The organism is Haemophilus sp. SZY H56 (genome assembly GCF_054332415.1).
The window spans coordinates 1-115,343 of record NZ_JBTGNX010000002.1; the positions used below are offsets into that span (position 1 = coordinate 1).

The 115,343-nt window shown below is 39.7% G+C and carries 105 protein-coding genes, 6 tRNA genes and 2 pseudogenes (1 of these 113 running past the window's edge); 75 read left to right on the forward strand and 38 right to left on the reverse strand.

The genetic code is table 11. From position 1 onward, the window contains the following. Positions 1–107 precede the first annotated feature (107 nt). From ACXVWP_RS01880 to arsC, 3 genes are all read right to left on the reverse strand, one after another. Complete coding sequence (locus ACXVWP_RS01880) at positions 108–404, reverse strand: DUF5377 family protein (RefSeq protein WP_049371484.1); 297 nt, start codon at positions 402–404, stop codon at positions 108–110. 25 nt (positions 405–429) lie between these two features. Next, entirely contained in the window at positions 430–684 is a 255-nt protein-coding gene (locus tag ACXVWP_RS01885) for an alternative ribosome-rescue factor A (protein WP_014064744.1), read from the reverse strand. Between the two features lie 65 nt (positions 685–749). Next, positions 750–1,100, reverse strand: a complete 351-nt coding sequence (arsC, locus tag ACXVWP_RS01890) for an arsenate reductase (glutaredoxin) (RefSeq protein WP_289901591.1) — start codon at positions 1,098–1,100, stop codon at positions 750–752. A 94-nt stretch (positions 1,101–1,194) separates the two neighbouring features. Here arsC and ACXVWP_RS01895 point away from each other — a divergent pair, with 94 nt between their 5' ends. Then, complete coding sequence (locus tag ACXVWP_RS01895) at positions 1,195–2,241, forward strand: AI-2E family transporter (protein ID WP_289901590.1); 1,047 nt, start codon at positions 1,195–1,197, stop codon at positions 2,239–2,241. Positions 2,242–2,277: 36 nt separating this feature from the next. Here ACXVWP_RS01895 and tsaA read toward each other — a convergent pair whose 3' ends face one another. Next, positions 2,278–3,015: a tRNA (N6-threonylcarbamoyladenosine(37)-N6)-methyltransferase TrmO gene (tsaA, locus tag ACXVWP_RS01900; RefSeq protein ID WP_289901589.1), complete on the reverse strand. Its 738-nt coding sequence runs from the start codon at positions 3,013–3,015 to the stop codon at positions 2,278–2,280. A 61-nt stretch (positions 3,016–3,076) separates the two neighbouring features. Between tsaA and ACXVWP_RS01905 the strand changes: the two genes are divergently transcribed. The 3 genes from ACXVWP_RS01905 to ACXVWP_RS01915 all read left to right on the forward strand — a co-directional run bounded on the left by ACXVWP_RS01905 (position 3,077) and on the right by ACXVWP_RS01915 (position 6,080). Beyond that, positions 3,077–3,988, forward strand: coding sequence for a 1,4-dihydroxy-2-naphthoate polyprenyltransferase (locus ACXVWP_RS01905; protein WP_128787763.1), 912 nt, complete (start codon positions 3,077–3,079; stop codon positions 3,986–3,988). Between the two features lie 45 nt (positions 3,989–4,033). Further along, positions 4,034–4,531, forward strand: coding sequence for a ribonuclease E activity regulator RraA (rraA, locus tag ACXVWP_RS01910; RefSeq protein WP_049356040.1), 498 nt, complete (start codon positions 4,034–4,036; stop codon positions 4,529–4,531). Between the two features lie 163 nt (positions 4,532–4,694). After that, positions 4,695–6,080 (forward strand): DASS family sodium-coupled anion symporter, encoded by a 1,386-nt coding sequence (locus tag ACXVWP_RS01915; protein WP_289901588.1) that lies wholly within the window; start codon positions 4,695–4,697, stop codon positions 6,078–6,080. Between the two features lie 60 nt (positions 6,081–6,140). Here ACXVWP_RS01915 and plsB read toward each other — a convergent pair whose 3' ends face one another. Beyond that, positions 6,141–8,597 carry a glycerol-3-phosphate 1-O-acyltransferase PlsB gene (gene plsB, locus ACXVWP_RS01920; RefSeq protein ID WP_289901587.1) on the reverse strand — a complete coding sequence of 819 codons (2,457 nt, stop codon included), beginning with the start codon at positions 8,595–8,597 and terminating at the stop codon, positions 6,141–6,143. 218 nt (positions 8,598–8,815) lie between these two features. On the opposite strand from plsB, the gene lexA reads away from it, so the two are divergent. Both lexA and dapF read left to right on the forward strand, forming a co-directional pair. Next, positions 8,816–9,442: a transcriptional repressor LexA gene (gene lexA, locus ACXVWP_RS01925; protein ID WP_297569029.1), complete on the forward strand. Its 627-nt coding sequence runs from the start codon at positions 8,816–8,818 to the stop codon at positions 9,440–9,442. A gap of 121 nt (positions 9,443–9,563) precedes the next feature. Continuing rightward, the gene (gene dapF, locus ACXVWP_RS01930) at positions 9,564–10,388 is read left to right on the forward strand and encodes a diaminopimelate epimerase (protein ID WP_289901585.1); all 825 of its coding nucleotides are present in this window, start codon (positions 9,564–9,566) and stop codon (positions 10,386–10,388) included. A gap of 174 nt (positions 10,389–10,562) precedes the next feature. On the opposite strand, the gene dusC is transcribed toward dapF, so the two are convergent. The 5 genes from dusC to dauA form a co-directional block, all read right to left on the reverse strand. Further along, positions 10,563–11,495 (reverse strand): tRNA dihydrouridine(16) synthase DusC, encoded by a 933-nt coding sequence (gene dusC / locus ACXVWP_RS01935; RefSeq protein ID WP_289901584.1) that lies wholly within the window; start codon positions 11,493–11,495, stop codon positions 10,563–10,565. Beyond that, positions 11,495–12,361 carry a co-chaperone DjlA gene (gene djlA / locus ACXVWP_RS01940; protein ID WP_289901583.1) on the reverse strand — a complete coding sequence of 289 codons (867 nt, stop codon included), beginning with the start codon at positions 12,359–12,361 and terminating at the stop codon, positions 11,495–11,497. Before djlA ends, dusC begins: the two co-directional genes overlap by 1 nt. A 111-nt stretch (positions 12,362–12,472) precedes the next feature. Next, on the reverse strand, positions 12,473–13,114 hold the full coding sequence (gene pyrE / locus ACXVWP_RS01945; RefSeq protein ID WP_289901582.1) for an orotate phosphoribosyltransferase: 642 nt from the start codon (positions 13,112–13,114) through the stop codon (positions 12,473–12,475). 9 nt (positions 13,115–13,123) lie between these two features. Then, a complete protein-coding gene (gene rph, locus ACXVWP_RS01950) occupies positions 13,124–13,840 on the reverse strand; it encodes a ribonuclease PH (protein ID WP_289901581.1) in 717 nt (238 codons plus the stop codon). Between the two features lie 62 nt (positions 13,841–13,902). Beyond that, a complete protein-coding gene (gene dauA, locus ACXVWP_RS01955; protein ID WP_289901580.1) occupies positions 13,903–15,645 on the reverse strand; it encodes a C4-dicarboxylic acid transporter DauA in 1,743 nt (580 codons plus the stop codon). Between the two features lie 125 nt (positions 15,646–15,770). Here dauA and ACXVWP_RS01960 point away from each other — a divergent pair. The 5 genes and pseudogenes from ACXVWP_RS01960 to ACXVWP_RS01980 all read left to right on the forward strand — a co-directional run bounded on the left by ACXVWP_RS01960 (position 15,771) and on the right by ACXVWP_RS01980 (position 17,284). Next, positions 15,771–15,860: transfer RNA gene (locus ACXVWP_RS01960), tRNA-Ser, on the forward strand. Positions 15,861–16,058: 198 nt separating this feature from the next. Further along, positions 16,059–16,322: pseudogene (locus tag ACXVWP_RS01965) on the forward strand (Arm DNA-binding domain-containing protein); the annotation flags it as partial. 130 nt (positions 16,323–16,452) lie between these two features. Beyond that, on the forward strand, positions 16,453–16,626 hold the full coding sequence (locus ACXVWP_RS01970) for a hypothetical protein (protein WP_458473238.1): 174 nt from the start codon (positions 16,453–16,455) through the stop codon (positions 16,624–16,626). Further along, a complete protein-coding gene (locus ACXVWP_RS01975; protein ID WP_289901578.1) occupies positions 16,626–16,853 on the forward strand; it encodes a hypothetical protein in 228 nt (75 codons plus the stop codon). Before ACXVWP_RS01970 ends, ACXVWP_RS01975 begins: the two co-directional genes overlap by 1 nt. Before the next feature lie 248 nt (positions 16,854–17,101). Continuing rightward, positions 17,102–17,284, forward strand: coding sequence for a hypothetical protein (locus tag ACXVWP_RS01980; protein WP_289901577.1), 183 nt, complete (start codon positions 17,102–17,104; stop codon positions 17,282–17,284). A gap of 771 nt (positions 17,285–18,055) precedes the next feature. Here the strand turns inward: ACXVWP_RS01980 and ACXVWP_RS01985 are convergent. Then, positions 18,056–18,132 (reverse strand) — tRNA-Arg (locus tag ACXVWP_RS01985). A gap of 52 nt (positions 18,133–18,184) precedes the next feature. Continuing rightward, positions 18,185–18,261 (reverse strand) — tRNA-Pro (locus tag ACXVWP_RS01990). A 179-nt stretch (positions 18,262–18,440) separates the two neighbouring features. On the opposite strand from ACXVWP_RS01990, the gene folD reads away from it, so the two are divergent. Beyond that, the gene (gene folD, locus ACXVWP_RS01995) at positions 18,441–19,298 is read left to right on the forward strand and encodes a bifunctional methylenetetrahydrofolate dehydrogenase/methenyltetrahydrofolate cyclohydrolase FolD (RefSeq protein ID WP_128787756.1); all 858 of its coding nucleotides are present in this window, start codon (positions 18,441–18,443) and stop codon (positions 19,296–19,298) included. Positions 19,299–19,542: 244 nt separating this feature from the next. On the opposite strand, the gene rpmE is transcribed toward folD, so the two are convergent. Then, a complete protein-coding gene (gene rpmE / locus ACXVWP_RS02000) occupies positions 19,543–19,755 on the reverse strand; it encodes a 50S ribosomal protein L31 (RefSeq protein ID WP_005696847.1) in 213 nt (70 codons plus the stop codon). A 192-nt stretch (positions 19,756–19,947) separates the two neighbouring features. On the opposite strand from rpmE, the gene mutY reads away from it, so the two are divergent. The 7 genes from mutY (at position 19,948) to ACXVWP_RS02035 (ending at position 25,722) form a co-directional block, all read left to right on the forward strand. Continuing rightward, positions 19,948–21,066 carry an A/G-specific adenine glycosylase gene (gene mutY / locus ACXVWP_RS02005; RefSeq protein ID WP_289901576.1) on the forward strand — a complete coding sequence of 373 codons (1,119 nt, stop codon included), beginning with the start codon at positions 19,948–19,950 and terminating at the stop codon, positions 21,064–21,066. After that, entirely contained in the window at positions 21,059–21,331 is a 273-nt protein-coding gene (locus ACXVWP_RS02010) for an oxidative damage protection protein (RefSeq protein WP_014064755.1), read from the forward strand. The genes mutY and ACXVWP_RS02010 overlap by 8 nt, the downstream gene beginning before the upstream one ends. 9 nt (positions 21,332–21,340) lie before the next feature. Beyond that, positions 21,341–22,420, forward strand: coding sequence for a membrane-bound lytic murein transglycosylase MltC (gene mltC / locus ACXVWP_RS02015; RefSeq protein WP_289901575.1), 1,080 nt, complete (start codon positions 21,341–21,343; stop codon positions 22,418–22,420). Between the two features lie 227 nt (positions 22,421–22,647). Then, a tRNA-Phe gene (locus ACXVWP_RS02020) sits at positions 22,648–22,723 on the forward strand. Positions 22,724–22,725: 2 nt separating this feature from the next. Continuing rightward, a tRNA-Asn gene (locus ACXVWP_RS02025) sits at positions 22,726–22,801 on the forward strand. Positions 22,802–23,077: 276 nt separating this feature from the next. Beyond that, positions 23,078–24,316, forward strand: coding sequence for an HAAAP family serine/threonine permease (locus tag ACXVWP_RS02030; protein ID WP_289901574.1), 1,239 nt, complete (start codon positions 23,078–23,080; stop codon positions 24,314–24,316). A gap of 35 nt (positions 24,317–24,351) precedes the next feature. Further along, positions 24,352–25,722 carry an L-serine ammonia-lyase gene (locus ACXVWP_RS02035; protein ID WP_049356247.1) on the forward strand — a complete coding sequence of 457 codons (1,371 nt, stop codon included), beginning with the start codon at positions 24,352–24,354 and terminating at the stop codon, positions 25,720–25,722. Positions 25,723–25,771: 49 nt separating this feature from the next. Here ACXVWP_RS02035 and ACXVWP_RS02040 read toward each other — a convergent pair whose 3' ends face one another. Beyond that, positions 25,772–26,863 (reverse strand): metallophosphoesterase, encoded by a 1,092-nt coding sequence (locus ACXVWP_RS02040; RefSeq protein ID WP_049356249.1) that lies wholly within the window; start codon positions 26,861–26,863, stop codon positions 25,772–25,774. A gap of 135 nt (positions 26,864–26,998) precedes the next feature. On the opposite strand from ACXVWP_RS02040, the gene ACXVWP_RS02045 reads away from it, so the two are divergent. The 6 genes from ACXVWP_RS02045 (at position 26,999) to ACXVWP_RS02070 (ending at position 32,060) form a co-directional block, all read left to right on the forward strand. Beyond that, positions 26,999–27,328, forward strand: a complete 330-nt coding sequence (locus ACXVWP_RS02045) for a YbaB/EbfC family nucleoid-associated protein (protein ID WP_005696839.1) — start codon at positions 26,999–27,001, stop codon at positions 27,326–27,328. Positions 27,329–27,389: 61 nt separating this feature from the next. Then, positions 27,390–27,992: a recombination mediator RecR gene (gene recR, locus ACXVWP_RS02050; protein ID WP_005696838.1), complete on the forward strand. Its 603-nt coding sequence runs from the start codon at positions 27,390–27,392 to the stop codon at positions 27,990–27,992. A gap of 4 nt (positions 27,993–27,996) precedes the next feature. Beyond that, positions 27,997–29,943, forward strand: coding sequence for a DNA topoisomerase III (locus ACXVWP_RS02055; protein WP_289901571.1), 1,947 nt, complete (start codon positions 27,997–27,999; stop codon positions 29,941–29,943). Between the two features lie 113 nt (positions 29,944–30,056). Beyond that, positions 30,057–30,404, forward strand: a complete 348-nt coding sequence (secG, locus tag ACXVWP_RS02060) for a preprotein translocase subunit SecG (RefSeq protein ID WP_070582988.1) — start codon at positions 30,057–30,059, stop codon at positions 30,402–30,404. A 20-nt stretch (positions 30,405–30,424) separates the two neighbouring features. Continuing rightward, a tRNA-Leu gene (locus ACXVWP_RS02065) sits at positions 30,425–30,510 on the forward strand. 128 nt (positions 30,511–30,638) lie between these two features. Continuing rightward, positions 30,639–32,060, forward strand: a complete 1,422-nt coding sequence (locus ACXVWP_RS02070; protein WP_297568889.1) for a sucrose-specific PTS transporter subunit IIBC — start codon at positions 30,639–30,641, stop codon at positions 32,058–32,060. Positions 32,061–32,149: 89 nt separating this feature from the next. On the opposite strand, the gene ACXVWP_RS02075 is transcribed toward ACXVWP_RS02070, so the two are convergent. Continuing rightward, on the reverse strand, positions 32,150–32,617 hold the full coding sequence (locus ACXVWP_RS02075) for a hypothetical protein (protein ID WP_128787746.1): 468 nt from the start codon (positions 32,615–32,617) through the stop codon (positions 32,150–32,152). A 218-nt stretch (positions 32,618–32,835) separates the two neighbouring features. Between ACXVWP_RS02075 and ACXVWP_RS02080 the strand changes: the two genes are divergently transcribed. Continuing rightward, on the forward strand, positions 32,836–34,506 hold the full coding sequence (locus ACXVWP_RS02080) for an ATP-dependent nuclease (RefSeq protein WP_297568885.1): 1,671 nt from the start codon (positions 32,836–32,838) through the stop codon (positions 34,504–34,506). Between the two features lie 65 nt (positions 34,507–34,571). Here ACXVWP_RS02080 and metH read toward each other — a convergent pair whose 3' ends face one another. The 5 genes from metH to leuA form a co-directional block, all read right to left on the reverse strand. Next, a complete protein-coding gene (gene metH, locus ACXVWP_RS02085) occupies positions 34,572–38,264 on the reverse strand; it encodes a methionine synthase (RefSeq protein WP_297568882.1) in 3,693 nt (1,230 codons plus the stop codon). Between the two features lie 175 nt (positions 38,265–38,439). Continuing rightward, positions 38,440–39,042 carry a 3-isopropylmalate dehydratase small subunit gene (gene leuD, locus ACXVWP_RS02090; protein WP_289901568.1) on the reverse strand — a complete coding sequence of 201 codons (603 nt, stop codon included), beginning with the start codon at positions 39,040–39,042 and terminating at the stop codon, positions 38,440–38,442. Positions 39,043–39,052: 10 nt separating this feature from the next. Beyond that, positions 39,053–40,462, reverse strand: coding sequence for a 3-isopropylmalate dehydratase large subunit (gene leuC / locus ACXVWP_RS02095; RefSeq protein WP_289901567.1), 1,410 nt, complete (start codon positions 40,460–40,462; stop codon positions 39,053–39,055). 167 nt (positions 40,463–40,629) lie between these two features. Beyond that, a complete protein-coding gene (gene leuB, locus ACXVWP_RS02100) occupies positions 40,630–41,706 on the reverse strand; it encodes a 3-isopropylmalate dehydrogenase (RefSeq protein WP_297568879.1) in 1,077 nt (358 codons plus the stop codon). Positions 41,707–41,881: 175 nt separating this feature from the next. Next, on the reverse strand, positions 41,882–43,429 hold the full coding sequence (leuA, locus tag ACXVWP_RS02105) for a 2-isopropylmalate synthase (protein ID WP_297568876.1): 1,548 nt from the start codon (positions 43,427–43,429) through the stop codon (positions 41,882–41,884). A gap of 523 nt (positions 43,430–43,952) precedes the next feature. On the opposite strand from leuA, the gene dprA reads away from it, so the two are divergent. The 4 genes from dprA (at position 43,953) to pfkA (ending at position 47,571) form a co-directional block, all read left to right on the forward strand. Then, positions 43,953–45,068 (forward strand): DNA-processing protein DprA, encoded by a 1,116-nt coding sequence (gene dprA, locus ACXVWP_RS02110; protein ID WP_297568873.1) that lies wholly within the window; start codon positions 43,953–43,955, stop codon positions 45,066–45,068. A 63-nt stretch (positions 45,069–45,131) separates the two neighbouring features. Further along, positions 45,132–45,908, forward strand: coding sequence for a peroxide stress protein YaaA (yaaA, locus tag ACXVWP_RS02115; protein WP_297568870.1), 777 nt, complete (start codon positions 45,132–45,134; stop codon positions 45,906–45,908). Next, positions 45,901–46,494, forward strand: coding sequence for a hypothetical protein (locus tag ACXVWP_RS02120; protein ID WP_297568867.1), 594 nt, complete (start codon positions 45,901–45,903; stop codon positions 46,492–46,494). The genes yaaA and ACXVWP_RS02120 overlap by 8 nt, the downstream gene beginning before the upstream one ends. Before the next feature lie 111 nt (positions 46,495–46,605). Beyond that, positions 46,606–47,571, forward strand: a complete 966-nt coding sequence (gene pfkA, locus ACXVWP_RS02125; protein ID WP_297568864.1) for a 6-phosphofructokinase — start codon at positions 46,606–46,608, stop codon at positions 47,569–47,571. A gap of 78 nt (positions 47,572–47,649) precedes the next feature. On the opposite strand, the gene uhpC is transcribed toward pfkA, so the two are convergent. Beyond that, complete coding sequence (gene uhpC / locus ACXVWP_RS02130; RefSeq protein ID WP_297568860.1) at positions 47,650–48,975, reverse strand: MFS transporter family glucose-6-phosphate receptor UhpC; 1,326 nt, start codon at positions 48,973–48,975, stop codon at positions 47,650–47,652. A 202-nt stretch (positions 48,976–49,177) separates the two neighbouring features. Continuing rightward, positions 49,178–49,663, reverse strand: coding sequence for a type 3 dihydrofolate reductase (gene folA / locus ACXVWP_RS02135; RefSeq protein WP_297568857.1), 486 nt, complete (start codon positions 49,661–49,663; stop codon positions 49,178–49,180). A 141-nt stretch (positions 49,664–49,804) separates the two neighbouring features. Between folA and proB the strand changes: the two genes are divergently transcribed. Then, on the forward strand, positions 49,805–50,914 hold the full coding sequence (gene proB, locus ACXVWP_RS02140) for a glutamate 5-kinase (RefSeq protein WP_297568856.1): 1,110 nt from the start codon (positions 49,805–49,807) through the stop codon (positions 50,912–50,914). Between the two features lie 238 nt (positions 50,915–51,152). Here the strand turns inward: proB and ftsN are convergent, their stop codons facing one another. Together ftsN and priA are read right to left on the reverse strand one after the other, a co-directional pair. Beyond that, positions 51,153–52,019 carry a cell division protein FtsN gene (gene ftsN, locus ACXVWP_RS02145; protein WP_289901557.1) on the reverse strand — a complete coding sequence of 289 codons (867 nt, stop codon included), beginning with the start codon at positions 52,017–52,019 and terminating at the stop codon, positions 51,153–51,155. A 92-nt stretch (positions 52,020–52,111) separates the two neighbouring features. Further along, positions 52,112–54,301, reverse strand: coding sequence for a primosomal protein N' (gene priA / locus ACXVWP_RS02150; protein ID WP_289901556.1), 2,190 nt, complete (start codon positions 54,299–54,301; stop codon positions 52,112–52,114). Positions 54,302–54,414: 113 nt separating this feature from the next. On the opposite strand from priA, the gene trmB reads away from it, so the two are divergent. The 9 genes from trmB (at position 54,415) to ACXVWP_RS02195 (ending at position 62,131) form a co-directional block, all read left to right on the forward strand. After that, positions 54,415–55,161 (forward strand): tRNA (guanosine(46)-N7)-methyltransferase TrmB, encoded by a 747-nt coding sequence (trmB, locus tag ACXVWP_RS02155; RefSeq protein WP_289901555.1) that lies wholly within the window; start codon positions 54,415–54,417, stop codon positions 55,159–55,161. A gap of 50 nt (positions 55,162–55,211) precedes the next feature. Continuing rightward, entirely contained in the window at positions 55,212–55,553 is a 342-nt protein-coding gene (locus tag ACXVWP_RS02160; RefSeq protein WP_049356286.1) for a YggL family protein, read from the forward strand. Positions 55,554–55,776: 223 nt separating this feature from the next. Continuing rightward, positions 55,777–56,319: a ferredoxin-type protein NapF gene (gene napF, locus ACXVWP_RS02165; protein ID WP_289901554.1), complete on the forward strand. Its 543-nt coding sequence runs from the start codon at positions 55,777–55,779 to the stop codon at positions 56,317–56,319. Further along, entirely contained in the window at positions 56,306–56,569 is a 264-nt protein-coding gene (locus ACXVWP_RS02170) for a chaperone NapD (protein ID WP_049367905.1), read from the forward strand. Before napF ends, ACXVWP_RS02170 begins: the two co-directional genes overlap by 14 nt. Before the next feature lie 63 nt (positions 56,570–56,632). Continuing rightward, the gene (gene napA, locus ACXVWP_RS02175) at positions 56,633–59,119 is read left to right on the forward strand and encodes a nitrate reductase catalytic subunit NapA (RefSeq protein WP_289901553.1); all 2,487 of its coding nucleotides are present in this window, start codon (positions 56,633–56,635) and stop codon (positions 59,117–59,119) included. 116 nt (positions 59,120–59,235) lie between these two features. Further along, on the forward strand, positions 59,236–60,141 hold the full coding sequence (gene napG, locus ACXVWP_RS02180) for a ferredoxin-type protein NapG (protein ID WP_049356291.1): 906 nt from the start codon (positions 59,236–59,238) through the stop codon (positions 60,139–60,141). Then, on the forward strand, positions 60,141–61,031 hold the full coding sequence (gene napH, locus ACXVWP_RS02185) for a quinol dehydrogenase ferredoxin subunit NapH (protein ID WP_126470602.1): 891 nt from the start codon (positions 60,141–60,143) through the stop codon (positions 61,029–61,031). Before napG ends, napH begins: the two co-directional genes overlap by 1 nt. 21 nt (positions 61,032–61,052) lie before the next feature. Continuing rightward, complete coding sequence (locus tag ACXVWP_RS02190; protein WP_049356295.1) at positions 61,053–61,481, forward strand: nitrate reductase cytochrome c-type subunit; 429 nt, start codon at positions 61,053–61,055, stop codon at positions 61,479–61,481. Positions 61,482–61,492: 11 nt separating this feature from the next. Next, entirely contained in the window at positions 61,493–62,131 is a 639-nt protein-coding gene (locus ACXVWP_RS02195) for a NapC/NirT family cytochrome c (RefSeq protein ID WP_289901551.1), read from the forward strand. A 51-nt stretch (positions 62,132–62,182) separates the two neighbouring features. On the opposite strand, the gene gss is transcribed toward ACXVWP_RS02195, so the two are convergent. Both gss and ACXVWP_RS02205 read right to left on the reverse strand, forming a co-directional pair. Continuing rightward, a complete protein-coding gene (gss, locus tag ACXVWP_RS02200; RefSeq protein ID WP_297568843.1) occupies positions 62,183–64,072 on the reverse strand; it encodes a bifunctional glutathionylspermidine amidase/synthase in 1,890 nt (629 codons plus the stop codon). A gap of 170 nt (positions 64,073–64,242) precedes the next feature. Beyond that, positions 64,243–65,316 (reverse strand): tRNA/rRNA methyltransferase, encoded by a 1,074-nt coding sequence (locus tag ACXVWP_RS02205; protein WP_297568840.1) that lies wholly within the window; start codon positions 65,314–65,316, stop codon positions 64,243–64,245. Positions 65,317–65,465: 149 nt separating this feature from the next. Between ACXVWP_RS02205 and pssA the strand changes: the two genes are divergently transcribed. The 6 genes from pssA (at position 65,466) to acrB (ending at position 73,562) form a co-directional block, all read left to right on the forward strand. Next, a complete protein-coding gene (gene pssA, locus ACXVWP_RS02210; RefSeq protein ID WP_289901548.1) occupies positions 65,466–66,833 on the forward strand; it encodes a CDP-diacylglycerol--serine O-phosphatidyltransferase in 1,368 nt (455 codons plus the stop codon). Positions 66,834–66,958: 125 nt separating this feature from the next. Further along, positions 66,959–67,828 carry an archaetidylserine decarboxylase gene (gene asd / locus ACXVWP_RS02215; protein WP_289901547.1) on the forward strand — a complete coding sequence of 290 codons (870 nt, stop codon included), beginning with the start codon at positions 66,959–66,961 and terminating at the stop codon, positions 67,826–67,828. 22 nt (positions 67,829–67,850) lie between these two features. Further along, entirely contained in the window at positions 67,851–68,483 is a 633-nt protein-coding gene (locus tag ACXVWP_RS02220) for an FKBP-type peptidyl-prolyl cis-trans isomerase (protein WP_005696813.1), read from the forward strand. Positions 68,484–68,638: 155 nt separating this feature from the next. Further along, positions 68,639–69,220 (forward strand): TetR/AcrR family transcriptional regulator, encoded by a 582-nt coding sequence (locus ACXVWP_RS02225; RefSeq protein ID WP_289901546.1) that lies wholly within the window; start codon positions 68,639–68,641, stop codon positions 69,218–69,220. Positions 69,221–69,247: 27 nt separating this feature from the next. After that, on the forward strand, positions 69,248–70,444 hold the full coding sequence (acrA, locus tag ACXVWP_RS02230) for a multidrug efflux RND transporter periplasmic adaptor subunit AcrA (protein WP_297568832.1): 1,197 nt from the start codon (positions 69,248–69,250) through the stop codon (positions 70,442–70,444). Between the two features lie 13 nt (positions 70,445–70,457). Continuing rightward, positions 70,458–73,562, forward strand: a complete 3,105-nt coding sequence (gene acrB / locus ACXVWP_RS02235) for a multidrug efflux RND transporter permease subunit AcrB (RefSeq protein ID WP_369866685.1) — start codon at positions 70,458–70,460, stop codon at positions 73,560–73,562. A 115-nt stretch (positions 73,563–73,677) separates the two neighbouring features. Here acrB and ACXVWP_RS02240 read toward each other — a convergent pair whose 3' ends face one another. Then, positions 73,678–74,457, reverse strand: coding sequence for a M48 family metallopeptidase (locus ACXVWP_RS02240; protein WP_289901543.1), 780 nt, complete (start codon positions 74,455–74,457; stop codon positions 73,678–73,680). 124 nt (positions 74,458–74,581) lie between these two features. Between ACXVWP_RS02240 and mtr the strand changes: the two genes are divergently transcribed. The 4 genes from mtr to tsf all read left to right on the forward strand — a co-directional run bounded on the left by mtr (position 74,582) and on the right by tsf (position 78,560). Further along, positions 74,582–75,838: a tryptophan permease gene (gene mtr / locus ACXVWP_RS02245; protein WP_289901542.1), complete on the forward strand. Its 1,257-nt coding sequence runs from the start codon at positions 74,582–74,584 to the stop codon at positions 75,836–75,838. 71 nt (positions 75,839–75,909) lie between these two features. Continuing rightward, complete coding sequence (locus ACXVWP_RS02250; RefSeq protein WP_289901541.1) at positions 75,910–76,683, forward strand: class I SAM-dependent methyltransferase; 774 nt, start codon at positions 75,910–75,912, stop codon at positions 76,681–76,683. Positions 76,684–76,852: 169 nt separating this feature from the next. Beyond that, on the forward strand, positions 76,853–77,575 hold the full coding sequence (rpsB, locus tag ACXVWP_RS02255; protein WP_005698638.1) for a 30S ribosomal protein S2: 723 nt from the start codon (positions 76,853–76,855) through the stop codon (positions 77,573–77,575). A 133-nt stretch (positions 77,576–77,708) separates the two neighbouring features. Then, positions 77,709–78,560 carry a translation elongation factor Ts gene (gene tsf, locus ACXVWP_RS02260; RefSeq protein WP_297568825.1) on the forward strand — a complete coding sequence of 284 codons (852 nt, stop codon included), beginning with the start codon at positions 77,709–77,711 and terminating at the stop codon, positions 78,558–78,560. Positions 78,561–78,634: 74 nt separating this feature from the next. Here the strand turns inward: tsf and ACXVWP_RS02265 are convergent, their stop codons facing one another. Next, the gene (locus tag ACXVWP_RS02265) at positions 78,635–80,194 is read right to left on the reverse strand and encodes a phosphoethanolamine transferase (protein ID WP_289901540.1); all 1,560 of its coding nucleotides are present in this window, start codon (positions 80,192–80,194) and stop codon (positions 78,635–78,637) included. Positions 80,195–80,319: 125 nt separating this feature from the next. On the opposite strand from ACXVWP_RS02265, the gene pyrH reads away from it, so the two are divergent. From pyrH to ACXVWP_RS02335, 14 genes are all read left to right on the forward strand, one after another. Beyond that, the gene (gene pyrH, locus ACXVWP_RS02270) at positions 80,320–81,033 is read left to right on the forward strand and encodes a UMP kinase (RefSeq protein ID WP_005696785.1); all 714 of its coding nucleotides are present in this window, start codon (positions 80,320–80,322) and stop codon (positions 81,031–81,033) included. Positions 81,034–81,157: 124 nt separating this feature from the next. Next, positions 81,158–81,715: a ribosome recycling factor gene (frr, locus tag ACXVWP_RS02275; protein ID WP_049356323.1), complete on the forward strand. Its 558-nt coding sequence runs from the start codon at positions 81,158–81,160 to the stop codon at positions 81,713–81,715. 89 nt (positions 81,716–81,804) lie between these two features. Continuing rightward, entirely contained in the window at positions 81,805–83,004 is a 1,200-nt protein-coding gene (gene ispC, locus ACXVWP_RS02280; protein WP_289901539.1) for a 1-deoxy-D-xylulose-5-phosphate reductoisomerase, read from the forward strand. A 39-nt stretch (positions 83,005–83,043) separates the two neighbouring features. Then, complete coding sequence (gene uppS, locus ACXVWP_RS02285) at positions 83,044–83,763, forward strand: polyprenyl diphosphate synthase (protein WP_128787716.1); 720 nt, start codon at positions 83,044–83,046, stop codon at positions 83,761–83,763. A gap of 11 nt (positions 83,764–83,774) precedes the next feature. Beyond that, on the forward strand, positions 83,775–84,641 hold the full coding sequence (locus tag ACXVWP_RS02290; protein ID WP_128787715.1) for a phosphatidate cytidylyltransferase: 867 nt from the start codon (positions 83,775–83,777) through the stop codon (positions 84,639–84,641). 8 nt (positions 84,642–84,649) lie between these two features. Further along, positions 84,650–85,981, forward strand: a complete 1,332-nt coding sequence (gene rseP, locus ACXVWP_RS02295; RefSeq protein WP_128787714.1) for a sigma E protease regulator RseP — start codon at positions 84,650–84,652, stop codon at positions 85,979–85,981. A 25-nt stretch (positions 85,982–86,006) separates the two neighbouring features. Beyond that, entirely contained in the window at positions 86,007–88,394 is a 2,388-nt protein-coding gene (gene bamA / locus ACXVWP_RS02300; protein WP_297568819.1) for an outer membrane protein assembly factor BamA, read from the forward strand. Positions 88,395–88,494: 100 nt separating this feature from the next. Continuing rightward, positions 88,495–89,103 (forward strand): OmpH/Skp family outer membrane protein, encoded by a 609-nt coding sequence (locus ACXVWP_RS02305; protein ID WP_297568817.1) that lies wholly within the window; start codon positions 88,495–88,497, stop codon positions 89,101–89,103. 12 nt (positions 89,104–89,115) lie between these two features. Beyond that, positions 89,116–90,141: a UDP-3-O-(3-hydroxymyristoyl)glucosamine N-acyltransferase gene (gene lpxD, locus ACXVWP_RS02310; RefSeq protein ID WP_297568815.1), complete on the forward strand. Its 1,026-nt coding sequence runs from the start codon at positions 89,116–89,118 to the stop codon at positions 90,139–90,141. Between the two features lie 96 nt (positions 90,142–90,237). Then, complete coding sequence (fabZ, locus tag ACXVWP_RS02315; RefSeq protein WP_128787712.1) at positions 90,238–90,687, forward strand: 3-hydroxyacyl-ACP dehydratase FabZ; 450 nt, start codon at positions 90,238–90,240, stop codon at positions 90,685–90,687. Positions 90,688–90,710: 23 nt separating this feature from the next. Continuing rightward, positions 90,711–91,499, forward strand: coding sequence for an acyl-ACP--UDP-N-acetylglucosamine O-acyltransferase (lpxA, locus tag ACXVWP_RS02320; RefSeq protein ID WP_128787711.1), 789 nt, complete (start codon positions 90,711–90,713; stop codon positions 91,497–91,499). A gap of 95 nt (positions 91,500–91,594) precedes the next feature. Next, entirely contained in the window at positions 91,595–92,764 is a 1,170-nt protein-coding gene (gene lpxB / locus ACXVWP_RS02325; RefSeq protein WP_297568810.1) for a lipid-A-disaccharide synthase, read from the forward strand. Beyond that, positions 92,757–93,359: a ribonuclease HII gene (gene rnhB / locus ACXVWP_RS02330; protein WP_289901534.1), complete on the forward strand. Its 603-nt coding sequence runs from the start codon at positions 92,757–92,759 to the stop codon at positions 93,357–93,359. Before lpxB ends, rnhB begins: the two co-directional genes overlap by 8 nt. 34 nt (positions 93,360–93,393) lie before the next feature. Further along, positions 93,394–95,250, forward strand: coding sequence for an SLC13 family permease (locus ACXVWP_RS02335; RefSeq protein ID WP_289901533.1), 1,857 nt, complete (start codon positions 93,394–93,396; stop codon positions 95,248–95,250). A 54-nt stretch (positions 95,251–95,304) separates the two neighbouring features. On the opposite strand, the gene aspA is transcribed toward ACXVWP_RS02335, so the two are convergent. From aspA to ureA, 8 genes are all read right to left on the reverse strand, one after another. Then, positions 95,305–96,723 (reverse strand): aspartate ammonia-lyase, encoded by a 1,419-nt coding sequence (gene aspA, locus ACXVWP_RS02340; protein ID WP_049356345.1) that lies wholly within the window; start codon positions 96,721–96,723, stop codon positions 95,305–95,307. Between the two features lie 160 nt (positions 96,724–96,883). Then, entirely contained in the window at positions 96,884–97,696 is an 813-nt protein-coding gene (locus ACXVWP_RS02345) for an urease accessory protein UreD (protein WP_297568806.1), read from the reverse strand. A gap of 53 nt (positions 97,697–97,749) precedes the next feature. Continuing rightward, a complete protein-coding gene (gene ureG, locus ACXVWP_RS02350; protein WP_126470651.1) occupies positions 97,750–98,385 on the reverse strand; it encodes an urease accessory protein UreG in 636 nt (211 codons plus the stop codon). A gap of 84 nt (positions 98,386–98,469) precedes the next feature. Continuing rightward, positions 98,470–99,177, reverse strand: coding sequence for an urease accessory protein UreF (locus ACXVWP_RS02355; protein WP_289901531.1), 708 nt, complete (start codon positions 99,175–99,177; stop codon positions 98,470–98,472). Continuing rightward, positions 99,162–99,719 carry an urease accessory protein UreE gene (gene ureE / locus ACXVWP_RS02360; protein WP_126470655.1) on the reverse strand — a complete coding sequence of 186 codons (558 nt, stop codon included), beginning with the start codon at positions 99,717–99,719 and terminating at the stop codon, positions 99,162–99,164. Before ureE ends, ACXVWP_RS02355 begins: the two co-directional genes overlap by 16 nt. 69 nt (positions 99,720–99,788) lie before the next feature. Continuing rightward, positions 99,789–101,507, reverse strand: a complete 1,719-nt coding sequence (gene ureC, locus ACXVWP_RS02365) for an urease subunit alpha (RefSeq protein WP_289901530.1) — start codon at positions 101,505–101,507, stop codon at positions 99,789–99,791. Positions 101,508–101,518: 11 nt separating this feature from the next. Continuing rightward, positions 101,519–101,824 carry an urease subunit beta gene (ureB, locus tag ACXVWP_RS02370; protein WP_289901529.1) on the reverse strand — a complete coding sequence of 102 codons (306 nt, stop codon included), beginning with the start codon at positions 101,822–101,824 and terminating at the stop codon, positions 101,519–101,521. A 76-nt stretch (positions 101,825–101,900) separates the two neighbouring features. Next, positions 101,901–102,203: an urease subunit gamma gene (ureA, locus tag ACXVWP_RS02375; RefSeq protein ID WP_049356356.1), complete on the reverse strand. Its 303-nt coding sequence runs from the start codon at positions 102,201–102,203 to the stop codon at positions 101,901–101,903. A gap of 168 nt (positions 102,204–102,371) precedes the next feature. On the opposite strand from ureA, the gene ACXVWP_RS02380 reads away from it, so the two are divergent. The 9 genes from ACXVWP_RS02380 to metJ all read left to right on the forward strand — a co-directional run bounded on the left by ACXVWP_RS02380 (position 102,372) and on the right by metJ (position 111,468). Further along, complete coding sequence (locus ACXVWP_RS02380) at positions 102,372–102,662, forward strand: co-chaperone GroES (protein WP_126470663.1); 291 nt, start codon at positions 102,372–102,374, stop codon at positions 102,660–102,662. A gap of 22 nt (positions 102,663–102,684) precedes the next feature. Further along, complete coding sequence (gene groL / locus ACXVWP_RS02385; RefSeq protein ID WP_065244178.1) at positions 102,685–104,331, forward strand: chaperonin GroEL; 1,647 nt, start codon at positions 102,685–102,687, stop codon at positions 104,329–104,331. A gap of 110 nt (positions 104,332–104,441) precedes the next feature. After that, positions 104,442–104,990, forward strand: a complete 549-nt coding sequence (locus ACXVWP_RS02390) for a YecA/YgfB family protein (RefSeq protein WP_297568793.1) — start codon at positions 104,442–104,444, stop codon at positions 104,988–104,990. A gap of 12 nt (positions 104,991–105,002) precedes the next feature. After that, positions 105,003–106,295 (forward strand): Xaa-Pro aminopeptidase, encoded by a 1,293-nt coding sequence (gene pepP / locus ACXVWP_RS02395; protein WP_297568791.1) that lies wholly within the window; start codon positions 105,003–105,005, stop codon positions 106,293–106,295. Between the two features lie 104 nt (positions 106,296–106,399). Then, positions 106,400–106,825, forward strand: coding sequence for a universal stress protein UspA (uspA, locus tag ACXVWP_RS02400; protein ID WP_289901525.1), 426 nt, complete (start codon positions 106,400–106,402; stop codon positions 106,823–106,825). Between the two features lie 187 nt (positions 106,826–107,012). After that, positions 107,013–109,637 carry an alanine--tRNA ligase gene (alaS, locus tag ACXVWP_RS02405; protein WP_329506645.1) on the forward strand — a complete coding sequence of 875 codons (2,625 nt, stop codon included), beginning with the start codon at positions 107,013–107,015 and terminating at the stop codon, positions 109,635–109,637. Between the two features lie 78 nt (positions 109,638–109,715). Beyond that, positions 109,716–109,907: a carbon storage regulator CsrA gene (gene csrA / locus ACXVWP_RS02410; protein ID WP_005698601.1), complete on the forward strand. Its 192-nt coding sequence runs from the start codon at positions 109,716–109,718 to the stop codon at positions 109,905–109,907. A 224-nt stretch (positions 109,908–110,131) separates the two neighbouring features. Beyond that, entirely contained in the window at positions 110,132–111,019 is an 888-nt protein-coding gene (gene galU / locus ACXVWP_RS02415; RefSeq protein ID WP_111304382.1) for a UTP--glucose-1-phosphate uridylyltransferase GalU, read from the forward strand. Between the two features lie 131 nt (positions 111,020–111,150). Next, positions 111,151–111,468: a met regulon transcriptional regulator MetJ gene (metJ, locus tag ACXVWP_RS02420; protein ID WP_297568780.1), complete on the forward strand. Its 318-nt coding sequence runs from the start codon at positions 111,151–111,153 to the stop codon at positions 111,466–111,468. Between the two features lie 2 nt (positions 111,469–111,470). On the opposite strand, the gene cueR is transcribed toward metJ, so the two are convergent. Then, positions 111,471–111,857, reverse strand: coding sequence for a Cu(I)-responsive transcriptional regulator (cueR, locus tag ACXVWP_RS02425; RefSeq protein WP_297568778.1), 387 nt, complete (start codon positions 111,855–111,857; stop codon positions 111,471–111,473). Between the two features lie 80 nt (positions 111,858–111,937). On the opposite strand from cueR, the gene ACXVWP_RS02430 reads away from it, so the two are divergent. Together ACXVWP_RS02430 and ACXVWP_RS02435 are read left to right on the forward strand one after the other, a co-directional pair. Further along, a complete protein-coding gene (locus tag ACXVWP_RS02430) occupies positions 111,938–112,147 on the forward strand; it encodes a heavy-metal-associated domain-containing protein (RefSeq protein WP_297568775.1) in 210 nt (69 codons plus the stop codon). Next, positions 112,134–114,302: pseudogene (locus ACXVWP_RS02435) on the forward strand (heavy metal translocating P-type ATPase). The gene ACXVWP_RS02430 and the pseudogene ACXVWP_RS02435 overlap by 14 nt, the downstream one beginning before the upstream one ends. A 37-nt stretch (positions 114,303–114,339) precedes the next feature. On the opposite strand, the gene cpxA reads toward ACXVWP_RS02435, so the two are convergent. Continuing rightward, positions 114,340–115,343: the 3' portion of an envelope stress sensor histidine kinase CpxA gene (gene cpxA, locus ACXVWP_RS02440; protein ID WP_289901520.1), read on the reverse strand. It continues 400 nt past the right edge of the window; only the last 1,004 of its 1,404 coding nucleotides appear in the window; its start codon lies off the right edge, out of view — the gene reads right to left on this strand; its stop codon occupies positions 114,340–114,342.

Sequence of the window (115,343 nt, forward strand, 5' to 3'; positions counted from 1 at the left end):
TGTGTAGTGTTTACCCATAAAAAATCTGCACCTCAATTGTTGGTTTGTTGAGTCCAACTTTTGGGGTGCAGATCAAATTTGACCGCACTTTTTTATTGGAAACAGATTTATTCAGCTTTCACGCCTAAGTTACCCATTTTTACGCCGAGGTTACCGAGTGAAACTGGGTCCAAATAATCCCCTAAGAATTTGAATAACTCACTTAATTCTGTAAATGAGCGTTTGATTTTTACTTGATCTTCTACTTTACGCACAAATTCATAACGCACATTTTCGCCTTCAAAATAAGCCGTGAGCGTGAGATAAATGGTTTCAAAAAAGTGGCTTTGAGCACCTTCTTCACCTGGGTCACTGATACGGACATTCCAAGTATTGTTAAATAAAACTTCTGTTTTGATTGACATATAGACTTCCTCTGTTTGTTATTTTTTATACTGAAATTGAAACGAAAAACCCGATGATAAAATTTCTGAAATCAAAAACTTTATCATCGGGCTTTTCAAACCAATTGCTCGCATATTTTGCTTTGCGTTGATAACTGCCTTTGCCTTTACGTTTTTTCTCAACGCGTTGGCGAAATAATTTATCGTGTAACAGTGCCATCACGGCATTATCTTTCACGACACCTTTGGTGTGTTGATAAATGGGCTGATTTTCAACCGCACTTTTTGTTTTTTTCGTCATATTTACCTCTAAAAAATTGCCGTGAAGTGCTTCACGGCAAGTCATTATAGCGAAAATGAATAGAATTACAAAATGGCGAGTACGCTTTCAGGTGGTCGTCCAATTTTGGCTTTTTCACCTTTTACCACAATCGGGCGCTCTAATAAGGCTGAATTTTCACTGATGGCTTTTAATAAATCATCATTCGTTAATGCAGGATTCGCTAACTCTAATGATTGATAAAGTTCATCCTTGGTACGCATCATTTTTCTGACATCATCTAATCCTAATTTATTAGCCAGTTGCTGCAATGTTTCAACAGAGTAGTGTTGTTGCAAATAAAGTTCGATAGTTGGTTGGATACCTTTTTCTTCTAATAAAGCTAAGGTTTCACGGCTTTTTGAACAGCGCGGATTATGGTAAATCTTAACAGACATAACGTTTCCTTCTATTTTATGTTGAATGAGTGGATATAGGATTGATTTAAATTTTAACTTATAATGACAAAAAATACTTGTTTAGGAAAACTTTATGTTAGAAATGCTAAAAAATTGGTATAGTCGTCGCTTAAGCGATCCGCATGCGATGGGACTACTTGCCATTTTGTTATTTGGCTTTATTGCGATTTATTTCTTTAGTGATTTAATCGCTCCGTTGCTGATTGCCATTGTATTAGCATATTTATTGGAAATGCCGATTAATTTTTTAACGAAAAAATTAAAATTTCCTCGAATGCTTGCCACGTTAATTATTTTTGGTGGCTTTCTAACCTTAGCGTTATTAATTTTCTTCGGGCTTGTACCAACATTATGGAATCAAACGATTTCCTTATTAAGCGATTTGCCGGCCATGTTTAATAAGTTACATGAATGGTTGTTGGCCCTTCCTGAGCATTATCCTGAACTCATTGATTACACCATGATTGACACCTTTTTTAGTGCGGCTCGTGCGAAGATTTTGGGCTTTGGTGAATCCGCAGTGAAATTGTCGATTACTTCATTAATGAACCTTGTATCACTGGGTATCTATGCATTTTTAGTGCCATTAATGATGTTCTTTATGCTGAAAGATAAAACTGAGCTTCTTGCTGGAGTGAGTCGCTTTTTACCTAAAAACCGTCTTTTGGCCTCTAAAGTATGGAATGAAATGCAGCAACAAATTGCGAATTATATTCATGGCAAGTTGTTGGAGATTTTGATTGTTGGCGTGGTGACTTATATTATCTTTTTAAGCTTTGGTTTAAATTATCCGCTGTTACTTTCTGTTGCCGTTGGTCTTTCTGTGTTAGTTCCTTATATTGGTGCGGTATTAGTGACGATTCCTGTTGCTTTAGTCGCCATGTTCCAGTTTGGCATTTCCCCAACGTTTTGGTATTTGATTGTAGCCTTTGCGGTAAGTCAACTTCTAGATGGAAACCTGTTAGTACCGTATTTATTCTCTGAAGTTGTTAATTTACATCCTTTAGTAATCATTATTTCGGTGCTGATTTTCGGTGGATTATGGGGGTTCTGGGGCGTATTTTTCGCTATTCCATTGGCAACGCTCGTCAAAGCTGTGCTGAATGCATTGCCGGATTAGACAGAATTAAAGCGATAAAAAGAAAGTTGACGAAAGTCAGCTTTTTTGTTCTTTTAATTTTTGGATATCCAGAATTTCGACACAATCTGTTGTTCCTGCTTTAATACGCCATTTAATATTAAATTCGTACAGACTAATACCGTAAATACGATCGGTTTCTTTACCTTGTTGATAAGCAGGGCGGGGATCTTGTGCGATCACTTCTGTAATGAATCTTACTAAGTGCGGTCGGTTTTTGTGATATTTTTCAACCGCACTTTGGGCGATTTCTGTAAATGCTATATTTAATTTGGCAGGTGGTTTTTCTTGCGCAAAACTTGACTTTGCCTCAGGTTCACTATCAGCATAGGCAATATAAGGCTTAATATCAAAAATAGGTGTGCCATCGACAAGATCTACGGAACCCAAATGCAGAAAAACACGCCCATGAATACATTCCACTTGGCGTAATTCAACTTTGGATAAGCCTAGCGGATTAGGGCGGTGTGTGGCGCGTGAGGCAAATACACCGACACGTTGATTGCCGCCTAAACGAGGGGGGCGAACAGTGGATTGCCATTTCCCATGAGATATTTTGTCGAATTGGAAAATAAGCCAAAGATGGCTAAATTGCTCTAATCCTCGCACAGCCTCTGGTGAATTATACGGAGGGAGCAGTTCCACAATACCAATGCCATCTTGTACTAAATCAGGCTGGCGTGGCACCGAGAATTTTTCTTTGTAAGGCGTGTGAATCACCGCAATTGGGTGAAGCGTCAGTGTTAAATCATTCATAAAAAGGCAATTTCCGTGTAGAATACGCCCTTTATTGTAATCAAAAGTGCGGTCAAAAAAAATGACAAATCGTAAATTGAAAATGTGGTGGGAAACTGCTCGCCCAAAAACCTTGCCTTTGGCATTAGCTTCTATTTTTACTGGCTCAGCATTGGCATATTGGGCGGATAAAGAAAGTTTTAATCTCACCGTGATGTTACTTTGCTTGCTTACCACCATTTTATTGCAAGTCCTTTCCAACTTTGCTAACGATTACGGCGATCATCAAAAAGGGTCAGATACCGAAGAACGTATTGGGCCTTTACGTGGTATTCAGCAAGGTGCAATTTCTGCGAATGAGCTTAAATGGGGCTTAATTTTAATGGCGGTGGGAGCATTTTTCTCAGGTGCATTTTTAATTGGTATCGCATATAAAAGTCTTACTGATTTATTGGCCTTTGCTGGGTTGGGTATTCTTGCCATTATTGCTGCCATTACTTATACCGTAGGGGCTAAACCTTATGGTTATTTAGGTTTAGGTGATCTGTCAGTGTTGCTCTTTTTTGGACTATTAGGTGTAGGTGGAACCTATTATCTACAAACTCACAGTATTGATAGCTTAATTACTTTACCTGCGTTAGGCTCAGGTTTATTAGCGACAGCCGTTTTAAATATCAATAATTTACGTGATATAGAGCAAGATGCGAAAGTAGGAAAAAATACCCTAGTTGTGCGTATTGGCCCGAAGAAAGGACGTATTTATCATTGTATTTTATTAAGCGTTGCAGCTTTATGTTATGTGCTATTTGCGGCATCAACAGCATTGAGTCCTTGGCATTTCTTATTTTTATTGGCATTTCCATTGTTATTAAAACACGCATTATTTGTTTATCGCAGCAAAGAGCCTACAGTATTACGTCCGATGTTGGCTCAGATGTCAATGATTTCTTTATTGATCAATATCTTGTTTAGTTTAGGCTTGCTTATCGGCTAGATCGGCTTATACTAGAGAAAAAATTTTACCGACAAGGGGAACATTATGTATATTGATACTTCAGAACTTTGTGATATTTATGCTGATCAAGTAGATGTGGTTGAGCCCATTTTTTCGAGCTTTGGTGGTGTCAGCAATTTCTACGGCAAAGTGACGACAGTAAAATGTTTTGAAAATAATGGATTAATTGCCGAAATTCTCGAAGAAAATGGTAATGGCAGAGTGCTTGTCGTCGATGGTGGTGGTGCAGTACGCCGTGCTTTAATTGATGCTGAGCTTGCACAACTTGCCGCAGATAATGACTGGGCGGGTATTATTGTTTACGGTGCAGTACGTCAAATTCAACAGCTTGAAAATATTGATGTTGGAATTCATGCGCTCGCACCAATTCCTGTTGGTGCAGAAGATAATAATCATGGTGAAAGTGATCTTCCAGTGAATTTTGGTGGTGTGACATTCTTCCCTGAAGATTATATTTACGCGGATTTAACCGGCATTATTCTTTCACAAGAAGCGTTAGATTTAGAAGATTTCGAAGAATAATTTTAAAATTTATGATCGTTTTATAGTGTGGTTAGAAATAACCGCACTTTTTTTGTTAAAATTTTTTTGAACAAGATCACATTCTAAACATTTGTTAGTTGAAAGTTTGTAACATTCATTTAACATCGTAAATAGTTCATCTGTAATCAGTTTGGAGGGACTCATGAACGAAACAAACACAACAAAAAATTATAAAAGTGGGATTATCTTTCTTCTGGCGATAGCCTGTTTTTTTATTTTGTTAAAAACCTTACCTTTTGCGCCTAAGGAAAATGCTGGTTTAGCATTATTAGCCTTTGTTGCGATCCTTTGGTTAACTGAAGCATTACATGTAACGGTTACTGCGCTATTAGTGCCTTTACTTGCGATTGCACTTGATTTGGTGACAACTAAACAAGCTTTAGTGGCTTTTGCCGATCCAACCATTTTCTTATTCTTTGGTGGATTTGCGTTAGCGACGGCTTTGCATATGCAAAAGCTTGATAAGATGATTGCTAATAAAATCATGGCGATGGCGCGTGGTAATTTATTTGTAGCTATCATGTATCTTTTCTTAATTACCGCGTTCCTTTCTATGTGGATGAGTAATACAGCAACAGCAGCCATGATGCTACCTTTAGCCATGGGGATCTTAAGTAAGCTTGATAAAGAAAAAGAACATAATACTTATGTCTTCGTATTATTGGGTATTGCATATAGTGCGAGTATTGGTGGGATGGGTACATTAGTGGGTAGTCCACCAAATGCTATTGTCGCAAGTAACTTACATTTAACCTTCTCTGATTGGTTATGGTATGGCTTGCCAATTATGATTATTTTGATGCCATTAATGGTTGGTACGCTTTTCATTGTATTTAAACCAAAACTTAACTTACGTTTTGAGCAAAATTTTGAACGTATTGAAATGAATGGCCAACGGGTTTTAACGCTTGTGATTTTTGCTGTGATTGCGCTTTGCTGGGTATTCAGTAGCTATATTAATCCAATGATTTCAGGTGTATTAGGCCTTGCTAAAAATATCGGTAGTTTTGATAGTGTGGTCGCATTACTTGCAGCTGTCATTATTTGCTCAACGGGTGTGGCAAATTGGAAACAAATTCAAGAAAGCACTGACTGGGGTGTATTGATGCTTTTCGGTGGTGGTTTAACCTTGAGTGCGGTATTAAAAGATTCTGGTGCAAGTAAAGTGTTAGCTGATGGCATAGTATTCTTAGTTCAAGGGCAACATTATTATCTGATAGGCCTGCTGGTTGCAGCATTCATTATCTTCTTAACCGAATTTACGTCAAATACGGCGAGTGCGGCATTATTAGTACCAATTTTTATTTCTATTGCGCAATCCCTCGGTATGCCGGAAATTGGTCTTGCTTTAATCATCGGTTTAGGTGCATCTTGTGCCTTTATGTTACCAGTGGCAACACCGCCAAATGCAATCGTGTTTGGTACTGGTGAAGTTCGTCAAAGTGACATGATCAAAGCTGGATTTATCTTAAATATTGTGTGTATATTTGTTATCGCGACAATTGGATATTATTTCTGGTTGAACTAATCAAATAAAGAAAAGGGCGTGTTGGATATCCAACGCGCCCTTTTATTATGTCAATAAAGATTATTCATCTTTATTTGATTTGTCCTCTTCTTCTACTTCAATCTCAACTTCATCTGCTTTATTTGCAGCACTGTTGATCGTTAAGCAAATCTCACTAGAAATCAAATGCTCTAAGATTGTTGCGAGCTCATCTAATTTTTCTTTATTATCCTCGAAATAACCCTCTTCTTTCAAATTAGCAATAAAGGTGGAAAAGACGGCTTTATCGAAGAATTCCGGTGCATTAATACCATGTAATACGGAAAGACGCTGTGCCACCAATTGGCTTTCTTTTTCTAGTAAACCACGAGCAATTTCAGGGTCTCTACGTAAAATACTCACTGTAATATAGTAGCGTTGTAGGATTTCACGTATACCCGCAGACCAAAGTTGCAAAATACGAACTTTAGAGCGGTGGATAGATAAGAAATTATCATTGGCTTGAATAACCTCTTGACGCGCAAATTCATCAATAATGGCTTTAATTTGTGTATCTAATTCTTCTTCAGTGAAATGAAGGAAGAGTTCGCCTTTTAAGAATGGATAAATTTTACGTACCGCATCCAATAATAAATCTTTTTGGATTGCTTCATAATGTAAAACGATACTCGCAACAAGTGAAGGCAACACAAATAAGTGTTGAATATTATTGCGGTAATACGTCATGAGAACAGCGGAATTACGTTCTAAACGAATAATTTCCCCAAAGTTATCTTTTTCAACTAACACGCCAACACGATCTAAGCTTAATACGTGGTCAAGCATCGCTTTTGGTGTATCAGTTGGCAGTACCACATCAGTAGAATACGGTACATTCTTTAACATTTCTTGATAACTAGAGAGTTGTTCTAATAACTGTTCATGAGAAAGCGCACGCTGACGAGAAGAGAGTAGAGCGGTCCCCACTAAATTCATCGCATTGACGGCTGCAGCTTTATTAATATTCACCATCACTTGATTAGAAACAGACCCAACCGCATGGTTAAACCAGTGAGGTTTATCTTCATGATGTTGTTCTTTCCATTCTGGATAATGGTGATTGAGGTAATTGGAAAGCGTGATTGGCTCACCGAAATTCACAAAACCTTGACCTAAATTACGTAATTTTTTAATCACACGTAAAACTAAGCCTGCATTTTCTTTTTCTTTCGCTGCACCACGTAATTCTTTCGCGTAAGTATCTACTTCTAATACGTGCTCATAACCGATATACACAGGCACCACAGAAATAGGACGAGTCTGGTTATGTTGTAGTGCTTGTAGCGTCATTGACATCATACCTGTTTTCGGTGCAAGCAAGCGACCTGTACGAGAACGCCCACCTTCAATGAAGTATTCGACGGAATAACCGCGGTGGAATAATTCCCCTAAATACTCACGGAAAATTGCAGAGTAAAGGCGGTTACCTTTAAACGTACGGCGAATAAAGAATGCGCCCCAGCTGCGGAATAAAGGACCCGCTGGCCAGAAGTTTAAGTTGATCCCCGCTGCAATATGTGGTGGTACAAGACCTTGATGATAGAGCACATAAGAAAGCAATAAATAGTCAATGTGGCTACGGTGACAAGGCACATAAACAATCTCATGTCCTTCTAATGCTAATTTACGCACACGGTCCGCATTTTGTACATCAATCCCTGAATAAAGTTTGTTCCATAACCAACGTAAGAAACGATCCGCCGCACGAAGGCTGGAATGGCTTACATTAGCCGCGATTTCATGAAGCATTTTTTCGGCTTCAGCATAGGCTTTCTCGCAGCTGATATTTTTTGATTTTGCCTCATCTTCAATGGCATTTTGAATTGCTTGAGAATTTAATAGCTTATTAAACATGGCTTCGCGGTTTGGCAAACGAGGCCCTGTCGCGGAAATGCGTTGTTTAGCAAAGTGTATTTTAGCCACGCGAGCCAGTTTTTGCGCAATTTTTTCATCTGAACCGTGCTCATTTACCATGTAACGCAAAGAAAGCGCTTGAGAAAAACGCACAAAAGTGTCACGTCCAAACCAAATCGCTGCAAAGGTTTTTTGAATGCCATTCAATAAACGCAGATTCGGTAAGCTTGCTTTATCTTCTTTACCTGGTGAACGTCCCCAAAGTACAGAAACAGGAATGAGTTGTACATCTAAATCAGCTGTATCAAGGTGCAGTTCTAAGTATTTATTGAAGACTTTGGTGGTTTCATCTTTTGCGCCTTTTGATTTAAAAAAGCGACGACCTTCGTCTAAATAGACATAACGTGGTAATGCTACGCCATCAATTACATTCTTTTCAGCCGGATCAGGCAAACCTACGCTCAGACAGTTACGACGGAAAATGACGAAGTCAGTTTGAGAGGTGTAAGGCAAAACATAAAGAATAGGTTGATTGATATTGAGTTGAAGCTCTTCAATTGGTTGAGCGGGGATTGGATTATTTTTTACTAAAACCGAAAGCGGTAATTCTAATAATTTACGATAAGTACTTACGATGCCAGACATAATTAACGTTCTCTTTTTGTTAGACATTTCTAGGTATTGTCAGGCATTTTAACACATTCGACCAGTCAAATTCTAAAAATTTACATTTGAGATTTGTGATGAACACTCAAAAATATGAAAAAAATTGACCGCACTTTTATCGCTAGAAAATAGTTGTTGCAATCATCATCTTTCTGTATATACTAACAGTTATTCTGTATAAAGTAACAGGAGTGTATATGAGACCATTAACTGCCAGACAACAAGAAGTGCTGGAACTCTTAAAGCGCCATTTAGAAACTACGGGTATGCCGCCAACTCGTGCAGAAATTTCTCGTGAATTAGGCTTTAAATCCCCTAATGCGGCGGAAGAACATTTAAAAGCACTTGCTCGTAAAGGTGCAATTGAAATTGTTGCGGGGGCTTCTCGCGGTATTCGCATTATTGATGACAGTGTAAATGATGAGGAAGAAGAAGGCTTACCGCTCATCGGTCGTGTGGCCGCAGGGGAGCCAATTCTGGCTGAGCAACATATTGAAGGTACTTATCGTGTTGATGCTAATATGTTTAAGCCTCAAGCTGATTTCTTATTAAAAGTATATGGCCAATCCATGAAAGATATCGGCATTTTAGATGGCGATCTTCTTGCTGTTCATAGCACAAAAGATGTGCGAAATGGACAGATTGTTGTTGCACGAATTGAAGATGAAGTGACAGTAAAACGCTTAGAACGCAAAGGTTCTGTTATTTATCTGCATGCAGAAAATGAAGAGTTTCAGCCGATTGTCGTTAATCTTGAAGAACAACCTCGTTTTGAAATTGAAGGGATTGCAGTAGGGATCATTCGTAATAACGCTTGGATGTAATGATGAAAGTGCGGTGAGAAAATAAAGTGTTTTTTGACCGCACTTTGTCTATTCTGGCTATTTGCCATTCGGCTTATTGCTCTCTATAATGCCAAAAAATTTTCAAATCAAGGAAGGAAACATGCAGTTTTCCAAAATGCATGGCCTTGGCAATGACTTTGTCGTTGTTGATGCTGTGACGCAAAATGCCTATTTTACCCCTGAAACCATTAAACGTTTAGCCGATCGTCATCGTGGTATTGGTTTTGATCAGCTTTTAATTGTTGAGCCACCTTATGATCCAGATTTAGATTTCCATTATCGTATTTTTAATGCAGATGGTAGTGAAGTGTCGCAATGTGGAAATGGGGCAAGATGTTTTGCGCGTTTTGTCACCTTAAAAGGGCTGACTAATAAAAAGGATATTGCAGTAAGCACGCAAAAAGGAAAAATGGTTTTAACGGTAAAAGAAGATGGGCAAATTTGCGTCAATATGGGCGAGCCGATTTGGGAACCGAATAAAATTCCTTTTGCTGCCAATAAATTTGAAAAAAACTATATTCTACGTACCGATGTTCAAACGGTGCTTTGTGGTGCAGTATCAATGGGCAATCCACATTGTGTTGTTCAAGTGGAGGATATTGAAACGGTTAATATAGCAGAATTAGGTCCACTCTTAGAAAGCCACGAACGTTTTCCTGAAAGGGTAAATGCTGGATTTATGCAAGTCGTCAATCGTAACCATATTAAGTTGCGTGTATATGAGCGTGGTGCAGGTGAAACACAAGCTTGTGGCAGTGGGGCGTGCGCGGCGGCGGCTGTTGGGATTATGCAAGGTTTGCTTGATAATAAAGTGCAAGTTGATCTACCTGGTGGTAGCTTGCTTATTGAATGGGAAGGCGTTGGCTCTCCACTTTATATGACGGGTGATGCGACTCATATCTATGATGGAAACATTCACCTTTAATCTCGCCTAGACGAGTCTTCATTAGGCACCTCTCCTTTTTTGTGGTATATGCCTCATCGATTCTACTGGTTCTGTATGATAACTTTTGATTTTGGTCAAGTTTTGTTTGAGTGTTGAACTCATCGTACGAGTGGGGATAATGCTAAAAAAGCCGTCTATTCTGACCGCACTTTTTTAGCCTTGACAGAGTCTTTCTCTCAGATCTTCTGCTGTTTTGCTGGTTTTAATTCGCTCAAAAACGATGCCCGCTTCAGGATATTCTTTATTGAGATAGCGTAGCCATTGTTTGATGCGGGCAACATGATAAAAACCGGAATCATGGAAATTTTCCATTTCCGCATATTTTTGCAAGATCTTTTGAATATCCGCCCAAGGCATTTTTTCGCAATTTTGTTTGAGTACAAGGCTTAAGTTTGGGATATTTAATGCACCACGTCCGACCATTAGATCTTTACACTCGGTCGCTTTTAAACATGCTTGACCATCTTCCCAACGCCAAATTTCACCATTAGCAATTACAGGGATCGCTAAGCGAGATCTCACTTCACCGATTTTTTCCCAATTAATGCGATCGGCACGATAGCCATCGGCTTTGGTTCGACCGTGAATGGTAATTTCAGTCGCGCCACCTTGTTGTACTGCATCGGCAATTTCAAACGCTTGTGAAGTACAATCCCACCCTAATCGTACTTTAACGCTAACAGGCAAGTGGCTAGGTACAGTTTGTCGTAAGGCTAGAGTCGCTTGATAAATTAATTCAGGTTGTTTGAGTAGGGCTGCACCTCCGTTACTGCCATTAACGGTCTTAGAAGGACAGCCACAATTTAAATCAATACCATGTGAGCCAAGTTCAATGGCACGATGGGCATTTTCAGCAAGACAGTTCGGATGTTGACCTAAAAGTTGGACGCGAACAGGTGTTCTAGAAGGTGTAAAACCCTGATTTTTGAGTTCAGGGCAAAGACGATAAAAGAGCTTTTCAGGTAAGAGTTGATCTACTACGCGGACAAATTCGGTGATGCAGAGATCGTATTCATTCACTTCGGTTAAAAGCTGGCGAACGAAAGGATCAAGTACCCCTTGCATGGGAGCGAGGATAACACGCACTATTTCCAGCCTTTCACTTTACAAATTAAATCGTAAGCAGCTTGGATTTGTTGTGCCTTTTCTTTAGCCATTTCCATCATTTCTGGCGGTAAGCCTTTAGCCACTAATTTATCCGGATGATGTTCATTCATTAAACGACGATATGCACGTTTTACAGCATTACGGTCATCGCTTTCACTCACACCCAGTACTTTATAAGCATCACTTAATGTTGGACCTGAAGATTGTTGGTATCCGCCTTGTTTTTGGTACTGATAGCCACCTTGCTGTTGATTGCCACCTTGTTGGTATTGGCGATAGAATCCACCTTGAGTAAATTGACGAGCTGCAATTTCCATTGCCAGCATTTGCTCAAACTGCATACGGGAAAGACCAAGCTCTTCAGCCACCACATAAAGGACTTCTTTTTCTGAGTCATGTAATTGAGAATCAGCAAATGCGGCTTGCACTTGTACGTGCAAGAACATTCTTAGTAAATCAGCCCGTTGTCCACATCCAATGCGGAATTCGCGAATCACCTGACGTAGTGGAAAATCGGTTGCTTTACCTCGACTAAATGCCTCTTGAGCAAGTTTGCGATGACTCTCATCTAATTGCATCTGGTTCATCAGCTGATTTGCCAGTTGGATATCTTCTTCCGTCACACGACCTTTGGATTTACTCAAATGCCCAAGTACCGCAAAAGTAGTTTGCATGAAAAGCGCTTGTCGGGTCGTTTTTTTCTTAAAAAAGCTTGAGTTAACAGAACCCATCTCATAAAGTTTTTTATCTGCGATTGAGCCTAAAATGAGTCCAGCGATGGCACCGAAAAAACCACCCCATTTGAAACCTAAAATAACCCCGATAATCTTTCCAAAAAAATACATTCTCTTCCCCTAAAGTGCGGTCAAAAAATAAGTCTTTTTGACAATAATGGGCAGACGTAAATGTCTGCCCTTACATTAATATGGCATTTTTCTTATTTTTCAAGTAGCAAATTACACACCATAACTTTCACGATAAGCCCGCATTGCCGGCAAATATTGCTGATAATCGACTTCGTTTTCAATGAATTGCATTAAATCATCAAAATCAATAATGGAAAGGACTTGGCACTGGTAGTCGCGTTCCACTTCTTGAATGGCGGAAAGTTCGCCTTTGCCTTTTTCTTTGCGATTTAATGCAATAAATACGGCGGCTAATTTGGCATTGTTGGCTTCAAGAAGCGCCATGGATTCACGAATAGCCGTGCCGGCGGTGATGACATCATCGACTAATAACACATTGCCAGTTAATGGGCTGCCGATTAAATTACCACCTTCACCGTGATCTTTCGCTTCTTTGCGGTTAAAACAAACAGGTGTATCTCGGTTAAATTGATTGAATAGTGCAATGGAAACGCTCGTCGCAATCGGAATACCTTTATAGGCAGGTCCAAAAATAACATCAAAATCGACCGCACTTGATTGAATTGCCTTCGCATAGTATTCACCTAAGCGAGCAAGATCTGCGCCCGTGCTAAATAATCCAGCATTGAAAAAATAAGGGCTTTTTCGACCTGATTTTAGGGTAAATTCACCAAATTTGAGCACTTGGTGGCTCAACGCAAATTTAATAAATTCGATTTTGTAGCTTTCCATTTTTTGTTCCTATAAACCTAATGCTTGACGTTGTGCTGCGAAGATTTGTTCGCAGCCTTGTTTTGCTAAGCCCAATAAGGTGAGTAATTCTTCGTGGCTGAATGGTTCGCCTTCTGCCGTACCTTGCACTTCAATCATGCGGCCATCTTCCATCATCACAACGTTCATGTCTGTTTCAGCGGCTGAATCTTCCACATATTCTAAATCACACACAGCTTCACCTTCAACAATCCCAACCGAAATTGCCGCAACCAGACCTTTGATTGGATTGGTTTTTAATGTGCCGTTAGCGATTAAACCATTGATAGCATCACATAAAGCCACCGCTGCACCCGTGATAGACGCTGTTCTTGTACCGCCATCCGCTTGAATCACATCGCAGTCTAAGGTAATAGAACGTTCGCCAAGGGCTTCTAAATCAACCATTGCACGTAATGAACGTGCGATTAAGCGTTGAATTTCCATGGTGCGTCCACCTTGTTTGCCTTTTGCTGCTTCACGTTGCATACGGCTGTGTGTCGAGCGTGGCAACATGCCATATTCTGCTGTCACCCAACCTTGATTTTGTCCTTTTAAGAAACGCGGTACGCTTTCATCAACACTCGCCGTACACAATACTTTAGTATCACCAAATTCCACTAATACTGAGCCTTCAGCATGTTTTGTGTAATTACGGGTGATTTTAATTGGACGAGATTGATGATTTTCACGATTATTTGGACGCATTCTGAATTCCTTTATTTTTATTGATAAAAAAGCGTGCCTATTTTAGCACGCTTTTCACTGTTTTATGGATTTGCTTGCTCAAACTCACGAATTTTATTAAAGACATCTTGTAAATCTGAGCCGTAGTTGATTTTTTGCAATTCAGGAACAGAGTTTGATTTCACTAACATTCTTAGTGGTTGAAATTGCATATTGCACAAGTAGATTTGTTGATGTGGCAACATATGTTGTACAAAGTGAGTGAGTGCATGGATGCCCCCCGTATCGAGTACGGTCACGGCATCGCATTGTAATACGATATGTTTGATTTCGTGATCCGTATGTACGGTTTTATCATGCAAATCCGCAAAGAGTTTATCTGCCGCGGCAAAGAACAATGGGCCACTGATACGATAAGCTAACACATCATTCAGATCTTCTGGTGCAGGTTGTTCAATAGCTTTTGTCATTTCTGCAATGGTGCGGATAAATAAGAGGCTCGCCAATAATACGCCAACTGAGATGGCAATCACCATATCGAATAATACGGTGAGAATTAAGCAAGTGAACAACACCGCAATTTCATTTTTTGTTGACCGACGTGCTAAACGAATGATTTCAGGTACATTCGCCATATGCCAAGCTACCATTAATAGCAATGCAGCCATAGAAGAGAGTGGCAAATAAGACAGGGCATTCGCAAAGAATAATAGCGAGAATAAAACTAAGAGTGCATGAATTACACTGGCTATTGGTGATACAGCCCCAGATTTAACGTTGGCTGCAGAACGTGCAATTGCTGCAGTTGCCGTAATTCCGCCTAAGAATGGTGAAATAATATTACCTAAACCTTGAGCGAGTAATTCATTATTGGAGTGATGTTTTGTGTCAGTCATGTTATCTAAAATGACCGCACAAAGTAGTGACTCAATCGCACCTAATACTGCCATTGAAAAGGCTGCAGGTAAGAGAGTCTGTATGCGATCAAAATTCCAATTAATGATTTCCCCCTGCGCATTTGGAATATTCCAAGGTAAGGTAAATTCAGGCAAGACATTTGGAATACCGTTTCCCGTTGTACCATCGGCTAAGGTGTAGTGGAATGCTGTGCCAATGGTTTCAACCGAGAAACCAAATTGTCCTAAAGCTAATGCCATCAGTGTACCAATAATCACAGCTGGTAAATGACCAGGCACAGGTAAACGAAGTTTGTGCCATTGTGTGAGAACAAATAAGGTGACCACACCAACAGCGGTATCAGCCCAGCTAATCGTCGGAAGTGCGGTCAAAATAGCCTGTACTTTTTCAATATAGTGAGATGGCATTTGGGCAATATCTAAACCTAAGAAATCTTTGATTTGCAATGTACCGATAGTAATGCCAATCCCGCAGGTAAAGCCAAGTGTAACGGGGAGAGGTATATACTCAATTAACCGACCCAATCGAGACAACGCCATGATGATTAAAATAATCCCCGAAAGTAGCGTTGCCATGAGCAAGCCACTGAGTCCAAATTGTTGAGTAACGGGATATAAAATCACAACAAATGCCGCGGTTGGTCCAGAAATATTGAAACGCGATCCACCAGTTAATGCAATCACAATACCCGCTACGATAGCCGTATAAAGACCATGTTGTGGTGGAACACCGCTAGCGATCGCTAAGGCCATGGAGAGGGGAATTGCAATGACTCCTACTGTGAGTCCCGCAATAATATCTTTAATCAATTTTTGTTTTCCGTAACCTTCACGGAAAGATTCTTTCAATGCGCTAAATGGTTTTACAGCCAGAAACACATTTTTAGAAAAGAGAGATTTGATTTGCATAAAAATACGACGATGGAAAAGAGATAAGTTTATATTTTAGCTAAAAGGAATAGGATTTTTTATGTTCTAGCTCAAAAAACTTGACTAATCTTAGATAAATCTTTATATTTCACGCACTTCAAAACGGTGAGATGTCCGAGTGGTTGAAGGAGCACGCCTGGAAAGCGTGTATGTGCGAAAGTGCATCGGGGGTTCGAATCCCCCTCTCACCGCCACGAGCCTTGTCAAATAATGTCTTTCTTGTCAAAAAACAACGTAAAAACAATGATTTAGTTTTCTTTAATCTGTTTCTTTCGTTGGTCTATGTTTGTCTTTGTTTCCGTTTTTAACTCCCTAATTTACTCCCTCACTTTTTGGGCGTTTTTCGAGGGAGTTAAAACGGCTAAGTTTTAATCAAACAAAGGCTTTTTATCATGAAATTAAATAAACCATTCACCGACACTTTTTTACAGTCCCTAAAACCCAAAGCGAAAGAATACACAAAGCACGATGGCAAAGAATCAGGCTTAATGATTAGGGTAAAACCAAATAAAACGAAAACCTTTTACTTTGTTTATTCTTTTACTGGTAAATATAAGAAAATGAGCTTAGGAGAATATCCAACACTTTCTTTAACTTTTGCCCGAGAAATGGTGAAAGAATACAAAGGGCTTATTTATAGAAATATTGATCCGCTTGCTTATCGTAAAACATTACAAAACCCAGTAGAAGAAAAGCAACTCACCTTTTCAGAAATGGCAGAGAAATGGCGAGATAGGCGGGCTGAAAGCGGTCAATGTAAGCCATTTCCCTCGCAACGGCATTTTAATCACGCCACTTGCCAATTTAGCCCTTTATTTCACGAAAAACACCTCACGCCTATTTTTCATCAACCGCCCGGAACGAAATGTAGAAGAAGTGTATTTTTCAACAAGCCTTGATTTCTTGTTAGAGAATCACCGCCACGCCGTTTATATTGATGGGCTTGAGGTTCCTGAATAATGCAAACTATCGAAGAATCTGCTAAACAACTGCTGACTGCCACGCAATTTTTTATTAATCACAGCGTAAAAGGATTAATCGAAAGCGGCAAAGTGCAAAAGGACGATGAAGAACATTTAATGTTGGCTTTTATGGCACTCATGGCAGAAGAAGCGCAAGAATTTAAACAAGAATTCAACCGCACTTTACCAAACGAACCACGAGAAAGCCGAATATTCACTTTCTAATCCTCATAACGCCCCGGTAGTATAATCGGGGCTTTTTATTACCCAAAGAGAGCTTTTAAAAGTCTTTTTTGAGTGCTAATATAACAAGAAATAGCCACTCAAAAAAATAGGGGGAAGTATGGCAATTCACCAAATTTTGACACAACAAGCGGCAAGCATTAAGCAAAAAATTTGTAGGGTTTTATTTTGAAGAAGATACGCGGGAAAATTCCTATCTAATATTAGACAAGCGGAATCTACTTTTAGAAATGGGAGCTTTTCCAGAGAAAAAAATCATTGAATCTTTGCTCAAAGAAAAGCGATTAATCAGAACGGAACGAAAAGATAAGGATACATGGCGCAATGAATCAACCTATCCAACCTTGCAGGATAAAAATATTACAACACCAACAAAAAGAGGGTTAAAAATCACCCTACCATTGGAGGAATAAATAAAGGCGGTTCGATTGAATCGCCTTTTTATACAGTAGTGTATTTAACATAATACATAGTGATTATTAACCTTTTTAATTTTTTCTAAAGCAAACCAAAAATAACGGGGGAAAAGTGGGAAAGTGGGAAAATACAATAATCAATTCATAATTTTTATAATTAAATCAATATATTATATTGTTGTTTATAGTGTTTAATTTTTCCCCCCGTTTCCCACTTTTCCCACTTTCCCCCGAAAAATAGGGAGCCGCCAAAAAAATACAAGTAAGAAAAATACAACAAAATTTCTATACAGTGGTTATTAATCTTCTCAAGAATAAAATTTGACATCTAAATATTCAATCTTAATTTTCTAGTAAATCTGAATCTGATCACCGCTATATCTCATGTAAACGCATTGTCAAAAAAATGAACGCATAAAACAAAATTAAACGAAATTTAAAGATTGACCGTTAAAGCTCTTTTTCCCATAATCGCCCTTTGAACAAGGACAAATAACAGGAAAATTTATTTTTAACTCCCTGTATAACTCCCTAACGGGCTATGCAGAATATCAAAGTTTTAGACTACACAAGGCTTAAGAAGAAAAAATCGTTGTTCCCTCTCACCGCCATTCAAATATTTTCTTTTCTAAATTTAAAATCATTTTTTAACTAATCATTGTTGAGATCTGGAATTTACGCTATTTTGTCTTGCACAAAATATGCGTTGAATTGATTACTTTCGATAAAAAGCACATTAGAGAAATAATGACAGATGGAGATGAGTTATGGCACGCCCTAAAGGATTCGAACCTTTGACCCACGCCTTAGAAGGGCGTTGCTCTATCCAGCTGAGCTAAGGGCGCATTTCAAGGGTTACATCTTTTGTATGGCATTTCGAGGGAAATATAAAAGAAGTGGTCGGCGAGATAGGATTTGAACCTACGACCCACTGGTCCCAAACCAGTTGCGCTACCAAGCTGCGCTACTCGCCGACGATTGAGCATAATTATAGTGAGCTTTTCTTTTCAGTCAATTAATTTTTTTAGATTTATCTTTCAACTGCTCAAAATTATTCCAGTTTTTTCAACCGCACTTTTGTTGTCTTTGTAAAATAAGGCGTTCTCAGTTAAAATAGCAAACGTTTACTTAATTCCACCTAGAGGAAAAACGCATGACCGCCCAAATTATTTCAGGTACTGAACTATCAAAAAAAATCAAATCTGATGTTGCCAGTAAAATTGAACATTATCATGCTCAAGGTAAACGTGCACCAGGACTTGCAGTAATTTTAGTGGGTGCAGATCCTGCTTCTCAAGTCTATGTGGGCAGTAAACGTAAAAGTTGCGAAGAGATTGGAATGGTCTCGAAATCTTATGACTTGCCTGAAACAACAACAGAAGCAGAACTACTTCAACTTATAGATCAATTAAATGCAGATGAAACCATTGATGGTATTTTGGTTCAGCTTCCATTACCCGAACAGATTAATAGCGCATTCGTTATTGAACGAATTAGCCCTGAAAAAGATGTAGATGGCTTTCACCCTTATAATGTTGGACGTTTATGCCAACGTATTCCAACTTTACGGGCTTGTACCCCTTATGGCGTAATGAAATTATTGGAAACCACAGGTATTGATTTACACGGTAAACATGCCGTGATCGTTGGTGCATCAAATATTGTGGGACGTCCGATGTCGCTTGAATTATTATTAGCAGGCGCTACTGTTACGGTAACGCACCGTTTCACCAAAGATTTAGAGCATCATATTCGTCAGGCGGATGTGTTAGTCGTCGCTGTGGGGAAACCTCGTTTTATTCCTGGCGATTGGATTAAAGAAGGGGCAACCGTAATTGATGTAGGCATTAACCGTATTGATGGTAAATTGGTCGGTGATGTGGAATATGATGTAGCGATACAAAAAGCGTCTTATATTACGCCAGTACCGGGAGGAGTGGGACCTATGACGGTTGCTATGCTGATGTTTAATACACTTTATGCTTATGAACATAATAATCAACTTGTGTAAGAAATAAAAAAGTATAGTTAAATAGCACAATCAAAGTTATTTGGCTCCCAAAATCTAGACTTATTTACTTAAGACAGACCATGATAAGCAACGGCGGATTGCTAATTTCTGTTCGAGTATACAATCATATTCCAGATGATATGATACTATCAAATTGTTCTTTTAGTAGGTTGTATTTGAAATATTGTGAGTTATTGGATAATAAAAAACCCTGCCTAAGCAGGGTTCTTCACACAGATTCAAATTATTTTGTACCTGGGATTTTGAAACGGCTGTTAAAGCGTTCAACACGACCACCAGTATCAACAACACGTTGTTTACCAGTGTAGAATGGGTGGCAGCTACCGCACACATCAAGGTTGATATCTTTGCCTAAAGTTGAACGAGTTTTGATCACGTTACCGCAAGAACAAGTTGCAGTGATCTCTTTATATTCTGGATGAATACCTTGTTTCATAGAAAACCTCAAACTGAAGCCACGCCGCTATAAATGCTTTCCACTTACACCGCGTGAGTTAATAATCGCCGATAATCCGGCACCAAATAGACTGCGAATTATACTGAAAAAATCAAATTGATCAAGAGGTGCGCTTTAGTGATAGAATCATCGCCAAGTTCTTACTTATTTTGACTGCATTTTAGGAAAGTTATGTTAGCCCAATCCTCTGTTGATGTCCCTTTTGCCCACTCAGTTTTACAATGGTATGAAAAGTTTGGGCGTAAAAATTTGCCTTGGCAACAAAATAAAACCCTTTATGGTGTTTGGCTTTCCGAAGTAATGTTACAACAAACCCAAGTTTCTACTGTTATTCCTTATTTTGAGCGATTTATCAAAACCTTTCCTAATGTGACCGCACTTGCTAATGCATCACAAGACGAAGTGTTACATCTGTGGACGGGACTCGGTTATTACGCCCGTGCAAGAAATTTACATAAAGCCGCTCAAACCATTAGAGATGAATATCAAGGTGAATTTCCTACACAATTTGAGCAAGTTTGGGCATTAACAGGCGTGGGGCGATCGACGGCAGGAGCAATTTTATCTTCTGTACAAAATCAACCTTATCCGATTTTAGACGGTAATGTAAAACGCGTCCTTTCTCGTTATTTTGCTGTAGAAGGTTGGCCTGGTGAGAAGAAAGTCGAAAATCAATTATGGCAGTTGAGCGAACAGGTTACACCAACAACGAGAGTCGCTGAATTTAATCAAGCGATGATGGATATCGGTTCGGCTATTTGCACCCGAACAAAACCTAAATGTGATCTTTGTCCTCTAAGTAACGATTGTTTAGCCAATAAACTCGAAAAGTGGACAGCGTTTCCTGGAAAGAAACCCCAAAAATCGTTGCCGGAAAAGCAGAGCTATTTTTTGATTTTATCTCATCAAGGAAAAGTCTGGTTAGAACAGCGTGAAAGCAAAGGCTTATGGGGTGGATTGTATTGTTTCCCTCAGTTTGATGATAAACAAACATTGCTGAATTTTCTGAACGAACAAGGAATTACCGAATATCAAGAATGGGTGACTTTCCGTCATACGTTTAGTCATTTTCATCTAGACATTCATCCTATTTATGTTGAAGTCGATCGAAAATCTGAAGATGGCGATCGTTCAGATTGGAAAAAATTGTCAGAAAAAGGAAAAGAATCTCGATCTGGTCTATTAAGTGCGGTCAAATATTGGTATGATCCAACGTCACCAGAACAGATCGGGTTAGCTCAGCCTGTGAAAAATTTATTAACGCAATTTGTAAGGAATTATTATGGCTAGAACCGTTTTTTGCGAATATTTGAAACAAGATGCAGAAGGGTTGGATTTTCAACTGTATCCCGGTGAATTAGGTAAACGTATTTTTAATTCAATTAGTAAACAAGCATGGGGCGAATGGATCAAAAAGCAAACCATGTTAGTGAATGAGAAAAAGCTCAATATGATGAATGCCGAACATCGAAAATTATTAGAAGAAGAAATGGTGAATTTCTTATTTGAAGGCAAGGAAGTGCATATTGAAGGTTACGTTCCCCCATCTAAATAACAAAAGATTATGAAAAAGTATTTATTATTGGCGCTACTTCCGCTTTTATATGCTTGTAGCGACTCGCCAAGCCATCGACGTGGCATTAATTATGACGAAGTGTTTGCAAAAGACACGCAAGGTTTAGATATTTTAACGGGTCAATTCTCTCACAATATCGATCGTATTTGGGGAGTAAATGAACTTTTAGTGGCGAGCCGTAAAGACTATGTGAAATATACAGACTCTTTCTACACACGTAGCCACGTAAGCTTTGATGAAGGTTCAATCATCATTGAAACACAAAAAGATCTTAATCGCTTACATAATGCGATTGTCCATACTTTATTGATGGGCTCGGATGCGAAAGGTATCGACTTATTCGCTTCTGGTGATGTACCGATCAGTACGCGTCCTTTCTTATTAGGTCAGGTAGTGGACAATAATGGCCAACAAATTGCTAACCAAGTTATCGCAAGCAACTTCGCCACCTATTTAATCCAAAATAAATTACAAACTCGCCGCCTGCAAAATGGTAACACCGTGCAATTTGTGGTGATCTCAATGATTGCGAATCACGTTGAAGTGCGTGCACAAAAATATCTTCCATTGGTACGTAAAGCCGCAGAGCGCTATGGTATTGATGAAAGCTTGATCTTAGGTATTATGCAAACAGAATCTAGCTTCAACCCCTACGCAATCAGTTATGCGAATGCGATTGGCTTAATGCAAGTGGTGCCAAGTACGGCTGGTCGTGATGTGTTTGCCATGAAAGGTAAAGGTGGACAACCATCAGCTCGTTATCTGTATGATCCTGCAAATAATATTGATGCGGGTGTATCTTATTTATGGATTCTACAAAATCAATATTTAGATGGTATTACGAATCCAACTTCTAAACGTTTTGCAATGATTTCTGCTTATAATAGTGGAGCTGGAGCAGTGTTGCGGGTATTTGACAGTGATAAATATGAAGCTATTTATAAAATCAATCAAATGTATCCTGAACAGGTATATCGTATTCTCACTACGGCACATCCATCTTCACAAGCGAGAAATTACTTGTTGAAAGTAGATTCAGCACAAAAGAAATTCCGTGTAAGACGATAATTTCGGTGATTAAATACAATGCTCGAAAGAATTTTCGGGCATTATTTTTTTAGAAAGAGCGGTTATTTTTAATTGAGTTTTCAAAAAACGTTCTTTTTATAGACGTTTTGGTTATTAACCATTCAAACAAACTAATTTTTTCACTTTTTTTGAATTTAGTTGTTGACCAATACTCAAAAAAATAGTTTAATACGCTCCGTTGTCAGGCAGTAGCCAATAACGATAACGCCTCGATAGCTCAGTCGGTAGAGCAGGGGATTGAAAATCCCCGTGTCGGTGGTTCGATTCCGCCTCGAGGCACCATTTCCTCCTTAGTTCAGTCGGTAGAACGGTGGACTGTTAATCCATATGTCGCAGGTTCGAGTCCCGCAGGAGGAGCCAAATTTTAAGAAGCCGCTATTTAATTAGCGGCTTTTGCTTTTCTCTTTGCAAAATATAATTTCTTCATTTCTTTCCAAATAAAAAAATAAATTTTTTCTTAGTATTTTTTTGATCTAGATAAATATTTATAAAAATAATTCAAATAAATTTGTTATGTAGATCACATTTTTATCTTTTATACTTTGCATTCCTTTTTAATCCCTTTCATAATATCGCCGTCATTCAATAAGTGCTTATTAAATGAACAGTTTATAACTAACTCTATAAGGATTCAATATGAATACAATAACTAATAAAAAGTGGAATAAATTTGATGTCGCATGGGTATTAAATTTATTTGGTACTGCCGTTGGTGCCGGTGTGTTATTTTTACCTATTAATGCGGGGATGGGTGGTTTTTGGCCATTAATTATAATGGCGATTCTAGTGGGGCCAATGACTTATTTTGCTCATCGAGGCTTGGCTTATTTCGTATTATCTTCTTCTAAACCTGGCAGTGATATTACTGAAGTAGTTGAAGAACATTTTGGTCCAACAGCAGGAAAATTAATTACACTCTTGTATTTTTTTGCGATCTTTCCTATTTTATTAATTTATGGAAACGGTATTACTAATACGGTTGATTCTTTTATCGTAAACCAATTAGGTATGGCTTCACCAAACCGTGTAATTCTTTCTTTTGTATTAATTGCGGTATTAATTTCGGTAATGCTGTTCAGTGAAAAAGTAATGTTGAAAATCACTGAATTATTAGTTTATCCATTGGTATTGATTCTCTTTGCATTATCAATCTATCTCATTCCTCAATGGAATGCATCAATGCTTTATGAGCTTCCTACTACTGGTGGTTTTATCACTACATTGTGGTTAACTATCCCAGTATTAGTCTTCTCTTTTAACCATTCTCCGGCAATTTCTTCTTTCACGCTTTCTCAACAACGTGAATATAAAGATTTTGATACAACGGAATATCACATTGGTCATACAGAGAAAGGGGCTTCAACTATATTACTTTTCTTCGTGATGTTCTTTGTGTTTAGCTGTGTATTAACGTTAACACCGGTAGAGTTATTAGAGGCAAAAGCACAAAATATCAGTATCTTGTCTTATCTTGCGAATAAATTTGATAATCCATACATTTCTTATTTTGCACCATTAGTGGCTTTCTTAGCGATTACGAGTTCATTCTTTGGCCATTATTTAGGGGCTCGTGAAGGTTTAGAAGGTTTATACCTCAAAATGAAAGGTGAAAGTGTAAATCGTAAAAAATTAAATTATGGTACTGCAGTATTCTTCTTATTAACATTATGGGGCGTAGCAATCATTAACCCAAGTATTTTAGGTTTGATTGAATCCCTTGGCGGCCCAATTATTGCGATGATCCTTTTCATTATGCCAATGTATGCTATCCGCAATGTACCTGCGATGAAACGCTATCAAGGTCGTTTTAGCAATGTATTTGTAACAGTAATGGGATTAATTGCTATCTCTGCGGTCGTATATGGATTATTATAAGCGACTTTTTAGGTTAGCTTAGGATTGAAAATAATATGATTAGTGTATTTGATATGTTTAAAGTGGGGGTTGGGCCATCCAGCTCCCATACTGTAGGCCCGATGAAAGCGGGTAAACAGTTTATTGACGATTTAATCGAGCAAGGTAAATTTGATGCAGTCGCAACCTTGCATGTGGATGTGTATGGGTCTCTTTCAATGACGGGGCTTGGTCATAATACAGATATTGCGATCATTATGGGATTAGCTGGTTATCTACCACACGATGTAGACATTGATTTAATCCCAACATTTATCGAACAGGTTAAACAAACCAAAAAACTGTCGATTGCACAGGGTAAAAAAACGGTTAATTTCGATTGGGATGCCAATATGGTATTCCATAATTCCTTTTTATCATTGCATGAAAATGGCATGACAATTACCGCATTGGATGCTGAACGTAATGTGCTTTACCGTCAAACCTATTATTCTATCGGTGGTGGTTTTATCGTAGATGAAGCGCATTTTGGTCAAGAGGAAGAGAATCCTGTAGCCGTGCCATATCCTTATCAATATGCTGAAGATATTTTGAAACATTGTCAGGAAAATGGCTTAATGCTTTCTACAGTGATGATGAGAAATGAGTTAGCATTACGTGATAAAAAAGAGGTTGAAGCGCATTTACATAATGTTTGGAAAACCATGAAGGATTGTATTGAGCATGGTGTCAATACAGAAGGCGTGTTACCAGGACCATTAAAAGTGGCACGTCGTGCACCGTCACTTTATCGTCTCTTGCAAGCTAATAGTAATCGTCTTGCAAATGATCCAATGCATGTCATCGACTGGGTAAATATGTTTGCCCTTGCCGTAAATGAAGAAAATGCTGCGGGTGGACGAGTTGTGACCGCACCAACAAATGGTGCCTGTGGTATTGTGCCGGCTGTACTTTCTTATTATGAAAAATTTGTAGGCCCTTTAACACAGGATGTGATTGAGCGCTACTTATTAGCTGCAGGTATGATTGGTTCACTTTATAAGATGAATGCGTCTATTTCTGGTGCAGAAGTTGGCTGCCAAGGTGAAGTGGGTGTAGCATGTTCAATGGCTGCAGCGGGTTTAACTGAAATCCTAGGCGGTACGCCAGTACAAGTGTGTATTGCAGCTGAAATTGCGATGGAACATAATCTGGGCTTAACTTGCGACCCTGTTGGTGGACAAGTACAAGTACCTTGTATTGAACGTAACGCGATTGCTTCAGTGAAAGCGATTAACGCTAGTCGTATGGCATTACGCCGGACCACAAATCCTCGTGTAACCTTGGATAAAGTGATCGAAACCATGTATGAAACAGGTAAAGACATGAATGCCAAATATCGCGAAACATCGAAAGGTGGCTTAGCGGTGAAAGTGGTGTGTTCTTAAGATGTCATTGATAATAAAAGAGCGGTCAGATCAGTTTGACCGCTCTTTTTTATTTTCCTTTCACATCAATAATCACTACTTCTGATTGAGATCCTAAGCGCATTGGAATGCCCCAGAAGCCGTAACCTGAAGTGACAAATACATGTGGATTACCAATCTTTTCATAGCCATAATCCAAACGATACATCATTTTTGTGATTATACTGGCGGGGAATATTTGCCCTTTATGTGCATGTCCTGAAACTTGAATATCAAGCGGAAGTGAAGCATGTTTTTCGATATCTGTTGGGCGGTGATCTAAGAGAATAGTCGGTAAGTCAGTGTTCACTTGTTTTAATAATGTTTCGGTACTCGGTCTATTACGAGTCAGATTATCGTTTCGTCCAATAAGCACCAATTCATTATTTAACGTTAATGTTTCATCTTTTAACATGGTGATACCTGCTTTGCGAATTTCCTGATCAATTCGATCTTGGTCTCCAAATAAATCGTGATTGCCTAATGTGGCATAAACGCCCATCGGGGCCTTGAGTTTTGCCAGATGAGGTTGCATTTTTTCCGCTAAATAGGCATTAACGTTATCGTCCATAATATCGCCAGGCAGTAAAATGATATCGACCTTTTCCTGCTGCATAATATCAGCCAGTTTATCCAATTCTTTTCCGCCAAATAATTTGCCTAAGTGGAGGTCGCTTGCCATGCCAATTCGTAATGGTTTAATCGGTTTATCTAGTGTAATTTCATAATGAATAACACGGGTTACATAGGCGTTATACACACTTAAGACAATGATACCAATAAATAAAATTGGGTAAGCAATACGCAAAGTGCGGTCGATTTTGGTAATGGATTTGGATTTTCGGAAAAGAAAATGAATACATCCGACGGCGATACTCGCAAAGGCTGAAAAAAGGAGTAGCGCGAGCATTAAAGCAATAAGTCGAAATACCGTAAAAAGCTTTAAAAAATGGCAAATAACCAAGGCATTAGGAAGCAAAAAACAGGTGAAGGTAATCGCTCGTCTTGTCTTTTGGGTGAGTGGTTTGTTCAGCCACCAAATCAGCGTTTTATTAAAAATATAAATCAGCAGTTGTAACAAAATAATAGCTGCCGTAAATATAAAGTAATAACGAGTTTCCATTAGCGATTCCTAAATAAAAGTGCGGTCATTTTTAACCAAGTTTTGGAGTGTGGAATAATAAATTTCTCTGTTCCCAAAGGCAAATTTTTTCGCTAAAATGCGGCTCGTTTTAGTTAATTTAAGAAGGAAAATCCAATGTTTGGAAAAGGCGGTTTAGGCGGCTTAATGAAACAAGCCCAACAAATGCAAGAAAAAATGCAAAAAATGCAGGAAGAAATTGCCCAATTAGAAGTAACAGGCGAAAGCGGTGCGGGTTTAGTAAAAATCACGATTAATGGTGCGCACAACTGCCGTCGTATTGAGATCGATCCTTCTTTAATGGAAGACGACAAAGAAATGTTGGAAGATTTAATCGCTGCCGCATTCAACGATGCAGTCCGTCGTGCAGAAGAATTGCAAAAAGAAAAAATGGCGTCTGTGACCGCAGGCATGCCATTACCTCCAGGAATGAAACTTCCATTTTAATTCATTGGGTGTGTGAGTTTATCGGTTCACACACCATCCATTTTCTCCCATCATAAATATTATGCAAAGCAGTCCACTTTTAGAACATCTTATTGAAAATCTCCGTTGCTTGCCGGGTGTTGGCCCTAAATCAGCGCAGCGTATGGCTTATCATCTTTTACAGCGTAATCGTAGCGGTGGGATGAATTTGGCACGTGCATTAACGGAAGCGATGTCTAAAATTGGACATTGTTCACAGTGTCGTGATTTTACCGAAGAGGAAACATGCAATATTTGTAACAATCCTCGCCGTCAAAATTCAGGTTTGCTTTGCGTGGTGGAAATGCCGGCTGATATCCAAGCAATTGAGCAAACAGGCCAGTTTTCTGGACGTTATTTTGTCTTAATGGGGCATTTATCGCCTTTAGATGGTATTGGGCCAAAAGAGATTGGTTTGGATTTATTGCAAAAACGTCTGGTAGAAGAATCTTTCCATGAAGTGATTTTAGCGACCAATCCAACGGTAGAAGGCGATGCCACAGCCAATTATATTGCTGAAATTTGCCATCAACATAATATTAAAGTAAGCCGTATTGCTCACGGGATCCCTGTCGGTGGGGAATTAGAAACTGTGGACGGCACAACCTTAACCCACTCTTTCTTAGGTCGTCGTCAGATCGACTAATCTTATGCGCCTGTTTATTGCCGAGAAACCCAGTCTTGGGCGAGCTATTGCCGATGTATTGCCAAAACCTCATCAACGTGGTGATGGTTTTATTAAATGCGGCAATGATGATGTTGTGACTTGGTGCGTGGGGCATTTGCTCGAACAGGCAGAGCCGGATGCCTACGATCCGAAATTCAAACAATGGCGTTTAGAACATTTACCCATCATTCCTGAAAAATGGATTCTGTTACCGCGAAAAGAAGTCAAAAAACAACTTTCTGTGGTGGAAAAACTGATTCATCAAGCTGATGTTTTAGTTAACGCAGGTGACCCGGATAGAGAAGGGCAGTTGCTGGTGGATGAAGTGTTTAGTTATGCCAATTTATCAGCGGAAAAACGTGATGGCATTTTACGTTGTCTGATTAGCGATCTTAACCCAAGCGCGGTCGAAAAAGCGGTACAAAAACTCCAACCGAATCGTCATTTTATTCCATTAGCCACCTCTGCACTGGCGCGTGCTCGTGCGGATTGGCTTTATGGTATTAATATGACTCGCGCTTATACCATTCGCGGTCGCCAAGCGGGTTATGATGGTGTGCTTTCTGTTGGGCGAGTGCAGACCCCCGTATTAGGTTTGATTGTTCGACGCGATTTGGAAATTGAACATTTCCAACCAAAAGATTTCTATGAAGTGTTGGCATGGATAAAAGACGAAAAAACATCTGAAAATCCGACCGCACTTTTTTCTGCACTTTGGCAACCAAGTAAAGCTTGCGAAGACTACCAAGATGAAGATGGTCGTGTGCTGTCTTTAGGCTTAGCCGAAAATGTGATGAAACGCATTACCGATCAACCTGCCGAAGTGACCGAATATGTAGATAAGCGCGAGAAAGAAACTGCCCCTTTGCCTTATTCATTGTCAGCATTGCAGATTGATGCAGCAAAACGTTTTGGTATGTCAGCGCAAAGCGTGTTAGATACCTGTCAGCGTTTATATGAAACCCATCGTTTGATTACCTATCCTCGTTCTGATTGTCGCTATTTGCCGGAAGAGCATTTTGCTGAGCGACATAAAGTGATGAATGCCATTTCACTGCATTGTCAGACTTATCAAACCTTGCCATCGGTGGTGGATAGCGAGCAGCGTAATCGTTGCTGGAATGATAAAAAAGTGGAAGCGCACCATGCGATTATTCCGACGGCTAACACACGCTCGAGCAATTTAAGCATTGATGAACAACGTATTTATGAATTGATTGCACGCCAGTATTTATTGCAGTTCTGTCCCGATGCGGAATATCGTAAAAGCAAAATTACCTTAAGTATTGCGGGTGGTACTTTTGTGGCGCAAGCTCGTAACTTGCAAACAGCAGGTTGGAAAGCGTTGCTTGGCAAAGAAGACGAAGATGAAAATCAAGAGCCGTTATTGCCGATCGTGAAGAAGGGGCAGATCCTGTATTGTGAACGAGGCGAAGTGGTGAGCAAAAAAACGCAACCGCCAAAACCATTTACCGATGCGACATTGCTTTCCGCCATGACAGGGATTGCACGTTTTGTGCAAGATAAAGAATTGAAAAAAATTCTGCGTGAAACGGATGGGCTTGGCACAGAAGCCACCCGTGCAGGTATTATTGAATTGCTGTTTAAACGCGGTTTTTTGACGAAAAAAGGACGCAATATTCACAGCACAGAAACAGGGCGGATCCTCATTTCAGCTTTGCCGGATATTGCTACGCAACCTGACATGACGGCACATTGGGAAGCGCAATTAACCGATATCAGCCAAAAACAGGCGAGTTATCAGCAATTTATGTTTACGCTTAATCAAATGCTGCCGGATTTAGTGCGTTTTGTTGATTTCACCGCATTACGTCGTTTAAGTCAGATTTCAAAAGGTTTAAGCACACCAGCAACAAAACGAAAAAGAGCGGTCAAAAATCGGAAGATTTACATGCTGAAAAGTGATTAAACTTAATACAATTAAGCAAAAAAAATGGGAAAGCGCTTGCGAAAAGCAAGAATTTTATATAACATTCACCACCAGTTTTCCTGCGAAATTGCAATTTATAAGAAGAAAGAATAATGTACAATATTTTATTATTTGTTTATGTATTAATTTGTATCGCCTTAATCGGCTTTATCCTTGTTCAACAAGGTAAAGGTGCGAACGCAGGTGCGTCATTTGGCGGCGGTGCATCAGGTACGATGTTTGGTTCTGCAGGTGCAGGTAACTTCTTAACCCGTACCAGTGCAATCTTAGCAACTGGCTTTTTTGTGATTGCTTTAGTGTTAGGTAACATTAACTCTCACCGTGGCAACGTACAAAAAGGTTCGTTTGACGATTTATCTCAAACTGCTGAACAAGTTCAACAACAGCAACAACAAGTTGCTCCAGCGGTTGAAAACAAAAATAATGATATTCCGCAATAAGGAATAAAAACAGAATAAACGCTCTGGTGGTGGAATTGGTAGACACGCTATCTTGAGGGGGTAGTGGCCGCAGGCCGTGCGAGTTCAAGTCTCGCTCAGAGCACCAACTATAAACCGACTTAATTAAGTCGGTTTTTTTTCGCCTAAAATTTGTTTAGACCGCTAGTTATTATCCCCTGTTTTAGTTACAATCGGTCAATTTCTTTTTCTTTAGAAACCCATTAGGAGAGCATTATGAACTTCCCTCAAATCGCCCAACAAGTGATTGATAAACTTGGCGGCAAAGAAAACATCGCCACAGCAGCACATTGCGCAACGCGTTTACGTATTGTGTTAAACGATGAAAGCAAAGTGGACAAAGAAGGCATTGATAATATTGAAGGCGTGAAAGGGCAGTTTGCTGTCGCGGGTCAATATCAAATAATCTTTGGTTCAGGTACGGTGAATAAAGTCCATGCTGAACTTACTAAATTACTTGGTATCGGCGATGTGAGTAAAGCCGAAGTGGCTGAAGCAGCATCAGGCAACCAAAACTTATTGCAACGTTTGGTGAAAGGCTTAGCGGATATTTTCGTGCCAATCATTCCAGCAATCGTCGCAGGCGGTTTGTTAATGGGTATTCACTCCATGCTTACAGCGAAAGGTTTCTTCGTTGATGAATTAAGCGTGATTGATATGCACCCAGGTCTAGCGGATTTGGTGGACTTCATTAATACCATCGCGAACGCACCGTTTGTGTTCTTACCTGTATTACTTGGTTTCTCTGCAACCCGTAAATTCGGCGGTAACCCGTTCTTAGGGGCAGCACTTGGGATGTTATTAGTTCACCCTGCATTAGCAGATGGTTGGAACTACGCATTAACCCTTGCTCAAGGCAAAATCCAATACTGGAATGTATTCGGTCTTGAAATTGAAAAAGTCGGCTATCAAGGCACGGTTATCCCAACATTAGTTTCTGCTTGGGTGTTAGCAACCTTAGAAAAAACCTTCCGTAAGTTTGTACCTTCTTATTTAGATAACCTCATTACCCCATTATTCTCGCTCTTTATTGCGGGCTTCTTAGCATTCACCGTAATTGGTCCAATCGGTCGTGAAGCAGGTTCATTAATTGCATCAGGCTTAACTTGGTTATATGACACCTTAGGTTTCGTGGGCGGCGCGATCTTCGGGGCATTCTATGCACCAATCGTTATCACAGGTATGCACCAAACCTTCATTGCGGTTGAAACACAATTATTAGCTGAAATGGCAAATACAGGAGGTACCTTTATTTTCCCAATCGCCGCGATGTCAAATATCGCACAAGGTGCGGCCTGTTTAGGTGTGGCAGTCGCATTAAAAGATCCAAAAGTACGCTGTTTAGCGGTACCATCAGGAATTTCTGCATTATTAGGGATTACTGAACCGGCAATGTTCGGGGTGAACTTACGTTATCGTCAGGCTTTCTTTGCAGCGATGATTGGTTCAGGCTTAGCAAGTGCCTTTATCGCATTCTTCAATGTAAAAGCCATTGCATTAGGCGCAGCAGGTTTCTTAGGTATTCCATCGATCAAACCGGATAGCCTTGCAATGTACAGCATTGGTATGGTGATTTCATTTGTGGTGGCATTCACGCTTTCAGTCATTTTCGTGAAACGTGCACAAGCAAAAGCATAATCGAAATAAAAAAGAAAAAGCACGAGTTTAACCTCGTGCTTTTTTGTTTGGAAAAATGCGTCTAAAAACGACCGCACTTTCAGTGAGAATTAGCCTTCTCGACAATTTAACCAAGCTGTTCTCATGCCTTGATTGTTTTTGTAATACACCGAATTATGCTCACGCGCAATCAGATCCACATGGCTTCCATCAATTGGCTCATAAGAGCGATAAATCACTTCAAAGCGATTTCCGCGTGCATTTAAGGTGCGATTTTCCACATGATCAAACGGCACCGCTTTTCCACCGTCTAATTGGAAATAAATACCAAAATTATCTTTCATGCGGCTTTCTCTTGAAAGCGGGAAGTAAGTCGTTAAATAAGAATTCGAGCCCGTTTCTGAATTACGGCAAGAATAGTAATAACGTTTGTAATCTTTCGGATTGTTTAATTCCGCTTGGCTAATGTTATTTTTAAGGAATCGGGTCTTAACGGTTTTCTTTGGTTGTTGTGTTGTGGTACAAGCAAACAAACCTACGAATGCAGCCGTGAGTAATGCTATTTTCAATTTATTCATCGATAAAGTTCCGAGAGTAGAGTGAATGAGAAAGGGAATATGATAGCGGAAATTGGGGATTGTGCAAGATATTGAATGTCTATGATTGGTTTTGATTAAAGTACAGTTAGTTTTTTAGTAAATTTTATTTGTTTTATATTTATAAAATATAAGTAGAATTATACTCTTAATATTTCTATTATGTGACTAGATAATAAATTATTTATATGGAGTATTCAATGCTTAAAAAACTTAAATTACAGGCAGGGACATATCCTAGCTCAGATGAAAACTTGGAAATAGAACTTAGCCCTGTGACTGTTTTTATTGGACCAAATAATAGTGGTAAATCTCAGGCCTTAATTGAAATAGAAGGATGGATAGCTAATGGAGAAACAGAATTATTAAATGTAATTAGTAACTTAGAGTTTGAACGTTTAACCCGCGAGCAAGTTTATGAAAAAATGTTAGATAGAATAAAAATTGCTCCTTCAAAGGGTTTTACTCCCTATAGTAACGATTATTTCTTGATTGGAAAGTATGGTAAGAATAATCAGATTTATTTGCCTGATTTAATCAATACTGCGCTATCTCCAAATAAGGAGAACTTCAAAAATTCACAATTAGCAAAAGTTTTATCTTATTTTACAACAAGGCTTGATGGATATAGTAGATTATCTTTAGTTAATTCACAAAATGCGGGTGATTTGCAAGGAGATCCTATAGACAGTTTTTCTAAATTATTTAAGGATCAGGTATTAATGTCTAAAGTTAGAGATGTTATTTATGGTGCTTTTAGAAAGTATTTAGTAATTGATCCTACTAGTTTCGGCAATCTTAGATTGAGATTGTCTGAAGAAGAACCTAAAGATAGTTTAGATAAAAGTCTTACTGAGGAGGCAATCGCTTTTCATAAGAATGCAATTTTAGTGGAGAATGCTAGTGATGGTGTTAAAGCATTTATAGGAATTATAATAGCTTTAATTGCCGGAGAGTCTGATTTCATATTAGTTGATGAACCAGAGGCATTCTTACATCCAACACTATCCTATAAATTAGGTAAAGAGATCACATCCATATTAAATAATGATAAAAGACTATTTGTTGCAACCCATAGTGCTGATTTCTTGATGGGGTGTGTACAAAGTAATGTTGGTATTAATATCGTGAGACTTACTTATGGGACTCAGGGGGCAACAGCGAGAATTTTAACGCAAGATAAGTTGAAACCTTTGATGCAAAATCCATTATTACGTTCAATAGGTGTTTTTAATGCGCTCTTCTATAATGCGGTTGTAGTTACTGAAGCCGATGCTGATAGAGCTTTTTATCAAGAAATTAATGAACGTTTATTAAAGGAAAAAGATCCAAGAGGGATTGAAGGATGTTTGTTTCTAAATGCTCAAAATAAACAGACTGTTTGGGATATTGTTAAGCCATTAAGAGATTTAGGTATTCCTGCGGTTGGGATTGTTGATATTGATGTTATTAAAGAAGGGGGCGTTAATTGGAATAAAGTTTTAGATGGTATATATATTCCTGAGCGAAATAAAAGCTCCTTCAGAACAAATAGGGAAAATCTAGTAAACGCATTTGATGGAAAAGATTTTAAACGTAGTGGTGGAATTAATTTATTAACAAAAGAAGATCAAGAATTCTGTTCAAATTTCTTTGATAATTTAATGGAATATGGGAGTTTTGTTGTTCCAATAGGAGAAGTTGAGAATTGGTTAAGTGATCTTGATATTGATAGAAATAAAAACGGTTGGCTAAGAAATATTTTTGAAAAGATGGGAGATGATCCTAGTTCTGATCACTATATTAGACCAACTCATAATGATGTTTGGGATTTTATAGGAAAAATATCACAATGGATTAATAATCCAAACAGAAAGGGGATTCCAAAATAGTTTTTATCAATACATATGAAAGACCACCTAATTTTAGGTGGTCTTCTTACTTTAATAAGGCATATTTACTTCATCGCCACACCCAACCACTTCATCATCTCTCTCTCATCCCAACCTTTACGTTTGGCATAATCTTGAGCCTGGTCTTCATCAATGCGACCTAAAGTAAAATAGTTGCTTGCAGGGTGGGTGAAGTACCAACCGCAGACGGAAGCTGCCGGCCACATGGCATAGCTTTCGGTGAGTTTCATGCCGATGCGTTGTTCAACTTCTAATAAATCCCAAATCAAGGCTTTTTCCGTGTGTTCTGGGCAGCTTGGGTAACCAGGTGCAGGGCGGATGCCGACATAGTTTTCATTGATTAAACCTTGATTGTCGAATTCTTCTTGCGTGTAGCCCCAAATGCGGGTGCGAAGCTCAAAGTGCAGGTATTCTGCCATAGCTTCGGCTAAGCGGTCGCCTACGGCTTGTAGCAAGATGGCGTTGTAGTCATCGCCTGCCGCTTTATAGCCTTCCACTAGCTCCATTTCTTCAATACCCGCACAGACGGCGAACATGCCGAACCAGTCTTTTTTACCGCTTTCGCGATCGGCGATAAAGTCGCTTAAGCAGAAGTTAAATGGGCTTTTGCTGTTTTTGCCACGTTCGGTTTGTTGGCGTAAGCCGTAAGCCGTGCCAATGGTTTGCGTGCGTTCTTCATCAGCGAAAAGCACCACATCATCGCCTACACGTTCTGCAGGGAAGATACCTAAAATACCGCTTGGGTTGAGTTTGTGGTTTTGCTCTAATTCATCTAAAACCACTTGCGCATCATTCCAAACTTTGCGTGCTTCTTCGCCGCCTTCTGGATAATCAAAGGCATCAGGATAGCCGCCCATCAAGCCCCAAATGCGGAAGAATGGCGACCAGTCGATAAATTTACGCAGCTCAGCAATCGGCACGTTTTTAAATTCCACAATGCCAGTTTGATTTGGTTTTGGTGGCACATAATCTGCCCATTCTCCACCAAAGCCATCAAAGCGGTTTGCACGTGCATCTTCAATGCTCAATTGCTTACGCAGTGGTTTTCGGTTAGAGAAAGATTGCTGAATTTTCTCGTAATCTTTCTTGAATTGTTCCCATAATGCCGCACGGCTTTCTGGGTTCATCAAGGTCGCGCATACAGTTACCGCACGGGAGGCGTTAGAAGTATAAAATACGCCGTGTTCTTTATATTTTGGATAAAGTTTAATGGCCGTATGTTCTTTAGAGGTGGTCGCACCGCCAATCATCACTGGCAGATTTAAGCCTAAACGAGTCATTTCACCTAAGAAGTATTCCATCTCATCTAGAGAAGGGGTAATCAAACCACTTAACGCGATGATGTCCGCTTTTTCATCAATGGCGGTTTGAATGATCTTGTCCGCAGGCACCATTACGCCTAAGTCAATCACTTCAAAGTTATTACATTGCATCACTACGCTTACGATGTTTTTACCGATGTCGTGCACATCGCCTTTTACGGTTGCAATCACCACTTTACCGTTGCTTGAACCTTTTTGTTTGGTGGCATTGATAAACGGCTCTAAATACGCCACGGATTGTTTCATCACGCGTGCGGATTTCACCACTTGTGGCAGGAACATTTTACCGTCACCGAATAAATCGCCGACTACGTCCATGCCCGCCATCAACGGGCCTTCAATCACATCTAATGGAGTTGGTAATGTTTGGCGAGCTTCTTCAGTATCTTCCACAATGTAAGTGGTAATCCCTTTCACCAGCGCGTGTTTTAAACGTTCTTCCACTGGCCAAGTGCGCCATTCTGCCACAGAATCGACCGCACTTTCATCGTTGCCTTGGTTACGATATTTTTCTGCAATATCGAGTAGTTTTTCGGTGGCATCAGGGCTGCGGTTTAATACTGCATCTTCCACGATTTCACGCAATTCAGGATCGAGATCGTCATAAATCGCAAGCTGTCCTGCATTCACAATCCCCATATCCATGCCTTGTTTGATGGCGTGATAGAGGAAGACGGCGTGAATGGCTTCACGCATCACGTTGTTACCACGGAATGAGAAAGAGACATTCGACACCCCGCCTGAGATTTTCGCATGCGGTAGGGCACGTTTGATACGACCTGTAGCGTTGATAAAATCGACACCGTAGTTGTTGTGTTCTTCAATCCCTGTACCGATAGCAAAAATATTCGGGTCGAAAATAATGTCTTCTGGTGGGAAACCCACTTGGTTGACCAAAATGTCATAAGCACGGCTACAAATTTCAACTTTACGCTCTTCGGTATCAGCCTGCCCCACTTCATCAAATGCCATCACCACAACGGCAGCACCGTATTTACGCACCAATTTAGCCTGATGAATAAATTTTTCCTCGCCCTCTTTCAACGAGATAGAGTTCACAATCGGCTTACCTTGCACCGACTGTAAACCTGCCTCAATCACTTCCCATTTAGACGAGTCGATCATGACTGGCACTTTAGCTGCATCCGGTTCGGTCGCCATAATATTAAGGAAACGGGTCATGCATTTTTTGCCGTCTAATAATGCTTCATCCATATTGACGTCAATCACTTGCGCGCCGTTTTCTACTTGGTCGATAGCAATTTCAATGGCTTCGGCAAATTTATCTTCTTTAATTAAACGCTTAAATTTCGCCGAACCCGTCACGTTATTACGTTCACCCACGTTCACGAATAGGCTTTCATCATCAATGTTGAGCGGCTCTAAACCTGATAAACGCATCGCGGTTTTAATTTCCGGTAATTTACGTGGCGCAATACCTTGCATGGCATCCGCAAAGGCTTTGATATGCTCTGGTGTTGTACCACAACAACCACCGACAATGTTTACAAAGCCACTTTCAGCCCATTCCTTAAGGTGTGCGGCCATTTCTTCTGCACCTAAATCGTAGCCACCAAAGGCATTTGGTAAGCCTGCATTTGGGTGGACGGAAACATAGGTTTCGCTGATTTTAGACAGTTGTTCAACATACTGGCGAAGTTCTTTCGGGCCTAGTGCACAGTTCAAACCGAACGTTAGCGGTTTGGCATGGCGAAGCGAGTTGTAGAACGCTTCAGTGGTTTGCCCTGAAAGCGTACGGCCAGAAGCGTCGGTAATGGTGCCGGAGATCATGATCGGCAATTCCACACCTAATTCTTCAAATACGGTTTCAATGGCGAAAACGGCCGCTTTAGCGTTAAGCGTATCGAAAATAGTTTCGATCATGATTAAATCAGCACCGCCTTCAATTAAGCCTTTGGTCGCTTCAGCATAGGCATCGACCAATTCCATAAAAGTGACATTACGGAACCCTGGGTCGTTTACATCAGGGGAAATCGAGGCAGTGCGGTTAGTTGGCCCTAACACGCCAGCAACAAAGCGAGGTTTTTCTGGTGTGCTGTATTTATCTGCAGCTAAACGTGCTAATTTTGCTCCTGCAAAATTCAACTCAAAAGCGACTGCTTGTAAGTCATAATCTGCTTGTGCAATGGTGGTAGAACTGAAGGTATTGGTTTCAATAATATCTGCACCCGCGGCTAAATATTTCTCGTGAATCGCAGAAATTAACAGGGGCTGGGTGAGAGTGAGCAAGTCATTATTACCACGTAAATCAACCGCACTTTCTTTAAAACGCTCGCCTCTAAAATCAGCCTCGGTGAGTTTATATTTTTGGATCATCGTCCCCATTGCACCATCTAAAATGAGGATGCGTTCAGCGAGGGATTTTTTCAGTAATTCGGTTTGATTATGTGACATAGACAGCTCTTTTTAAAATCAATCAATATTGCTCGAAATAATAGGGATAAGCGTGGATACTGTCAAATAAAAGGGGAGAAAGCGCGGTAAAAAAATAGAATGTTTTCAAAAAGAAAGGCGGACAAATTGTCCGCCGAATGGTTAGCAATATTTGCTGTCCGAGTAAAAAAACAGATTAACGTAAAAATGCCGGAATATTTTTTTCGTATTCACTGATGGCATCTTCGTGTTGTAATGTCAAACCGATGTTATCCAAGCCATTTAATAAACAATGACGGCGGAATTCATCCAGTTCAAAGTGATAAACTTTGTCACCTACAGTGACGGTCATCGCTTCCAAATCCACATGGATTTGTTTGCCTTCATTTGCCCAGACCCATTGGAAGATTTCTTCCACTTCTTCTTCGCTTAAACGAATCGGTAACATGTGGTTATTTAAGCTGTTGTTGTAGAAAATATCTGCAAAACTTGGTGCGATCATCACTTTGAAACCGTAATCGGCTAATGCCCAAGGTGCATGTTCACGAGAAGAACCGCAACCTAGGTTTTTACGTGCTAATAAAATGGTCGCGCCTTGATATTGTGGATAATTCAGCACGAAATCTGGATTTGGTTTAGTGCCTTCTACATCCAAATAACGCCATTCATGGAATAAGTGTTTGCCGAAACCTACGCGCGTAATCGCTTGTAAAAATTGTTTTGGAATAATCGCATCCGTATCCACGTTTGCTGCATTCAATGGCACTACTAAGCCTGAAAGTTGTTTAAATCCTGCCATTTTCTGCTCCTTAGTTTAATGTGACGTCACGAATATCAACGAATTTACCGAACATTCCCGCTGCGGCAGCCATGGCAGGACTCACCAAGTGAGTACGACCGTTACGACCTTGGCGACCTTCAAAGTTACGGTTTGAAGTGGAAGCACAACGTTCCCATTCACCTAAACGGTCATCGTTCATCCCTAAGCACATTGAGCAGCCCGGATTACGCCATTCAGCACCCGCTTCGATAAAGATTTTATCCAAGCCTTCTTTTTCCGCTTGTTCTTTCACTAAACCGGAACCTGGTACCACTAAAATACGTTTTACATTATCGGCTTTTTTGCGGCCTTTCATGACAGCCGCTGCCGCACGTAAATCTTCGATACGAGCATTAGTACAAGAACCGATAAATACTTGATCTACAGGGATATCTTTTAAATCAGTGTTAGCGTCTAAGCCAATATAATTCAATGCTTTTTCTGCTGAAGCACGAGTCACGGGATCGGTCATTTCCGTTGGATTAGGCACTCGTTGATCGATACCGATTACTTGGCCTGGGTTGGTGCCCCAAGTGACTTGCGGTGCGATATCTTTGGCTTCTAATGTAATGACGGAATCAAATTGCGCGTCATCATCAGATTTTAAGGTTTTCCAATAAGCGACTGCATCCTCCCAATCTTTACCTTTCGGTGTATGTGGACGGCCTTTTAAATAGTCGAAAGTGGTTTCATCCGGTGCGATTAAACCCGCTTTCGCGCCCATTTCAATCGCCATATTACAAACGGTCATACGACCTTCCATAGAAAGCTCACGAATCGCTTCACCGCAGAATTCCACTACATGGCCTGTACCGCCCGCCATGGTTGTTTTACCGATAATGGCAAGAATAATGTCTTTTGCGGTAATGCCTGGCGCGACTTTGCCGCGCACTTCAATTTTCATATTTTTTGCACGAGCTTGTTTTAAGGTTTGGGTAGCTAATACGTGTTCTACTTCAGATGTACCAATACCAAATGCCAAAGCACCGAATGCACCGTGAGTGGCGGTATGGGAGTCACCGCAGACGATCGTCATACCTGGCAAAGTTAAGCCTTGTTCCGGTCCCATCACATGCACAATACCTTGTTCTTTGGTGGTCATGTCGAATAATTGAATACCGGTCGCTTTCGTGTTTTTTGCAAGCTCCAGTACTTGAATTTTTGCTTGGCCTTCAAGTTTGTTCACATCACGTATTTGGGTAGAAATACTGTGATCCATGGTACCGAAAGTTTTACTGACTTGACGTATTCGGCGGCCTGCAACACGCAAACCGTCAAAGGCTTGTGGGCTGGTCACTTCATGGATTAAATGACGGTTAATATACAAAATCGGCGTTTCGCCTTCAGCTTCGTACACCACGTGGGCATCGAATAATTTTTCGTAAAGAGTTTTTGCCATAATTTTTCTCAATTCGTTAGAGGCTTTTGTTAGAGTAGTAAGTGCGGTTAAATTATTACTCGTAAATCCTGAAGATTTACTCGCTCCTTCGGAGCCGTTGGCAGAGCCAACGTTCAAAAAGCGTTGCTTTTTGTGGGTGTTTTTAAACCGCACTTTAATTGTTTTTATTAGATTGCATTAGCGATTAACGTACCCATTTCCGCAGTTGAAACAGGGGCAGAGTCATCGGCTAAATCACCGGTACGGTGACCATTTGCTAAGACTTTTTGCACGGCATTTTCAATCGCATCAGCGGCATCATTTAAGTTGAAGCTATAACGCAACATCATTGCCGCAGAAAGAATTTGTGCGATTGGATTGGCAATGCCTTTGCCTGCGATATCTGGTGCAGAACCGCCAGCAGGCTCATATAAGCCGAAACCTTCTTCGTTTAAGCTAGCAGATGGCAACATCCCCATAGACCCTGTGATCATCGCGGCTTCATCAGAAATAATATCGCCGAAAATGTTAGAGCAGAGGAGTACATCGAAAGATTCAGGCGCTTTGATTAACTGCATGGTCGCGTTGTCGATATAAATATGATCTAAGGTGACTTCAGGGTAGTCTTTCGCCACTTCTGTCACAGTTTCACGCCATAAGATTGAAGCTTGTAATACGTTCGCCTTATCTACTGAAGTCACATGTTTACGACGTTTCATTGCTGCATCAAAAGCCGCACGTGCAATACGTTCGATTTCATACTTGTAATAAACTTCGGTATCAAATGCTTTGGTTTGAGCACCTTCACCTTCACGGCCTTTAGGCTGACCGAAATAAATCCCGCCGGTTAATTCACGAACAACCACCATATCAAATCCTTTCGCTGCAATATCTGCACGTAATGGACAGAATTTTTCTAAGCCTTTATAAAGGGTAGCAGGACGAAGATTGCAGAATAATTTGAAATGTTTACGCAATGGCAACAATGCACCGCGTTCTGGTTGTTGATCTGGTGGTAAATTTGTCCATTTAGGGCCGCCTACAGAGCCAAACAAAATTGCATCCGCATCATCACAACCTTTTAAGGTGTCTGCCGGTAATGGGCAACCGCAGTGATCAATTGCAGCGCCACCCACATAAAATTCGTTAAAGTTAAGTTTGAAACTGAATTTTTCTTGGACTTTGTTTAATACTTTAATGGCTTCAGCCATGACTTCCGGACCGATACCGTCTCCTGGTAGAACAGCGATGTTGTATGATTGCATATTATTTTTCCTATTTCTTTCACACTAAAGTGCGGTTAATTTTTTTCATATTTTCTCCCCTCTTTTATAAAGAGGGGCTGGGGGGAGATTTTAACGATATAAAATTTACCACTGAGGTTGATGTTACTTCTGCCAAATCTCCCCTAACCCCTCTTTGCTAAAGAGGGAGATTGGGTTAGTGATTTTTGTGGCTTTTAATGTCTGCAACTTTATGAGCACGATAAATGGCATTAATTGCATGAACTAAAGCAAGTGCGGAAGATTCAACGATGTCTGTCGCTAAACCAACACCATGGAATTTACGGCCTTCGTGTTCAATCACGATATCTACCTGACCTAACGCTTCAGCACCTTCGCCTTTTGCAGTTAAGTTATAGTGGGACATTTTGATATCTAAACCGGTTAAATTCAAGATCGCATTGTAGACAGCATCAACCGGACCATTACCACCGATAGAAGAGGTACTTAATTTTTTACCATCCAATTCCACTTGAACAAAAGCGGTTGCTGGATATTCTTTAGTGGAGTGTGCCGAAAGTTTATCTAACACTAAGCGATCTTCATCACCTTGTTGCATGTCGATAAACGCCAACGCTTCCAAGTCATAATCGAACACTTGGCCTTTTTTATCTGCTAATTTTAAGAAGGCTTCATACAATTTATCCAAATCGTAATCTTGTTCGGTGTAGCCCATATCTGCCATGTGGCCTTTCACGGCGGCGCGACCAGAACGTGCGGTTAAGTTTAATTTCTCTTTCTTCAAGCCAATGGTTTCCGGAGACATGATTTCGTAGGTATTTTTGTTTTTCAACATACCATCTTGGTGAATACCGGAAGAGTGAGCAAAAGCATTTGAACCCACAATCGCTTTATTTGGTTGAATTGGCATATTACAAAGTTGGCTCACCATTTGGCTGACACGGTGAATTTCTTGCGTGTTGATACGTGTATCCACGCCCATAAATTCTTGGCGAACTTTCATGGCCATCACCACTTCTTCAAGTGAAGTGTTACCCGCACGTTCGCCAATGCCATTAATGGTACATTCAATTTGGCGAGCACCATTTTGTACTGCGGTTAAGGAGTTAGCGGTTGCCATACCTAAGTCATTGTGACAATGCACAGAAATCACAGCTTTGTCGATATTTGGCACGCGGTTACGCACTTGAGCAATGATATTGCCGTATTCATTTGGTAAGCAGAAACCAACGGTATCTGGAATGTTTACGGTGGTCGCACCCGCATTAATTGCGGCTTCAACAATACGACAGATATTATCGATGCCCGTACGGCCTGCATCTTCGCAAGAAAATTCCACATCATCAGTGTAGTTACGTGCACGTTTTACCGCTGCCACAGCCATTTCAACGACATCATCAAATGTACGTTTTAATTTGGCTTCAACGTGTAATGCGGAGCTCGCGATAAAAGTATGAATACGGAAAGCTTCCGCCACTTTTAAGGCTTCGTAAGCCGCATCGATATCTTTATTTACCGCACGGGAAAGTGCTGCAACACGACTATTTTTGATATGACGCGCGATAGTTTGAACAGATTCAAAATCGCCTTGAGAAGAAACCGGGAAACCCACTTCCATCACATCCACACCTAAACGTTCAAGTGCCAAAGCAATTTGTAACTTTTCTTTAACGGTTAAGCTTGCTTTTAACGCTTGTTCGCCATCACGCAAGGTGGTATCAAAAATAATAACGCGATCTGTCATAGTATTTTCCTTCTTTTATCACTCAAAGTGCGGTCATTTTTACCGTGATTTTAAAACGAAAAAACCCGCAATCTTAAAAGTGCGGGTTGATAATAGATTTTTTACATAAAGGTGTTTTTTATCCACAACTTAGCCGCACAAAGAATGTGAGAGCAGAAGGTTGAGAGATAAAGAAACAACTTGGTACATAAAAAGATAATCCTATAAAAAATTCTGTAAAACGCTGTTCATATTACCGATAAAAGTTTTACTGTCAAACCATTTTTTAGTGATTTATATTTAATGTTGCTATATTTTCATTATTGTAAAAGTTTATTATTCTAAATTTGTGGCGATGTATGGGGTTTGTCTCTAAAAAGAACTTTGATAGAGCCATTTTTATACTGCTTTATTCATTATTTTTGGTATGCAGATTTTTTCTAAAATTTTTTCGCTTTTTACGATCTGAATCGCAAAATTAAGACAAATCTTTCATTTTGGGAGACCAACCTTGTCATAATTCTCTTTTTAAAGGAGAGAATAAATGAGTGATTTTGCGTCGATTTTATTGCGGTTGTCACAAGTCCCCAAATTGGGCAGTGTGCGAATTCAACAAATTCTAGCCCATGTAGGTATAGAAGACTTATTAAATTATGATGAAGTTGCATTTCAACAAATGGGCTGGAAATCTTTGCAGATTCGTCGTTGGTTTCAGCCTGAAATGAAATTCATTGAACCCGCTTTGAGTTGGGCCGAAAAAGAAGGGCATCATTTAATTCACAGTTTTTCAGATGACTATCCTTTTTTACTCAAACAAATTAGTGGTTTTCCGCCTTTATTATTTGTGAAAGGCAATTTAACCGCACTTTCTGCTCAACAAATCGCCATGGTGGGGAGTCGCTATTGTTCGGCTTATGGTGAATATTGGGCAAAATATTTTGCGACAGAACTTTCTCTCGCGGGATTGACGGTCACGAGTGGACTTGCATTAGGTATCGATGGATTTAGTCACCAGGCGGTGGTGGATATTCAAGGACAAACCATTGCCGTATTGGGCAGTGGATTAGCGCACATTTACCCCGCGAAACATCGCCGATTAGCCGAGCAAATTATCGAAAATAACGGGGCATTAGTTTCTGAATTTATCCCTACGCAAGCACCGATTGCCGAAAACTTTCCTCGCCGTAATCGCATTATCAGCGGGCTTTCATTAGGAACATTAGTCATTGAAGCCACAGAGAAAAGCGGTTCACTCATTACAGCACGTTATGCCTTAGAACAAAATCGCGATATTTTTGCGCTGCCGGGGAATATTCAAAGTGAATACAGTCAAGGCTGCCATAAATTGATTAAGCAAGGGGCGATGTTGGTGGAAAATGTTAAAGATATTTTAGATAGCCTCAACCATAGTGTTGTTTTTCAGCCGCCAGTACATGTGCTAATCAATCAGTCGATAACTCAACCGCTCACAGCAAAAACACCAGCTGTGGAGCCGAGTCATCCTGAACTTTATCAACATATCAGTTATACACCAATAAGCCTCGATGATTTATCTGCAGCATTGAATTTGCCGGTGGATTCGCTTTTAGTACAGTTATTGGATTTGGAATTACAAGACTTAATCGTCAATGAGAATGGACTCTATAAGCGGGTAGCGTAAACGGGGTGGAGCGAGGAGGCTATCCTGTGCTAAGATACGGTTTCGTTTTAGAAAGGAGAACCTATGTTAGCCATTATTTCCCCAGCAAAAACCTTAGATTTTGAAAGTGCGGTCAGAAATCTGCCTGTTTCTCAACCGCACTTGACGGATTATAGTGAACAACTGATTGAAATCTGCCGTCAATTATCTCCCCAAGATCTTTCTTCCTTAATGTCTATCAGCGATAAACTTGCAGGCCTAAATGTCGCTCGTTTTGCGGAATGGACAAAATCTCACAACGAAAAAAATTCACGCGCAGCCATTTGGGCATTCAAAGGTGATGTTTACACCGGCTTAGATGCTGATAGTTTATCTGATGAAGATGTACAATTCGCTCAACATCATTTACGTATGCTTTCTGGCCTATATGGCTTACTTAAACCCCTCGATTTAATGCAACCTTACCGCTTGGAAATGGGCACAAAGTTAGCGAATCCAAAAGGGAAAGATCTTTATGCTTTTTGGGGAAATATCATCACTCAATCTGTACAACAGGCACTTGATGAGCAAGGTGATCGTGTGTTGATCAATTTAGCTTCAGATGAGTATTATAAATCAGTGAAAGAGAGCCAATTAGACGCACAGATTGTTAAGCCAGTTTTCTTAGATAATAAGAATGGTCAATACAAAGTGATCAGCTTTTATGCGAAAAAAGCTCGTGGTTTAATGTGTCGTTTTATCATTCAAAATCGTTTACAGTGTGTTGAACAACTGAAAGAGTTTAACCTTGGTGGTTATTGGTTTGATGCAGCATCCTCTACTGAAAAAGAATTTGTATTTAAGCGAGATATTAATGAATAAAATTCTTGTTATATTGACCGCACTTTTACTCTCAGGTTGTGCGGCAAAGGTGAGTCAGCTTCAAACGCCTGAAAAAATTGAGTACAACGGCAAAACCTATAAGCTTACTGCAAGCCAAGATTTGGGGACGATTGCACGTTACGTTTATCTGATGGAGCCAGATACATTAGAAAATTGGCAATCTCAGATTGAAGTGTTGTTTGATCGCGATCTGGTTCGTACTATAGAACAACGCGTGACATTACGTGAGAAGGTATACCGTAATTTAGGTGTAAAAGATTTCAAAATCCTTGCTAATTCAACGAATCCGAAAAAGCCTGCCACAGAGTTAACTGGTTATGTCATTTATGCACCAACAGAACAGAATCCATCTTGGCAGGTAGATATTGCAAAAGGAAAAAATATTCCTTCTTGTGGTTTTGTACAATATCAATATTCTCAAAAAGTAGAACAAGGTAAAAAATTTCAACGTTTAAGTAAAGTAAAGATAGTAAGACATTTAGAAAAATATTTAGTGGCGAAAGAAAGTAAGACACTACAAAAAGCAGATTTGTCTTGGAAGTGTGAAAATCATTTTAATCACTAAAACTTATAACTAGATCAAATCTGGCGTAAATTTTAAAAATTTTGCTAGAGCAGAAATAGTGGATAGTGTAATCTTATTATCAGTTATTTTTAGAATGCAAAGTAGGTAAGTATGATTAAAAAAATTGCGGTATTAACCAGTGGTGGCGATGCACCAGGCATGAATGCTGCTATTCGTGCTGTTGTACGAGCAGCACTTGCAGAAGGGCTTGAAGTATTTGGGATTTACGATGGTTATCAAGGCTTATATAACAATAAAATCAAACAGCTAAACCGTTATAGTGTATCAGATGTGATTAACCGTGGTGGTACATTCTTAGGGTCTGCTCGTTTCCCTGAATTTAAGGATCCTGCCGTCCGTGAGAAATGTGCGGAAATTTTACGTTCACATGGTATTGATGCCTTAGTAGTTATCGGGGGGGACGGTTCTTATATGGGGGCAAAATTGCTCACAGAAGAACATGGTTTCCCTTGCGTAGGTATTCCAGGCACGATTGATAACGATGTAGCAGGCACGGATTACACAATCGGTTATCAAACAGCCCTACAAACAGCAGTGGACGCCATTGATCGTTTGCGTGACACCTCAAGTTCTCACCAACGTATTTCTATCGTAGAAATCATGGGTCGTCACTGTAGTGACTTAACTATTTCTGCAGGTATTGCCGGTGGTTGTGAATATATCGTGGCATCTGAAATGGAATTTAATCGTGAAGAATTAATTCGCCAAATTGAACGCAGTATTATTCGCGGAAAACGCCATGCGATTATTGCGATTACTGAATTAATTACAGATGTGCATTCTTTAGCTCACGAAATAGAATCCAGAGTAGGACATGAAACTCGAGCAACGGTATTAGGCCATATTCAACGTGGTGGCTCACCTTGTGCTTTTGACCGAATCTTAGGTTCTCGTATGGGCTCGTATGCAGTAGACTTATTGTTACAAGGGAAAGGTGGCTACTGCGTGGGCATTCAAAATGAAAAATTAGTTCACCATGATATTATTGATGCAATTAACAATATGCGCCGTGAATTTAAAGCAGATTGGTTAGAAATGGCTAAACGTTTAGAATAATCTTTTTACGGTTATTTAAAACAAAAGAAATCGGGCTAAAATAATCATTGTTTTAGCCCGATTTTTATATGCCGTAGATTAGGCTTTTCGGTTATTTCTCTTACGTTGTAAGAAGTACACTAAAATGAGTAATAATGCACAAGCGAGAGAAACGATAAATAAGCTACCAAAGAATCCATTCCAATGGAAAGATTGAATAATCCATGCTAATGGCGCACCTGCTGCTGCTGCACCAATATAGGCGAAGAGACTAACGAAACCGGTAGAAGAACCTGAAGCATGTTTATGGGAGTTTTCCGCCGCCGCCATTGCGATAAGGAATTGTGGACCGAAGATAAAGAATCCCATCAGGAAGAACAATCCACACATAATGAAATAGTTATCGCTAGGGATGAACCATAATGCTAAGGAAGTTGAAATAATACCTAACACATAAATAATGTTCATTTGGGTACGGTTTCCGTTGAAGAATTTATCAGACCCCCAACCTGCAAAAAGCGCACCTAAGAATCCGCCGATTTCAAAGAAAGAAACAGCAGAGTTTGCTTTAAGTAAGTCATAACCGTGGGTTTCTGTTAAATATAAGTTACCCCAGTCGTTGATACCAGTACGGATAATATAAATAAAACACCAAGAGAATGCTAATGCCCAGATAATGCTGTTTTTGAACACATAAATTTTAAGAATTTCCCAGTTAGATAAACCTAAACCTTCACTTTCATGTTCTTTTTCAGCAATATCATTACGCCATTCACCAACCGTTGGGAGACCCATTGAAGTCGGGCGATCGCGCAATAAGAAACAAAGAGCAAAACCGATGACACAGGCTATAATTCCTGGCACGATCATACCGTAACGCCATCCCCAATAAAGGGCGACGGCACCAGATAAAATTGGAATGAGTGCACCACCTAAGTTATGTGAGGTATTCCAAATCGCCCACCATAATCCTCGTTCGTTACGTGAGTACCAAGTGTTTAGAATTTTTGAACATGGAGGCCATCCCCAACCTTGGAAAAAGGCGTTGATCATCCAAAGGGTGATAAACATAAAGATAGATGAACTCATACCGAATAGAATATTAACGACACCCGTCATCATTAAGCCAATCCCCATAAAGTAACGAGGATTAGAACGATCACCAAGTACACCTGATAAGAATTTTGACACACCGTAGGTAAGATAAAACGCCGTACCCATGATCCCGATATCGGCTTTTTGTAGCCCTAAGTCCGTCAGCATGGCAGGCATAACGAAGTTAAAGCTTTTACGAGTAAAATAGAAAACGGCATATCCGATATAGCTAGTGATCATCAAATGTAATCGCCAGTAACGATAAGTTTTGTCGATCTCCTCTTTGCTTTTCGTAACCGGTAGATCCGGTGGTACACTGAAGATACCCATAATATTTCTCCTCTAATGATAATAATAAATTATTCCAGTATATTACAAAGCCGACTTTCAAAAGGGGACTCAGATCAAAAAACTGGGGATTTATAGGAAAAAATGGCTTGATGAATCGTTGATTTGATGGTGTAAGAACAAAGTACGGTCAAAATTTTTAAGGTTTTGACCGCACTTTGCTTTAGGATGGTTTAGATGTGTTTTATGCTTTACGTTGCAAAATAAAAACACGACAATCATAGGGATTATCCGCATCCGCTTGGCGATATTCTTCAAACTCGATGTTCCATTCAGCCCAATTAATTTCAGGGAAGAAGGTGTCACCGTCAATGTCTGCTTGAATTTGCGTGAGGTACAATTTATCTGCTTTAGGTAAATATTGTTTAAATAACTCTCCGCCGCCGAGCAACATAATTTCATCAAATTCTTTGACAAAATCGACCGCACTTTCAAAACTATTTTTCCAGATGACACCTTCATGTTCGTAAGGCGTGCGTGAAAGGACAATATTAGTCCGTTTCGGTAGTGGGCGACCAATGCTTTCGAAAGTTTTACGGCCCATAATCACCGGTTTTCCCGTAGTGTTTTTACGAAACCAGGCTAAATCAGCAGGCAAGTGCCAAGGCATTTGATTATCTTTTCCGATGACGTTATTTTTTGTTATCGCAACGATCAAACTTAATGTCATATTTTCTATCCTATTTTTCTTTTTTTGCATTATATCATAGCTATTCAGAAAATCTGAATTTGAGATGGTTTTTTTCGTGATTTTTATTAATTTTAGTGCTAATTTAACCGCACTTTTCTATTTTTTCACTGAGGACAAACTATGTCGGCAAATCGCAAAACAATCGTCGTAAAATTTGGTACTAGCACATTAACACATGGTTCCCCAAAATTGAATGCGCCTCACATGGTCGATATTGTTCGCCAGATTGCCCAGCTTCATCAAGCGGGTTTTCGTGTCGTGATTGTGACATCAGGTGCGATTGCAGCAGGACGGCATTATTTAAATCATCCTCAACTTCCGCCAACCATTGCGTCAAAGCAACTTCTAGCTGCAGTAGGGCAGAGTCAGCTGATTCAAGCCTGGGAAAAATTATTTGCGATTTATGATATTCATATTGGACAAATTTTATTAACTCGTGCTGATATTGAAGACCGTGAACGTTTTTTAAATGCGCGCGATACATTACATGCCCTGTTAGACAATCATATTATTCCTGTGATTAACGAGAATGATGCGGTGGCAACAGCTGAGATAAAAGTAGGAGATAATGATAACTTATCTGCATTAGTCGCGATTTTAGTGCAAGCGGAACAACTTTATTTATTAACGGATCAACAAGGTTTGTTCGAAAGCGATCCTCGTAAAAATCCAGATGCGAAATTGATTCCAGTGGTTGAGCAAATTACTGATCATATTCGTTCGATTGCAGGCGGTAGTGGTACAAACCTTGGTACTGGCGGGATGAGTACAAAAATTATTGCAGCAGATGTGGCAACGCGTTCAGGTATTGAAACGATAATTGCACCAGGTAGCCGACCTGATGTGATTGTGGATTTAGCCTACGATAAACCAATTGGCACGAAATTTATTGCACATCATTCAGATCGTCTCGAAAGTCGTAAACAGTGGTTATTTGCAGCTCCATCAGCGGGTATGCTGACGATTGATGAGGGTGCTGAAAATGCCATGTTAGTACAGAATAAATCGTTGCTGCCTGCAGGAATTACGGCTGTGGAAGGGTGTTTCTCACGTGGTGAAGTCGTCAAAATTAAGAATACCTCAGGTAAAGTGATTGCACTTGGTATGCCGCGTTATAACAGCGATGCGTTGGAATTAATCAAAGGGAAAAAATCCCAGGAAATTGAGCAAATTCTTGGTTATGAATACGGTGCAGTTGCGTTACATCGCGATGATATGATTGTGTTATAGCATTAAAGATTTATCATCTACTCAAAGGTTATTCTTGAAAATATCGTAGCCAATTTTAGTGGGTAAATATATAGGAGGTATAAGTGTAGTTCCTTATTGACTAAAGAGGGGCGGGATATTGGCATGATGATAACCATTTTTTCATCTATAGCTATCGCAGTAATAACAACGGTGATAGGAAATAAAAAAAGTGCGGTTATTTTTATTTGTACCGCACTTTTAATGTTTTATTTTTTCATTACATTCCTATGACGACACAGCTTGCTACAGGTTTTGCTGTATCTTGAACAGCAGTTGCGGCATCTCGACTGCTAAATGGTCCTACGCGGACACGATTCCATTCTTCATTTCGCATAATTTGTGCATTTACACCCGCCATCGCAAGACGACCTTGTAAACTTTCTGCTTGTGCGCGATTTTTAAATGCGCCACATTGCAAACCAAATTTTTTACCACCAGCCTGTACTTGCTGTTCAGCAGGTTTCGGTTCGGCTTTTTTCGGTTGCTCTATTTTAGCTGGTTCTGTTTTTACAGGTTCTGCTTTTACCACATCCGCTTTTTTCGGCTGTTCAGACTTTTTAACTGACTCAGGCTTTTTCGCCTCTGTTTTTTCTGTTTGCTGAGCTGGCTGAGCTTGAGCTGTTTGTGCTGATTGAGCTTGTTGTGCTTGAGCTGTGGTTTTTTCTGTATTCGCTGCTTCTTGCTCTTTACGTTGAGCTTCTAATTTTTTTGCTTCCTCTGCTGCCTTTTGCTCTTTTTCCATTTGAATCAGCACTTGACGCTGCTCTTCCGTCAAACGCATATTTTTTTCAACAGAAGAAGGATTATTATCCACCGGCACAGTACGGGTTTCTAATTCTTTAATATAGTGCCATACTTCTTCTGGACGATTTGGTAACACACTTTTCGGTTGCGGTTTTTCTGGTTGAACCGTTGTTGTCACTACAGGTTCAGGCGTTTTGCTTTTTAAGAAATAAAGCCCTAAACCAAAACCTAATACCGCCACTAATGCAAGACCAATTAAGGTATTGCGATTGAAACTTTTCTGTGCTTTCTTTTTATTATTTTTTGAGCCGTTTCGACCGGCAAAATCTCGATGAGCCACGATACAATCCTAAAATATTCGATTAATTAAAATTAAAGTGTAAAAAATACTTAATTCTACTGAAAAACTGTGCATTTTTCTAGGGGATTTTGCTAACTCAAGTCCAATGGATCCACGTCTAAAATCAACCGCACTTGAGAAGGCTTTATTAACTCTGGCGAGTACCGACTTAATGCCGTGTGTAATTGTTTCCGAGAAGCATGCTGTAATAATAACTGCCAGCGATACTGCCCCGCTTTTTTGCTGAACGGTGCGGGAATCGGCCCCAACACTTGCAAGCCTTCAATTTTTTGTTCATAGAAAAAAGAGGCTAATTGTGACAATGCATTTTCCGCCTCTTCAGAATGACGACATTGTGCTTTAAACAACGCTTGGAAACTAAACGGAGGCAAGCCCATATTATGGCGTAACTTCAGCGTTTCTTCTGCAAAGGCTTGGTAGCCTTTTTCAAGCAAGGTGGTTAATAACGGGTGATCCGGATAATGTGTCTGCAAAACCACTTCGCCCTGTTTTTCAGCTCTGCCTGAGCGTCCTGCAACTTGTACATAAAGTTGCGCTAAACGTTCTTCGGCTCTGAAATCAAGGGAAAATAAGGCATTATCTACATTCACTAAAGCAACCAAAGTGACATTCGGAAAATGGTGTCCTTTAGCTAACATTTGTGTGCCAATTAAAATCTGGCTTTTACCTTGCTGAATATCCTCTAAATAACCTTCAAGCTTGCCTTTTCGTGCTGTGCTATCACGATCGATACGTGCAATATTATATTGAGGAAAACGTGCTTTTAGGGTTTCCTCCAGTTGTTCTGTACCTAAACCCGTTGTGACTAAATGTGTTGAACCACAATGGCCACATTGCATCGGCACTGTTTTTTGTGCACCACAATGATGGCAGCGTAAAACGCGCTGATGTTGGTGATAAGTATAAGGTTTTTCGCAATGATGACATTCATCAATCCAGCCACATTCATGACATAACAACACGGGCGCAAATCCACGTCGATTAAGGAACAACAACACTTGGTTGCCTTTTTCTAAGTGTTCTTGCATACGTTGCAATAGCGGTTCGGATAAGCCGTTTTGAATTCGTTGATGTTTTAAATCAATCACAAACTGGCGAAGTGCGGTCGCATTTCCAGCCCTTTTTGATAGCACCAAATGATGATATTTACTATTTTGTACGTTATTCACACTTTCCAAACTTGGGGTCGCAGAACCTAACAAAATAGGAATATTGAGTTTTTGCGCTAACACAATGCCTAAATCTCTCGCATGATAACGCCAACCATCTTGCTGTTTAAACGAGCCGTCATGTTCCTCATCTAAAATGATTAAGCCGAGATCTGAAAACTGGGTGAAGAGCGCCGATCTCGTACCAATCACGATCGCACTCTGTCCTGTTTTTGCTCGCTCCCAAACATTTAAGCGCTGTGTATCATTCAAGTTGGAATGCAATACATCAATTTCTACATTAAAGCGAGCTTGGAACCGTCTCACGGTCTGAGGGGTAAGTCCAATTTCAGGAACAAGCACTAAAACCTGTTTGCCTTTCTTTAAAACTTCTTCAATGTATTGCAGGTAAATTTCAGTTTTACCTGAACCGGTCACGCCCTCTAACAACCACACATTAAAGCCTTCTTGGAAAAGTAACTGGCTAAATGCAAGGGCTTGTTGCTTGTTTAAGGTCAATCGATTATCAAGATTAACTAAAGGATTATCCCCTAAAGCCTGCTGCCAACTTTTTTGTTCTGTAGGCACAATAATCTCTTCCACATAATCTTTGCCTTTAAGGGATGACCAAATTGCGGAACTAATTTCATTGTTACCTTTTTCTAGATCTTGCGTGAGCAACAAATTTAAGGCTTCAATTTGTTTTTTAGCGCGTTTTAATTCACCCGATTCTAATGCTTGTTTTCCAAGGTCCGTAATACGCCAAAAAGTGCGGTCATTTTTTACCGCACTTTCTCCATTACGAAGTTTGACTGGCAAGGCTTGAAACAACACATCACCTAATGCTGCACGATAATAATTAGCCGACCAAGCTAACCAATCCCAAGTTGTGGAATTAAAAAGTGATTCAGCATCAAGCACATCAATAATCGGTTTTAACTTTTCTTTTGCTACATCCGAAGAAGCGGGCAAATCTACCACGATCCCGACTCGTTTTTGCGAACCAAAAGGCACCAACACGCGTCCACCTACGACTGGCATCAAGTCGGGCGAATAGAGATAATCAAAAAATCGGGGAAGCGGTACGGCTAATGCAACTCGGACAATATTCATAACAAAAAACAATTAAAAATTTTCGCTATTATACGGGAATTAGGTGGAAAAATCCCACAACCTTGCCTTTTAGTGTATAATCGCCGCCAATTTTAATTAAGCGAATAAAAACCATGACAGAAGAGCAAAAAACCTTTGCTGATCAAAAACGTAAAACCGTTGAAACGGCTGAATTTACAGAAGATGGTCGTTATAAACGTAAAGTTCGTAGCTTTGTGTTGCGGACGGGTCGCTTAAGTGATTTTCAAAAAAACATGATGAACGATCACTGGGCTGATCTTGGATTAGATTATCAAAACACCCCTTTTGATTTTGCCGCGATTTATGGCAATACAAACCCCGTTATATTAGAAATTGGCTTCGGTATGGGGAAATCTTTAGTGGATATGGCGAAAGCGAATCCTGATAAAAATTATCTCGGTATTGAAGTACACACACCTGGTGTAGGTGCTTGTATTGCTTATGCAGTAGAAAAAGGCGTGAAAAACCTTCGCGTGATTTGCCATGATGCCACTGAAATTTTACGTGATTGTGTGAAAGATGGCGAATTGGGCGGTTTACAACTTTTCTTCCCTGACCCTTGGCATAAAGCAAAACATCATAAACGCCGTATTGTTCAACCGCACTTTGTAGAGCAAGTCGTCCAAAAATTACAACGAAATGGCTTTATTCATATGGCAACGGACTGGGAGAACTATGCAGAACAAATGCTTGAAGTGCTTTCAGCCAATGAAAATTTAGTCAATACTGCCGAACAAGATTATATTCCACGTCCTGATTTCCGCCCTCTCACAAAATTTGAGGCACGCGGTCATCGTTTAGGTCACGGTGTGTGGGATTTATACTTTAAGAAAAAATAATCATCGAGATGATGACTATACCCATTACCTTAACATAGGAGAACATTGAAATGACAACTCGTAATCAACGTCAACGTAAAAAACTTCACTTAGCTGAATTCCAAGAATTAGGCTTTTTAGTGAATTGGCAATTTGCTGAAGGAACCAGCATCGAAACTATCGATGAAACCGTTGATCGTTTTATTGCTGAAGTGATTCAACCAAACGGCTTAGCTTATGAAGGTAGCGGCTATTTACATTGGGAAGGCTTAGTTTGCTTAGAGAAAATCGGCAAATGTGATGAAAGCCATCGCCAATTAGTACAAAAATGGTTAGAAGAGAATAAATTGCAACAAATCGAAATCAGCGAATTATTCGATATTTGGTGGGATTACCCAACAAAAAACGCGTAATATTTTTAAGCACACTTCAGGGCGGATCATTCGCCCTATTTAATAATCATTTTCACTTATTTTTTAACAATTTATTTACATTAATAACATATTTTAAAAATATCCTTGATCTAACTCAATAAAAGTGTATATTTTTTGAAAATTACTCCTTTTAGGTAGTTACTATCTTGTCATTAGAACTGGATAATGCTCCCCTTGAAAATACCGAACTTTAAAGAAAAATATGGCGATTGAAAATCCTTCTCGCAGACAATTATTACGTGGGCAATTTTTACAATCGTTACATTCTGAAAACGCTAAAATTCAAGGTATAAATGCTATCCGTCCACCTTGGTCGGTAAACGAAACAGACTTTACAGATAAATGTACTCGATGCGGTGATTGCATACTGGTATGTGAAACCCAAATTATCGTAAAAGGTGATGGTGGTTTTCCTGAAATACAATTTGACAAAGGCGAATGCACTTTCTGCCAAAAATGTGTTTTAGTCTGCGAACAACCGATTTTTCGTTCATTAGAAGAAGAGCCTTGGGCACATAAAGTTGAGATTACAACGCAGTGCCTCACAGAAAATCGAGTGGAATGTCGAAGTTGCCAAGATAGCTGTCCGATGAATGCCATCCGTTTTCGATTACAGCTTGGTGGTGTGGCAAAACCCATTTTAGATTTAGAAAGTTGTAATGGTTGTGGTGCTTGTTTAAGCGTTTGCCCAACAAAAGCAATAAAAATTTTTAATATTGAAACAAATATCGATGAGTCAATTTAGCGAAAATGAGAACTGGTATGTATGCAGCATTGTTGTGCAAGCCAGACCAGAAAAACTTAACCAAGTCAAAGAAGCCATTTTAGCGATTCCAACTGCTGAAATTCATGGCGAAAAATCTGATGAAGGCAAATTGGTGGTCACCCTTGAAAGTAACCGTCAATTAGCATTAGCGGATCTTATGGATGAAATTAAAGATATCCCAGGAGTGATTGTCGTTTCTTTAATTTCTAATTACTTAGATGAAAAATAAATAATTTAGGTATACATGCCATTTTGTATATTCTAAAAAATTCAACAACGAGTGGGGAAAACTATGGAACTTAATCGTAGAGATTTTATGAAAGCCAATGCTGCGCTTGCAGCAGCAGCGGCTGCCGGTATGACCATCCCTGTTAAACAGGTTGATGCGGCAGAAGATATGGGCATCAAATGGGATAAAGCGCCATGTCGTTTCTGTGGTACAGGATGTAGCGTATTGGTAGGAACCAAAGATGGTCGAGTTGTTGCGACTCAAGGTGACCCAGATGCAGAGGTAAACCGTGGTTTAAACTGTATCAAAGGTTACTTCCTTTCTAAAATCATGTATGGTGCAGACCGTGTAAAAACGCCATTATTACGTATGAAAGATGGTAAATTCCATAAAGAAGGTGACTTTACACCAGTTTCTTGGGATCAAGCTTTCACTATCATGGCGGAAAAAATCAAAGACATCTTGAAGAAAAAAGAACCGAATTCAGTTGGTATGTTCTCTTCAGGTCAAACAACCATCTACGAAGGTTACGCAAAAGTAAAACTTTGGAAAGCTGGTCTTCGTTCAAATACTATCGATCCTAATGCTCGTCACTGTATGGCGTCTGCAGCGGTTGCGTTTATGCGTACATTCGGTATGGATGAACCAATGGGTTGCTATAACGATATCGAGAAAACCGATGCATTTGTGCTTTGGGGTTCAAACATGGCGGAAATGCACCCAATTTTATGGTCTCGTATTTCTGACCGTCGTCTTTCTTCTGATAACGTGAAAGTTGTAGTTATGTCAACATTCGAACACCGTTCGTTTGAATTAGCTGATGTGCCTATCGTATTTAATCCACATGCAGACCTTGCAATCCTTAACTACATTGCAAACTACATTATCCAAAACGATAAAGTAAACTGGGACTTCGTTAATAAACATACTAAATTCAAACGTGGTGAAACTGATATCGGTTATGGTCTACGTCCAGAACACCCGCTTGAAGTTGCAGCGAAAAACCGTAAAACTGCAGGTAAAATGTATGACTCTGACTTCGAAGAATTCAAGAAAATCGTTGCACCTTATACATTAGACGAAGCACACCGTATTTCTGGTGTACCAAAAGATCAGCTTGAAACCCTCGCGAAAATGTACGCGGATCCAGAACAGAACTTAGTTTCTTACTGGACAATGGGCTTTAACCAACACACTCGTGGTGTATGGGTTAACCACATGATCTATAACGTACACTTATTAACCGGTAAAATTTCTAAACCAGGTTGTGGTCCGTTCTCATTAACTGGTCAACCTTCAGCTTGTGGTACAGCGCGTGAAGTGGGTACTTTCGTTCACCGTTTACCAGCGGACATGGTAGTAACCAATCCTAAACACGTTGAAATCGCTGAGAAAAAATGGAAATTACCAAAAGGTACCATTCCAACTGTACCTGGATACCCAGCTGTACAACAAAGCCGTGCATTAAAAGATGGTAAATTAAACTTCTTATGGCAACTTTGTACCAACAACATGCAAGGCGGTCCAAACATTAATGAAGAAATTTTCCCAGGCTGGCGTAACCCTGAAAACTTCATCGTTGTTTCAGACCCTTACCCATCCGTTTCTGCAGTTGCAGCAGACCTAATTCTCCCTACTTGTATGTGGGTAGAAAAAGAAGGGGGCTATGGTAACGCAGAACGTCGTACCCAATTATGGCGTCAACAAGTGAAAGGTCCTGGTGAGTCTCGTTCTGACTTATGGCAAATTGTGGAATTCTCTAAATACTTCAAAACAGATGAAGTATGGGGCGAAGAATTATTAGCTCAAATGCCAGAATATCGTGGTAAGACTTTATATGAAGTACTTTACGAGAATGGTGAAGTAAACAAATATAAAGTACCAACGGATGTTCCAGGATACATCAATGATGAAGCAGATCACTTTGGTTACTACCTACAAAAAGGCTTATTCGAAGAATACGCAAGCTTTGGTCGTGGTCATGGCCATGACTTAGCACCATTTGATACTTACCACCAAGTACGTGGTTTACGTTGGCCGGTTGTTGACGGTAAAGAAACCTTATGGCGTTACCGTGAAGGCTTTGACCCGTATGTTAAAGCAGGCGAAGATGTTGCGTTCTACGGTTATCCGGATAAAAAAGCAATTATCTTAGGTGTGCCTTATGAAGACCCTGCAGAATCACCAGATGAAGAATATCCATTATGGTTATGTACTGGTCGTGTACTTGAACACTGGCATACCGGTACCATGACTCGTCGTGTACCTGAATTACACCGTGCGTTCCCGAACAACTTAGTTTGGATGCACCCAGCGGATGCGAAAAAATATGGCTTACGTCATGGGGATAAAGTGAAATTAATTACACGACGTGGTGAAATGGTTTCTTACTTAGATACCCGTGGTCGTAACAAATGTCCTCAGGGCTTAATTTACACAACCTTCTTTGATGCCGGCCAACTTGCGAACAAATTAACATTGGACGCAACCGATCCGATTTCAGGTGAAACCGACTATAAAAAATGTGCGGTTAAAGTAGAAAAAGCGTAGGATTTTCCTTTTGTTTTTAGTCACTCCTCTCTTTCAAGAGAAGGGAATTTAAAATAAGAGCGGTCAAATTTTGCAACATTTTCACAAAATCGGGCCGCTTATAAAAGGAAACGCAGATGAGACTTGATCCTAACCGTCGTCAGTTTTTAAAAAATGTGACAAGAACGGCTGCCGGAGTGTGTGGGGTTGGTATTATTCTTGGCTTACAGCAACAACAAGCTAAAGCTAAAGAAGGAATCGCCTTACGTCCACCTGGTGCTTTACCGGAAAAGGATTTCTTGGCAGCTTGTACCCGTTGCGGACAATGTGTCCAAGCGTGTCCATATGATATGTTGCATTTAGCTTCGCTAATTTCACCAATGGAAGCGGGCACACCGTATTTTATCGCTCGGGATAAACCTTGCGAAATGTGTCCGGATATTCCATGTATGAATGCTTGTCCAAGTGGTGCATTAAGTGAAGAGCTTAAAGATATCAATGATGCTAGAATGGGCTTAGCCGTCTTGCTGGATCATGAAACCTGCTTAAACTGGCAAGGTTTACGTTGTGATGTTTGTTATCGAGTTTGCCCATTAGTGGATAAAGCGATTACGCTTGAACGCATCCACAATGATCGTACGGGGATTCATGCAAAGCTTATTCCAACCGTTCACTCTGATGCTTGCACTGGATGTGGTAAATGTGAACAAGCTTGTGTGTTAGAAGAAGCGGCAATCAAAGTCTTACCGATGGATATCGCCAAAGGACTGCTCGGTCGCCACTATCGCTTAGGTTGGAAAGAAAAACAAAATGCGGGAAAATCCTTAATTGAGGAACAACATCCGGATGGCTTACGTCCAGCAATGGATGCTCGTACGCCAGAAGACTTACATGAGCCGGTTTATCAACCAATGCAGGTTCAGCCAAACCAAAAAGTGGCAACACCGAATCGTGCAACAATGGATTATGTTCCAAATCCAACCACAGTGCCGGAAGCTGAACAGTTCCCGAATTTGGATTTAAACATTAAGGGGGTTAAATAATGGCTGAAAAATATACCCCGAATAAGCCAAAAGATGCTGGCTTAGAAGCACGTCAAAAACTTGGTTGGTGGCATGCTTATCGCTTTTTAATTCTACGTCGAATTAGTCAATTAAGTATTATTTTAATGTTCTTAAGCGGCCCGATTTGGCAAGTTTGGATTCTAAAAGGCAATTACAGCTCAAGCATGCTTTTGGATACTGTGCCATTGACAGATCCATTGATTACCGCTGAAAGTTTAGTGACAGGTTACCTACCAGAAGTCACAACGATTATTGGTGCCTTGGTTATTGTCATATTCTACGCCATCATTGCGAGCAAAGCCTTTTGTAGTTGGGTTTGTCCAATGAATATTGTGACTGATGCAGCAGCTTGGTTACGCAGAAAATTAGGTATTCGACAATCATTAAAAATTTCACGTCAACTTCGCTATGTGATTTTAGCCGTGATATTAGTTGGTAGTGCAATAACGGGTACACTCTTATGGGAATGGATAAACCCTGTTGCAGCACTTGGACGCATATTCGTCTTTGGAACAGGTGCAACGCTTTGGTTGGTAGCAGTTATCTTCCTATTTGACTTACTTGTTGCTGAACATGGTTGGTGTGGTCACCTTTGCCCAATTGGCGCGATGTATGGTGTGATTGGTGCTAAAAGCCTAATTAAAATTAATGTAGTCGATCGCGATCGCTGTGACCGTTGTATGGACTGTTATAATGTTTGCCCAGAACCGCAAGTATTAAGACTTCCTTTGCACGGTGGATCAGAAGACAGTCAAATCATATTGGCAAAAGATTGTATTACTTGTGGACGTTGCATTGACGTTTGTGCAGAAAATGTATTTACATTTGGTTCTCGCTTTGAGAAACAAATAAAAATTAAAAATATTTAATTATTGAATGGAGTGGATTTCATGAAAAAATCATTTATTTTCATGCTGGCTTTATGTAGTGGATTGGCATTTGCCGATGCGCCGCAAGTTGCAAACAGCATTGATAAAACAGCAGAAAGTATTGCACCAGCATTTACGAATCCTTATAAAGATGTTGGTAATATTCCTGTAACCTTCCCTCACCAACCACCACTTGTTCCACACAGCATTCGTGGTTTACAAGTGACTAAGAATGCTAACCAATGTTTAGGCTGTCACTCTCCGGATGTTGCTCCAACAACGGGTGCACCTCGCGTACCTGAAAGCCACTTTTTAACACGTGATGGACAAAAAACAGAAGGCACTTCGCCACGTCGTTATTTCTGTTTACAATGCCACGTTCAACAAACTAACGTGAACCCAATTATCCAAAATAAATTTGAAACTATTCGTCAAATGCAAGGTAAATAAGGAGCTAAACCATGATTAAATCAAGCATTCAGAAAGTTTGCCGTTGGTTACGCTCTCCGAGCAAAATGGCAATTAGTGGGGTTATTTTATTAACTATCATTGGTACTATCGTTGGAACTAACCTGTTTAATGCTGGAATGGCGACAACTAATACAGAGCAATTCTGTTCAGACTGTCATACTAATGACGTTGTACCTGAGTACCAAGCGTCAATCCACTTTAGTAACCGTTCAGGTGTGAAAGCAATTTGTTCAGACTGTCACGTTCCACATGAATTTATTCCAAAAATGGTTCGTAAAATGCAGGCATCGACTGAAGTTTATGCTCACTTTACAGGTAAAGTCGATACTAAAGAAAAATTCGAAAAACATCGTTTAGAAATGGCTGAACGCGAATGGGCGCGTATGAAAGCGAATAACTCACAAGAGTGCCGTAACTGCCATAACTTCAATGACATGGACTTTACTCAACAAAAAACTGTGGCACAACAAATGCATGCACTTGCCCAGGAACAAAACAAAACCTGTATCGATTGTCACAAAGGTATTGCACATAACCTTCCACACATGGAAAAAGTACAACAAAGCTTTATTCCAGCGGATATGTTAAAAGCAAATGAAAAACCTGCTGATAACAAAGAGGCAAAATAATCTTATAGTAAAATAATAAATCGGCACTCATTTTGAGTGCCGATTTTGTTTTTATTTTTTAAGGAAATCTTTATCAGATAATACCCTTAATGGTTGCATATCGCTATTCCCCATAATAACCAAACTCGGGTCTGAGCGTAAACAGCTACCACCATAATGCCCGCCGACAGTAAAAGTACAGACCTGAACATATTGGTCTTCCACTTTTGGTAAACACCAAAGCTGTTGATAAATACTCTCCTGCTTACCAAAACGACCATCTTTACTATCAAGCACTGATTTACGCTCACCAATCAATTTCACATTATCACCTCGACGACCGGCAATGGGTTTTTGTGCATAACCATTTTTAATCAGCTCAGGCGTCAATTCAAATCCCGCTTCGAGTAGATAACGATGATTTGGGAATAATGACCACAACACTGGTAAAATCGCTTTATTACTTGGAATCGCTGTCCAAAGTGGTTCATAAACTAGAACTTCTGGACGAAGTAACACATCGATCAACCGCACTTTATCTTCCGGATAGCCTGTACGAATTGGTGGTGCCACTTCTATGCCTGTTGCATCTTCACGAAGTTGCTCTAACATAGTTTCCCAGGCCCACGTTTTCCATACTGTTTTTACCTGGTTATCTTCATCATCAATCAAACGACCACGATTATCCCAATGTAATCCCTCGGTCCCATGAATAATTTTGGCTTGAAATCCTGCTTGAACCAGTGCATTGCGCATAAATAATGCGTGATAATCTTCCTCATCATCGTGATCTTGCATAATATGAACAAGTGGCGTGGCTTCACTATGTTTCCAACAATCCGCTAATGCATTACGTAAGCCATCGGCAGGATTATCGCCTATATTCAATCCACCCTGAATTGCCCATCGATTCATAAATTCACCCGCTTCAGCGTGACAAGAAGCTGAATCTGCATTGTATTCATACACTTTCAATCCACGACTATCCATGCAGAAATCTAAACGCCCCGTAATGGTTTGATAACGGCGATTTTGCCAAGATAACCGTAAGCGAGGCCAAAGCAATTTAGGAATATTAAAATATTGTAATAACTTATCGTCTTTTAAGACTTTATCTGTGGCATGCAAATACATTAAATGCAATTCATTGGTTGCACGAATCAACTCATGCTGCGCTGTTTCAGATATCGTAAAATAGCGATATTGATCCGAATGGCTGACTTTATGCCCGCCCATTGCTTTCACATATGCCGCTTCAAATTCATTTTGCTCATTCAGCCATTTATGCTCAAACTGACCATTGTTTTCTATATGTTCAGCATGAATCTCAAGTTTCTCTTTTTCTGGTGTTGGCCGCGGCAGACTGTATTCGGTATCTTCTGTTTGGATCATCCAACCTAAAATTTCTGTATCATCAAAGGTATCATGCAGAAAATAACCACTTTCGGAAACCGTCATCGGTAATTCACGAGTCCATTGCTGCCCACTTGGTAAGCGAGAGTGAATCACGTTTTGCTCGGCAATGCGAATTTTATCTTCTAATACCTCGGTAATGATCGCCACATGCCCCGTATGTTGAAATTCACCGCCCTCCTGCCAAATTAACAATGCACCTGCTTCAGGCTTACGTTTACAACCATTTGCAAAGGCTTGTAAAGGTAATAAGGCATCATTCACCACTTGACGTAAAAATCGTAAAGAAAAGATCTCGTAAGCCATTCCTACATCTGTAAACACCATGCCATGATTGAGATATAAATAACGACGCGCAAATTCCACGCACTGCCATTTGTAGCCCATGTACTCTCTTCCCAAATAACTGCGAAAGGCGGCATCATCGGGATACTCTTTCTCATCTGCTGTATGATAATCGGATGAATAAATCGCAATGCCACCCGGCGCGTAGCCTAATAAGCTCCCGAAAGGATCGTGTGTACTGATGTTTGCTGAACGTTCAGGCATAAAAACTCCCTGTTAAATAACAAATGGAAGTAGTATAGATCTTTTTTCTGATTCCCCCCAAAGGCTTTTAAAAGAAATATCAAAATTTGAATCCCATACAATTTTGAAAAAGAAAAAGGGCTGACAGATGTCAGCCCCCAAAACAAACCTAAAAATAACCGCACTTAAGGTTATTTCACATACCAATGTGCTAATAAAATCCCTGTATTTACTGCAATATTTAATCCGGTTTTTAATGGATTACTTAAAGAAAGGCGCACATTTACATCTTGTTTATCACAAATATCATCCGTACTACCTTCACTCAATACCAACGCGACTTTCTCTGCAAATTTGAGGTGTTCCAACGCAACGCCTTGCTTATTGGTTGATACATGAATAATCTGATAGCCAGCCTTACGTAAAGCCTCTAAAGCGATTTCAGTACTTTCTGTTTCTAAAATACGAATATGCTCCATCCCGCCTTCAGCTACACGCATCGCAGCGGGCGCATAAAGCTGTTCAACTTGATTTGTTACCACATTTTTAATGCCATAGAAGGCACAAGTACGCACAACGCCACCTAGGTTTTGCGCATTATTGACTTGATCAAGCACGACTAAACAGTCTTCTTGACGCGGTACATCTAAATAACCTTGTAAAGAAAAAGTACGTTGTTTTTTTACTAACATACAAATGCCGCCGTGATGCTCCGTGCCGCTTACTAAGCTTAGCTCATCACTATCCACCACGTGATACACTTTTTTATTTGCGGCTAAATAACTGAAAATCTCGCCAATTCGATGCGCCATTTGCACCGTTGCCCATACGCGAACGATGCTCTCCGGACGTTCTGCAAACAATTCCAAGCACGCATTTTCACCATACACTTTCATTTCTTCAGAGCGGTTCTTTTTAATTTTCTCCGGTGCGCGTGGTGATAATGCGCCTGTTTTCTTTTCTTTCGGTTTATAACTCACGCCAGTGCTTTTTACTGTTACTTTTACCGAGCCACTTTCACCATTGGCTTTATTTAATGAAAGTTCCGCAATTTTCGGCTCTCTGACTTCTTGCTGTTGGAAACCTCGAGAAGGTTTACGATCATCCCGTTTTTTATCAAAGTGCGGTCGATTTCCCTCATGTTTTTCATTATTACGACGATCATCAAAGCGACGTTCTTTATCATTAAATGTGCGTTTTGGGCTACGCTCTTGAAAAGATTTGCTGGAATTGGTTTGGAATGATGGTTTACGTGAATTGCTCATAATTTGCTTCTCGAAGGAAAAATTGGATAATAATTCGCCAAAAAATGCGAAAATTTGTGAGCATTATAACGAAAAAAAACCTTTTTTCTATCAATCTATAAAGGAAATATTGTAAACTAGAAGACTAATTTTTAGTGTAGAGATAGATTATGTTAATCAACAAAGCTAAACGAGCAGAACAAAATTTAAAAAATTTGCCTTTTCTTCCTTTACAGGCAGATCAGGTTGAGTTTCTGTTTAGTCCGCTTGAATTCAAAGCACAAATTATAGAATTAATTCGCCAAGCTAAAAAACGCATTTACGTGACCGCACTTTATTGGCAAAAAGATGAAGCGGGACAAGAAATTCTCAATGAAATTTATCGCGTAAAACAAGATCATCCAGAATTGGATGTGAAAATTTTAGTGGATTGGCATCGCGGACAACGCAATTTACTCGGTGCAGAAAAATCTGCCACTAACGCTGATTGGTATTGTGAACAACGCCAAACCTATCAACTTCCCGATGAACCGAATATGTTCTTTGGTGTGCCTATTAATACCCGCGAAGTCTTCGGCGTATTACATGTTAAAGGATTTGTCTTTGATGATACCGTCCTTTATAGCGGTGCAAGTATCAATAATGTGTATTTACAACAACAAGATAAATACCGCTACGACCGCTATCAAAAAATTCACAATGCTGCACTTGCGGATTCTATGGTGAATTTCATCAATGATTATTTATTGGATTTCAGTGCGGTACACCCATTAGATGTGGCTAATCGCCCTCGCACCAAAGAAATTCGTAGTGCAATAAAAGCTTATCGCAAAAACCTATCAATCCATGCTGAATATCAGTTGGAAAGTGCGGTTGGTTTTTCCGATGTTTTAACCATTTCACCACTTTTTGGTTTAGGCGCATCAGGCAATGAATTAAACCAAGTTATCGAAGATTTATTCTTACAAGTGCAGGAAAAATTGGTAATTTGCACCCCTTATTTCAACTTTCCTCGCACGCTAAGAAGTAAACTTGCCCGCTTATTAGAGCAAGGAAAACGTGTCGAAATTATCGTGGGTGATAAAGTCGCGAACGATTTCTATATTCCACCAGAGCAACCATTTAAAATGGCAGGTGCATTACCCTATTTATATGAAAGCAATCTTCGTCGTTTCTGCGAGAAATTTGATGCTTACATTAAAAATGGCCACTTAACGGTACGTTTATGGAAAGACGGCGATAACACTTATCACCTCAAAGGTGTTTGGGTGGACAATCAGTATATTCTTTTAACAGGGAACAACCTGAACCCTCGTGCATGGCGTTTAGATGCGGAAAATGGATTATTAATCCACGATCCAAAACAAGAACTTCAGTCACAAGCGGAAAAAGAATTATCGCACATCCGCCAACATACCAAAGTATTGCAAGATTATTCTGAATTAGAAGAATTGACGCAATATCCTGAACCAGTGCAAAAACTATTGAAGAAGTTTGCTCGGATTCAGGCAGACAAATTGGTCAAAATGATTTTATAAATACAAAAAGAAGCCGACAAATGTTGGCTTCTTGCTTGTATCTTGCGCAAAAATATCAACTAACATTGCACAAGTGAAATAAGTTGTTATAATCGCCCAACTTTTTAATCTTATCGGAGAAATCAATGAACCCAATTTCTTATTGGCAACGCCTAAAAGTTGCATTTCAATATGTGATGCCACAAATCTATATGACACAAGCAGCAGGTTGGTTAGCTAAACAAAAATGGGGCGCAGTGACACATTTTGTGATTAAAGCGTTTGCAAAAAAATACAACATTGATATGAGCATTTCTGAAAAAGAAAAATTCAGTGATTACGCCAGTTTTAATGAATTCTTTATCCGTCCATTAAAAGAAAATGCACGACCAATTAACCAAAATCCAGCCGCACTTTGTTGCCCTGCGGATGGCCGTGTAAGTGAATGTGGACATATTGAAGATGACCGCCTATTACAAGCGAAAGGTCACTTTTTCAGCTTAAATGATTTATTAGCGGAAGATCAAGATTTAACCGAGACCTTTAAAAATGGGGAATTCATCACCACTTATTTATCACCACGTGATTATCACCGTGTGCATATGCCATGTGATGGTACGCTTCGCAAAATGATTTACGTGCCGGGTGATTTATTCTCCGTCAATCCATTTTTAGCGAAACATGTGCCGAACCTCTTTGCTCGTAATGAGCGTGTAATTTGTGTCTTTGATACTGAATTCGGCACCATGGTACAAATCTTAGTGGGAGCAACAATCACTGCGAGTATCGGCACGGTTTGGGCTGGCGTTATTAATCCGCCACGTCATAACGAAGTGAAAGTATGGACTTATGAAGGTGAAAGTGCGGTTAAATTAAGCAAGGGTCAAGAAATGGGTTGGTTCCAACTTGGTTCTACCGTAATTAATTTATTCCAAGCCAGCCAAGTGAAAATTGCCGATCATTTAAGTGTTGATGAACCTGTGCGCATGGGTGAAATCTTGGCATTGAAAAAATAGTTTTATAACAAAGGGAAAAACAATGACAGCTCAAATTTTTGAACAAGTAAAATTAGAAAGTATTTCTGAAAAAGGCAGCTACGGTATCGGTTTACAAATCGGTCAGCAATTAGCTGATAGCCAAATGGATATTTCTGTTGAAGCGGTAGCAAAAGGCATTTTCGATGCGTTGAACCGTAATCAACCTGCATTAGAAATTAATGATTTAATGCATTCTGTTCAAGCACTTCAACAACAAGCTGCTGAAGCACAACAAGCGCAATTTAAAGCGATTGAAGAAGAAGGTAAAAAATTCTTAGAAGAAAACGCGAAAAAAGCAGGCGTAAACGTCACTGACAGCGGTTTACAATACGAAATTTTAACCGAAGGTAACGGTAACAAACCATCTGCAACTGATAAAGTACGTGTTCACTACACAGGTACATTACCAGATGGTACCGTATTCGACAGTTCGGTTGCTCGTGGAACACCGGCTGAATTCCCAGTAAATGGCGTAATTCGTGGTTGGGTTGAAGCATTACAAATGATGCCTGTTGGTTCTAAATGGAAACTCACTATTCCACACGAACTGGCTTACGGTGAACGTGGTGCGGGCGCATCTATCCCACCATTCTCAACCTTAGTGTTTGAAGTCGAATTACTCGATATCCTCTAAAAAGAAAAAGTGCGGTTGAAATGATTTAACCGCACTTTTTTTATTTTTAGCTTGCTAAAAAAGTAAAAACTCATAAAATGAACGTTCATTCATTTTTGAATGTTTGTCTTAAATGACCTTTCTCATATATAACCCTAAGAATTTTATTTTTTATTATGCGACAAGCAGAAGAATTTAAGCCAAAGATAGATGTCAGTGAGCAGATCTTTGATGCAACAGATCGTCTAATGGCAAAAGAAGGATTGCATCATCTTTCTATGCATAAGTTAGCCAAGGAGGCTGGTATTGCCGCTGGTACAATTTACCTTTATTTTAAGAGTAAAGATGAGTTATTAGCTCGATTTGCTCGTCGAGTGTTCAATAAGTTTGTAGTGGCGATTGAAGAAGGCTTTGATGAAAACCAATCTTTTTTCGAGCAATATAGAAAAATGTGGTGGAATATTTGGCATTTTCTTCAAGAAAATCCAACGATTCTGTTAAACATGAACCAATACCGATCTTTGCTGGAGTTTATTGAAACCTGCAAAGAAATGGAGTATTCGTGTTGGGATCAGTTTTGTCTCAAGGGACAAGCAGCAAATGTGTTGGCTGATTTAGATCCTCATATGTTATTTTTGTTGAGCCTTAAAACTGCAATAGTTTTAGCCTCAGATATCAAATTCCTCGGTACGGCAGTGACCGATGAGATGTTAGAATCTGTCATTGAACGCTCTTGGCGTGCAATTCAGAAGTCGTAATTTTATTGTCTTAATGGAGTTTTCCAAATGAGTGTAACTCAAACTAATAGACCAAAGCGCTCACACATTTTCTTTTTGAAATTAGCGTTAGGCGTATTTGTGTTAATTTTTGCTGCAATGATTTTTCTTAATCATATGAAAGCAAAAGGCATAGCTGATTTCTTAGCAAATAAACCTGAAACAGCTTCTCCTGTTACAGCAATGACAGTCAAGCCTTCAGAATGGACGCCGATCATTGAAACAACAGGTCTTGTTCGTCCGAATCAAGGGGCAATGTTAAGTGCACAAAGCGCTGGAACCGTCTCTAAAGTACTCGTACAAAATGGCCAAAGTGTGAAAAAAGGTGATTTGTTAGTTGAGTTAGATAGCTCAGTTGAGCGTGCCAGTTTGCAAGCTGCGCAAGCTCAGGTGGTGTCATTACGTCAAACTTATCAACGTTATGCAAACCTTGCGGGCAGCGGAGCTGTTTCTCGTCAAGAATTAGATAATGCAAAAGCAGCTTATGAAGCACAAGCGGCAAATATTGAGTCATTAAAAGCGGCGATTGAACGTCGCCAAATCGTGGCACCATTTGATGGTAAAGCCGGTATCGTGAAAGTGAATGTTGGTCAGTACGTTTCAAACGGTACTGAAATTGTGCGTGTGGAAGATCGTTCTTCTATGAAAGTGGATTTTGCGATTGCTCAAAACCAATTAGATAAATTGCATATTGGTCAAAAAGTAACGGCTACGGCAGATGCGCGTAAAGGTGAAACTTTTGCCGCGAAGGTTACTGCAATTGAGCCTGCAATTAATTCTTCAACAGGTTTAGTCGATGTTCAAGCAACGTTTGAACCAGAAGATGGTGCAAAATTATTATCCGGTATGTTTACTCGCTTAAATGTCGCTTTACCAACTGAGCATAATCAAATCGTTGTACCACAAGTGGCAGTGAGCTACAACATGTATGGCGAATCGCTTTATATTTTGACCGCACTTTCCGATGAAGATATTGAGAAATTAGGCGGCGCAGAAAAAGCAGCAAATATGTACCGTGCAAAATCAATCACTGTATTTACGAAAGATCGTCAAGGCATTTATGCACAATTAAAAGGTGATGAAGTCAAAGTTGGCGATAAAATTGTGACAGGTGGTCAGCAAAACTTAAGTAACGGGGCATTAGTGTCTGTTGCAGATAAAGCGGGCGTAGGTACTGAACAACCTGCGAATAAAACGAATCTTTAATTAGGAAAAGCGAATGAAATTTACCGATATATTTATTCGTCGTCCTGTTTTGGCGGTTTCGATTAGCTTGTTAATCATTATTTTAGGTTTACAAGCAATTTCGAAATTGTCTGTGCGCGAATATCCGAAAATGACCACAACGGTAATTACGGTGACCACAGTATATCCAGGGGCGGATGCGAACTTAATTCAAGCGTTTGTTACTTCCAAAATTGAAGAGGCGGTAGCGCAAGCGGATAATGTGGACTATATGTCTTCAAGCTCTAGCCCAAGTACGTCAACAGTCACCGTAAAAATGAAATTAAATACGGATCCGAATGCAGCCTTGGCAGATGTTTTAGCTAAAGTTAACTCAGTTCGTTCTGAATTGCCAAGTGGTATTGAAGATCCAACGGTTTCTTCATCAACCGGTGGTTCGGGGATTATGTATATTAGTTTCCGTTCTAACAAACTTGATGCAAGCCAAGTGACTGACTATATTCAACGCGTAGTCAAACCGCAGTTCTTTACCGTAGAAGGGGTGGCGAGTGTGCAGATCTTTGGTGCATCTGAGTACGCACTTCGTGTTTGGTTAGATCCAGAAAAAATGGCGGCTCAAAACCTTTCAGCCACACAAGTGATGTCCGCATTATCCGCGAATAACGTTCAAACAGCGGCGGGTAATGATAATGGCTATTTTGTCACCTATAAAAACAAAGTAGAAACCACGACAAAATCGGTTGAAGAATTAGGTAATTTAATTGTTGAGTCTAGCGGTGATAAGTTAGTACGTTTACGTGATATCGCCGATGTTGAATTAAATAAATCAAGCGATAGCTCACGTGCAGTAGCGAATGGCGCGGATTCTGTTGTGTTAGCGATTAACCCAACCTCGTCAGCAAACCCATTAACTGTAGCTGCGAAAGTACGCCCACTGTATGACAGTATTAAAAATAATCTGCCGGATGCTATTGAATCTGACATCTTATATGACAGTACAATTGCGATTAATAACTCAATTAATGAAGTAATCAAAACGATTGTTGAGGCAACGCTGATCGTATTGGTGGTGATTACCATGTTTATTGGTTCATTCCGTGCGATTTTAATCCCGGTTATCACCATTCCGATTTCATTAATCGGGGTAATTATGTTGCTTCAAACCTTGGATTTCTCCATTAACTTGATGACGTTGCTAGCATTGATTCTGGCTATCGGTTTAGTGGTAGATGATGCGATTGTTGTTTTGGAAAACGTGGATCGTCACATTAAGTTAGGGGAAACGCCATTCCGTGCGGCGATTATCGGTACGCGTGAAATTGCTGTCCCAGTTATTTCCATGACTATTGCCTTGATTGCGGTATATTCTCCAATGGCGTTAATGGGCGGTATTACGGGTTCTTTGTTTAAAGAGTTCGCCTTAACCCTTGCAGGAGCAGTATTTATTTCGGGTATCGTAGCATTAACGCTTTCACCAATGATGACCAGTAAATTGCTGAAATCCAACGAGGCTCCAAATAAATTGGAACAAAGAGTAGAGCATACCCTTAGTAAAGTAAATGCAGCTTATGCGTATGTACTTGATTTGGTGATGGTAAACCGTAAATGTATGTTGATGTTTGCGGCAATTATCTTTGCAACCTTGCCAGTATTGTTTAAATCACTTTCAAGTGAATTAACACCAACGGAAGACAAGGGGGCATTTTTGGCAATCGGTTCTGCACCTTCGAACGTGAACGTGGATTATGTGCAAAATGCGATGGCACCTTATCAAGAGATTTTAACCAATACGCCAGAAGTGCAGTTTGCAATGACGATAGCAGGGGCACCAAGCTCTAACCAATCTTTAAACGTTGTGACTTTAAAAGATTGGAAAGAACGCTCTAAAAGCCAAACAGCAATCATGAAAGAGTTGAATGAAAAAGCGAAATCCATTCCTGAAGTATCTGTACAAGGCTTTGCGTTCCCTGAAATTGATACAGGAGAGATGGGACCGCCAATTGGCTTCGTAATTAGCACATCTCAAGACTATGGCGATTTAGCGAATGTGGCAGGTAAATTCTTAGAGGATATGCAGAAATCCAGTAAGTTCGTTTATACCGATCTTGATCTTAAATTTGATACCGCTCAAATGCGTATTAAGATTGATCGTGAAAAAGCGGGGACTTACGGTATTACAATGCAACAAATCAGCCGTACGTTAGGGAGCTTCTTATCTGCCGCAACCATTGAGCGTGTAGATATTGATGGCCGTGCTTATAAAATTATTTCCCAAGTAAAACGTGACAATCGTTTATCACCGGAAAGTTTTAATAAGTATTACGTCACTGCGGCAAATGGTACCTCTGTTCCATTAAGCAGCTTGGTGACAGCAACACTAGAACCACAACCAAGTTCATTACCACGTTTCAGCCAATTAAACTCAGCGGTAATTAGTGCAGTACCAATGCCGGGTACTTCAATTGGTGATGCGATCCAATGGTTACAGGACAATGCGAAAAATACGTTACCACAGGGTTATAACTATGACTTTAAAAGTGAAGCGCGTCAGTTAGTACAAGAAGGTAATGCACTTGCCGTGACTTTCTTACTCGCGGTGGTAATTATTTTCTTAGTCTTGGCGATTCAATTTGAATCAATTCGCGATCCAATCGTGATTATGATTTCTGTTCCTTTAGCCGTGAGTGGTGCATTGTTAGCCTTAAATGCCTTCGGATTTTTGGGTATTGCAGGCTCAACGCTAAATATCTACTCACAGGTTGGTTTGATTACCTTAGTCGGACTTATCACAAAACACGGTATTTTGATGTGTGAAGTAGCGAAAGAAGAGCAGTTAAACCATGGTAAAACCCGTATTGAAGCGATCACCGAAGCGGCTAAAGTACGTTTACGTCCAATTCTGATGACAACCGCTGCGATGATTGCAGGTCTTGTACCGTTGCTTTATGCAACAGGTGCGGGGGCGGTATCTCGTTTCAGTATTGGTATTGTTATCGTGGCGGGTTTGGCAATCGGTACATTGTTTACCTTGTTCGTGTTGCCAGTGATTTATTCTTACATTGCAAGCGAACACAAACCATTACCAGTGTTTGATGAAAATGTAAAACCAATCGAAGGTCACATTAACGAACAACATTAATTGAAAATATGATAAAAACAAACCGCACGTTGATTTTTCAAGTGCGGTTTTCTTTTAGAGATTAAAAAAGCGAACATGATGTTCGCTTTTTATTTATGAAAGTGCGGTCAATTTTTTAACCATTTTTATTTTTAGCGGCTTTGTAAAGCTCCATCGCTTCTGGTAATAAGCGTTGTAAGTTTTCTTGACGGGATTCATCACTCGGGTGAGTGGAGGCTAATACATCAAGCGCACCTCTTGACCCTCCCGACATTTTTGCCATTTTTTGCCACAAACCAGGTGCCACCTGCGGATTATAGCCTGCACGCGACATAAGCATTAAGCCTTCTTCATCAGCTTCTGTTTCAGCACTACGAGAATAAGGTTTATCTAAGGCAAAATCTTTGGTTAAAGAAACGAGCTCTGTCATATCTGCTCCCATAAAAACGGATAATGCAGTTCCACCAATGGCTCCAGCAATAGAACTCATCGTACCAAAGTTGGCTTTCGCTTTACCGTGTTCTTTTAAGGCGTGAGCCATTTCATGTCCCATGACGACAGCGATTTCATTATCGTTTAGTTGTAACGTATCCACTAAACCTGTATAGAAAGCCATTTTTCCACCAGGCATAGCCCAAGCATTGAGTTCTTTAGATTTAATGACATTAATTTGCCAGTTAAATTGTTGTCCTGTTTCATTCGCTTGGTCTGCATAAGGGACCATTTGATTAAAGACATGATGAATACGTTTTGCCGTATTTGATGTCGTATCAATTGCCCCTTGTGCACGAATTTTTCCCATTTCTTGTGTATAACTACTTGCAGCTTCTTGATTGATTGAGGCAGAATCCGCACAAGATGTGATAACCGCACTTGCTAATACAGCAAACACAAAACTTTTGAGTTGTTTTTTCATAAATTATCCTTTTTGTTGAGATGACTGATTATATGAATTTATTGCGTTTTGTCGATACAAAAAGATTGCCTTTTACTTATGTACTATTATAATAGTGCGAGATATATATTTTTTAGGCGGGAGCATGACAACAAAAAAATTACCATCTTTATTTGGTGGAGCCATGATTATTACAGGTACAGCAATTGGTGCGGGAATGTTGGCTAACCCCACTTCTACAGCTGGAGTATGGTTTATTGGATCGCTTCTCACCTTAATTTACACGTGGTTTTGTATGACTACGTCTGGTTTGATGATTTTAGAAGCCAACTTACATTATCCTACTGGCTCAAGCTTTGACACCATTGTGAAAGATTTGTTAGGTAAAGGTTGGAATATTATCAACGGTCTTTCTGTGGCTTTCGTCTTATATATTTTAACTTATGCTTATATCACCTCTGGCGGCGGTATTACACAAAACTTGCTTAATCAAGCGCTTGGTTCTGCTGAAAGTGCGGTCGATATTGGACGTACTTCTGGATCCTTAATTTTCTGTTTTATTCTTGCAGCTTTTGTATGGCTTTCTACTAAAGCTGTGGATCGTTTCACCACTATATTGATTGTTGGAATGGTAGTCGCTTTTTTCCTTTCTACCGCAGGTTTATTGAGTTCGGTGAAAACAGAGGTGTTATTCAATAGTATTGCAGAAGGTGAGCAAACCTATTTACCTTATTTATTGACCGCACTTCCAGTTTGTTTAGTGTCCTTTGGTTTCCACGGAAATGTACCGAGCCTCGTCAAATATTACGATCGTGATGGTAGTAGAGTAATGAAATCGATCTTTATCGGTACGGGCTTAGCATTAGTGATTTACGTCTTATGGCAGCTGGCGGTGCAAGGTAATTTACCACGTACAGAATTTGCACCCGTAATTGAAAAAGGCGGCGATGTATCGGCATTATTAGAAGCATTACACAAATATATTGAGGTGGAATACATTGCGGTTGTATTGAATTTCTTTGCTTATATGGCCATTGCGACCTCATTCTTAGGGGTAACGTTAGGTTTATTTGACTATATTGCCGATTTATTTAAATTTGATGACAGCGTATTAGGTAGAACAAAAACCACATTGGTGACATTCTTACCGCCGCTATTGTTAAGTTTACAATTCCCTTATGGCTTCGTGATTGCCATTGGTTATGCTGGATTAGCTGCAACCATTTGGGCAGCAATCGTGCCAGCACTGCTTGCTAAAGCCAGTCGCCAAAAATTCCCAAATGCGACTTATAAAGTGTATGGCGGTAATTTTATGATTGGCTTTGTGATCTTATTTGGTGTGTTAAATATTGTGGCACAAGTAGGTGCAAACTTAGGATGGTTTGCCAATTTCACAGGATAAGTTTTCGCGTTAATGTTAATATTGTAGGGGCGTATCGAATACGCCCTTTTTAATTTTACATAGGAAACGAGATGTGTAACAAAACGAGCGTTTACGATAAAGAAAACTTCTTTGAGCTTTATCAAAAACTTCGATCTAACCCAATCAGTCTCAATGAAATAGTGGAAAAGCCGACTATGCTTTCCCTCTTACCTGATTTACAAGGAAAAAAATTACTCGATCTAGGTTGTGGAACGGGTGGACATTTGCAACTCTATTTAGAACGCAATGCGGAGAGCGTAGTAGGAACGGATCTTTCAGCTAAAATGCTAGAGCAAGCTGAACAAGATCTGCAAAAGTGCGGTCAATTTTCAGGATGTTTTTCGCTATATCAGTTACCGATGGAAAAATTAACGGAATTGCCAGAAAGTGATTTTGATGTCATTACCAGCTCTTTTGCTTTTCATTATGTTGAAGATTTTCCCGCTTTATTAGCTTCTATTGCCAACAAACTTAAGCCTTACGGCACACTCGTTTTTTCCCAAGAGCATCCGATTACAACTTGCCATAAAGAAGGGGAACGCTGGGAAAAAAATGAGAAAAAACAGCAAGTCGCTTATCGTTTAAACCATTACCGTGATGAAGGACTGAGAGAGCGAAATTGGTTTCAACAACCTTTCAAAACCTATCACCGCACGACAGCAACGATTATTAATGATTTAATCGCTGCGGGTTTCCAAATTGAGCAAATGGCTGAACCAATGTTAGCCGAACAGCCACAATGGCATGATGAATTTAAAGATTTGCGGCATCGTCCCCCTTTATTGTTTATTAAAGCAAGAAAAGTGATGAATTTAACAAAATAAACTGGTTTTTGACCGCACTTTATGGTATAAATCGCACCGCTGTTTTTGGGTTTCAAAAGCAGCGTTTTTAATTATTAACAACACACACATATCATTAAGGCTTAATCGGGGTGCCAAACGGTCGATTAGCTGATATGTGGAGGCTCAACCCCAACAAAAGGAAAATATTATGGCACAAGTTTCAATGCGCGACATGATCAATGCGGGCGTACACTTCGGACACCAAACTCGTTACTGGAATCCACAAATGAAACCTTTCATTTTTGGTGCTCGTAACGGTGTTCATATCATCAACTTAGAAAAAACTTTACCTTTATTCAACGAAGCTTTAGCGGAATTAACCCGTATTGCTAGCAACAACGGTAAAGTATTATTCGTTGGTACTAAACGCGCGGCTCAAGAAGCAGTACAAGCTGCAGCATTAGACTGTCAACAATATTACGTAAACCACCGTTGGTTAGGTGGTATGTTGACTAACTGGAAAACCGTTCGTCAATCAATTAAACGTTTAAAAGATTTAGAAACTCAATCTCAAGACGGTACTTTTGACAAATTAACCAAAAAAGAAGCGTTAATGCGTACCCGTGAGATGGAAAAACTTGAATTAAGCCTTGGCGGTATCAAAGATATGGGTGGCTTACCAGATGCGTTATTCGTTATCGGTGCAGACCACGAACATATCGCGGTTAAAGAAGCAAACAACCTAGGTATTCCTGTATTTGCTATCGTTGATACTAACTCAACTCCAGCTGGCGTAGATTTCGTTATCCCAGGTAACGATGATGCGACTCGTGCTATCCAACTTTACGTTTCTGCAGCTGCAGCAGCGGTTAAAGAAGGTCGTGGTAACGAAGCTCAAGTTGCTGAAGAATTAGCAGCTGACGCAGAATAATTTAAGTTTTGCAATAAGGCGAAGCCCTTAATAATCAAACGATTAATTGGCATAGGGGCTAAAATTTAGCCCCTATATTTTTATCTAAAAGTGCGGTCAAAATAAATCGCATTTTCGACAGAGGATTTTTAAAATGGCTGAAATCACAGCATCATTAGTAAAAGAACTTCGTGAACGTACCAGTGCCGGTATGATGGAATGTAAAAAAGCATTAGTTGAAGCAAACGGTGATATCGAGTTAGCAATCGACAACATGCGTAAATCTGGTCAAGCTAAAGCTGCTAAAAAAGCAGGCCGTGTTGCCGCTGAAGGTGTTATCCTTGCTCGTGTAGAAAATGGTTTCGGTGTATTAGTTGAAATGAACTGTGAAACTGACTTCGTAGCAAAAGATGCTGGCTTCTTAGGTTTAGCAAACGAAGTAGCTGATTTTGCAGCAGCACACAAAGGTACGACTATCGAAGCGTTACAAGCACAATTTGAAGAAAAACGTGCTGCATTAGTGGCTAAAATCGGTGAGAACATGAACATCCGTCGTGTTGCTTACTTAGATGGTCAAGTTATTGCTCAATACTTACACGGTGCGAAAATCGGTGTGTTAGTTGCGGGTGAAGGTTCTGCTGATGAACTTAAAAAAGTGGCAATGCACGTTGCGGCATCTAAACCAGAATTCGTGAACCCAGAAGATGTACCTGCAGAAGTAGTTGAACACGAGCGTCAAATCCAAATTGATATCGCAGTTAACTCTGGCAAACCAAAAGAAATCGCAGAGAAAATGGTTGAAGGCCGTATGAAGAAATTCACTGGTGAAGTTTCATTAACAGGTCAACCATTCGTCATGGATCCTTCTGTATCTGTAGGCGACTTCTTAAAATCAGTAAATACTTCAGTGTCTAACTTCATCCGTTTAGAAGTAGGTGAAGGTATCGAGAAAAAAGAAGAAGATTTCGCAGCTGAAGTTGCAAAAATCACTGGCGGTAACGCTTAATTTTCTCCATTGAGATATTATAAAAAAGCCGATATTCAATATCGGCTTTTTTGTTATCTTAAATTTGAGATGCTTTATTTCTTTGGACGAATATCGATGGCAGGGTCTGCATCTTTACGATATTTTTCTTCAATCAGTTTTTTCAGTCCATAATCGTCTTTGTCAGCTTGTTCAGAGAATAAATCTTCCTCTAAAGTGAGCTTCGGATTTTTAATCCCTATCCAATGAGCAATACCTTCCAAGAAATTTAAACCAGATTTAAAGGTTTTGTATTCCTTACGCTCGGTATCATCAGATGAAATTTTAAAGAGCGGAATATTATGATGTAATTGGCTGTGACAGTTTTGGTTAAACAAGGTGACGCCATGTTTATCATCTTCCTGATGACATAAACCATGATCTGAAAAATAAATCATCGAGAAAGTGCGGTGTGTTTTTTGCTCGTTTTCTTTGAGGGTTTCATACACTTTCTTAATAAAATCATCGGTTTTCTTAATGGATGTAATATAGCAATTTAAGTATTCATTCTTTTTTTCGATGTCATTGTCATTGAAAATTTTCGGGTAATCTTCAACGCGATCGCAAGCAAGCGGATGTGAGCCATAAATGTGTAATACAATAAAGCGTTTACCTTGCGTTGGATCTTCTAAAACTTGGGCAAATTTAGGGATTAGATCAAAATCGCTGTAGTTTGTTGAATTAAAGCTCCCACCTTTTTTCAAGAAAATGGTTTCATCAGATTTTGATGCAAGCGAGGCGACTGGCGTGTCATATTCACCTAAGAAACCTTGATTAGACAGCCAGTAGGTTTTCAGACCTGCAGACTTAATGAGATCCACTAAGCTTAAATCATAGTTTGGTTCCCATTTTTCTTTATCAGATAACGTTAACATTAAGCGCAATGAGGCGACAGTGTTGGTTCCGGCAGATGTCATCCCATCAATCAGTGTACCAGTTACTGATGACATAAATGGTGTGTCATTTACGGGGTATCCATACGCATGCAAGTAATCTTTTCTCGCACTTTCACCCAAAATAATCACATAATCTTGGTATTTCGAATTTTCTAATGTGGATTGTCCCCAGTTGCTTTCCTGTGACATTTTTTTCAATTTTTGCCATTCATCAACGATTTTAACAGTGGAATCAATGGTTTCTTTTAATGGCGCAGCAATTGGTAAGTTATAACCAATTAACAAGGTAGCCAAAGCGATAAATGTTTTATTGCGATAAAATTTCACGCCAAATTTGACCGCACTTTTGTAATGTAAAAAGACTAATAGTGGAATAGCCAATGCCGCTAAATAGCTACTCACGGGGATTTGCATGAGAAACTCTTTGGTCTCTAACATATCTGTTGCAAGAACCGAAGCGATATATTGGTAGCTTGGCGCACCAAAATTTAAGCCTGTCGGCGTATAAATTGCGTGTAAGCAAACTAAGGGGAATAAAATAAAATAGAAAGATTTTCGGCTACTACTTAATAAAATAATGAAAATAGCCGTGAGTAAAATCAGACTAATAGATGGCTCAGGAAACATCCCTGAACCTCGTAAAATCAAATAACCGGCAGCAATGGCGCAAGCCAAAGAAAAAAGTGCGGTTAAAATTTGTGAGGTTTTTGAAATCTTCATAAAGTTTACCTATAAAATCAAAACAGCGATATTTTATCGCACTTTTCTGACCAATTTCCATTTTTAACTTTTTCTCTCTTTTGCTAGAATAAGCCAAATTTTGTAACCGACAAAGGAAAAGACAAATGAGCCAACCAATTTACAAACGTATTTTATTGAAATTAAGTGGTGAAGCATTACAAGGGGATGAGGGATTCGGTATCGATCCTTCGATTCTTGATCGTATGGCGTTAGAGATTAAAGAATTAATTGAAATGGGCGTGGAAGTTGGTGTTGTGCTCGGCGGTGGTAACTTATTCCGTGGCGCAAAATTAGCTAAAGCCGGCATGAATCGCGTAGTAGGCGACCATATGGGGATGCTTGCAACTGTGATGAATGGTTTGGCGATGCGTGATGCGCTTCACCGTGCAGATGTGAATGCAAAATTAATGTCTGCTTTCCAATTAAATGGTATCTGCGATACCTATAATTGGTCTGAAGCGATTAAAATGTTACGTGAAAAACGTGTAGTTATTTTCTCAGCCGGTACAGGTAGCCCGTTCTTTACTACAGATTCTGCGGCATGCTTACGCGGTATCGAAATTGAAGCGGATATCGTTTTAAAAGCGACTAAAGTTGATGGTGTGTATGATTGCGATCCAGCAAAAAATCCTAATGCGAAGCTATACCATAAATTATCTTATGCAGAAGTGATTGATAAAGAATTAAAAGTAATGGATTTAGCAGCATTCACACTTGCGCGTGACCACGGTATGCCAATTCGTGTATTTAATATGTGCAAACCAGGTGCGTTACGTAAAGTGGTACTTGGTACAGAAGAAGGCACAACGATTAGTTAATTTTTTAAAGAATAAAATGGCGAGAGACAATCTCGCCTTTTTTATGAATAAATTTATTCAAAACTCCCTAAAAATCCAGTAAAATCACTGTGTTTTATCTTTATTTATTGAAAAGGACAGATGAATGATTAATGAAATCAAACAAGATGCTGAAGCTCGTATGGAAAAAAGCCTCGAAGCGTTGCGTGGACATATTGCAAAAATCCGTACAGGTCGTGCTCAACCTAGCTTATTAGACGCGATCCAAGTGGAATACTATGGTGCAGCGACCCCACTTCGTCAATTAGCTAACGTTGTTGCAGAAGATGCGCGTACTTTAGCGGTAACAGTATTTGACCGTTCTTTAATCAGTGCAGTAGAAAAAGCGATTTTAACGTCTGATTTAGGTTTAAATCCATCTTCAGCGGGTACAACAATTCGCGTACCTCTTCCTCCATTAACTGAAGAACGTCGTCGTGATTTAATCAAAATCGTAAAAGGCGAAGGTGAACAAGGTAAAGTCGCGATTCGTAACGTGCGCCGTGATGCAAATGATAAAATCAAAGCATTATTAAAAGACAAAGAAATCAGCGAAAATGATCAACACAAAGCGGAAGAAATCATTCAAAAAGTGACTGATAGCTATATCAAAAAAGTGGATGAGATCTTAGCAGATAAAGAAAAAGAATTAATGGATTTCTAATTGTCGAACCATGTTTTGGGGCAGGCCAAGTGTCTGCCCTTGTTCTATTCTGATAAAAAAATAAAAGCACAAAGTGCGGTCGAAAATTTATGCAAAAACAAAATCTTGTTATTTTAGGATCAACCGGTTCTATTGGTCATAGCACCCTTTCAGTTATCGAACATAATCCTGACAAATACCATACCTTTGCGTTAGTGGGAGGCAAAAATGTTGAGACTATGTTTGAACAATGCGTGAAATTTCAACCGCACTTTGCTGCATTAGACGATGAACATGCAGCAAAAGTATTGCGAGAAAAATTAGCTTCACATCACATTAAAACGGAAGTCTTAGCCGGACAGAAAGCGATTTGTGAGTTGGCTGCACATCCAGACGCAGATCAAGTTATGGCCGCCATTGTTGGGGCTGCAGGATTACTACCAACTCTTTCGGCAGTAAAAGCGAGTAAGAAAGTCTTGCTTGCAAATAAAGAATCATTGGTGACTTGTGGCCAGATCTTTATTGATGCAGTGAAGCAGTCAAAAGCAAAATTATTGCCTGTTGATAGCGAACATAACGCGATTTTTCAATCTTTACCGCCTGAAGCCCAAGAAAAAGTTGGCTTCTGTCCTTTGAAAGAATTAGGGGTCAGTAAAATTATCTTAACCGGTTCTGGTGGCCCTTTCCATTATACGCCATTAAACGAGTTTGAACATATTACTCCAGAACAAGCCGTCGCTCATCCAAACTGGTCAATGGGTAAAAAAATCTCCGTGGATTCTGCCACGATGATGAATAAAGGTTTGGAATACATTGAAGCCCGCTGGCTCTTCAATGCATCGGCTGATGAAATGGAAGTAATTATTCATCCTCAATCTATTATTCATTCAATGGTGCGTTATGTTGATGGATCTGTCATTGCTCAAATGGGTAACCCGGATATGCGTACGCCCATTGCGGAAACCATGGCTTATCCAAATCGTACCGTAAGTGGTGTGGAACCATTAGACTTCTTTAAAATCAAAGAATTGACATTTATCGAACCTGATTTTAATCGTTATCCAAATTTAAAATTAGCGATCGATGCGTTTGCAGAAGGGCAGTATGCGACAACCGCAATGAATGCAGCAAACGAAATTGCAGTACAAGCCTTTTTGGATGGATATATTAAATTTACGGATATTGCGAAAATTAACCAAGCAGCGGTTGAGCAAATGCCAGCTTCTATTATTTCAAGCATTGATGATGTCTTAGCCGTAGATAAGCAAGCACGTGAATTAGCCGCTTTGCTGATTAAAACGTTAATGTAGAATGCGTCAAAGTGCGGTTATAAATCCGAATATTTTAGAATGAAAGAACTTGATAACAATAATATTCCCGAACACGTTGCCATCATAATGGATGGTAATGGGCGTTGGGCGAAGCAACAAAATAAGCTGCGTATTTTTGGCCATACAAATGGGGTGGCAGCCGTGCGCCGTGCGGTGAGCTATGCACGACAAACGGGTGTTAAATTTTTGACATTATATGCGTTTAGCAGCGAAAACTGGAATCGTCCTGAGCAAGAAGTGAGCGCTTTAATGACGCTCTTTATGCAAGCGCTTGATCGAGAAGTCAAAAAATTACACAAAAATAATATTCGTTTAAAGATTATCGGTGATGTTTCTCGTTTTAGTGAAAAATTGCAAGAGAAGATCGCAAAAGCAGAAAAGTTAACGGAAAATAATACCGCACTGACTTTAAATATTGCAGCTAATTACGGTGGTTGTTGGGATATTGTTCAAGCGACTCAACAATTAGCTGAAAAAGTAAAAAATAATGAGATTTCGGTGAGTGATATTAATGAATCACTTTTCCAGCAACATTTAGTCACACAAGATGAGCCGCCGGTCGATTTATTAATTCGGACGAGCGGTGAACAACGTATTAGCAATTTCTTGCTTTGGCAAATTGCGTATGCGGAATTGTGTTTTTTAGATGTGCTTTGGCCGGATTTTAATGAAAAAGATTTTAATCAGGCAATTGCCTGCTATCAACAACGTCATCGCCGTTTTGGCGCGACAGAATAAGCGGAGAACTTATGCTTAAAGAACGTGTATTATCAGCCATTGTGTTGATTGCTTTGGTATTATGTGCCTTGTTCTTATTTACCCCATTTTATTTTGCCCTAGCCTTAGGCTTTGTGGCGACGCTTGGTATTTGGGAGTGGGCCCAATTTGCTCGTTTTAAAAATCCTTTAGTACGCCTTTGTATTGCGGCATTTTTAGGCGCATTTATCTTTCTCTGGCTTTATAACGAGGGTAGTTATTTAGATGCAGGTCGAGTGTTTGAAAACTACTTGCCGCTTTTATTGCTAAATTCTGTCGGTTGGTGGGCACTGGCATTAGTGTTAGTGATGACTTATCCAAGCTCTGCGAAGTTTTGGGGCAAAAATATCCCTTTACAAGTGTTGTTTGCGTTTTCTACGTTGATTCCTTTTGTTGCCGCCGTCTTACGTTTACGTTTAGATAATTATACTGCTGATCCTCATCATGGTTTATTCTTATTGCTTTATGTGTTTGTACTGGTATGGGCAGCGGACTCTGGTGCCTATTTCGCGGGACGAGCTTTTGGTAAGCACAAACTTGCACCTAAAGTATCACCGGGAAAAACATGGCAAGGCGTATTTGGTGGCATGATCACCGCAGCGGTATTGGCATTTGTGTTTATCCATTTCTCAGGTGAAACCTTATTAGGTAGTCGTGCAATGAGTGGTTTTATTGTGCTTTCTGTGGCAACAGTGGCTATTTCTGTATTGGGTGACTTAGCCGAAAGTATGTTTAAACGTGAATCAGGCATTAAAGACAGTAGTCAATTAATTCCAGGCCATGGCGGTATTTTAGATCGAATTGATAGCTTAACGGCAGCAGTGCCATTCTTCACCTACTTCTATTTCTTTGTGTTATAGGATCGAACATGTCGTTTTTGTGGTCGCTTGGCTCATTTATTGTTGCAATTGCCGTACTGGTTGCTGTACATGAATACGGTCACTTTTGGGCCGCAAGAAAGTGCGGTATTAAAGTTCATCGTTTTTCCATTGGCTTTGGTAAAGTAATTTGGCAACGTACAGATAAATTGGGCACAGAGTTTGCGATTTCAGCCATTCCGCTTGGCGGTTATGTAAAAATGCTTGACGGGCGAAATGAAGCAGTTCCCGCAGAATTAAAATCGCAGGCATTTGAAAGTAAATCTGTTGCGCAACGTGCTTTTGTGATTGCTGCAGGCCCCCTTGCTAATTTTATTTTTGCAATTTTGGCATATTGGGTAATTTATTCCGTTGGGATTCCGAGTGTTAAACCGGTCATTGAAAATATCACGCTAAATTCTCCGGCGGCGATGGCTCAAATTGAACCGAATAGCCAGATTTTGGCCATTGATGGGAAGAATACCCCCGATTGGGAAACCATTAATTTATTGCTCACTGATAAGTTAGGTTCTGATTCGGTTGGACTCACATTAACGCCTTTTGGTGAAGACCAACCTTATCAACGAACCATTAATCTGCAAAATTGGACATTTGAACCAGATAAAGAAACAGCATTTGAAACATTAGGGATTAATCCCGTTTCAAGTAAAGTGGAGATGACATTATCAAAAGTGGTGGAAAACTCTCCAGCAGAAAAAGCGGGCTTATTGATTGGCGATAAAATTTTAGCAGAAAATTCGACCGCACTTGATTGGAAAGCTTTTGTCGCACTGGTACAACAAGGTCAGTCGTTCACAATTAAGGTTGAACGTAATCAAGAAATTTTTGCCAAAACCTTGCGACCAGAAAAAAATCAAGATGGTAAATGGTTTGTAGGGGTAAGTCCGACGTTCTTAAAAGTTGGCGAACAGTATCGAACTGAACTAAAATATGGTATTCTTGATGCCTTAAAGAAAGGCATAGAAAAGACAGGTCAAATTTCTTGGTTTATTGTGAAGGCAATCGGGAAATTATTTAGTGGAGAGCTTTCATTTTCCAGTTTGGCGGGGCCAATTTCAATTGCACAAGGTGCAGGCGCATCTTCTAACGCAGGTGTGATTTATTTCTTAAGTTTTCTTGCGTTGATTAGTGTGAATTTAGGCATAATGAATTTATTTCCGTTGCCAGTTTTAGATGGTGGACATCTCGTATTTTTGGCGGCGGAAGCTATCAAAGGAAAACCTGTTTCAGAACGGGTACAAAATTTAAGTTATCGTATAGGGCTGATACTCTTGTTAATTCAAACAATGGTTGTGCTTTTTAATGATTTCTTACGTTTATAACTATTATTTTTATAGGATAAAGTCGATGAAAAAACTTCTAATCGCAAGTTTATTATTCGGTACTACAACGAGTGTATTTGCGACACCATTTGTAGCGAAAGACATTCGTATTGATGGCGTTCAAGGAGACTTAGAACAGCAAATTTTAGCAAGTCTTCCCGTTCGTAGCGGTCAGCGTGTAACGGATCAAGATGTGGCTAATATTGTACGTTCATTGTTCATCAGTGGGCAGTTTGATGATGTTAAAGCTTTCCAAGATGGTGATGATTTAGTTGTAAGCGTTATTGCTAAGCCTATTATTTCTGAAGTACATATTAAAGGTAATTCAGTTGTTCCAACTGAAGCGTTAAAACAAAATCTTGATGCGAATGGTTTTAAAAGTGGTGATGTACTAAATCGAGCAAAATTAGAAGAGTTTGCGAAAACCTTAAGAGAACATTATAAGAGTGTAGGTCGTTATAATGCGAAAGTTGAACCTATTGTGACAACTTTGCCAAATAACCGTGCAGAAATTACCCTTCAAATTGATGAGGATGATACAGCAAAACTTCACTCTGTTACTTTTAATGGAAATGAGGCCATTTCAAGTAGTAAGTTACAGGAGCAAATGGAGCTCCAACCAGATGCTTGGTGGAAGCTTTGGGGTAATAAGTTTGATGGTTCTCAGTTTGATAAAGATATTCAAGCTATCCAAGACTACTACCAAAATAATGGTTATGCCAAAGCCAGAGTGACAAAAACAGATGTTCAATTAAATGAAGAACATACAAAAGCAGATGTGACTATTGATGTAAGTGAAGGTGAAAAATACAATTTAAGTTCTGCTCGTATTGTCGGTAACTTAGGTGGTATGGCTGATGAATTACAACCATTATTAGGTCAACTTCACTTAAACGATACATTCAGTCGTGCGGATGTGCAAAATGTAGAAAGCTTAATTAAAGATAAATTAGGTGAACGTGGTTACGGTAGTGCAACAGTGAATACTGTACCAACTTTTGATGATGCAAATAAAACATTAGCATTAACCTTTGTCGTTGATGCAGGACGTCGTTTATCTGTACGTCAAGTTCGTTTTGAAGGTAATACGGTTTCTGCAGATAGCACATTGCGTCAAGAAATGCGTCAGCAAGAAGGGAGTTGGTATAACTCACAATTAGTTGAGTTAGGTAAAGTACGTTTAGATAGAACAGGTTTCTTTGAGAGCGTAGAAAATCGTATTGAACCCATTCCTGGTTCTAACGATGAAGTAGATGTCGTATATAAAGTAAGAGAACGTAATACTGGTAGTATTAACTTTGGTATCGGTTATGGTACAGAGAGTGGTATCAGCTATCAAGCAAGTGTGAAACAAGATAACTTCTTGGGAACTGGTGCTGCGGTAAGTTTAGCTGGTACACGTAATGACTATGGTACAAGTGTAAACTTGGGTTATACAGAACCATACTTTACTAAAGATGGGGTAAGTTTAGGTGGAAACGTATTCTATGAAACTTATGATAACTCGAAAAGTGATACTTCATCAACCTATAAACGTACAACTTACGGTGGTAATGTCACATTAGGATTCCCAGTTAATGAGAACAACTCATATTATTTGGGATTAGGTTACGCCTATAATAAGATCAGTAATTTTGCTACTGAATACAATCGTAACCTATATATGAAGTCTATGAATTTAGATGGTAACTCAATTAAAACCAACGATTTTGATGTTTCATTCGGGTGGAATTATAACAGCTTAAATCGGGGCTATTTACCAACTAAAGGGGTGAAGGCAAGTATTGGTGGACGCATTACCGTTCCTGGTTCGGATAATAAGTATTACAAGTTAAGTGCAGATATTCAAGGATATTATCCATTAGATCGTCAGCACCTTTGGGTATTATCAGGTAAAGCAAGTGCGGCTTATGCTAATGGTTTGAGTAATAAGCGAGTACCTTTTTACCAGTTGTATAGTGCCGGTGGAATTGGATCACTACGAGGTTTTTCATATGGAGCAGTTGGCCCAAATGCGATATATTGGCAAAAAGATAGTTATGGTAACCAAGGTTGGGTTTCAAGTACTGATGTAATTGGTGGTAATGCGATGACTACGGCGAGTGTCGAGTTAATTATTCCAACTCCTTTTGTGTCAGATAAAAATCAGAATAATGTGAGAACTTCATTATTTGTTGATGCAGCAAGTGTATGGAATACAAAATGGAAATCTGATAGGGAAGGGCTTCCATCAGCCCTTCTTACAAACTTACCCGATTATGGTAAGTTTGGTCGAGTCCGTGCATCTGCTGGGGTCGGTTTTCAGTGGCAATCTCCGATTGGACCGTTGATTTTCTCTTATGCAAAACCAATCAAAAAATATGAGAATGATGATGTAGAACAATTCCAATTCAGTATTGGTGGTGCATTTTAAAGGTTGAACTTTAGTGTATTATTTAAGTCAAAATTTTTTCTGTGTCAGCATATTAGCTGATACAGAAAAGTTTATTAAACTCATTTAAGGATATTAAAATATGAAAAACGTAGTAAAAGTAACAGCGTTATCTGTAGGTCTTGCGTTGGCATCCGGTTTTGCCGCTGCAGATGAAAATATTGCATTCATTAATGCTGGCTACTTATTCCAAAATCATCCGGATCGCCAGGCTGTTGCAGACAAGTTAGATGCAGAATTTAAGCCAAAAGCCGATAAACTTGCAGCAAGCAAAAAAGAAATTGATGAGAAAATCGTAGCATCGCGTAAAAAAGTAGAAGCTAAAATTGCCTCTTTACAAAAAGATGCACCTCGTTTACGTCAAGCTGAAATTCAAAAACGCCAAGATGAAATTACTAAATTTGGTTCAGATGAAGAAGTTAAGCTAAATAAATTGATGGAAGAGCAAGATAAAAAAGTAGCAGAATTCCAAGAGCAAAATGAAAAACGTCAAGCAGAAGAGCGTGCTAAATTATTAGAAAGTATCCAAGTTGCAACTAATGATTTAGCTAAAACAAAAGGTTATACTTATGTTTTAGATGCTAATTCTGTTGTGTTTGCGGTAGATGGTAAAGATATTACTGAAGAAGTATTAAAATCTATTCCTGCAACTGAAAAAGCAGCTCCAGCAAAAACTGAAGAGAAAAAATAATAGGTTCTCATAATGCAAAAATCCTATTCTTTACAGGAATTAGCAATAAAGGTCGGCGGTACTCTTCGCGGTAACGCCGACGTTGTCGTTAATAGTATTGCTGCTCTTTCAAAAGCAGATGCAAATCAGCTTACATTCATTTCTAATGCAAAATTTCGACCTTTATTAGCTGAATCTAAAGCAGGTATTCTTGTGGTGTCAGAAGCGGATGTGGAATTTTGCTCACCTGAAAGTAACTTACTTATCGTCAAAGATCCTTATGTTGCTTACGCCGTATTAGCTCAATATATGGATACCACTCCGAAAGCGGCTCAAAATATCCACCCAAGTGCGGTTATTTCTGAAAAAGCGTCAATTGGTGAAAATGTCTCAATTGGCGCAAATGCCGTTATTGAAGAAGGTGTTGTATTAGGCGATAACGTGATTATTGGTGCGGGTTGTTTTGTGGGTAAATTCACCAAAATTGGTGCAGGTACACAGCTTTGGGCAAATGTAAGCGTTTATCATGAAGTAGAAATTGGACAAAATTGCTTAATTCAATCAGGTGCTGTGATTGGTAGTGATGGTTTTGGCTATGCAAATGATCGTGGCCGCTGGGTGAAAATTCCACAAGTTGGTCAAGTGATCATTGGTAATAATGTTGAAATCGGTGCTTGCACTTGTATTGACCGTGGCGCCTTAGATGCGACAGTCATTGAAGATAACGTCATCATTGATAACCTTTGTCAAATTGCGCATAATGTTCATATCGGCACAGGTACAGCAGTCGCTGGCGGTGTCATTATGGCGGGTAGTCTAAAAGTGGGGTGTTATTGTTTGATTGGCGGAGCAAGTGTGATCAATGGGCACATGGAAATCTGTGATAAAGTAACCGTGACTGGCATGGGGATGGTAATGCGTCCAATTACTGAACCAGGCGTTTACTCATCGGGTATTCCATTACAAACCAATAAAGAGTGGCGAAAAACAGCTGCACTGACTTTGGGGATTGATGGTATGAATAAACGCCTGAAAGCCCTTGAGAAAAAACTTGGCTAAGATTTTTAAAACGTACCCTAGGGTGCGTTTTATTTTTATACAGAAATATCGTATAATCTCAGTGTTTTATTATTATTTATTTTAAAGGTATTAGACGTGTCAGAGAATCAAGCAAGTAAAGTAATTGAAGCAAAAGAAATTATGACCTTATTGCCACATCGTTATCCATTTTTATTAGTGGATCGTGTGTTAGACTACAAAGAAGGTGAATGGTTAAAAGCAATTAAAAATATCAGCGTAAACGAACCTTGTTTTACCGGTCATTTCCCTGGAGAACCAATTTTACCCGGGGTGTTAATTCTTGAAGCTTTGGCACAATCAATGGGATTACTTGCATTTAAAACCCATGAATTAAAAGGTGGCGAATTATTCTATTTCGCAGGTATTGATGAAGCGCGTTTCAAACGCCCGGTATTACCTGGAGATCAAATGGAATTGAACGTTCAAGTGATTAGAGAACGTCGTGGTATTACAGCATTTACGGGTATTGCAACTGTAAACGGTGAAGTAGCTTGTGAAGCCAAATTAATGTGTGCTCGTCGATAATTAAAGAAAATTAAGGGGTAAGTATGATCCACCCAAGTGCAAAAATTCACCCAACCGCGCTTGTTGATGATGGCGCAGTTATTGGCGAAGACGTTGTTATCGGTCCTTTCTGTATTATTGAAGGGAGCGTTGAGATTAAAGCGCGTACCGTTTTAAATTCTCACATTGTCGTGAAAGGCGACACCGTGATTGGCGAAGATAACCAGATTTATCAATTCGCTAGCATTGGTGAAGTCAACCAAGATTTAAAATATAAAGGCGAAGCAACTAAAACCATTATTGGTAATGGCAACCTTATTCGTGAACATGTGACAATTCACCGCGGTACTATCCAAGGTGGTGGTGTAACACGTATTGGTAATAACAACTTATTGATGATCAATGTCCACGTTGCCCATGATTGCCAAATTAAAAATAACTGTATTTTGGCAAACAATGCAACCCTTGCAGGTCACGTTGAATTGGATGATTTCGTGATTGTTGGTGGTATGTCTGCGATCCATCAATTTGTGATCGTCGGTGCGCACGTAATGCTAGGTGGTGGCTCTATGGTTAGCCAAGATGTGCCGCCTTATGTGATGGCACAAGGTAACCATGCGCAACCTTTTGGTGTAAACCTTGAGGGATTAAAACGTCGTGGTTTTGATAAACCAACCATGCATGCGATTCGTAACGTCTATAAAATGATTTACCGTAGCGGTAAAACCCTTGAAGAAGTATTGCCAGAAATTGAACAAATTGCACAAACTGAATCTGCAATTAGTTTCTTTGTGGAGTTCTTCAAACGTTCTACTCGTGGCATTATTCGTTAATTAATGTTTCTTTTCTCGTTAAGAGAAAACGATGAATGACAAAGAGACCGCACTATGATTTGCTCAAAGTGCGGTCGTTTTTTAGGATAAATTTAATGATAAAAGAAAATCCGACTATTGCGATTGTTGCCGGTGAGGTCTCTGGCGATATTCTTGGTGCTGGTCTCATCCAAGCGCTTAAACGCCACTATCCGCAAGCTAAGTTTGTCGGGATTGGTGGTAAGCGAATGATTGCTCAGGGTTTTGAAAGCTTTTTTGATATGGAAGAGCTTTCCGTGATGGGCTTAGTAGAAGTGCTTAAACATTTACCTCGATTGCTTAAAATTCGTCGCAGTATCATCGAACAACTTTCTGCGATTAAACCGGATGTATTTATTGGTATTGATGCACCAGATTTTAATCTTACCGTTGAACTGAAATTAAAAGAAAAAGGGATTAAAACCATTCATTACGTGAGTCCATCTGTCTGGGCTTGGCGTCAAAATCGTATTTATAAAATTGCTAAAGCAACCCATCAAGTATTAGCCTTTCTTCCTTTTGAAAAAGCCTTTTATGATCGTTTTAATGTACCTTGCCGTTTTATTGGGCATACCATGGCGGATACCATCCCATTAAAACCAAATCGAACAGAAGCTTGCCAAACCTTAGGTATTGATGAAAAAGGACGTTATCTTGCCATTTTAGTGGGAAGCCGTGGTAGTGAAGTCGAGTTTCTGACTGAACCATTTCTAAAAACCGCTTTGTTATTAAAAGAAAAATATCCAGACTTGCAGTTTTTAGTTCCTTTGGTGAATGAAAAAAGTCGCCAGCAATTTGAGGAAATAAAGGCTCAGATTGCCCCTGATCTCGATATGCATTTAATTGATGGTAAAGCACGCCAAGTGATGATTGCCGCTGAAGTAACTTTGCTTGCTTCGGGGACTGCGGCGCTTGAGGCGATGTTGTGTAAATCGCCAATGGTGGTGGGCTATCGAATGAAACCGTTCACGTATTTCTTGGCAAAACGATTGGTCAAAACAAAATATATTTCATTGCCTAATTTGTTAGCGAATGAAATGCTTGTGCCAGAAATGATTCAAGAAGATTGCGAACCGCAAAAATTGGCAGAACAACTTTCTCAGTATTTGGGCGATGACGAAAGTGCGGTCAAATCTCGCCATGTTTTAATTCAACGTTTTACTGAATTACATAAATTAATTCAATGTGATGCGGATAGCCAAGCCGCACAAGCTGTGATTGATTCATTGGAGCAAAAACATGACTGATTTTGTTTATCCTGAAGGTTATCAATTATTTGCCGGAGTGGATGAAGTTGGACGCGGCCCTTTAGTAGGGGCAGTTGTAACAGCTGCAGTGATATTAGATCCGAATAATCCAATTACTGGTTTGGCAGATTCTAAAAAGCTTAGCGAGAAAAAACGCCGTGCACTCGCAGCAGAAATTAAAGAGAAAGCCTTGGCCTGGGCAATGGGACGAGCAGAGTCAGCAGAGATCGATGAGTTGAATATTCTGCATGCCTCTATGTTAGCCATGGAACGAGCAGTAAAAGCGTTAAAAATTCAACCGCACTTTGTGCTGGTGGATGGTAATCGTATTCCATCTAATCTTGATTTGCCTGCACAGGCCGTAGTGAAAGGGGATTCACTTGTGGCTGAAATTAGCGCCGCCTCTATTTTGGCAAAAGTCGCACGAGATCAGGAAATGGAGGAATTAGATAAGAAGTATCCTAAATATGCCTTTGCTCAACATAAAGGTTACCCTACCAAATTACATTTAGAAAAATTAGCGGAGCTTGGTCCTTTACCCGAGTATCGTCGTAGTTTTTCTCCTGTAAAGAAAGCGTTAGGTATAGAAAAGTAATTAGAAAGAAGATTATAAGATTAAAGGATAGAGTATGAATACCATTTTTGATCATGCACTTTGGGTAAGTCCATTATTTTTGACATTAATGTTGCTTATGGCTGCTATTATTTTATTCGTGCATAATAAAATTCGTATGGATGTGGTGGCATTATTGGTGATGCTCTTTCTTTATCTAAGCGGAATTCTGAGTACCCAAGAGATTTTCGTAGGCTTTAGTGATCCTAATATTATATTAATCGCCTTACTCTTCATTGTGGGTGAGAGTTTAGTCCGAACAGGGATCGCTTATCATGTAAGCGATGGTATTTTGAAAGTGGCAGGAAATAGTGAAGCTAAGGTGCTTATTTTGCTAATGCTTTCTGTGGCTGGATTGGGGGCATTTATGAGTTCAACGGGCGTAGTTGCCGTGTTTATTCCTGTTGTTATCATGATTTGTCGACAAATGAACATTTCACCAAAACGATTAATGATGCCATTAAGTGTGGCTGGGTTAATCAGCGGGATGATGACATTAATTGCAACAGCCCCTAATCTTGTCGTGAATGCAGAGTTAGTTAAAGAGACTCATCTTCGGTTTGAGTTTTTTGATTTCACTCCGATTGGCGTGTTGATATTAGTACTTGGCATAGGTTATATGCTCATTATTCGTCGATGGCTTTCTGTTCGTAATGATAATAGTAATCAAGAGACCAAACAAAGTTCCATGAGTGAGTTAATTGATGAATATGGTTTGAAAGATCGCACCAAGCGTTTAGTTGTGAAAAGTATGTCACCTTTCGTTGGTAAAACCTTAGATCAATTGCATTTGCGTTCTAGCTATCAACTCAATGTGCTAGCGATTGAACGATGGAAACACTTTCGTCCAAGCTATACTATGCCACTTGGCACGTCAGAGATAAAGGCAAAAGATATTCTTATGGTCAATTTGGAACGCTCTGATTTCAATTTTTCCCTATTTTGCCAAGAATTTCATTTAGAGCCTGCTGAAATTAAATCGCAGTCTTTTGATCAGCAAGCACGTTCTATTGGAATGGCTAAATTGATTATTGTACCAGATTCCATTTGTATAGGAAAAACGACAGCTGAGTTACAATTTCGTACAAAATATGGCTTAAATGTCGTTGGTATTAAACGGGATGGTGTAGTACTGAGTGATGCCTTTAATAAAGAAAAATTTTGTTCAGGCGATTTGCTTTTGGTAATCGGTGATTGGCGACTTATTCAAGCAATGCGCGATCGTCGGAAAGATTTTCTGGTATTGAATTATCCGAAGGAAATGGAACGCGCACTGCCTGCTCAGCGCCAAGCACCGTTTGCCTTACTATCCATTTTGGTCATGGTATTATTAATGGTTTCAGGCGTTGTTCCAAATGTCATTGCAGCATTAATAGCCTGTTTAATGTTGGCTTATTTTGGATGTATTGATGCAAAAAGTGCATACAATTCCATTCAATGGCCAAGCCTCATCTTGATTATTGGAATGATGCCATTTTCGACTGCACTTCAAAAAACAGGTGGGGTTGAATTGGCCGTAAAATGGCTGACCCAAATTATTGATGGATGGGGAATGTATCCCGTATTGATTGTACTTTTTATTTTTTGTGCATTAGTTGGATTGTTTATTTCGAACACGGCTACAGCAATTTTGATGGCACCGATTGCGATTTCTCTTGCTACACAGCTTAATGTTTCTCCAGTACCATTTGCGATGGTTGTGGCAATTGCCGCTTCAGCTGCTTTTATGACGCCAGTTTCCTCTCCAGTGAATACTATGGTAATTGGACCTGGTGGCTATAAATTTGCTGACTTTATTAAAATAGGCGTACCTTTTACTTTAATTGTTATGTTAGTCACTGTTTTTATTGTGCCAATACTGTTTCCATTTTAAATGAAAAAGAGCAGTCAAATCAAAGTTGACCGCTCTTTTTATCTCTCAGCGAGATTATTTATTTAATTTCGCTTTATAAGTTGGATTCATTAAGTTTTCTACAGAAAGAATGTCATCTAATTGCTCTTCTGTTAATAAACCTTTTTCTAACACAACTTCACGTACGCCTTTACCTGTTTGCGCACAGATTTTACCCACTAAGTCGCCGTTGTGGTGACCGATAAATGGATTTAAGTAAGTCACGATACCGATTGAGTTAAATACGTAGTTTTCACAAATTTCTTTGTTTACAGTGATGCCATCCACGCATTTATCACGTAAGTTCACACAAGCATTAGTTAAGATATCGATAGATTCGAACATTGCTTGACCAATCACGGGTTCCATTACGTTCAATTGTAATTGACCTGCTTCAGATGCGAAGGTCACAGTGGTATCGTTACCAATTACTTTAAAGCATACTTGGTTCACCACTTCTGGAACAACTGGGTTGACTTTTGCCGGCATGATAGAAGAGCCAGCTTGTAATTCAGGTAAGTTAATTTCTTTAATACCAGCACGTGGACCAGAAGAGAGTAAACGTAAGTCATTACATACTTTAGAAAGTTTCACAGCAGTACGTTTTAATGCACCATGAACCATGACATAAGCACCACAGTCAGATGTTGCTTCGATTAAGTTTTCTGCCGGTACGCAAGCTAATCCAGTCACTTCAGCAAGGTGTTTTACAACTAATTCTGTATAGCCTTGTGGCGTATTTAAACCAGTACCGATTGCCGTTGCACCAAGGTTTACTTCAAGGAGTAACTCAGCGGTACGTTTTAAGTTACGCACTTCTTCTTCAAGTAATACGGCGAAAGCTTTAAATTCTTGACCAACAGTCATTGGCACTGCATCTTGCAATTGAGTACGACCCATTTTTAAGATGTTCGCAAACTCTTTTGCTTTATTATCAAAACCGTCGTGTAAATATTGAATTTTATCGATCAATTTTAGGATGCTGTTATACACCGCAATACGGAAACCGGTAGGATACGCATCATTGGTTGATTGGCTTGCATTAACGTGGTCCATTGGGTTAATTACGTTATATTCGCCCTTTTTATGACCAATTTTTTCAAGGGCAAGGTTAGCAACCACTTCATTGGTATTCATATTGACAGACGTACCTGCACCACCTTGATATACATCTGATGGGAATTGATCTAAGCATTTCCCAGTGGTAAGGATTTCATCACAAGCTGCTACAATCGCTTTTGCAATATCACTTGGAATTGCACCTAATTCGCCATTGGCTAAAGCCGTTGCTTTTTTCACCATTACCATGCCACGTACAAACTCAGGCACGTCAGAAATGGTTACGTTAGAAATATTGAAATTTTCTACCGCTCTTAATGTATGAATCCCCCAGTACGCATCTGCTGGCACATCACGTTCACCTAATAAATCCACTTCTTTTCTGTATTGAGTCATTTTAATCACCTTTTTTGGTTGTTAATTAATTTGAGGTAATTATAGGAATTTACATAGAAAATAAATTTGACATGGATCACATTTCAAATAAGACGTATAAGAGATATTTTCATTTCTCGCATAAATTTTTTTAGGGGAAGATCACCTGGCAATATTAATTTTATGCTGATTTTAATTGCTCACCGATCTTCTCAAAGAGCTTTTGAATGAGTTCAGCACGATGCCCAAGTACTCTAACAATAAGCCCTCCTTCATTTAATTGAGAAACGCCAATAAGTAGTGATTTCTCGCATTCCTGCTGTTGAAGTGTTTGGACGATTTGTTTAACTTCAGTTGGTGTTTTCTGCAAATTGAGATAAACCAATGAGCCTTGATGTGAAAAATCCTCCATTTGGCTTAATGCGGTCAATTTCATTTGTGCTGGTTGCCATTGAATACAATCCAATACAAGCGGTTTAGTTTGCCCATTATTTTGCAAAAGCTGAACTTTCAGATGAGAAGAAAATTGGCGAAACTCAAAACGTTCATCATTTGCTACTCGTCCAATCGCCACAATTTCACCATAAATTAGCGTACTCCCAGATTGCATATTGATGAATGTTTTTTGTTTGAATGCAGAATCCTTATGTAATACCAATGGGTGGGGCAAATAAAATAAACGGCTCTTCTCTTCAAGTTGAATGAACGTATTTTGTTGAGCAAAATAGTCCTCATTCATCGACTGAACACGACTGAAAGCCTGAGTATTTAAAGAAAGAGCGGTCGATCTTGCAAGTTTTATTTGAATATCAACTCGATCCCCAGCTAATAACCCTGGCGAAGAAGACATTTGCATTGCGCTAAGTCCATTTTCCCAAGAATCGGCGTAAGCAGACAATGTCATTACTTTAAAAGGTGGCGTCGCAAAGTATTCATCAAGTTGAGTTTTGCCGTTTGAGGAAAGTTTGGTTGAAAGTTTGAGGGTACTATTCATAATCTTTTCAATTTGTAAAAAACTCCCCTCTTTAAAAGAGAGGGGAGGACTCTTTATCTCACTAATGCTTTCGGCTCTTCTACGTTCTTCAACAACGCATATTTTTCAATCCAGCCAATCACACCGTCTAAATTTTCTTTCTTCATTAAGTTGGTAAAGATAAACGGTTGGCCGTTACGCATACGGCGTGCATCATGTTCCATGACGCTTAAATCCGCACCAACGAATGGTGCAAGGTCTGTTTTGTTAATCACTAATAAATCAGAACGAGTAATACCCGGTCCACCTTTACGCGGGATTTTTTCACCTTGTGCAACGTCAATCACGAAAATTGTCACATCTGCTAAATCGGGGCTAAAAGTTGCCGATAAGTTATCACCACCGGATTCAATAAAGACAATTTCCACATCAGGAAAACGCGCCACCATTTCATCAACCGCTTCTAAATTCATTGAGGCATCCTCACGAATTGCCGTATGTGGGCAACCACCTGTCTCAACCCCCATAATTCGCTCTGGCGGAAGTAAACTATTTTTAGTTAAAAATTCCGCATCTTCTTGGGTGTAAATATCGTTAGTAATCACTGCCACGCTATATTGACTCGCCATTTCACGAGTCAGTTTTTCAATTAAGGCAGTTTTGCCCGCGCCAACAGGGCCTGCCACGCCAATTTTAATGTAGTTACGCATAATGTTCCTTTCGTTTTCGATGATCACAGAAAAAGCCCATAAGCACCTCTGTGATAGTAAAATCTCAATAAAAAATGATCGCACTTACGACATATAAAGTCGCGTATAAAGTACTTCGTGTTGCATTGCTCGTATATCATTCGCAAGCGTTGCAGCACCCAGCCAATCTAAATCGGGTTCTAAACTTAATTCCACAGCTTGAACAAGAGATGCTCGTAAATCGAACAAAATATCTTGCCCGTCCATTTGACTAAGGGGAATGAGTTTTACGCCATTGGTAATGGTGCCGACTGCTGCATTGTAGTAGAACGCATACAAGGTATCCGCTTTGCTGAGCCCCATCGCTTGCGCCACCATAGCAAACACAATCGGGAAATAGCCTTGCACGGCTTTATTTTGAATCGCTTGCTGAAATTGGCTCAACATTGGATGTTGTTCATAGCGGATAAAAATTTTTAATAACCGCACGCCGAGCTTGAAACTGCCTTCGCGGCTTTCTCGCGCAATTTTGGTCGCAGATAACGAATGGTCTAATTCACACAAACGGTTAAAATCATTGGCAGTCATTGCATCAAATGCGAGGGAAAGATACGATCCATCATTATATATCCAGTTCTGCAATAACTGCGTTTGAACATATTCTTCAAGACTTGCTTTAGTCGAAACAACGCCTTGCTGAACAAAGGTTTCTAAACCGTTTGAATGGTTAAAGCCGCCGATTGGTAAAGTGGGGTCAACCAAGTGCAACAATGCGCCTAAATCTGTCAGGCTTCGGTTTAATGTTGGTGCCAATTGCCGTCTCCATGATGGTGATAGCCATGATGATCGTGCGTATGGCTATGCGAATGCCCGTGTCCTTGTGCAGAATTTGCTCTTAAGGCTTGGCTCAAACGACGCTCTGCTTTTTGTGGGTTAAACCCTGCCGCGTCTAACCATTCAAACATAGGCTTATCGTAAGGCAACGTGACTTCATCACCATCTAAAAAGAGCGGTGAATGTTTATTGCCAATTTCATAACAAGCGCGAGCCATTTCAGGCAAGGTTTTCGGCGAAAGTAGAATGACTTCACTCGGTAAAATTTCAATCGCAATCACTAATTCATCACTGATAAAAACCACATCATCGTGTTTTAAACGTTGTCCTTCTTTTAGCAAGCGAAATGCCACTTCACGCCCCGTATTTGTGGTTTTACGCAGAATATTGCGCTCACTTTCATACCAATGTAATGCTACACATTCTATAGTTTGATGTGTAATTTTGCCTTCAGCTTGAAGACTAGCTAAATCGCCTAAAACGGTATCCATAATAGGCAGAATAGGGTTGATGATTTTCATATTTATAAATTCGAAAGTAGTGCGTGTTATACACGCACTGTCTTTATTATTGAATAGTGTGTATTTTTATTAGAACAAGAAATACCGTTGTCCTAATGGCACCGTATCCACAGGTTCGCAAGTAATGAGCTCACCATCTACACGCACTTCATAGCGTTCTGGATCCACCGTGATTTCAGGCGTAGCATTGTTGTGAACGAGATCTTTTTTACCTACGTTGCGGCAGCCTTTCACCGCAATGGTTTCTTTGTGTAAACCGAATCTTGCACGAATATCGGCTTTTTCAGCGGCTTGTGAAATAAAGAATACCGCGGTTTGTGCTGTGGCTAAGCCTTGTGCACCATACATTGGACGGTAGAATACAGGTTGCGGTGTTGGAATAGAGGCATTTGGATCGCCCATTTTAGCGTAGCTAATAAAGCCTTTTTTAATGACCACTTCCGGTTTTACCCCAAAGAACATAGGTTTCCACAACACGATATCTGCGATTTTACCCACTTCTAACGAACCAATATGATCCGCAATACCATGTGCAATTGCCGGGTTAATAGTGTATTTTGCAATGTAGCGTTTAATACGGAAGTTATCGTTTCCTTCATTGCCTAGCTCACCACGTTGCATTTTCATTTTATCTGCGGTTTGCCATGTGCGAATCACTACCTCGCCAATACGTCCCATCGCTTGAGAGTCAGAACTCATAATCGAGAACACGCCCATATCATGCAAAATATCTTCTGCAGCAATGGTTTCAGGGCGGATACGGCTATCGGCAAAAGCTACGTCTTCCGGTACGCGTTTATCTAAGTGATGGCAAACCATCAACATATCTAAATGTTCATCAATAGTGTTTTTGGTAAACGGACGAGTTGGGTTGGTTGAAGCGGGTAATACGTTTGGATACATCGCAGCTTTAATAATGTCAGGCGCATGACCGCCACCCGCACCTTCGGTATGGAAGGTGTGAATCACACGTCCATCAATCGCTTTCATGGTATCTTCTAAGAAGCCACTTTCATTTAGCGTGTCGGTATGAATTGCCACTTGAATATCCATTTCATCAGCCACTTTTAAGGCAGAATCAATCACAGCTGGCGTTGCACCCCAGTCTTCATGGATTTTTAGACCTAATGCGCCTGCTTCAATTTGCTCACGTAGTGGATCTAAAGTTGAACAGTTTCCTTTACCAAAAAAACCTACGTTTACAGGCAGTGCTTCTGCTGCTTGGAACATGCGTTCCATATACCATGCACCCGGTGTGCAAGTGGTCGCGTGTGTACCATCAGCAGGGCCTGTTCCGCCACCAATTAACGTGGTAACTCCGCTTTCAATCGCATGTTGCGCTTGTTGCGGACAAATAAAGTGAATGTGGGTATCAATACCGCCTGCGGTCGCAATTAAATGTGCGCCATTATGTACTTCCGTGCTTGCACCGATAATCATATTTGGCGTGACGTTATCCATGGTGTCTGGGTTGCCTGCTTGACCGATGCCGACAATACGCCCATCGCGAATACCAATATCGGCTTTGATAATGCCTAATTTAGCATCAATGATCATCACATTGGTAATCACAAAATCCAATACATTTGAATTATCACGAGTTGCGGTACCGCTTTGCGCCATGCCGTCGCGCACACTTTTACCGCCACCAAATTTACATTCATCACCTTTGGTCAATAAATCTTGTTCAATGGTTGCCCATAAATTGGTATCGCCTAAACGGACTCTATCGCCGACGGTTGGACCATAAGTTGCGACATATTGTGCTCTTGAAATTGTTAATGACATTTTTCTCTACCTTATAATTTGCCATCAATTTGATTATGAAAGCCATAAATGGTTTCTTTTCCACCAAATGCGACTAATTCTACGGATTTCACTTCACCCGGTTCAAAACGTATTGCATTGCCAGATGGCACATTTAAACGCATTCCGCGCGCTAAAGTGCGGTCAAATTTAAGGGCATTATTGGTCTCAAAAAAATGGTAATGGGAACCGACTTGGATTGGACGGTCGCCTGAATTGGTTACTTCGATTATCACTGTTTTTCTGCCGGCATTAGCGAGAATATCGCCTTCGGCTAATTGGTATTCACCTGGGATCATATCTTGGTTCCTTGTAGGGTGGGCTTTAGCCCACCATTGATATTTTTATTTTGGTGGGCTAAAGCCCACCCTACGGTTATCTGATTGGATTATGCACGGTAACAAGTTTCGTCCCATCTGGGAAAGTTGCTTCAATTTGTACTTCGTGTACCATCTCAGCGACGCCTTCCATCACATCTTCAACGGTGAGTAGGGTTGCTCCATATTGCATGACTTCCGCCACACTCATACCATCTCTTGCCGCTTCTTGTAAATGGCTGGCAATGTACGCGATTGCCTCAGGATAGTTTAATTTTACGCCACGAGCTTTACGTTTTGCTGCAAGTTCACCAGCTAAAAAGAGCATTAATTTTTCTTGTTCTCTTGAGGTTAAATGCATTCTGTTTTTCCTTATTTTTGTATTATGTAAAGTACGATGAATTTTACGTAAAAAAAGTTAAATAGGAAAAGTATTTTATTAAATTTTTTTAATATATAACCCTTGAAATGAAAAAAACTCTCCTCATATAGGAATAGTATTTATCAATTCTTAAGAAGGAAATTAATCATGAATATTCGTCCTTTACACGATCGTGTAATCGTTAAACGTGAAGAAGTCGAAACCCGTTCAGCTGGTGGTATCGTATTAACCGGTTCTGCAGCGACTAAATCAACCCGTGCGAAAGTATTGGCAGTGGGTAAAGGTCGTATTTTGGAAAATGGTACCGTTCAACCTTTAGATGTAAAAGTTGGCGATACGGTCATTTTCAATGATGGTTATGGCGTAAAAAGTGAAAAGATCGATGATGAAGAAGTGTTAATCATTTCTGAAAACGATATTTTGGCGATTGTGGAATAATTTAAATTAAGGAAAAAAGAAAATGGCAGCAAAAGATGTAAAATTTGGTAACGATGCACGCGTAAAAATGCTTAAAGGCGTGAATGTATTAGCCGATGCAGTAAAAGTGACCCTTGGCCCTAAAGGTCGTAATGTCATTTTAGATAAATCATTTGGTGCACCAACCATCACCAAAGATGGTGTATCTGTCGCACGTGAAATTGAATTAGAAGATAAATTTGAAAACATGGGTGCACAAATGGTGAAAGAGGTTGCCTCTAAAGCTAATGATGCAGCCGGTGATGGTACAACAACTGCAACAGTACTTGCTCAAGCTATTGTAAATGAAGGTTTAAAAGCTGTGGCGGCAGGTATGAATCCAATGGATTTAAAACGCGGTATCGATAAAGCGGTAAGTGCGGTTGTTTCTGAGCTTAAAAATTTATCTAAACCTTGTGAAACTTCTAAAGAAATTGAGCAAGTAGGGACAATTTCGGCTAACTCTGACAGCATTGTGGGTCAATTAATTGCTCAAGCAATGGAAAAAGTGGGTAAAGAAGGCGTGATTACTGTAGAAGACGGTACAGGTCTTGACGATGAATTAGCCGTTGTGGAAGGGATGCAATTCGATCGTGGTTACTTATCACCTTATTTCATTAACAAACCAGAAACGGCAACGGTTGAATTAGATAACCCATACATTCTTTTAGTAGATAAAAAAGTATCAAACATTCGCGAATTACTTCCAGTATTAGAAGGTGTGGCAAAAGCGGGTAAACCATTATTAATTATCGCTGAAGATATCGAAGGTGAAGCACTTGCAACCTTAGTGGTGAATACCATGCGCGGTATCGTAAAAGTGGCTGCAGTAAAAGCGCCAGGCTTTGGTGATCGTCGTAAAGCAATGTTACAAGATATTGCGATCTTAACAGCGGGTACCGTGATTTCTGAAGAAATCGGTATGGAACTTGAAAAAGCGACATTAGAAGATTTAGGTCAAGCAAAACGTGTAGTCATCAACAAAGACAATACCACTATTATCGATGGTGTAGGTGATGAAGCACAAATCAAAGGTCGTGTGGCTCAAATTCGTCAACAAATCGAAGAATCAACGTCTGATTACGACAAAGAAAAACTTCAAGAACGAGTGGCTAAACTTGCCGGCGGTGTGGCTGTAATCAAAGTCGGTGCAGCAACTGAAGTTGAAATGAAAGAGAAAAAAGATCGTGTGGATGATGCGTTACACGCAACTCGTGCAGCAGTTGAAGAAGGTATTGTTGCAGGTGGTGGTGTAGCCTTAGTTCGTGCAGCTGGCAAAGTGGCTGCAACCTTAAAAGGTGATAACGAAGAACAAGATGTAGGTATCAAACTTGCATTACGTGCAATGGAAGCGCCACTTCGTCAAATCGTCACTAACGCAGGTGAAGAAGCATCGGTCGTGGCAAGTGCGGTTAAAAATGGCGAAGGAAACTTCGGTTATAACGCGGGTACTGAACAGTACGGTGATATGATCGAAATGGGTATTTTAGATCCAACTAAAGTCACTCGTTCAGCGTTACAATTCGCGGCTTCTGTAGCGGGCTTAATGATCACCACAGAATGTATGGTCACCGATCTTCCAAAAGATGATAAAGCCGATTTAGGTGCTGCCGGCATGGGCGGTATGGGAGGCATGGGCGGAATGATGTAATTCCCCTTTGCGAAAGAAAGTGCGATCGTTTTCTTTATAGAAATGCGATCGCATTTTTATTTGTGTGGTGCTACACTTTAATGGTTTTCGATGATTTTATAGGTATAACAATGACAATTTCCCAAACTGAACTTAATCAACAACTCAAATCTGCTGGTATTGGTATTAATGCGACTGAATTACATGGTTTTTTGAGTGGCTTAATTTGTGGTGGACTGAAAGATCAAAGCTGGTTACCGCTTTTATATCAATTCAGTAACGATAACCACGCCTATCCAACCTCATTAATTCAGCCAATTACCGAAATCTATGAGCAGATAGGTAAAACCTTAGGGGATGTAAAAGGGTTTGATTTTGAATTGGGCTTAACAGAAGATGAGAGCGTGTTTGCCCGTGCAGACAGTTTATCAGACTGGGCAAACCAATTTTTACTGGGCTTAGGTCTTGTTCAGACAGAATTGGATAAAGAAAAAGGTGAAATTGGCGAAGCGGTAGATGATTTACAAGATATTTGTCAGCTTGGTTATGATGAAGAAGATGACGAAGAAGAGCTTGCTGAAGCCTTAGAAGAAATTATTGAATATGTTCGCACCATTGCGATGTTGTTTTACACGCATTTCAACGATGATGCACAAGAAATAAAACCGATATTACATTAAAAGGAGCGAAACATGGATCTCGCATACATGGCGGCATTACCGCAAGAGGAATTTACTGAACGTCGTCAAAAAGTGTTAGCTCAAATGCAGCCAAATTCTGCCTTGTTGCTATTTTCCGAAATTGAAAAACGTCGTAATAACGACTGTGATTTTCCTTTTCGTCAAGACAGTTACTTTTGGTATTTAACGGGTTTTAATGAGCCAAATGCAGTGTTGTTATTGATTAAAACGGAAGATGCGGAAAAGGCGGTTGTATTTCTTCGTCCGCGAGATCCTTTGCTTGAAACCTGGCATGGTCGCCGATTAGGTGTTGAGCGAGCACCGCAAAAACTCAATGTTGATGAAGCCTATTCTATTGATGATTTCAAAACTGAATTTTCAAAATTAACGGAAAAATTGACCGCACTTTATCATGTGGCAGCTCGCCATCCTTGGGGCGATAAATTAATAGCTGAAAGTGCGGTGAAATTTTACGCTGTTTTTGATTGGCAGCCGATGTTAAGTGGGATGCGCTTAATTAAATCACCAAATGAAATTCGATTAATGCAGCAAGCTGGACAAATTACAGCATTTGGACATATTAAAGCGATGCAAGTGACTCGTCCAAATCGTTTTGAATATGAAATTGAAAGCGAAATTCTACATGAATTTAATCGTCATGGTGCAAGATTCCCGTCTTACAATTCGATTATTGCGGGAGGCGACAATGCCTGTATTTTGCACTACACTGAAAATGATCAACCATTAAAAGATGGCGATCTAGTGTTAATTGATGCAGGTTGTGAGTTTGCAATGTATGCGGGTGATATCACACGTACGTTCCCTGTAAATGGTAAATTTACCCAGCCTCAACGTGAGATTTATGAATTAGTCTTAAAAGCACAAAAACGCGCGATTGAGCTATTAGTGCCAGGAAATTCAATTAAATTGGCGAATGACGAAGTGATTCGTATTAAGACTCAAGGCTTGGTGGATTTAGGTATCTTGAAAGGGGATGTAGATAAGCTGATTGAAGAAAAAGCTTATCGTCAATTTTATATGCATGGTTTAGGCCATTGGCTTGGCTTGGATGTGCACGATGTTGGCCACTATGATGATGATCGTAGCCGCACGCTTGAAGTGGGGATGATCATCACTGTTGAGCCAGGTATTTATATTTCAGAAGAGGCGGATGTGCCAGCTCAATATAAAGGCATTGGTGTGCGTATTGAGGATAATTTGCTGATGACTGAATATGGTAATAAAAATCTGACCGCGGCGGCACCAAAAGAAATCGATGACATTGAAAATTTAATGAAAAATTGAGAAGAATTCTCAAAATTGTGATCTAGTGCAAGTTTTTCCTGTCGCCAAAGTGCTACTATGCAACTAGATAACAAAAGGTCAATTAAATCAGTAAGGAGTTGATTATGTATAAACACGTTTTAGTGGCGGTAGATCTTTCTGATGAAAGTGAATTTCTACTCAAAAAAGCCGTGGGAATTGCAAAACGCAATGATGCGCAACTTTCCATTATCCATGTAGATGTAAACTTCTCGGATCTCTATACTGGTTTAATTGATATCAATATGTCATCCATGCAAGATAGAATTTCGAGTGAAACCCAAAAAGCGCTAATTAATTTAGCGGAACATGCGGGTTATCCAGTGAAAGAAAAATTGAGTGGTAGCGGTGATCTAGGTCAAGTTTTGACAGATGCTATTGAACAGTATGATGTAGATCTACTCGTGACAGGTCATCACCAAGATTTCTGGAGTAAATTAATGTCTTCAACACGCCAGGTGATGAATACCATTAAAATTGATATGTTGGTTGTGCCACTTCGCGACGAATAGTGATCAAAAATTATTTTAGCCCTATTAAAATAACGTAAATTTTAACCGCACTTCTCAATTAATGCAGTAGAGTGCGGTTTTCTTTTTTAATATCAGTGAAAAAGCCTTTTTCTCTAGGGCAAAATGTGCAAGAATAGTAAGCTTATTTTATAAATCGTGATCGAGATAGAGACACAAGGTTTTATCAATGAAAACAACAGCAGAAATTAGACAGTCATTCCTTGATTTTTTCCATAGCAAAGGACATCAGGTCGTCGAAAGCGGTTCGCTTGTGCCTGAAAACGATCCGACATTGCTTTTTACCAATGCCGGGATGAATCAATTTAAAGACGTGTTCCTTGGTATGGACAAACGTCCTTACTCACGTGCGACAACTGCACAACGTTGTGTGCGAGCAGGTGGTAAGCATAATGACTTAGAAAACGTCGGTTATACGGCGCGTCACCATACTTTCTTTGAAATGCTCGGTAACTTCAGTTTTGGCGACTATTTCAAACATGATGCGATTAATTTTGCGTGGGAGTATTTAACTTCTCCACAATGGCTTGGGTTACCAAAAGAAAAATTATGGGTCACCGTGTATGAAACTGATAATGAAGCTTATGATATTTGGCATAAAGAGGTTGGTGTGCCAGCAGCGCGTATTATTCGTATCGGTGATAACAAAGGTGCGCCTTATGCATCAGATAACTTCTGGGCAATGGGTGACACAGGTCCTTGTGGTCCATGTACTGAAATTTTCTACGATCACGGTGATCACATTTGGGGTGGACCTCCAGGCTCACCAGAAGAAGATGGTGACCGCTATATTGAAATTTGGAACGTGGTATTCATGCAATTTAACCGTCTAGCAGACGGTACCATGGAAAAATTACCACGTCCATCGGTTGATACGGGGATGGGTTTAGAGCGTATTTCTGCCGTATTACAGCACGTAAATTCTAACTATGAGATCGATATTTTCCAAAAATTAATTGCAAAAACCGCAGAAATCGTAGGAACAACAGATTTAACTAATAAATCATTACGCGTAATTGCAGACCACATTCGTTCTTGTGCATATTTAATTGCAGATGGCGTGATTCCATCAAACGAAGGTCGCGGTTATGTATTGCGTCGTATTATTCGTCGTGCAGTACGTCATGGTCACTTGTTAGGGGCAAAAGAAGCGTTCTTCTATAAACTTGTGCCAACCTTAATTGAAGTCATGGCAGAAGCAGGAAAAGAAGTTAAAGAAAAACAAGCCAATGTCGAAAAATTACTTCGTTTAGAAGAAGAACAATTTGCTCGTACATTAGAGCGCGGATTAAGCTTGTTAGATAATGCGCTAGCTCAAGTGAAAGATGGTGTGTTGTCAGGTGAAGTTGCCTTTAAACTTTATGATACTTATGGCTTCCCACTTGATTTAACCGCAGACGTATGTCGTGAACGTGATATTGCAATTGATGAAGCAGGTTTTGAGCGTGAAATGGAAGCACAACGTTTACGCGCACAATCTGCAAGCCAATTCGGCATGGATTACAACAATGTTATTCGTGTAGAAGGTGAAACGAAATTTGAAGGTTATACTGAATCAGAATCTTTAGCCAAAGTGACCGCACTTTTCCATGATGGTAAATCAGTAGAGAGTATTACTGCAGGTCAAAGTGCCGTGGTGATTTTAGAAAACACTCCATTCTATGCAGAATCGGGTGGCCAAATTGGTGACAGTGGTTATTTAACCGCTCAAGGTATTCAGTTTAATGTAAAAGATACTCAAAAATATGGTCAAGTATTCGGTCATATTGGTGAGTTAGAACAAGGCAGTTTAAAAGTCGGACAAACGGTCAATGCGGTTGTGGATGCAGCAAGACGTCATCAAACGTCACTTAACCATTCTGCAACACACTTATTACATGCCGCGTTGCGTCAAGTTTTAGGTCACCATGTAGTGCAAAAAGGATCATTAGTATCCGATACCGCATTACGTTTTGACTTTGCCCATCCGGAAGCGATTACCAAAGCACAGCTTAACGAAATTGAAACCTTGGTAAACCAAAAAGTACGTGAGAATTATGTGGTTCAAACGGACGTAATGGATATCGAAGCGGCAAAAGCGAAAGGTGCAATGGCGTTATTCGGTGAAAAATATGCTGATGTGGTACGTGTTTTAACAATGGGTGATTTCTCCGTTGAACTTTGTGGTGGCATTCATGCTAAACGTACTGGTGATATCGGTTTATTTAAAATTGTGGCGGAAACTGCAGTTGCAGCAGGTGTTCGTCGTATTGAAGCGGTAACGGGTGAAAATGCAATGAATTGGTTACATAATCAACAACGCATTCTTGCTCAAAGTGCAGATTTATTTAAATCTGACGTTAATACCCTTGTTGAGAAGATTCAGCAACTTCAAGATAAAGCGAAGAAAGCAGAAAAAGAATTACAAGGATTAAAAGAAAAAGCCGCAATGCAAGCGGGATCCGATTTAGTGAAAAGTGCGATTAAAATTAATGATGTTTCTGTAATCGTACATCAACTAGACGGAATTGAAACTAAATCGTTACGTGTGATGGTTGATAATTTAAAAAATCAACTTGGTTCAGGCGTAATTGTATTTGCATCTATTTTAGATGATAAAGTCAACCTCGTCGTTGGCGTAACAAGCGACTTAACTACTAAAGTGAAGGCTGGTGAGCTAGTGAATTTAATGGCTCAGCAAGTTGGTGGAAAAGGCGGTGGTCGCCCTGATATGGCAATGGCAGGAGGCTCCCAACCAGAAAACGTGGGCCTAGCATTAACAGTCGCACAAAACTGGTTAAGCAATAATCTGTAGTACAAGCAGGTCGGTGGGATGCCGATCTTTACTTGATTGATAGGGATATCTAATAAATGCAAACTAAGGAGATAAAAGATGTTAATCTTAACTCGAAAAGTTGGCGAAAGTGTTCTTATTGGAGACGATATTTCTATCACGGTTTTGAGTGTACGTGGAAATCAAGTCAAACTCGGTGTACAAGCACCTAAAGAAGTATCCGTTCACCGAGAGGAAATTTACCAACGAATTCTGCAGTCAAAAGATGAACATGTAGATGGTACATCTTAGGTGTACGAGTTTTATGAATGTTTTGACATTCTGTTTATACTTTAATTAACGTTCTTTCGAAAATTAAACCCGTTGGTTTGCAAAATTTTAAATAACGGAAATTTGAGTCATAAAAGGTAGAGAAGGAACTTTTCCAACTTGAATCTATTAATATTTAATAAATAATGACCGCACTTTTGTTCAAGAAGTGTGGTCATTGAATATTTAAACAAAAAGGAAAATTAATGAAAGCAATTATTCCCGTAGCTGGTTTAGGTACTCGTATGTTGCCAGCAACAAAAGCGATTCCAAAAGAAATGTTAACGCTTGTGGATAAACCACTGATTCAATATGTTGTGAATGAATGTGTGGCTGCAGGCATCAAAGAGATTGTGTTAGTTACACATTCATCTAAAAATGCCATTGAAAACCACTTTGATACGTCTTTTGAGTTGGAAACAATGTTAGAGAAACGTGTTAAACGCCAGCTTCTAGAAGAGGTGCGTTCTATTTGCCCTAAAGATGTAACTATTATGCATGTTCGTCAGGGCAATGCGAAAGGTTTGGGGCATGCGGTGTTATGTGGTCGCCCAGTTGTTGGAAATGAGCCATTTGCAGTGGTGTTACCTGATGTGCTTTTAGCGGATTTTACGGCAAATCAAAAGAAAGAAAATCTTTCTGCGATGATTAAACGTTTCAAAGAAACCAAAGCGAGCCAAATTATGGTAGCGCCTGTTTCCGCTGATGAAGTGAGTAGCTATGGTATTGCTGATTGTGGTGGCGTAGAGTTAAAAGGTGGTGATAGCGTCAAAATTAACAGCATTGTTGAAAAACCCTCTGTTGAAGATGCACCATCAAATCTTGCGGTTGTAGGTCGTTATGTATTCTCTGCTGAAATCTGGGATTTATTAGAAAGAACACCTGTTGGTGTGGGGGATGAAATCCAATTAACGGATGCGATCGATATGCTTATAGAGAAAGAGATTGTTGAAGCATTCCATATGACTGGAAGAAGCTTTGACTGTGGTGATAAGATTGGCTATATGGAAGCTTTTGTAGAATATGGTCTTCGTCATGATAAATTAGGCAAAGAGTTTAAAGCTTTCCTAAAAGATCTTGTAAAAACCTTATAATTGATTGAAACCACCGAAAGGTGGTTTTTATTTATCTTATCTAGATTGCTATACTTTTAGCCGTCTAGATTGTTATTTTGCTTATTTTTCATTAAAATACAGACAAATTATCAGGTTATTTAAGGTGCATTATGGCAAACTGGGATGGCAAATATATTAGCCCTTATGCAGAACATGGCAAAAAGAGCGAGCAAGTCAAAAAAATTACCGTTTCTATTCCAATTAAAGTATTGGAAATTTTGACGAATGAGCGTACACGTCGTCAGCTGAAAAGTTTGCGCCATGCAACAAATAGTGAATTGCTTTGTGAGGCATTCTTGCATGCTTTTACGGGGCAGCCATTACCGACGGATGCGGATTTAATGAAAGAACGCCATGATGAGATTCCTGAAAATGCTAAAAAGATCATGTGTGATTTAGGCATTGATCCTGAAATCTGGGAATATTAATTTTATCCTTTTAATCCTTCCAAAATACTGCATTCAGGGCATTCATTGCCCTGACAAGCGTTATGCCATCGTTCTAATTCCTCTACCATTTTTTGCAAGTGATAAATTTGTTCATTCAACATTTTTATATGTTGCGTCGTGAGTGCTTTCACTTCTCGGCTACTACGATTGGGATTATCTTGTAATTGCAAAAGCTGGCGAATTTGTTGGAGTGAAAACCCTACATCTCGAGAGTGACGAATAAAACGTAGTCGTTCTAAATCCTTTTCTTCATAATGGCGATAGCCAGAAAGGCTGCGTTGTGCAGGTTTTAATAAGCCAGATTTCTCATAATCCCGAATTTGTTTACTTGATAAACCGACTAATTTTGCTACTTCACTGATATTCATAAAAAAAACTTGACCTTAACCTTATGTTAAGGTTTATAGTAAGCTTAATTTCAATCTATATCAATAATTAAGGAGTAAATATGAAATCAATTACATTACATGTAACAGGAATGACTTGTGGTGGTTGTGTGAAAAGTGTCACAAGAGTATTGGAAGAACTCAATGGCGTCGAAAAAGCCGTTGTAACACTTGATGAAGGTAAAGCAGTGATTACCTTTGATGAAAGTGCGGTCAGTATTGCACAATTAATTGAAACAATTGAAGACGCAGGTTTTTATGCAACAGAATAAAAAAATAGCCATTCAAATCGAGGGGATGACTTGCCAATCCTGTGCGAATCGGATTGAAAAGATGCTGAATTGAAAAGATTTTGTCTCTGAAGCGGGTGTGAATTTTGCGGCGGAGGAAGCGCACGTAGTATTTGATTCATCTCAGGCTTCAGAACAAGATATTTTAACCATTATTCAAAAAGCGGGATTTAATGGCATTCTAAAGAAAAATGTGTTGCCTAGTACGCCCAATGAAACGAAGATCAGTCCGCGTTTATGGTTGCTTTTGTTCATTAACATTCCTTTTTTAATCGGAATGATCGGGATGATGTTTAATCATCATTCTTGGATGATGCCGCCAATGTGGCAATTTGTTCTTGCGAGCATTGTGCAACTTGGGTTAGCCATTCCTTTTTATAAAGGTGCGATTGGTAGTATTCGAGGTGGTTTGGCCAATATGGATGTACTGGTGAGTACTGGTACGTTGGCGATTTATCTCTATTCGGTCTTTATGCTGTTTTATCATCAGTCAATGGGACATGATGGCGCATCTCATGTCTATTTTGAAGCATCGGTGATGGTCATCGGTTTTGTCAGCCTAGGGAAATTTCTTGAGGAAAGAACGAAGAAACAAAGCTTAAATAGTTTAGGGCTATTATTACAGCTCACCCCAAAACAAGTGAGTGTTCAACGTGAAAATCGTTGGGAAACGATTCCTCTCGATCAAGTAAAAATAGGCGATATTTTAAGGGCTAATCAAGGTGAACGTATCGCAGCTGATGGCGTAGTTGAACAGGGGAGTGGTTGGTGCGATGAGAGTCATTTAACCGGTGAATCTCAACCATTAGAAAAAATGTCTCAAAGCCCTGTGCTTGCAGGGGCAATGGTGACACAAGGTAGCCTTATTTATCGAGCTAATCAACTTGGTCAGCAAACCCTATTGGGTGATATGATGAAAGCTCTTTCTGAGGCGCAAGGTACAAAAGCACCGATTGCTCGTTTTGCTGATAAGGTCGCTGCTGTCTTTGTACCTGCCGTGTTATTGATTTCGGCACTAACATTTGGATTAACTTGGTGGATAAAAGGAGATTGGGTTACCGCCTTAATTCATTCGGTAGCCGTGTTAGTTATCGCTTGTCCTTGTGCGTTAGGGCTTGCCACGCCAGCTGCCATAATGGTAGGTATGGGCAAAGCAGTCAATGTAGGCATTTGGTTTAAAGATGCAGCATCTATGGAAGAGGCAGCGCATGTGGATACGGTGGTATTAGACAAAACAGGAACGTTAACTCAAGGAGAGCTCAAAATCGCTGCGGTTTGGCAATCACAAAGTGCGGTCTATTCTGAGGAAGATTTGTATCGTATTGCGGCTTCCGTCGAACAAAATGCCAATCATCCTTTAGCTAAAGCGATAGTCCTGGCTGCACAGGAAAAATCGCTTGAAATTCCGACCGCACTTTCAGTTCATTCAGAAGTAGGACAGGGGATTTCTGCCCACATTGATGGAATAGGTTTGGTTAAAGTAGGTAAACCGACTTATTGTGAATTAACCTTACCAGATAATATGCCTCAAATTTGGCAAATTGCGAGTATTGTTGCAGTATCTGTAGATAACAGTCCAATTGGTGCTTTTGCATTAGCAGATAGTCTAAAAGAGGATAGCTTGCAGGCGATTCAGCGTTTACATCAACATAATATTGATGTGGTGATGATGAGTGGTGATCAGCAATCTGTCGTGGATTATGTTGCTCAACAAATCGGTATAAAAACGGCGAAGGGTAATTGTAGTCCTCGTGATAAAGCAACCTATATTAAGGCATTACGTCAGCAAGGCAAAGTAGTAGCAATGGTTGGTGATGGTGTGAATGATGCACCAGCCTTAGCGATGGCTAATGTCAGTTTTGCGATGAAATCGGGTTCTGATGTTGCAGAGCAAACCGCATCGGCGACACTCATGCAGCATTCGGTGGATCAATTAGTCGATGGCTTAATGATTTCTCGCGCGACATTAAAGAATATTAAACAAAACTTATTCTTTGCTCTCATTTACAATGTGCTAGGTATTCCACTTGCCGCATTGGGCTATCTAAGTCCTATATTAGCGGGCGCAGCAATGGCGATGAGTTCGCTTTCTGTGCTGTCCAATGCGTTGCGATTAAAACGAGTGAAAATTAAATAAGAAAAAGGCGATATGAAAATATCGCCTTTTGTTTGGACTAACTTTGTTTCCATAATGGAAGTTGAATAGTGACGGCAAGTCCACCTAAATTACTCTGTTCAGCCCAGACTTTTCCTTGATGTTCACTCACGACATTATATACGATGGTTAAGCCCAATCCTGTTCCGCCAGTTTCTCGAGTTCTTGCTTCATCTACTCTGTAAAATGGTTTAAAGATGTTATGAAATTCTTCTGGAGGTAAACCTAGACCATTATCATCCACTCTAATTTGTAGAAAGTCATCATCATTTTCATTTCTATATAAATTGATAGTGAGGCATATACGGTTCTTAGTATATTTTAATGCGTTACGAATAATGTTTTCAACCGCACTGGCTAGTAAACTTAGATTGCCAGAAATCACATATTCCTCAGGATGCAAAATAGCGATATTAACATCACAAGTAATCCGGCGTTGCTGTGCTTCAAATAATGCATCCTCTATGACCTCATCCCAAAGCTGAACAATAGAAAATAAATGGTGCTTCATTTGCGAATCCATTTTTTGATGGGAAACGAGTAGCAATTCGCTGATCATTTTATCCATTTGTTGTATCTCTTTTTCAATACGTTTTACAGGCTCTGTATCACCAATTTGGTGGCGAATGAGCGCTGTAGCGAGTTGTAAACGGGTTAGTGGTGTTTTTAATTCATGCGAGATGGACGAAAGTAGGTTGTGTTGATTTGAAATTAAATTATCAACCGCAATTGACATATTGTTAAAACTTTGACCAACGTCTCGTAATTCCGATGGACCATAATTAGCTAATTCCTTATTAACTTTGAAGTTTCCTGAGGCTATGCTATTAGCGGCTTTTTGCAAATGAGTGATAGGTTTTACAATAGTGCGAGTAAACCAACACAGCAAAGGTGTTGTAATGATTAACATTAAAATCAATAAAATCCAAGGCTGATCAAGGATATAACGTAAAATTTCTTGTTGATCGTTTGTTCTAGACACAAAGAATAATTTTGATGTCGTTTCTGAATCTCCAATATAGA

What these genes read in the sequence shown, in the direction of transcription:
- ACXVWP_RS01880 (WP_049371484.1), bottom strand. Translation starts at nt 404, where the DNA reads ATGTCAATCAAAACAGAAGTTTTATTTAACAATACTTGGAATGTCCGT.
- ACXVWP_RS01885 (WP_014064744.1), bottom strand. Translation starts at nt 684, where the DNA reads ATGACGAAAAAAACAAAAAGTGCGGTTGAAAATCAGCCCATTTATCAA.
- arsC (WP_289901591.1), bottom strand. Translation starts at nt 1,100, where the DNA reads ATGTCTGTTAAGATTTACCATAATCCGCGCTGTTCAAAAAGCCGTGAA.
- ACXVWP_RS01895 (WP_289901590.1), top strand. Translation starts at nt 1,195, where the DNA reads ATGTTAGAAATGCTAAAAAATTGGTATAGTCGTCGCTTAAGCGATCCG.
- tsaA (WP_289901589.1), bottom strand. Translation starts at nt 3,015, where the DNA reads ATGAATGATTTAACACTGACGCTTCACCCAATTGCGGTGATTCACACG.
- ACXVWP_RS01905 (WP_128787763.1), top strand. Translation starts at nt 3,077, where the DNA reads ATGACAAATCGTAAATTGAAAATGTGGTGGGAAACTGCTCGCCCAAAA.
- rraA (WP_049356040.1), top strand. Translation starts at nt 4,034, where the DNA reads ATGTATATTGATACTTCAGAACTTTGTGATATTTATGCTGATCAAGTA.
- ACXVWP_RS01915 (WP_289901588.1), top strand. Translation starts at nt 4,695, where the DNA reads ATGAACGAAACAAACACAACAAAAAATTATAAAAGTGGGATTATCTTT.
- plsB (WP_289901587.1), bottom strand. Translation starts at nt 8,597, where the DNA reads ATGTCTGGCATCGTAAGTACTTATCGTAAATTATTAGAATTACCGCTT.
- lexA (WP_297569029.1), top strand. Translation starts at nt 8,816, where the DNA reads ATGAGACCATTAACTGCCAGACAACAAGAAGTGCTGGAACTCTTAAAG.
- dapF (WP_289901585.1), top strand. Translation starts at nt 9,564, where the DNA reads ATGCAGTTTTCCAAAATGCATGGCCTTGGCAATGACTTTGTCGTTGTT.
- djlA (WP_289901583.1), bottom strand. Translation starts at nt 12,361, where the DNA reads ATGTATTTTTTTGGAAAGATTATCGGGGTTATTTTAGGTTTCAAATGG.
- pyrE (WP_289901582.1), bottom strand. Translation starts at nt 13,114, where the DNA reads ATGGAAAGCTACAAAATCGAATTTATTAAATTTGCGTTGAGCCACCAA.
- rph (WP_289901581.1), bottom strand. Translation starts at nt 13,840, where the DNA reads ATGCGTCCAAATAATCGTGAAAATCATCAATCTCGTCCAATTAAAATC.
- dauA (WP_289901580.1), bottom strand. Translation starts at nt 15,645, where the DNA reads ATGCAAATCAAATCTCTCTTTTCTAAAAATGTGTTTCTGGCTGTAAAA.
- ACXVWP_RS01975 (WP_289901578.1), top strand. Translation starts at nt 16,626, where the DNA reads ATGCAAACTATCGAAGAATCTGCTAAACAACTGCTGACTGCCACGCAA.
- ACXVWP_RS01980 (WP_289901577.1), top strand. Translation starts at nt 17,102, where the DNA reads ATGGGAGCTTTTCCAGAGAAAAAAATCATTGAATCTTTGCTCAAAGAA.
- folD (WP_128787756.1), top strand. Translation starts at nt 18,441, where the DNA reads ATGACCGCCCAAATTATTTCAGGTACTGAACTATCAAAAAAAATCAAA.
- rpmE (WP_005696847.1), bottom strand. Translation starts at nt 19,755, where the DNA reads ATGAAACAAGGTATTCATCCAGAATATAAAGAGATCACTGCAACTTGT.
- mutY (WP_289901576.1), top strand. Translation starts at nt 19,948, where the DNA reads ATGTTAGCCCAATCCTCTGTTGATGTCCCTTTTGCCCACTCAGTTTTA.
- ACXVWP_RS02010 (WP_014064755.1), top strand. Translation starts at nt 21,059, where the DNA reads ATGGCTAGAACCGTTTTTTGCGAATATTTGAAACAAGATGCAGAAGGG.
- mltC (WP_289901575.1), top strand. Translation starts at nt 21,341, where the DNA reads ATGAAAAAGTATTTATTATTGGCGCTACTTCCGCTTTTATATGCTTGT.
- ACXVWP_RS02030 (WP_289901574.1), top strand. Translation starts at nt 23,078, where the DNA reads ATGAATACAATAACTAATAAAAAGTGGAATAAATTTGATGTCGCATGG.
- ACXVWP_RS02035 (WP_049356247.1), top strand. Translation starts at nt 24,352, where the DNA reads ATGATTAGTGTATTTGATATGTTTAAAGTGGGGGTTGGGCCATCCAGC.
- ACXVWP_RS02040 (WP_049356249.1), bottom strand. Translation starts at nt 26,863, where the DNA reads ATGGAAACTCGTTATTACTTTATATTTACGGCAGCTATTATTTTGTTA.
- ACXVWP_RS02045 (WP_005696839.1), top strand. Translation starts at nt 26,999, where the DNA reads ATGTTTGGAAAAGGCGGTTTAGGCGGCTTAATGAAACAAGCCCAACAA.
- recR (WP_005696838.1), top strand. Translation starts at nt 27,390, where the DNA reads ATGCAAAGCAGTCCACTTTTAGAACATCTTATTGAAAATCTCCGTTGC.
- ACXVWP_RS02055 (WP_289901571.1), top strand. Translation starts at nt 27,997, where the DNA reads ATGCGCCTGTTTATTGCCGAGAAACCCAGTCTTGGGCGAGCTATTGCC.
- secG (WP_070582988.1), top strand. Translation starts at nt 30,057, where the DNA reads ATGTACAATATTTTATTATTTGTTTATGTATTAATTTGTATCGCCTTA.
- ACXVWP_RS02070 (WP_297568889.1), top strand. Translation starts at nt 30,639, where the DNA reads ATGAACTTCCCTCAAATCGCCCAACAAGTGATTGATAAACTTGGCGGC.
- ACXVWP_RS02075 (WP_128787746.1), bottom strand. Translation starts at nt 32,617, where the DNA reads ATGAATAAATTGAAAATAGCATTACTCACGGCTGCATTCGTAGGTTTG.
- ACXVWP_RS02080 (WP_297568885.1), top strand. Translation starts at nt 32,836, where the DNA reads ATGCTTAAAAAACTTAAATTACAGGCAGGGACATATCCTAGCTCAGAT.
- metH (WP_297568882.1), bottom strand. Translation starts at nt 38,264, where the DNA reads ATGTCACATAATCAAACCGAATTACTGAAAAAATCCCTCGCTGAACGC.
- leuD (WP_289901568.1), bottom strand. Translation starts at nt 39,042, where the DNA reads ATGGCAGGATTTAAACAACTTTCAGGCTTAGTAGTGCCATTGAATGCA.
- leuC (WP_289901567.1), bottom strand. Translation starts at nt 40,462, where the DNA reads ATGGCAAAAACTCTTTACGAAAAATTATTCGATGCCCACGTGGTGTAC.
- leuB (WP_297568879.1), bottom strand. Translation starts at nt 41,706, where the DNA reads ATGCAATCATACAACATCGCTGTTCTACCAGGAGACGGTATCGGTCCG.
- leuA (WP_297568876.1), bottom strand. Translation starts at nt 43,429, where the DNA reads ATGACAGATCGCGTTATTATTTTTGATACCACCTTGCGTGATGGCGAA.
- dprA (WP_297568873.1), top strand. Translation starts at nt 43,953, where the DNA reads ATGAGTGATTTTGCGTCGATTTTATTGCGGTTGTCACAAGTCCCCAAA.
- yaaA (WP_297568870.1), top strand. Translation starts at nt 45,132, where the DNA reads ATGTTAGCCATTATTTCCCCAGCAAAAACCTTAGATTTTGAAAGTGCG.
- ACXVWP_RS02120 (WP_297568867.1), top strand. Translation starts at nt 45,901, where the DNA reads ATGAATAAAATTCTTGTTATATTGACCGCACTTTTACTCTCAGGTTGT.
- pfkA (WP_297568864.1), top strand. Translation starts at nt 46,606, where the DNA reads ATGATTAAAAAAATTGCGGTATTAACCAGTGGTGGCGATGCACCAGGC.
- uhpC (WP_297568860.1), bottom strand. Translation starts at nt 48,975, where the DNA reads ATGGGTATCTTCAGTGTACCACCGGATCTACCGGTTACGAAAAGCAAA.
- folA (WP_297568857.1), bottom strand. Translation starts at nt 49,663, where the DNA reads ATGACATTAAGTTTGATCGTTGCGATAACAAAAAATAACGTCATCGGA.
- proB (WP_297568856.1), top strand. Translation starts at nt 49,805, where the DNA reads ATGTCGGCAAATCGCAAAACAATCGTCGTAAAATTTGGTACTAGCACA.
- priA (WP_289901556.1), bottom strand. Translation starts at nt 54,301, where the DNA reads ATGAATATTGTCCGAGTTGCATTAGCCGTACCGCTTCCCCGATTTTTT.
- trmB (WP_289901555.1), top strand. Translation starts at nt 54,415, where the DNA reads ATGACAGAAGAGCAAAAAACCTTTGCTGATCAAAAACGTAAAACCGTT.
- ACXVWP_RS02160 (WP_049356286.1), top strand. Translation starts at nt 55,212, where the DNA reads ATGACAACTCGTAATCAACGTCAACGTAAAAAACTTCACTTAGCTGAA.
- napF (WP_289901554.1), top strand. Translation starts at nt 55,777, where the DNA reads ATGGCGATTGAAAATCCTTCTCGCAGACAATTATTACGTGGGCAATTT.
- ACXVWP_RS02170 (WP_049367905.1), top strand. Translation starts at nt 56,306, where the DNA reads ATGAGTCAATTTAGCGAAAATGAGAACTGGTATGTATGCAGCATTGTT.
- napA (WP_289901553.1), top strand. Translation starts at nt 56,633, where the DNA reads ATGGAACTTAATCGTAGAGATTTTATGAAAGCCAATGCTGCGCTTGCA.
- napG (WP_049356291.1), top strand. Translation starts at nt 59,236, where the DNA reads ATGAGACTTGATCCTAACCGTCGTCAGTTTTTAAAAAATGTGACAAGA.
- napH (WP_126470602.1), top strand. Translation starts at nt 60,141, where the DNA reads ATGGCTGAAAAATATACCCCGAATAAGCCAAAAGATGCTGGCTTAGAA.
- ACXVWP_RS02190 (WP_049356295.1), top strand. Translation starts at nt 61,053, where the DNA reads ATGAAAAAATCATTTATTTTCATGCTGGCTTTATGTAGTGGATTGGCA.
- ACXVWP_RS02195 (WP_289901551.1), top strand. Translation starts at nt 61,493, where the DNA reads ATGATTAAATCAAGCATTCAGAAAGTTTGCCGTTGGTTACGCTCTCCG.
- gss (WP_297568843.1), bottom strand. Translation starts at nt 64,072, where the DNA reads ATGCCTGAACGTTCAGCAAACATCAGTACACACGATCCTTTCGGGAGC.
- ACXVWP_RS02205 (WP_297568840.1), bottom strand. Translation starts at nt 65,316, where the DNA reads ATGAGCAATTCACGTAAACCATCATTCCAAACCAATTCCAGCAAATCT.
- pssA (WP_289901548.1), top strand. Translation starts at nt 65,466, where the DNA reads ATGTTAATCAACAAAGCTAAACGAGCAGAACAAAATTTAAAAAATTTG.
- asd (WP_289901547.1), top strand. Translation starts at nt 66,959, where the DNA reads ATGAACCCAATTTCTTATTGGCAACGCCTAAAAGTTGCATTTCAATAT.
- ACXVWP_RS02220 (WP_005696813.1), top strand. Translation starts at nt 67,851, where the DNA reads ATGACAGCTCAAATTTTTGAACAAGTAAAATTAGAAAGTATTTCTGAA.
- ACXVWP_RS02225 (WP_289901546.1), top strand. Translation starts at nt 68,639, where the DNA reads ATGCGACAAGCAGAAGAATTTAAGCCAAAGATAGATGTCAGTGAGCAG.
- acrA (WP_297568832.1), top strand. Translation starts at nt 69,248, where the DNA reads ATGAGTGTAACTCAAACTAATAGACCAAAGCGCTCACACATTTTCTTT.
- acrB (WP_369866685.1), top strand. Translation starts at nt 70,458, where the DNA reads ATGAAATTTACCGATATATTTATTCGTCGTCCTGTTTTGGCGGTTTCG.
- ACXVWP_RS02240 (WP_289901543.1), bottom strand. Translation starts at nt 74,457, where the DNA reads ATGAAAAAACAACTCAAAAGTTTTGTGTTTGCTGTATTAGCAAGTGCG.
- mtr (WP_289901542.1), top strand. Translation starts at nt 74,582, where the DNA reads ATGACAACAAAAAAATTACCATCTTTATTTGGTGGAGCCATGATTATT.
- ACXVWP_RS02250 (WP_289901541.1), top strand. Translation starts at nt 75,910, where the DNA reads ATGTGTAACAAAACGAGCGTTTACGATAAAGAAAACTTCTTTGAGCTT.
- rpsB (WP_005698638.1), top strand. Translation starts at nt 76,853, where the DNA reads ATGGCACAAGTTTCAATGCGCGACATGATCAATGCGGGCGTACACTTC.
- tsf (WP_297568825.1), top strand. Translation starts at nt 77,709, where the DNA reads ATGGCTGAAATCACAGCATCATTAGTAAAAGAACTTCGTGAACGTACC.
- ACXVWP_RS02265 (WP_289901540.1), bottom strand. Translation starts at nt 80,194, where the DNA reads ATGAAGATTTCAAAAACCTCACAAATTTTAACCGCACTTTTTTCTTTG.
- pyrH (WP_005696785.1), top strand. Translation starts at nt 80,320, where the DNA reads ATGAGCCAACCAATTTACAAACGTATTTTATTGAAATTAAGTGGTGAA.
- frr (WP_049356323.1), top strand. Translation starts at nt 81,158, where the DNA reads ATGATTAATGAAATCAAACAAGATGCTGAAGCTCGTATGGAAAAAAGC.
- ispC (WP_289901539.1), top strand. Translation starts at nt 81,805, where the DNA reads ATGCAAAAACAAAATCTTGTTATTTTAGGATCAACCGGTTCTATTGGT.
- uppS (WP_128787716.1), top strand. Translation starts at nt 83,044, where the DNA reads ATGAAAGAACTTGATAACAATAATATTCCCGAACACGTTGCCATCATA.
- ACXVWP_RS02290 (WP_128787715.1), top strand. Translation starts at nt 83,775, where the DNA reads ATGCTTAAAGAACGTGTATTATCAGCCATTGTGTTGATTGCTTTGGTA.
- rseP (WP_128787714.1), top strand. Translation starts at nt 84,650, where the DNA reads ATGTCGTTTTTGTGGTCGCTTGGCTCATTTATTGTTGCAATTGCCGTA.
- bamA (WP_297568819.1), top strand. Translation starts at nt 86,007, where the DNA reads ATGAAAAAACTTCTAATCGCAAGTTTATTATTCGGTACTACAACGAGT.
- ACXVWP_RS02305 (WP_297568817.1), top strand. Translation starts at nt 88,495, where the DNA reads ATGAAAAACGTAGTAAAAGTAACAGCGTTATCTGTAGGTCTTGCGTTG.
- lpxD (WP_297568815.1), top strand. Translation starts at nt 89,116, where the DNA reads ATGCAAAAATCCTATTCTTTACAGGAATTAGCAATAAAGGTCGGCGGT.
- lpxA (WP_128787711.1), top strand. Translation starts at nt 90,711, where the DNA reads ATGATCCACCCAAGTGCAAAAATTCACCCAACCGCGCTTGTTGATGAT.
- lpxB (WP_297568810.1), top strand. Translation starts at nt 91,595, where the DNA reads ATGATAAAAGAAAATCCGACTATTGCGATTGTTGCCGGTGAGGTCTCT.
- rnhB (WP_289901534.1), top strand. Translation starts at nt 92,757, where the DNA reads ATGACTGATTTTGTTTATCCTGAAGGTTATCAATTATTTGCCGGAGTG.
- ACXVWP_RS02335 (WP_289901533.1), top strand. Translation starts at nt 93,394, where the DNA reads ATGAATACCATTTTTGATCATGCACTTTGGGTAAGTCCATTATTTTTG.
- aspA (WP_049356345.1), bottom strand. Translation starts at nt 96,723, where the DNA reads ATGACTCAATACAGAAAAGAAGTGGATTTATTAGGTGAACGTGATGTG.
- ACXVWP_RS02345 (WP_297568806.1), bottom strand. Translation starts at nt 97,696, where the DNA reads ATGAATAGTACCCTCAAACTTTCAACCAAACTTTCCTCAAACGGCAAA.
- ureG (WP_126470651.1), bottom strand. Translation starts at nt 98,385, where the DNA reads ATGCGTAACTACATTAAAATTGGCGTGGCAGGCCCTGTTGGCGCGGGC.
- ureE (WP_126470655.1), bottom strand. Translation starts at nt 99,719, where the DNA reads ATGAAAATCATCAACCCTATTCTGCCTATTATGGATACCGTTTTAGGC.
- ureC (WP_289901530.1), bottom strand. Translation starts at nt 101,507, where the DNA reads ATGTCATTAACAATTTCAAGAGCACAATATGTCGCAACTTATGGTCCA.
- ureB (WP_289901529.1), bottom strand. Translation starts at nt 101,824, where the DNA reads ATGATCCCAGGTGAATACCAATTAGCCGAAGGCGATATTCTCGCTAAT.
- ureA (WP_049356356.1), bottom strand. Translation starts at nt 102,203, where the DNA reads ATGCATTTAACCTCAAGAGAACAAGAAAAATTAATGCTCTTTTTAGCT.
- ACXVWP_RS02380 (WP_126470663.1), top strand. Translation starts at nt 102,372, where the DNA reads ATGAATATTCGTCCTTTACACGATCGTGTAATCGTTAAACGTGAAGAA.
- groL (WP_065244178.1), top strand. Translation starts at nt 102,685, where the DNA reads ATGGCAGCAAAAGATGTAAAATTTGGTAACGATGCACGCGTAAAAATG.
- ACXVWP_RS02390 (WP_297568793.1), top strand. Translation starts at nt 104,442, where the DNA reads ATGACAATTTCCCAAACTGAACTTAATCAACAACTCAAATCTGCTGGT.
- pepP (WP_297568791.1), top strand. Translation starts at nt 105,003, where the DNA reads ATGGATCTCGCATACATGGCGGCATTACCGCAAGAGGAATTTACTGAA.
- uspA (WP_289901525.1), top strand. Translation starts at nt 106,400, where the DNA reads ATGTATAAACACGTTTTAGTGGCGGTAGATCTTTCTGATGAAAGTGAA.
- alaS (WP_329506645.1), top strand. Translation starts at nt 107,013, where the DNA reads ATGAAAACAACAGCAGAAATTAGACAGTCATTCCTTGATTTTTTCCAT.
- csrA (WP_005698601.1), top strand. Translation starts at nt 109,716, where the DNA reads ATGTTAATCTTAACTCGAAAAGTTGGCGAAAGTGTTCTTATTGGAGAC.
- galU (WP_111304382.1), top strand. Translation starts at nt 110,132, where the DNA reads ATGAAAGCAATTATTCCCGTAGCTGGTTTAGGTACTCGTATGTTGCCA.
- metJ (WP_297568780.1), top strand. Translation starts at nt 111,151, where the DNA reads ATGGCAAACTGGGATGGCAAATATATTAGCCCTTATGCAGAACATGGC.
- cueR (WP_297568778.1), bottom strand. Translation starts at nt 111,857, where the DNA reads ATGAATATCAGTGAAGTAGCAAAATTAGTCGGTTTATCAAGTAAACAA.
- ACXVWP_RS02430 (WP_297568775.1), top strand. Translation starts at nt 111,938, where the DNA reads ATGAAATCAATTACATTACATGTAACAGGAATGACTTGTGGTGGTTGT.